Raw genomic sequence first — 112,028 nt, 5'->3', positions numbered from 1 at the left:
TAAAGATGATCGGTATGAATAATTTGTCTTTTATGGTCAAGCAAGAGCCAAATTGCCAATAGAACACCTATAAATGTAAGACCGGCAAAAAATAAATAAACACCGTTTATATTGAATTCTTCAAAAATAATTCCACCAATGAATGTAAAAAACCAATTTCCCAGCCCATTCCCGACAGCTGAATAAATCGTAACTGCAGTGGCAGTAATATGTGATGGTGTGATTTCACGGATATACTGCAGACCTGCAGGAATGAACAACCCTAATGAAAACCCTTGTATAACGGCTGAGGCATACACCATGGATAATCCAGGCTCAGTAAAATAAAATATCCACCTAACGAGCGAAACAAGCGCAGCTATGACAGCAACCTGGAGGAGTCCTAGATTCCGGATCCAGCTGCCTGCTGCTCTCATAAAAGGAATTTCAGATAATACTGCTATTAAAAAAGCGATCCCTATTCCAGTATAGGTGCCTCCTCTGTCCTCGACAAATAAGCTGAAATAAAAATTATTCGCCAAATTGGGGCCAAAAACCATGAATGTTACACCCAGAAAAATAAGAAATCTTCTCATTCTCATTAAATCTTTCATCCCTGCCAGCAATCCCATTGGCTTTCCAGCAGTTTCCCTTGGCACCTTCATGGAGAAGGCAGAAGATACCACCAAAGTAACGAAAAAAGCGTAAAAAATAACTTGCGGATTCCACTCTGATAATTTCCCCATAACAAAAACGGCAATTCCAAAACCAAGCGAGCCAAATAAGCGCACATTCCCATAATTAACCTCAGCTTGGCTTGTATACTTTAGAGAAATACTGTCTGATAAAGGTATAATGGCACTTTGAAATACAGCCAGTACTACCGCTACGAGAATGAAAGAAAAAAATCCCTCAAGAAAAAGGTAACCCAGTGCTGATATTCCTGTAACCAAAGTCGTAACTGTCAAAAGCCGATTATGAACATTTTTCATATCCGCTATCATTCCCCAGAACGACTGGAAGAAAATCATGATTACTGGACCAATCGAGAGAATAATCCCTATTTGATATCCATTCAACTTTTCTACTTCACTTAGATAAACACTTAACAAAGGAAATAAACTGCCTATCCCAAAAAACACGAACAGGTAAAACCCTTGCATTGTTAATATATCCCTTTTTACTCTCTTTTCCATTCACTGCCTCCGTACTTCCAATTTAATCGAGATATATTCTACCACTATTTTAGTATAAGGATAGATTTTTTAAATAAATGCAAACTAAAACCTGAAATAAAGCGTTTTCATTTAATATTCATAATGGTAAAATAATGTTGAATTAAGTGATCAGACGTCTGCTCACCCATTAAGATTTTATTACTCTTGCTATGCAGAGGCGGTGAAAACATGAAAGAAATTATCTTAAGCTTAGTTGCTGGATTAGCAGTAGGGGTTATATTTAAATTCTTAAAGCTTCCTCTACCGGCACCACCCGTTCTTGCAGGTGTCCTTGGAATTGTTGGAGTATATTTAGGCGGATTACTTGGTGATTGGATTTTAAATTATTTTAAATAACTATATAAAAAAATCCACGGAAATCTCCGTGGATTTTTTTGATGATGGAATCAATATCGCTTAGCATGATCACAGCTCACGTTGAATACCAATACCATCTATGTGCTTTTTGTTCATCTGATTCATCAATTTCCTGTTCTCTTTTGACTCAAATATGATATTAAAGTCGTAATCTGGAGGATAGAGCTCAGACGCTGGTACATTCAGCTTGAGACGCTTGTAGTTAACTTCACTTTTTCCATCTCTGGACTGAACAATATAATTCCCATTACTGTCAGGTCCTTTATAGATAATACCCAGCTCACCAAGACTTAATATATGCACACTATCCCCCATATGATATTGGATAACTGGCTTTTTATCTGCAGATGGTCTTTTCCCTTTGTGCCTGTTGGAAATGATTTGCTGATCCATTGATCGTAAAATTGAAGGATCATCGGCAAATAAATCCGTATAGTTCTTTGGTTCCTTATAGGTGATTGTATGAGCCCGTTCTATTAACTTTGGATGAATGCCGAGTTTAAGGGCAATCGCAAATGCCTGGCTTTCTCCTCCTTTTCCAATACGGAGCCGGTAGGTAGGCTTTAGGGTTTCAAGATCAAATTCCATTGAGCCATTCATGAAATCTTCATGCTGGTCAGCAAAGTCCTTTATTTCACTATAATGTGTTGTTGCAAACAAAGTTGCGCCTTTGTTATTCAGATTTTCTAGGATTGCTGTTGCAAGCCCCATCCCTTCTCCCGGATCGGTGCCAGAACCAAGTTCGTCCAGCAATACGAGTGTCTTATCATTCGCTTCTTTTAAAATATCAATGATATTAACAATTCTGGAACTGAAAGTACTCAGATTCTGCTCAATACTTTGGCCGTCCCCTATATCGACAAGCACTTTTTGAAATATTCCGCTGGTGCTTTCCTCTTCAACAGGTAAATGCAGCCCACTTTGCGCCATTAATACAAGCAGGCCTGCAGTTTTGATTGATACTGTCTTACCGCCTGTATTCGGACCTGTTATGACAAGTGCTTGATAATCACGGCCGATTTCAATCGTTAACGGAACCGCTTTTTGACCAAGCATCGGATGTCTCGCTTCATTGAATACGATGACGGATTTGTCTTCTATTTTTACTTTTTTTGCTGCAATGGATCTGCAATACTTTGCTTTTGAGAACAAGAAGTCATAATGGACCATCGTTTCCATTGCAAGTCGAATCTCTTTCTCTTTTTCCTCCGCTAGGCCAGTCAAAGCGATGAGTACTTTTTCCACTTCTGCTTGTTCCTCCATATAAAGCCACTCCATCTGTTCCTGGAAGGAGGCTATTTCTTGCGGTTCTACGAACAAGGTTGAACCGGATGCCGAAGTATCCATAATTGCCCCCTTTACCTTGACCCGATACTCCTTCTTAACTGGGATGACATATCTACCGTTCCTCTGGCTGATGACAGCTTCCTGAAGAAATGGTTTAAGCTTAGCGGATTTCAGCAGCTGGTTCAGTTTTTCCTTTAATCGTTCTTCCTGAATTGCAATTTGTTTCCTCACCTTTAGGAGGTCTTTTGAAGCATAATCATCAATTTGCCCGTTTCGTATACACCTTTGAATTTCCGCTGCAAGCTCAGGCAGTTCTTCAATCCCATACACATATGCAGATACTCTTGGAGCAATATATTCTTTGTCCTTCATAAAACGCCTGATCTTATTGCATGTGTCCAGGAAAGAAAGAAGCATGTTCAATTGCTCAGGCCGAAGAGGCACCCCTTTGTTAAAGCTTTTCAAAACTGCTTCCATTCCATCAAGACCGTGAATGGGCACACTAGCACTGGCTTTCAGTATTTCAATCGCTTCACTCAATTCCTCCTGCCAGGATGTAATCTGCTTTAAATTGACAGAGGGTAGCATTTCCCTGGCCTTTTGCCTGCCCAAATCAGTTATTGCATAAGCAGCGATTTCCTCCTTGATATTGTCATATCCAAGTACATTAAAAGTTTGTTCGTTCAATTTTTATTCCTCCTTAAATATTAGAAAAGCGGAAGCGCCTTGGTCAGCCCCAACAAACGCTGGAGGGCCTGACAGTGAAGTCGCTCTTTGACTTCATTGGCAGGACCGAAGCGTCTCGAGGAGTTTGCAGCCCCAGCTAGACAAGCGTCTCCAGGGTCTAGGCGATGGAGCTGGAAAATTCTCGAAGTAAAATTAATGCTTTCTAATTTTTCGTAAAAAAAAGCCGCAATGGAACAAAGTTCCAAAGCGGCTTCAAAAATCCCTCGCAGACTGATCTGCAGGCATCATTACCGAAAAAAAAGCTGTGTATATGCACACAGCTTCTGCTTACGGTTTTCAAGCATGCTTTACTATGTTCATTCTTAACATTCAACCCAGGTGCATAGTCAAATAAACCCTCGACAAGGCTTTTTGAAAAAAGTCTGGATCGACCGTATTAAATTAACGGTTAGTTAAGAACGACACCTAACATAAAACATACTCCTTCATATACAAATTATCTTCCCTCCTAGGTTACTTCAAAGACTGCATCTAAGTCAACCATATTTCTCCAATTGAACACAAAAATAGATGCTTTAAACAGAATGTTCACATTTTCTCTATTGACCTGTTGTTTATATTTCATTTAAATAAGGTTAAATAAGGGACGGAAAAGGTGGGATTCGTGTGGCCGACCATAAAAACCAAATCAATCTAACTTATGAAATTAGTGAATTAATAAAAGCATCTGAAAAAATCGTAAAATACAAAAAGGGCAATTTCCTCTTCCGCGAAGGTCAGGAAGCAAAAGAAATGTATATTATACTGTCAGGTAAAGTACAGATTTCTAAAATGAACGCTGAAGGAAAGGAATTATACTTAAGGTTATGCAAGGAAAATGATATCGTAGGAGAACTCACACTATTTACCGTTGAACCCCGGTATTTGTTCAACGCAAAGGTACTGGAGGATGGTGAAGCCGCAGCAATCAATATTGAAAACCTCGAACAAACCTTATTCAACAACAGCCAGCTTGCCTATCAGTTCCTCAAGTGGATGAACGACCATATTCGTAAAACGATCACGAAATTTCGCGATCTTGTCCTTCACGGTAAAAAGGGAGCATTATTTTCAACCCTGATCCGACTTTGCAATAGCTACGGAATCAAAAAAGCAGATGGTGTACATATAACCATACCAATCACCAACCAGGACTTAGCAAATTATTGTGGTACTGCAAGGGAGAGCGTAAGCCGAATGCTCGCGGAATTAAAAGACAGCGGCATTGTATCAATTACTAAGAAGCGGATTATCATCCATGATTTGAACTATTTAAAACAGCAGATTGAGTGTGAAAATTGCCCAATTGAATATTGTAATATTGAATAAATACAAAAAAAGGAAGCTCTCTGAGTTTCCTTTCTTTTATCCTCGAAAATATTCATTACTTGGATGAGTTATTATTTCATAGATAAAACTTTCATAATAATAGCGGGAGTACTATTGGCAGTGCAATAGAAGTGATAATGGCTGCCATGCCCATTGCAGCTCCGGATACTGCCCCTTGCAGTTCTCCCTCCCTTACCGCTTCTGCAGTGCCAATACCATGGGCAATCGTGCCGATTGCCAGACCTCTGGAAAAAGGATCTGCAATTTTAAGAAGATCCAATAACCAGGGTCCGAACATTGCTCCGCACATCCCTGTAATCATGACAAATCCCGCCACTAAAACATCATCCCCGCCTATGATCTTAGAAACCTCAGAGGCTACAGGTATTGTTATGGATTTTATTGTTAAAGAAAGAACTATAGTATTCGATAAATCCATTAATTTGGCTATAACAACGGCTGATGCTATGGTCGAGACGGTCCCCGCGAATAAACCTGCCAATGCAGGGACCAAATGGACGAAAATTATTCCCCTTTGTTTGTAAAGCGGAACGGCCAAAGCAACAGTTGCGGGTCCCAATAAGTATGTCATAATGTCACTTGCAGGAGCATATTCCTTATATGGTATTTTGAAAACAAGTAAAATAAATATGACTAACACAGTGCTTAAGAATACCGGTGATGTAAGAGGAGATGGATATTTCACTGCAGCATTCCTGGAAAAAATATAGGCTGAAAGTGTAATGAAAACACTAAAAATTGTTATGAATGTCTCCAGCTTTTCCACCATCCTTTCTCTTTGCAAGTGCATTTGAGGTAATTCCCGCTAAAGCCATGCCTGCAATAGCACTCAAAATCAAGATAATCATAAGCTGTATCCCTTTCGCCGCCACTAATCCTCCCAGAGTCATCAGACCAACTGAGATTGAAACAAAAAAGAATGACAAATGCCTGACCAGAAAATTCGAGGCATCCTCAATCCACTCCAGACGTACAATCTTTGTCCAGAGCAGCAAAAATAATATGATCAACCCTGCGACATTTCCCGGAATGAGAAGATGAAGATGTTCAACTATGTAAAATCCTGCTTTATTGATGATGATCAAGACTGCGGTCTGCAAAATGAATTTTAAAATTTTTACTGAGTTCAACACCATTCACCTTTCCTAACATGTTTCAAAATTAATATGATTAAAATATCTGTTTTCATAGTTCACACAATGTCCATATGATTTTCCTCGTATTTTTTATATCTTATAAGGGGGAGGCTTGCATGATGAAAAAAATATACCTAATAAGCACAATTGTCGTATTGATTGGCATCGCATCTGGAATTTCCTATTTTCTCATTCGGGATGCCAATGCAAAAATTCCAGATGACATCACACTCGTGACAATGGATGAAAAAAGTTATACCTTTGGAAATGAAACCGATACAATCAAACTGGTAGAATTCATTTATACCCATTGCCCGGATATATGCCCTACAACAACCCAAAAAATGAACTTATTAAAAAAAGATTTAGTCCAGGAAGGCGTTTACGGCAATAAAGTCCAATTCATTACAATAACCATTGACCCATACCGTGATTCGCCTGAAGTATTGAGAAAATATATGGATAACTTCGGTCTGGAAAATGACGGGAACTGGATCTTCTTAACCGGTAATCCAGAAAATACGCTGGAAGAACAGAAAAAAATCAAACAGGTTGCAGATACGTTTAAATTCCAATATCGCGATCCAGGAAACGGCTTTTACGTACACAGTACCTTCACGTACCTGGTTGACGAAAACAATAAATTCATTACAAAATTCCCTATGGGCGAAGAGTTCAATAAAGACAAAGCGTTTGAAACCATTATGGAGGAATTATAATTTAAACAAGAAAAAAGCGGTGCAAAGACACCGCTTTTTCTATTATCTGCTATCATTTGTACATATAGGCTGCTTTCGTGCTGGCTGATGTATGTACGGCTGTCTGAGTGGCAGAAACCGCCATGACACGAAATAAACAGTCTAATCTTTAATGTGAGTTTACTGTTCTGGGATGTTTTTCAGTCTTTTTCAGGGAGAAAAACTCTGATTTTGGCTTTGTAAAGCTGACTTTTATCCCTGATTCCTTTAAGCGGTTAACAAAATCAACCAGCTGCTTTTTAGCCATTTCAAAAACTCCTTTTATCCGTCTTTGTCTATCTTTATTCTACATGAAAAATATGAAAAATGTGTGAAATCGAGCAAAAAAATTGACACAGTCTCCCGAAAAAAATTCACAAATTTCCCAATGTACAACTTAACCATTCTCTGATACCTGAAAAATTACAAGCTTTTCATTTTTACTATTGCCTTTTCCCAATTTTGTTTGTAAAAAAACACATTAGTCAGGAATTGTTATTTTTTCACAAATAATATTAAATACTTTTTGATAATCGTCTATTTCTTCTTAAGAAAACAAAGAATTTTCATTCGGCCTAAAGTTCATCCGCTTACATATAAAAAGAATTCGCTACCGCTAGTCAAACATGATATAATCTTTGGGATATATATAAATGGAGGCTATAAAATAAATGATTACAGTTCAAAATGTTGGCTTGAGATACGGTGACCGCAAGCTATTTGAAGAGGTCAATATCAAATTCACACCTGGAAATTGCTATGGCCTGATCGGCGCGAACGGTGCGGGCAAGTCAACTTTCATCAAAATTTTGTCAGGAGAAATCGAGCCTCAGGCTGGAAGCGTGTTTTTAACCCCTGGCGAGCGACTTGCAGTCCTGAAACAAAATCATTTCGAATACGAAGAAGTTGAGGTATTAAAAGTTGTCATAATGGGTCATGCCCGTTTATATGAAGTTATGCAGGAAAAAGATGCAATCTATATGAAAGCTGATTTTACAGATGAAGATGGCATGAAGGCTGCTGAACTGGAAGGTGAATTTGCCGAACTTAATGGCTGGGAAGCTGAATCGGAAGCAGCAATCCTCCTTAAGGGTCTTGGAATCGGTGAGGATCTTCATACAAAGAAGATGGCAGAGATCAGCGGTGGGGAAAAAGTCAAAGTTCTACTTGCTCAAGCTCTTTTCGGGAAACCGGATGTCCTTCTTCTTGACGAGCCTACCAACCACCTTGATATCAAAGCAATCCAGTGGCTTGAAGAATTCCTGATCAATTTTGAGAATACTGTCATTGTTGTTTCCCATGACCGTCATTTCCTGAATAAAGTATGTACACATATTGCTGACCTTGACTTTGGCAAAATCCAGCTATATGTTGGGAACTATGACTTCTGGTACGAATCAAGCCAGCTTGCTTTGAAGATGCAGTCGGATACAAACCGTAAAAAAGAAGAAAAAATCAAAGAGTTGCAAGCCTTCATTGCAAGATTTAGCGCAAACGCATCTAAATCCAAGCAGGCTACTTCACGTAAAAAACTCCTTGATAAGATATCTCTGGATGATATCAAACCGTCATCCCGTAAATATCCATACGTTGGATTCACTCCCGATCGTGAAATCGGCAATGACTTATTAAGGGTAGATGGTATTTCGAAAACAATTGATGGTGTAAAGGTATTGGACAATATCAGTTTCATCATGAATAAAGATGACAAAATCGCCCTTGTTGGAAAAAATGAACTTGCCATCACGACATTGTTTAAAATTCTTACCGGAGAATTGGAAGCAGACAGCGGAACATATAAGTGGGGTGTAACAACATCTCAGGCATATTTTCCCAAGGACAATTCCGAGTTCTTCGAAGGTTGCGATTTGACTCTTGTTGACTGGCTTCGCCAATTCTCACCTAAGGATGACAGTGAAAGCTTCCTTCGTGGATTCCTTGGACGCATGCTTTTCTCAGGAGAAGAAGTTCTCAAAAAAGCAAGTGTACTTTCTGGAGGCGAAAAAGTTCGCTGCATGCTTTCAAAAATGATGTTATCTGGTGCGAATGTGTTGCTTTTGGATGAACCAACGAACCACTTGGATCTTGAATCTATTACAGCATTGAACAACGGTATGATCAACTTTAAAGGTTCCATGCTGTTTTCTTCCCATGACCATCAATTCGTCCAGACAATCGCGAATAGAATCATGGAAATCACTCCAGCTGGATTAGTTGATAAGCAAATGACTTATGATGAATACCTGGAAAACCAGGAACTTCAAAAACAAATTTCTGATATGTACGCATAATATATAATCCCCCTTGGATTCAATCCAGGGGGGATTTTTTCGATTCCTATTCTTAATCTTTTTTCTGCTTTCGTCTTGAAGAAGAAGCAGTTCTGCTTCCTGTCTCACTTGTAGTAGTCCCCTGCCCTTCGACCTGCATGGAATTCAAGCCAATTGTTGAAGGATCTTTCTTGCGTTTTGACATGTTTGCACCTCCCTGCCAGACTTTACTGCCTTACTATTGTTTTGCCAGATGAATATTTTATTCCAAAGGAGACAACTTATATGAGTGAGGAGGTGTAATTGATGACAAGAGTAGGTGTAGAGCAATCTTTGACAAACATTTCTGAAGCATTGCGCCAAAAAGGCTATGATGTAGTCGATTTACGTTCAGAGGCTGATGCACAGGGATGCGACTGCTGTGTAGTAAGTGGCATTGATTCAAATGTTATGGGAATGCAGGATGCTTCAATACAAGGTGCAGTCATTGAGGCAAACGGACTTTCCGCAGATGAGGTTTGCAGACAGATCGACCAGAAAACAGGACAAAGTCAATAAGCATTTTCACTAAAACTGCCGAAAAATAGGCAGTTTTTTTGTCATCTCCCCCATTCCCTTCTTCATTTCACTAACTTGTGATATTTTTTCCATGCCCTCGTCTCCATATTTCGATATAATCAGTTATAGTTATTGATTATGTTTAAAACAGGAGCTGTATTGAGAGAATGTCAACGTTTAAAAAAACAGCCATTTGGGTTTTGGTTACACTAACTTTGATACTATCAGGCTGTGAAGCTGATAAAGCCGAAAGAAAAACGGAACTGACCATATCAGCAGCCGCCAGTCTTCGGGATGCACTTGAAGAAGCCGGACAATTATATATGAAAGAAAATCCAGATATACATTTAATCTTCAACTTCGGCGGATCCGGTTCATTACAACAGCAGATTACACAGGGCGCGCCAGTAGACCTTTTCATATCTGCAGCAGAGGACAAGTTCTCCATGCTTCTGGATGAAGGCAAGATTGATATGAAGCACAGCGTGAAATTGCTGGCAAATGAATTAACATTAATCACGCCCAATGGCAAACAGGCTATTTCTTCGCTTGAAGATTTGCTTAATCCAGAGGTCAAAAGGATAGCCATTGGCACTCCTGAATCTGTTCCTGCCGGTATGTATGCCAAACAAACATTCATATCTGCCGCCATGTGGGATCAGCTCGAATACAAAATCATTTACACAAAAGATGTGCGCCAGGTTCTTTCCTATGTTGAAACAGGCAATGTTGATGGAGGAATCGTTTATAAAACAGACGCACTGATTTCTGATAAAGTAAGTACTGTCACAATCGATACCCAGGATATGCATGATCCAATCATTTATCCTTCAGGGGTGGTGGCCGCCTCTAAAAATCGCAAGGAGGCTGCGAGTTTCCTGGCATTTCTCCAGGAACAAGCAGCTAGGGAGATTTTTATAAAATATGGCTTTCAAGCAGCATTGGATTGATTTATGATGACAATCGAATTCTGGACACCAATCAAACTATCACTTCAAATTGCAACCATCTCCGTCTTCATCGTATTCTTTTTTGGGACTATTGCTGCAAGGATTTTATCAAGGAAAAGTTTTTGGGGCAAATCGGCCCTAGAAACACTAATAACCCTTCCCCTTGTCTTGCCCCCGACAGTAGTTGGTTTTTTATTGATTATTATTTTCGGTGTGAACAGCCCTATTGGGATGATGGTGGAAAATATTTTTGGAGGTCCCATCATGTTTACATGGTGGGCCGCGGTCATCGCTTCCTCTGTAGTTGCTTTCCCGCTTATGTATCAGTCTGCAAAAACCGGGTTCCTTTCTATTGATCAAGGAGCCGAAGAGGCTGCAAGGGTAGATGGAGCAAACGAGTGGAAAGTATTTCTTTATGTAACCCTGCCCTTATCTGCAAAAACTCTGATTACAGGTGGAATACTGAGTTTTGCAAGGGCACTGGGGGAATTCGGAGCAACCCTAATGTTCGCAGGGAATCTGCCAGGCAAAACACAGACGGTCCCAACAGCCATCTATATTGCGATCGAGTCCGGGAATATGGGTTCCGCATGGTTTTGGGTAATCTCTATGGCAGTCATTTCCTTCGTAATGCTTTATTCAACCTCACTTATAAAAACAAACTGAAATTAGTTTAAAAGAAAGGGCCATGGGATTTCCCATGGCACCTTCTCATGATTCAAGTTCAATTGTTAACTTCACCGGTTCAGCCTTTTTTTCTTTATCCATGCCTACAAGGTCGCCAGTCATGATATCGATTTTATCCAGATTGTCCAACTCATCTACAATGAACCCGATATTCCCTTTCTTTACTTGCCCTGGGGATATTTCACCGTTCAATTCCTCAAGATAAAAATCATCTTCCCATGTCTTATGAATAGAACCATTAATATTCATCATTGCAACAGGCGCGAAATGATAGCCTTCTTCTGCATTGTTTTCCATCTCAATTTCCACTTTTACAAAATTGAATTCCTCATCATGTGTAAATGGATGATAAAAATCGATCAAACTATAATCCGGAACGAAATGAAGTAGTTTTACCTCATTGATTTTGTAGTGAATTCCTCCGATATTTATGCTTTTATCAACCTTTTTTACAGCCCTCAGGGTCAGGTCCCCTTTTCGGTCCGTGATGGTATCTCCTGCTTTCGTCAATGTCCTGTCATCCGTTACTTGTGGATTTGCGGAATAATCATTGGCAGTAGTATTTTTTTCTTTCGTTCGACCTTCTTCTGCTGCTTTTATTTCTTTCTTTCCATCCTCACCATTTGTCGAACACCCTGATATGATTGAAGCCGCCAGCAATAAAGCGATGTATTTTTTCATTGAGAAACCCCTTCTCTAAGAAATTTCCCGCCTGGCGGCAACCAAGCGGGAGAGCTGCAGATTATTTTCTTTTTCCTTTTTCAAGAATATCGAAAATGTTCTTTGCGTTGTCTGTGTTATCAATCTGTCCATAGAAACGCTCTTTACCAGGCCCGAATGCGTATACAGGAACGTCTTCTCCCGTATGTCCTCCAGTTGTCCAGCCAGTGTGTGAACGAAGATCAAAAATCTTTTCGATTGCATTATCAATGTCACGTTCTTTTCCAGTTGCCGCAGCTTCCTTGACTGATGATACTTCTTCCGGCGTTAATTCAAGGTCGATATACTTCTTTAGTGTTTCTTCAACACCAGCACCTTTTTTGATTTCCGCTGCCATGAAGTCAGGTGTGCGTTTAGCAGCCTTGATTGGAGCACCAAACCAATTGTAAACTCCATCAGAACCAATGGAATATCCGCCAGTTGAGTGGTCGGCAGTCGCCACGACAAGTGTATGCTTGTCCTTTTTCGCAAATTCGATTGCTGCCTTATACGCCTTCTCGAAATCTTCCATTTCGCTCATTGCTCCAACAATATCATTATCATGGCCAGCCCAGTCAACCTGGCTGCCTTCAACCATCAGGAAGAAACCGTCTTGATCTTTATTCAGCCTTTCAATTGCTGATGTTGTCATATCTGCCAATGAAGGGGTAGTCTCTTCGCGGTCGATCATTTTCGGCATACCGCCTTCCGCAAATAGGCCAAGAATTTTTTCGTTATTATCTTCCATCATTTGATTCTTGTCAGTAACATAGCTATAACCTGCATTTTTGAATTCTTCAGCAAGGTTCCTGTCCCCACGCACAAAGTTGCTCAATCCGCCGCCTAGCATGACATCAACTTTATGTTCGCCATTGATCATTTCATCAAAATAGTCATCCGCAATCGAATTCATATTTTTTCTTGAGACATCATGCGCGCCGAATGAAGCAGGCGTTGCATGTGTGATTTCAGATGTTGCAACAAGACCCGTTGCTTTGCCATTTTCCTTCGCTGCTTCGAGAACAGTTTTAACAGGTGTTTCGTCATTGTCTACAGCAATGGCAGCATTGTATGTCTTAATACCCGCAGACATTGCAGTTGCTGCTGCTGCCGAATCTGTTACATTTTGCGCTGGATCTTCTGGATATGTCATCTGGTTTCCGACAAGATACTTATCAAATTCAGTTTTCTCCATTTCTGATGTTTCAGGGTTATCTTTCAAGTAACGATAAGCCGAAGTATAAGACAAGCCCATTCCGTCGCCAATTAAAAAGATTACATTTTTAATTTCTGTTTGGTTAGATTTATTTTCACTCTTTGCCTCTGCATTAAATGTACCTGCCAAGCTGCCGAACGCTACAGTGGAAAGAACAGCGATCGGGAGAATCTTCTTCTTAAAGTTTGCTTTAATCATTTCAAGACCTCCAGAAAAGTTATTTAACTCAATGACAACTATAAAGCGTATCTATTAATCTATGATTAACTCTATGTAAAAAAAGATTAAGACCATGTTAAGACTCTTTACAACCCAGCATTAACAATCCCCTTTTTCAACCAAAACAAAAAGCAGGCGACCATCACCTGCTTCTAAACCTTCTATTCTTTCTTTGTCTCTTGTTCAATATCCAAACAGCAGTTCCTAGAAAAAGCATTGCTGCTCCTAAAATTTTATTCAGTGAAAACATGCTGCTTTGCTTAGGTTCCTGGGTAGTCTTTTTCACTTCAGGCTTCTTTTTTATCAATGGTGATAATTCAACTGATTGAATCGTTTCACCCTTTCCATTCTGCACAATCAACACACCTTCGTCATCGATCACTCTCTTGCCTTGCTCGATAGGCTCGGTTAAGGATATGTTTTCAGAGGCTTTGAATCTTAATTTGCCGCTGGTGAATTCCTCACCTTTCTTAATTTGTGAGTGCCTGAAGTTGGCAAAACCATATTCAAATAGCTTAATGGTATCTTGGTAGATTTTTAATTTATATTCCGATTTCAGCATGATAGCTGTCAATTTCATTTCTCCATTTTCAGCTGTGGTAGCAAGCGTCTGCTTTGACTGGTCTACAAAACCCGTCTTCCCTCCCGTAACGCCCTCATACGGGATTTCTCCTTTTAGCATCCGATGGTGGGAAAGAATTGTAGTGTCCCACGATTCTCCATCCCAGGCCAATTGTTTTGTTCCAAAGATTTCACGGAAATCGGTGTTTTTCATTGCATAATTAACCATCATCCCTAAATCTTTTGCAGTTGTATAGTGATTTTCATCGAATAAACCATGAGGATTTACAAAATTGGTTGCTTTAACCCCGATTTCGGACTTAAGAAATTCATTTATGTTTTTCGAGTAATTTTCAATCGATCCATCCAAATGTATGGCAATTGCCAATGCTGCATCATTGCCAGAGTTAATCATCATTCCCTGGATCAGCTTTTTCAAGGTCACCTGCTCCCCGGGATTTAGATAAACTCTTGTGCCATCAATACTTACTGCCTCTTCACTAACAATGACCTTTTCATTTAAATCAGCCTTTTTCATTGCATAAATTGCTGTAGCAATCTTTGTAAGGCTTGCAGGGTACATCCTGGTTTCCTCATTCTTTCCGAAGAGGATTGCTCCTGACTCAGTATCCATCAAGATTGCAGCCTCTGAAGTCAGCTCTGGTTCTGAATCCTCAGCTCGTGCTGTTCCATTAAAAGAATTAATGCAAATCAAAATCATCAATAATGACGCCAAAAATTGTTTCATCCACACACATCCAGTATCCTTTTCTCCCAATATATTTTAGCAGAATGATGTCGAATTTTCTGCAATGTTAATTAATTTTAATATAAATGGAACTTTAAAAAAATGTGTGTAAACTTTTTTATAAGCGATAATCGATTCGAAATGGCTATATGTTCAATCCAAGCCACGCCTCATCCATTAAAAAAACCCATCAAATGATGGGTTTTATTTAGTTAAAGAACCATAAATGTAGGATTCAAGATAACCGAAATATATTTCATCCCTGGCAAGTGCTGCACCAAACTTCCTTTTTAAAAAATGTTCTGCTGCCGCAAAATCTTCAAACGGGACTGTACGTTCATTATTTTCCATTAAAACGGAATATCGCTCTCCTTCCTTGAAGATAAAAAATAGGTTCCGTTCACGATCTTCATATAAACAGCCTTTGTCAGATTCTTTCAGGTTATAGGTGTTTTTAAACGCATCCTGCTTGATCGGATCAAGCGGAAAAGCCTGTTCAATGTAGCGTTTATAGGCCTCTGCACTCATAGAACACCCAGAAGCCTTCGCATGTCCTCCCCCACCAAATTCACCTGCAACCGCTGAAACATCTACATGATTATGGATTGTCCTGAAACTGATTTTCTTTCCACCCAAATTGAGGATAGCAATATAATCAAGATGTGGATACTCCTTACCTAACTCGTTTCCCAATTCAGAATGATAAGACTCTGCGTGTACTATACCGGCAAACAACCCGTTCGTTTCGATTTGGATAATCTCCCGCTTTTTCCTCCTGATATAACGTTCGATTTTATCCTCTTCCATTTCAAGAAGCTTTACTTCGAAGTCATCATAATCGAAAGCGTCTCCAGATCTCAAACGAGATATCATTCGCTCTTCAAATTCTTCTATCGATATCAAAAAGAATAAGTCATTCAGGTTTTTAGCTTTGTAATTCTTGAGAATGTCCCAGTCCCACGTATCATACTGCCTGACAAGCTCTACAAACTCATCAAGAGAACCATTTTTTTGCAGGTGTTCCTCCTGCACCAAATACGCATATACCAATGAAGCAGCACTAGTCAACGTACCTTCTTCGTCTTCTATTTTTACGAAGCCCCAAGATAAGTCGTTGAAATGCAAAGCAGTTTTATGATGGTCTATAAGCTTCGCCTTGCCCCCTTCATTCACGAACTGATTTATTTTTTCCGTATTGTCCTCATTGACTGACAAATCAGTGATATAAAGGTGATCTTCTTTCTTCATTCGGTCATTCAACTTTTCGAAATAGCGTTGAACCTGGTAATTCAGCCCTGAAACTGAGTTATACCTTACTTCAGCTTTATCTCCGAAGGCTAGCTTAAATAAAATTCCGCAGGCTACCCCATCCAAATCGTTATGCGTAAATAAACGATACATAGCTTCCTCCTTGATTTAATCTAATCTATAGTGTGTTTTTACAGTACTAATCTATACAAAAGAAATTTCTAAAAAAATAGACAAGTTCTCCATAGGGATTAGCATAACATTTACAAAGGATATAAAGGAGTTGATTTAATGCATTTCTTTGTGGTTAAAAAAAGGGCTATATATTTATTCGCACTTATCGTTTTTATTGCCATCATTGGATCCTTGTGGATGAGCTTAAAGCCTGATGCAACACCCGCAATTGGAGGGCAAAATGATAAAATCCGTGAGATCCACATGGTTACAGGAGAGTTCAAATCTTCAACTGATGACGGCAAAGAGATTGAAGCCTATCGTTGGGATCCTGGAACGATCATCATGGAAAAGGGTGAAAAAGTCCGCTTGGTGATCCGTGGAGTAAATGGAAAAGAACATCCCTTCATCATTGAAGGAACAGATATAAAAGGGGTCGTAAAAAAGGGAGAAAACACTGTGATACCATTACAATTTGACAAGGAAGGAACCTATAGGCTAATTTGCATGACGCACCCTTCAGCAGAAAATAATGGCCCCATGATCGCATATATTGTGGTTGACTGATTAGGCTAGAACAAAAAGCGCAAGCGCATCGTTCAGCCCGGCAAGCTCTGGAGCTAGATTAAGATTTCTGACTGCGGTTATACACAACCGAAAAATTCTATAAATTCCTATCCCACCAGAAAACAGGATTTTGTATCCTGTTTTTTCTTTTTGACACAAAACATACAAAACCCCATAAACACAGTGAAAACAATTGCTGTTACGATTGAAAATATGAAGCATACTTTCATACAACAGTTACGGAAAACCACCTCCCAATTATAGTACAGCCTCCAAATTCAGCAGGTTGGTTAAACAGCAAACACTCATTATTCAAGGATTGTTCACACTTTCACAAATCTGTCACACTAAATCTGTTTCAGTCGTAGTATGATGAAAGTGTGATAACTGTTATATAAACAATTACTAGAGGTGAACCATAATGGAACAATGGAAAGGGTTTAAAACTGGTACCTGGCAGGAAGAAATCAACGTACGGGATTTTATATTAAAAAATTACTATGAGTATACTGGCGATGCAAATTTTCTTGAAGGAGCAACTGAGGAAACAAACCTTTTATGGAATCAAGTAATGGAGTTAACGAAGCAGGAACGTGATAACGGCGGTGTCCTCAATATGGATACTAAAGTTGTTTCTACCATTACTTCACATGGACCTGGCTACCTTGATAAAAACAAGGAAAAAGTTGTCGGCTTCCAGACAGATCAGCCATTCAAACGCTCTATGCAGCCTTACGGCGGTATTCGCATGGCGAAAGCTGCTTGTGAAGCATATGGCTATGAATTGGATAAAGAAGTAGAAAAAATCTTCACCGATTTCCGCAAAACTCATAACCAGGGTGTCTTTGATGTTTACACAAAGGAAATGCTCCAGGCACGAAAAGCAGGAATTATCACTGGCCTACCTGACGCATATGGCCGCGGGCGCATTATTGGCGACTATCGCCGGGTCGCACTTTACGGTGTCGACTTCTTGATGGAACAAAAGAAAAAAGACCATGGAATGACGAGCAGTGTCATGACTGAGGACACAATGCGCCTGAGAGAAGAAATTTCTGAACAATACCGTTCATTGAATGAATTGAAGCAGCTTGCAGAGAGTTATGGATATGACATCTCCAAGCCAGCATCCAACGCAGCAGAAGCCTTCCAGTGGGTGTACTTTGCCTACCTTGCAGCAATTAAAGAACAAAACGGTGCAGCGATGAGCCTTGGCCGTGTGGCAACATTCCTTGACATATACATTGAACGTGATCTGCAAAACGGGACATTAACAGAGCAGGAGGCGCAGGAACTTGTCGACCACTTCGTTATGAAGCTTCGATTAGTCAAATTTGCCCGCACTCCAGATTACAATGAATTATTCAGCGGTGACCCTACTTGGGTAACCGAATCAATCGGCGGCATGGCACATAGCGGTAAATCCCTTGTAACAAAGAACTCTTTCCGCTTCCTTCATACACTTGATAATCTTGGGCCAGCCCCGGAACCTAACCTGACTGTTTTATGGTCCCCTGCCCTGCCTGAAAACTTTAAGAAGTATTGTGCTGAGATGTCCATCAAAACCAGCTCAATCCAGTACGAAAACGATGACCTTATGCGCTGTGAATATGGAGATGACTACGGTATTGCATGTTGTGTATCAGCAATGGAAATAGGTAAGCAAATGCAGTTCTTCGGTGCACGTGCCAACCTTGCAAAAGCTTTGCTTTACGCCATCAATGGGGGTGTAGATGAAAAATTAAAGGTCCAGGTAGCACCGGCCTTCAACCCGATCACTTCCGAAGTGCTTGATTATATGGACGTGATGTCGAAATTCGATCACGTCATGGAATGGCTGGCAGGACTTTATATCAATACCCTAAATGTCATTCATTACATGCACGATAAATACAGCTATGAAAGAATTGAGATGGCACTCCATGATACAGAAGTCCTTCGCACAATGGCAACCGGAATCGCCGGACTTAGTGTTGTAGCCGACTCCCTGAGTGCAATCAAGCATGCAAAGGTTAAAGTGATCCGTGACGAAAATGGCATTGCAGTTGATTTTGAAACAGAAGGTGACTTCCCTAAATACGGCAACAACGATAACCGTGTAGACAGCATAGCAGTTGAGATAGTAAAGAACTTCATGACGAAGCTTCGCAAGCATCCGACCTATCGGAACTCATTGCATACTATGTCAATCCTTACGATCACATCAAACGTAGTGTATGGCAAGAAGACAGGCAACACTCCTGACGGCAGACGTGCTGGTGAACCATTTGCGCCTGGTGCTAACCCTATGCACGGACGCGATACGAAAGGAACACTCGCCTCCCTGTCTTCTGTGGCAAAACTGCCATACAGCTACGCCATGGACGGCATTTCAAACACCTTCTCCATCGTTCCAAAAGCACTCGGAAAAGATGAAGAAAGCCGTACGAACAATCTTGTTTCCATTCTTGACGGTTACGCCATCAAGGATGGCCATCACCTAAATGTAAACGTGTTTAATAGAGAAACTTTGTTAAATGCGATGGAACACCCTGAAGAGTACCCGCAGCTGACAATCCGAGTTTCCGGATATGCCGTAAACTTCATCAAGCTTACTCGCGAACAGCAGATGGATGTCATCAACCGTACTTTCCATGAATCCATGTAATGGATTGCCCCGCTAATGGCGGCATCAACAGGAGTTTTTTTAATCCCTTTTTGGGCTCCTGTTTAATAGAAAGGAGAAATCATCATGATCGGAAACATTCATTCTATCGAAACCTTCGGAACCGTGGACGGACCCGGAATACGCTATGTCATCTTCACACAGGGATGTCTGCTGCGCTGCCAATTTTGCCATAACGCAGATACATGGGAGATTGGCACAGGTAAACAAATGTCTGTTTCCGAAATCATTGATGATTTGAAGTCCTATCTGCCTTTTATTGAATCATCTGGAGGCGGCATCACTGTCAGCGGCGGTGAACCCCTTTTACAAATTCCATTTATTACAGAACTTTTTAAGGAATGCAAAAAACTGGGAGTCCACACTGCGATTGATTCTTCAGGGGGCTGTTATTCAAGCGCTCCACTATTCCAGGACCAGCTGGCAGAACTACTGAAATATACAGACCTGATTCTATTAGACATAAAACACATTAACCGAAAAAAACATATCAAACTGACAGGAATGGCCAATGATCATATACTAGAATTTGCCCGTTACCTATCAGTTCATCAGATTCCAATCTGGATTCGCCATGTGCTTGTACCAGGCATTACGAATGATACTGAGGATCTTTCACAATTAGGCCAGTTCATTGGCACACTTGAAAATGTTAAAAAGATTGAGGTTTTGCCATATCATAAACTTGGTGTGTATAAATGGGAAGCTCTCGGACTTGAGTACCCACTAAAAGATATTGAGCCGCCAGGTGATGATGCAGTAAACCATGCTTATGGTTTGTTGACTGCCCATACTAAAGCCATATAGATTTATCTAACAGCAGGATTAAATTCCTGCTGTTTTTCTGCATAGCTTTTTGATAAATTTCTTGTATCATAATGTTAATCGCTGATAACGGAGGAATCGGATGTATCAATTTTTTACTGAAGTAAGCAACTTTCTAAGCAGTCCTTTTTTTACTCTGGTCAACCAGACTGAAGAAATCCCGCTATTGGCAAGCTTCCTGTTGGGGCTTGTTGGTGCACTTGCTCCTTGCCAGCTGACAGGAAACATCGGGGCCATTACCTACTATGGAAACCGAAGCCTCCAGACAAAAAGCCAATGGATTGAAATAGCTTTTTTCATATTTGGAAAGATGATTGTTTTCTCACTGCTTGGCCTTACCGTCTGGCTTGCTGGACAGAGTTTTCAGGAGATCCTTCCAGGTATTTTTTCCTGGTTCCGAAAACTGATGGGCCCAATATTCATTTTGATTGGCCTGTCTCTTATTGGTGTCTTTGCACTTCGTTGGATTGACCGGTTTAACTCCATCCTTCCTGAATGGAATGAAAACGGCAAAAAAGGTTCTTTCCTTATGGGCGTTAGCCTTTCGATCGCTTTCTGCCCAACGATGTTTTCCTTATACTTTTTCACCCTCATGCCTATTGCTCTCAGATCATCATACGGGGCAGCAATGCCATCTGTTTTTGCAGTAGGCACTTCGATACCACTGATTATATTTGCTGGAATCATTTCATATATGGGCCTTAATGGTTCATTAATGAGGAAGAGTCGAAAGTTGGGATCCGTTGTACAAAAAGCAGCTGGGTATATGTTAATTAGCATTGGCATATTAGATACAATCACATATTGGGTGTAGGCTGACTTAGGTGTCAGCTTTTTTTCTGATTCATAGTTTAAGTCCTTCTTACTTATATGTTTTATAAATTTTTTCTTATTGACAAAAAAATCAGAGAATATTAAAGTTTTAATGTGAACCAAAATACATATAAGTTAACAAAAGGAGAGAAACGAGCAATGAACAAACAACAATTGAAACTGAGGATGATGATTATTACGGCTTTATTTGCAGCTATTATCGGGGTACTGGCTCAAATTACCATTCCGCTTCCACTTGTTCCGATAACGGGCCAGACATTGGCCATTGGTTTAGCCGCAACGATACTTGGTTCTCGTTATGGTACATTATCAGTTCTTCTGTATTTAACGATAGGAGCAGTAGGAGTGCCGGTATTTGCGGAATTTTCAGGAGGGTTTTCAAAGCTTGTGGGCCCTACAGGTGGATACTTAGTAGGTTTTGTACCTGCAGCGTTTATGATTGGCTGGGTACTTGAAAAGACTTCATTTAATTTCATGAACGCTATGATTGGGAACATCATTGGAATGTTGATTACCCTGGTGTTCGGTACCGTATGGCTTAAGATCGCAATGGAGATGTCCTGGTCGGCTGCATTTGCAGCTGGATTTACACCTTTCATCGTAGTCGGAATCATAAAAGCAGCACTTGCTTCATGGATTGGAGTCCTTGTCCGAAACAGACTTGAATCAGCCAGACTTCTGGCATTTTCACAAAATAATATCTCAAAATCTGCTTAAGCAATAAAGCCAGGATCAATTAATCCTGGCCCCCTTTCTTGTGTTCTTATTAAACTATACATGACTGCCATGCAACATCCGTTGGCTGAACCTGTTTTATGCTATATTCATATTCTCCTTATAACCAGGTTCACAATTAATGCAAACCGCTTCATCATAATCCTCGGTATTCACGTCTTCCCTGTTATATTCAATGGCGCATAGTGCACATTCGACCATTTCTTCACCTGCATCTTCTGCTGCATCCGGTATCGCGTCGTTCACCTTCAGTTCTTTAACCCATACACCGCTGATATTTGACATTTCGTTTTCTATAAATTCATTCGCAGCTTCCTCTGTTTCCCATACTCCATGATCCCACAGCATCTCATCAGCGTCACCTGAATTGATCATTAGCCCGTATACTATTTTCATAATCGCTACCCCTTTCGAATAGGCGCTTTTATAATATTTGTTCTATATACTTAGCCATTTTTATCATAATCGAAACCATCCGCCACTTTACAATCTCTGGAAGTGAAACTTTTTTAAAGTAATTCGTATATTTAATGTCCAATTGATAAAAAGGGATTCTTCCAATATACTTAATTAATGTGTTAGTAATCGGAGGTGATGGCATGCTGTTGGAATTATATGCTCAATCCGTTGATACGGCAGCGGTGTACAGTGTTTATTTGACTCTGCTGATCAGCATGTCGATGTCCGCACTGTGGATGATCAATGACACCTCATTTATCGACTCGTGCTTCATGGAGGTTAACTTTAAGCCCTCCGCTTCTGAAACAGCGTTTAAAAATAAAGCTGATCTCGGGACGAGCTTTCATTTGGAAATCCTTAAGCGTATAAAAATTAAAATTGATCCAGGTGATGAAGATATTCATTTTTCTCCTATCATGAAAACGATCTAATCCTTAGGAGGAGAAAAATGAAGAAGCTTTACACACTTATGTTCGTGCTATTATTACCGATGTTATTAACTGGATGCCAGGCTCTTACTAGCGAGGGCTCATTCTTCCAGACAACTTTTATAAATCCTTTCACCTGGCTGATCCATGTCTTTGCTGGGTTAACTGGCGGAAGTTATGGTTTGGCGATCATTTTAATTACATTGCTAATCAGACTGGTATTAATGCCGCTTATGTTAAGACAGTATAAAAACCAGCAGAATATGAAAGAAAAAATGGGCTTTATTAAGCCAGAAATGGATGAGATACAAAAAAAACTGAAAGAAACAAAGGATCCTGCCGAGCAGCGGAGATTGCAGCAGGAAATGATGGGCCTTTACCAAAAACACGGTGTTAACCCTCTGTCAGTTGGCTGTCTGCCGATGCTGATCCAGATGCCGATTTTAATGGGGCTTTATTATGCGATCAGCGGCTCTGCCGAAATCGCCAGCCACACCTTCCTCTGGTTCAACCTGGGACATTCAGATATATGGATTACAGCAGCAGCAGGGCTGATTTATTATTTACAATTTAAGGTTTCCATGTCCAATATGACGGAGGAACAGCAAAAACAAATGAAGTTCATGGGGCTGTTGTCACCGATCATGATCGTGATGTTTTCTTTGAATGCTCCCTCTGCCCTTCCTCTTTATTGGACAGTTGGCGGGATGTTCCTGATTGTACAAACGTTATTGGCGAGAAAAATTTATACCGCAAAAGAAACTCCTGCAAAAGTGGGACAACAAATCTAAATGTGAAGCCTGGGTATTAATCATCCCAGGCTTTTTTATGTGGAATATTATGGTTGACAGTAGAATTCCCCTCACAGTATAATTTGAACTAATGATATTTGAAGGGAATGGTAAAGAGCCGATGAAATACTAATCTTATTTTCTGCCCGATTTTTCTAATATGAAAAAACGTGTTGCCCGGAAAATAGGATTAGTCTGCTCATTTGCCGTTCCCATACGATTAATTCACCTAATCAAGCATGCTGCCATAGCAGTTACATGCCTGTTTTGTGTCGGTTAAATCCATTGTGAATGCATTGCAGAACCTCCCGGGGACACCTGGGAGGTTTTTTTGATGGATAAAATACTCACCTTTAATCTGTAGATCTAATCAAGAAAGGTGGAATTTTTTGTGACCATACTGAAAATAAGAGGTATTAAAAAGAGCTTCAATGAAAAACAAGTAATCCTAAATGCAGAATTCGATATAAAACAAAGAAGCCGAATGGGGCTCGTGGGCAGCAATGGTGCGGGAAAGACTACATTGGCGAATATCATTCACGGGAGTATCATCCCTGATCAGGGTATGATCGAAACTTTTAACGGCAGTGTCAACATCGGCTATCTAAAGCAATCAACCGAATATTCAATTCAGGAATTCGACAACACCATTGCTCTGATGGAAAATGGCCTTTTCCAGCTTTCAAGTGAGCTAGGCCTCAGCAAAGCAATCGATTGGGTTGACCCTGACTGGGAACAATTGAGCGGCGGAGAAAAGCTGAAGCTTTCGCTGGCGAGTGTGTGGGCTAGCAGGCCCGAGCTGCTGATACTCGATGAGCCGACAAATCACCTCGATCTCCAGGGTGTTGAATGGCTGATTGATGAATTAAAAGCCTTTCAAGGAGCTGTAATAATCATTTCCCATGACAGATATTTTCTCGACCGTACTGTAAAGGAAATCATCGAAATCGAAGATGGCCAGACAAAATTATTCAAAGGCAATTACTCTGCTTACCGCCAGGAAAAGAAGAGGCTGTATGAATCGCAGCTTCACCAATACGAAATTCAGCAAAAACATAAACAACAAGTACAGCAGCAAATCGCCAACCTGAAGAACTGGTCGGAAAAAGCCCATCGAGATTCGACGAAACAAGGTTCAGAGTCCGATAGAAGGCAAATCGGATTCAAAGAATACCATCGTGTGAAAGCGAAGAAATTAGACAACCAAATCAAATCGAAGATGAAACGCCTGAACCAGGAGCTCGAAAAGAACGAAATAAAGCAGCCTAAAGAGAAAGCGAATGTCCGCTTCGAATTCCAGGAACGCAGAAAAAGGGGGAAAAGAATTCTCGAAGCTCGTGAACTTTCAAAGTACTTTGGCAGCCGCTGTTTATTCGAAGATAGCCATTTTTATATGAATCACGGTGAGCGAATAGCCATCTTAGGAAAGAACGGAAGTGGCAAGACTACTCTCATTAAGCTATTGCTTGGAGAAGAGAAAGCGACGCGCGGCGAGATTTGGATAAGTGAGTCACTAAGAATTGGATACCTAAGCCAGGATGTCTCTGACCTCCCTTCGAGAAAAAATGCATTAGAGTACATGGGACTGTCAGAAAGGGAATCGATTAGCAGAGCAAGGACAACTTTTGCCAATATTGGACTTACAGAAGAAAAGCTGACAGTCCCTATCGGCCAGCTTAGTCTAGGAGAGAGGACGAGAATAAAGCTTGTCATGATGCTGTTGTCTGAAATCGACCTGCTGATTCTTGACGAGCCGACTAATCATCTGGACTTGGCCAGCAGCGAGAGTCTTGAAAAAACACTTTCGGATTTCCAGGGCTCCATTTTAGTCGTATCACATGATGTTTATTTCCTCGAGAAAATCAGTGAAAAACTTCTTGTGATTGATGACGGGAAAATCATCAGGAAAGAATTCGGAATGAAAGAAAACAAAAACAATATCCCTTCTAGCCATGATAAAAAAGATAAAGAGGAACAATTGATGATCCTGCAAAATGAAATCAATGCTGTCATTGGCAGACTATCTTTTCTAAAAAAAGATGAGCCTGCATATGATGAACTTGATAAAATGCTATCCGAGCTCTTAAGGAAAAAACGAGAGTTGGCATGAGGTTCAATAAAATGAAAAAAACACCCTCGGGTGTTTTTTCATTTATCACATCAACCTGCCCAAAGATAATCCCAATACTGCACTGAGGATTCCGCCGATATAGGTACAAGCAACATATAGGAAGAAGTCTTTTTTATGTCTGCTGTTAATAAGCTTCACTAATTCTACATTCAAGGTAGAAAAGGTGGTGAATGCCCCCATGAAACCAGTACCAGCAAAGAGGTACATGTTCCCTTGGATTCCATTGCCTACAATCCAGCCCAGCAGGAATGATCCCAAAAGATTGACCGTTAAAGTTGCTGTCGGGAGAATATTAACCGGCATTGCTTTTTGTACAAGAAACCTTGAAAGAGCTCCAGCCATGCCACCAAAGGCAACCAAAAAGTATGAAATCATTTTGCCTCCTCTCTGGGTTCTTCCAGGCCCGCACCGGCTTTATAACCTGCTGCAGCAAGGCATATGCCTCCGAGCGCACTAACAAGGACATATAAAATCCCCAGTCCAATCCGACCTGTCTCTAACAACGTCAAGGTTTCCAGACTGAAAGTCGAAAAAGTGGTGAATGATCCAGTCACCCCGGTCCCGATAGCGGCAGCCAGCACCGGATTGAGCCTATTTCTGGCAATCACTCGACTTGTAAACCACCCCAAAAACAGGGAACCTGCCAGGTTGGCTATTAATGTTCCAGCCGGAAAGCCGTTATTGAGTATATTGCTCGTACTGAGGCTTACCAGGTAACGCATAAGGCTCCCCAGCATCCCCCCCAGTCCAACTCCAATGTATGTCAATAAAATAACCGTCCTTTATTTAACACTAGTCTCTGTTCATTTTTTCCTTCAGCAATGATTTGACCAAAGCCCATTCATCTTGGATGATACTAAAAACCACCGTGTCTCTCACAAACCCATCAGCAATGATCCTGTGTTTGCGCAGTACACCTTCTTTCTGTGCACCAAGGCGGGCGATTGCATTTTGAGATCTTATATTCCTTGCATCCGTGCAAAACTGGACTCTATGTATATCCATTTTTTCAAAAGCGTTCTGGAGCATAAGGAACTTCGTTTCTGTATTTACGCTGGTTCTCCACCAGTCAGGATGATACCAGGTCCAGCCGATCTCCAGGGTTTTATGCACATTGGAAATATCAAGATATCTTGAACTGCCAACAATTTTCCCAGTTTTCTTGTCAACCACCGTGAATGGAATCTGAGTACCTTTCTTCCATTCAGCAACAGCAGCTTCGACTGCGGTCTTCATGTCGTCTTTGCTTCTGATTTTTGAAGAAGTGAATTCCCATATTTCCTGACATTGGCCAGCCTCCCATAATCCATCCAACTGGCCGATTTCCATTGGCATCAAAATCACTTTTTCCCCTTCAAGCATGAATTTCTTTTCCAAACTCCCCACTCCATTTTAATAGTATTTTTTCTACTATCATACCACTCACAAAATGAGCATGGGAATCATTGAGATATTAAAATAGGCTGCCAGATATCCCTGACAGCCTTCGCCATTATTCTACTTCTTCGAAATACTCTTTGTAGTAACCGCCTACTTTGCCGGAATTATCTACAATGAAATAAAATTCTTCTGTTTCATTTTTCACATCATTCAAATTTCCTGTTGTCAGTTTGTTGTTTACGATGTATTTTTTTGCTTCTGTGTGAACGCATTTGAGTTTTTTGATCGTTTCGCGTTCGTGCCAGTTCGTATGGATCATCTTCTGCCACTTCCTTTAAATGAGTATCATACCCTATAGTATAAAGAAAAGGCGATCCAATTAGCAATAGTTAGCTTGCATTCGCTTCTTCACCCGCAATATGCAAACCGCGAATTTCTGATTGATCGAAGGTCAGTGTTTCTCCTGTAATCACATTTTTTAACGTTATATAACAAACATCACAAATGACATCTTTGCGTATATACTGTAAAAAAGAAAAACGTTCACTTTTATAAATCAGTTCATAAAATCCTGTTTTAGTAAATCCATTCATGTTAACCCCTCTTTCCAGGATGTTTTCATCTTGGTGTTTGGCTGTGTCTTTATATACCACCATGAAGACTTGTATTAAACATCCAGGTTGAAAAGGAATTGTTTTTTAAAGACTGTTGATTGGCGAAATAAGATCCTGCCCTTCATTTTTTGCTGAATTAATAGCTGTTGAGATCGGATAACTTTCCATTAATTCTGCTTGATAAGGAACGAGCAGCTTTTTAAGCTCTTCAGGCTTATCCATCGAGCGGTCAAGCCATATTTCCAGCTTGTCCTCCGGAAGAATCACCGGCATCCGATCGTGTACATCCTTAGTAAGATCGTTGGGCGTTGTAGTAATTATTGTACAGGATGTGATACTTTTTCCGTCCTTGTTCCAGTTTTCCCAAAGGCCAGCCATAGCGAATGGCTTTTTATTTTTCATCTCAAACCGGTAAGGCTGCTTTTGTTTGCCTTCTTTTTTCCATTCAAAGAAACCATCTGCTACGATCAGGCAGCGCCTTTGTTTTAGCGCATTCTTAAAACTGGCCTTCTCGTCAACAGTTTCTGCTCTTGCATTAATCATTTTAAAGCCGATTTTCTCATCATCTGCCCAGAATGGAATCAATCCCCACCTCATCCGTGTGCCTGCTCGCTGATCGCCCTGCCTTATGACTGTTAAAATATCCTGTCCAGGAGCTATATTATATCGGGCATCCAAGTCCTCGAAGTACTCGAAATTAAATTGTTCCTTCAATGAATCGATTGATTCAAACAATGAAAAACGACCACACATTTCGCTTCTCCTCCATGTATAGCTTTTTATCTTTATAATTCCCCTAATTGTCAGGAAATAACATCCAATTATCGATTTCCCCTTCAACAGAGACATGTAAAAAAAAATAAGCCGGATTTATAAATTCAATCTGGCTTATCTAAATATTCTTTGTGTCTATCCTCTTTTTCACTTTTACTCTTAAAGCTATATTCATTGCGACAAGGACAGGGATAACCGAAGCTACCGTAAAGCCTAAAGCATATCCAGGTATGCTTTCATTCAGCACACTATCGCTTATGCTCAATCCTAAAAAGCTTATTCCGATCCCGTCTCCATCCACATGGTCAATAACCGCCCAAAGCTCAATCCCCTTAATGAGGAATAAGACACTTATGGTCGACAGTATTAATACCCAGAGCCATTTCATGCAATCATACCTCCAAAACCCCCGCCCAACGATGATGGGAGACGGTATATACACTATATTATAGGGAGTTATGATATTAATTAATATATAACAGAAGTAGTTGTAACAAAATGTTCAAAATGTTATTGTAAGTTTCGTAAAATTGAGTAAAAAATTTGCCAAACTAAAAAAAGCAAGATATCAATCTTTAAATCTGCCCATTAAGATATTATTATAAAATTTACCGTCAGAAAGAAGCTTGTCATTCTTTAATACACCTTCTACCTCAAATCCAAGCTTCTCATAGAGAATTTTGGCACTTTCATTTGTTTCCATCACGTTCAGTGTCATTTTTTTAATACCACTGGCATCTGCCCAGGCAATTGATTCCTGCAAAAGCTTCTTGCCGATTCCATAGCCCCAAAACTCCTTTAATACCCCTACACCGAATTCCACTTTGTGGGTGAACCTCTTTAATTCTGAACCTTCACACCTTGAAAAACCTACTAGCCTACCATCTGTTACTGCTACCAGAAACAGGTTCCTGGCGCTGCTGGTGTCTGCTTTAATTAGTGCTTCAAACCCCTGTGCATCGATAAATCCTTCCCCTGGTTCCCGGTCAAGATTTTCAGTTTCACCATCGATCTTAAGTCTCAAATCAGACAAAGCCTTTGCATCCGTCTCCATTGCAGACCTGATCGTATAAGTAAGATTTTTGACATTGAAGCCTTTCTCAGTAATCAGCATTTATTTCACCTATCCCTATTTAGCATAAATATCCAATAGTTAATTTTAGTGATAAGTTGTTTGATTGTATAGAGAAAAATTCAAATACGAGCAAATTGTCTAAAATCCATCACTGGAAATCCCCCTTTTTTCTGCTTCAACTACATGTTTGATCTTCCATCACCGTGATAAATCTGCTTTTTCTTATTAGGCTAATTACACACAATAGCTACTATGAATCCCTGAATCTAAAAAAGGATGGAGTCCTTAGGCTCCATCCTAAATTTTAAACTTTCTTCAGTTCTTCCACGGCTTCAAGGGCCTGTTCTCTTAGCTTGAATTTCTGTATTTTCCCGGAGGCGGTCATTGGGTAGCTTTTTGTGAATTCGATATATCTAGGGATTTTGTGTTTGGAAATCTTCCCTTTACAATATTCCTTAATTTCTTCCGAGGTGGAAGTTTCGCCTTCTTTTAGTATAATCCATGCCATTACTTCTTCGCCGTAGACACTGTCTGGTATACCGACGACCTGGACATCAAGCACTTTTGGATGGCTGTATAGGAATTCTTCGATTTCACGAGGGTAGATATTTTCTCCGCCTCTAATGATCATATCCTTTAATCTGCCTGTCACTCGGCAATACCCATTCTCATCCATTACAGCAAGATCTCCCGTATGCAGCCAGCCCTCTTCATCAATGGCCTCCTTCGTTGCGTCTGGATTTTTATAATAACCTTCCATTACATGGTAGCCACGGGTGCATAGCTCTCCCTGCACTCCTCTCGGCACTTCCTCCATCGTCCCGGGTTTAACTATTTTTACTTCAACTTGAGGGAGAGCTTTACCAACGGTTTCTACTCTTAACTCCAGTGGGTCATTCGTTCTTGACTGCGTTATTACCGGAGAAGCTTCTGTTTGTCCGTAGGCGATCGTAATTTCCGTAGCACCCATTTTTTCATTAACAGCCTTCATCACTTCAATCGGGCAGTTGGAGCCAGCCATGATACCCGTTCTTAAGGATGAAAGGTCGTATTTTTGAAATTCTGGATCATTCAGCTCTGCAATGAACATCGTCGGAACTCCGTGAAGTGCTGTACACTTCTCTTTCTCGACTGTTTCAAGCACAGCTTTTGGGCTGAATTCCTGGACAGGTACCATGGTCGCTCCCACCGTTGCACAGGCTAGCGTGCCCATGACACATCCAAAGCAATGGAAGAATGGAACCGGAATACATAGCCTGTCATTATCTTTTAGCTTCATTGCAGAGGCAACATTGTACGCATTGTTTATAATATTGCTATGGGTCAGCATGACACCTTTTGGAAAGCCAGTGGTACCTGATGTATATTGCATATTGATGACTTCGCTCTGTTTGAGAGTGGCCATACGCTGGTCCAGTTCATCATCTGTAACGTCATCTGCCATATCGAGGATATCCTGCCAGCTAAACGTTCCCGGGAACCGTTTTTCACCCATGACGATGACATTTTTCAAAAACGGAAGCCTGCTGCTTTCAAGCTTACCGGGTTCGCTGTTCTTTAGCTCTGGAACTATTTCGTACACCATGTCGATATATGAAGCGTCTTTAAATTGCTCCATCAGGATGATGGTTGTTGAATCTGATTGTTTTAATAGATATTCCAATTCTGCGGTTCTGTAATTTGTATTTACTGTTACAAGTACGGCACCTATTTTACCTGTTGCAAACTGGGTTACCACCCACTCTGGTGTATTTGAAGACCATACAGCCAAATGTTCACCTTTCTTTACCCCAAGCTTCATAAGTCCTCTGGCCGCTTTACGGCTTAATTCATTGAACTCTTGGTAATTCATTCTCAGGTTTCGGTCGGCATAGACAACAGCTTCATGTTCAGGATATGTCTTCGCCTGGACTTCCAGTAATTCCCCCACAGTGTATGGCAGTAGATTGTCCATCTATTCCCCTCCTAAATATAGTATTTATATGTAAGCGTTTCCCACTTACTATAACATCCCTGTTTGAATATTCAATATTTTAAAAATATATTCCTTCCTTTTCCCAAAAAAATATAAAAAAAACAGGGGAATCTCCCCTGCTAATTTCATTTGTACGCCAAATATATATTTGGTCATATTCCTTGGCATCTTGTATAAAAGCTTCTACTGATTTTGTCCTCCTCCCCTGTCGCGGGAGGAGGATGTTTATTCTAAAACAATTTTGATATCAAATAGATGACTCCTGCCAGGAGCCATATGTACGTGCCTGGTCATATAGGCGGAAATCCTGAAAATTTTCCTTTTCCGTCATCACCAGTACGTTTTGGTCCAATGCCTCAGGATCCTCCTGCACAATGGTTTTTCTTGTCTTTTTCCAAATTTCTCACCTCACATGCATGGGAGTCAGGACACCTGCTGAAAATAGACTTAAAAAGAGGAAAGCGATGCTCTCCTCTTTAATATTGTCTTAGTGTGTGTGGTGGACAGCACAGCGGTTTGGACCGATTTCAAGCTCCATCGCTTCGTCAGCTGTCACTTCTTTTACACCACGATTGATCGCGACGATATCCTCAAAGTTTGGTGGTGTATCGCTGGATGCTGATTGTGCAACATGGTCGACAAATTCTTCAATTGTTTTGCCTTCCATCATTTCATTTTGCTTTCTGATCAAACCTAACTGGCTTCCAATGAAACCTTCAGCATTCACTTCATCATCGAAGCTTGCATAATGCCCTGGCAATACAATAACATCATCTGCGATTTGAGATACCTTGCTATAAACAGTTTCATACAGGTCTTTTGCCCATTCTGCAGCTTTTCCGCCGAGATCGGGACGGCCAAGACCATTGACAAAGATCGTGTCTCCCGAAAATAGCAGTTTATTATTCACAAAGAAGGAAACACTGCCAGGGGTATGACCAGGAGTCTTAACGGCCAATACCTCAAGTGTGATGTTCTCAAATTCAATTTTATCATGTTGCTCCAGTGCTTCAAAGTTGAAAACTGCTCCTTCGCTCTTCATCAGGTAGTATTGCGCACCAGTAAGGTCAGCCAGCAGTTTTCCTCCGGACAAATGGTCAGCATGTAAATGCGAATCTACAATGTGTGTGATTTTCACATTTTCTTTTTCTGCAATTGCATTGTAACGGTCTGTAAACCTTGAAGGATCAATTACCAATGCTTCATTTTCTGACAGGACCATATAAGAAAGACAGCCTTTTCCAACACGAATGAATTGAAGAACTTTAATTTCATTATTCTTATACACTTCCACTGGATACAGGTATTCACTCCAGGATTTCATCCCGCCAGAAAGGTAGGAAACCTCGAAACCTTCATCAGATAACATTTCGGCCACCATGACAGATGAACCTTCTTTAGCGCAAACTACAACGATGTCCTTATCTTTAGGAAGCTGATCAACCACTTCCTCGACACCATCAATCAATTCGAAGTAAGGAATATTTAGGTATTGAATGTGTTCCCCTTCTACCTTCCAGTCTACAAAGTCCTTTTCATTCCTTACGTCAAAGATAAAGAATTCCTTTTTCTTTACTACCCATTCATTTAATTTCTCTGCAGTAATAGCTTGCATTCCCATTGTTATTCCTCCCAATGATATGAATATTTCATAAGTATCCAATCCCCATAAGATACCCTTATGGGTATATATTATTATGGCAAAAAATAAAATGCAAGCTTTTTTTGTTTTATATTGTGAAAATGGTGTTTTTTACATTGAGACTATATAAAAATTATGTTAAATATTTCTAAAAAAAATTCTTCATAATGGGTTTTCAAATTCTTAATAAACCATTACAATGGATGAAACTATACAATATAGTTTGAAAATTCAATCCATTCTTACCGAGGAGGAATGCAAATGAAAATTATGAGCAATGAACAGTTGGTGGTCTCGTATCGTGATGCATTAAAGTCGGAAAATGATAAAGAATGGGCAAAGGTTTTAAAGACAGAAATATCTAAAAGAGGACTAAAGCCATTTAAGAACCGTTAATTGTCAGGGGACGTATGGAACCAGAAAGCAAAAAATGCACTGCCGTTGATTACGGCAGTGCATTTTATTTTCTTACCCCTGAAGCAATAATGATTCAGGATCTTCCATCAATTCTTTAATTCGTTTCAAGAATGTAACTGCTTCCTTGCCATCAACAATACGGTGGTCATAAGACAAGGCAATATACATCATTGGCCTGTTTTCCATTCTCTCTTTGTCAATCGCGACCGGACGCAGCTGAATTGTATGCATTCCCAGGATTCCCACCTGTGGGCCGTTGATGATTGGCGTTGATAACAATGATCCAAATACCCCTCCGTTGGTAATTGTAAAGCTTCCTCCTTGAAGGTCCCTTAGAGAGAGTTTATTTGAACGTGCCTTTTCAGCAAGATCATTGATATCCCGTTCAATCTCTGCGAAATTCTTCCTGTCTGCATCCCTGATGACCGGAACAACAAGACCATCATCTGCTGCGACAGCTACTCCGATATCATAGAATTTTTTCAGAACGATTTCATCACCCTGGATTTCTGCATTCAAATATGGAGTTTTCTTCAATGCAGCTACAACTGCCTTTGTAAAAAAGGACATGAATCCTAATCTGACATCGTTTTCTTCATAGAACCGGTCTTTCCATTTCTTCCTTAGCTCCATTACAGCGGTCATATCGACCTCGTTGAATGTTGTCAGCATTGCCGCTGTCTGTTGGACCTCGACCAGCCTGTTCGCGATCGTCTGGCGTCTTCTTGACATCCTGATTCGTTCAACTCGGCTGTCATTTTCAGTTTTGGCTGCAGGGACAGGCTTTGATGTTTGAGTACTTTGAGCCCCAGACTGCTGTTTACTTTTTTGCTCAGGAGAATAGGATTCCACATCCTGTTTCCTGACCCTGCCAAGCGGGTCTTGGGATGATATCTGATTCAAATCGATCCCCTTTTCTCTTGCAAGCTTTCTTGCAGCAGGTGAAGCAATAATTCGCTCAGATGAACCTTGGGAACTTGATTGATTTGTTCCTGAAGGCTCATTGCTTTTATTCGAATCAATTGTTTTTGGCTGCTCTTCTTTTACTGGCTCATCAGGAGATTCAGTCTCTCTTCCTGTTTCAGCGGTGTTACTGCCGCTATCCGGCTTTCCGCTTGCTGTGATGCCCTGCTCACCAACAATCGCGATAGCTTCCCCAACCTTAACGGTATCTCCCTCTTCAGCGAGGAGGTCCGTCAAAACTCCATCAAAGTCAGAAATAATCTCTACGTTGACTTTATCCGTTTCCAACTCAACAACGTATTCACCTTTCTGAACCTGATCACCCTTTTTCTTCAGCCATTGGGCAATCGTTCCTTCAGTTATGGACTCCGCTAATTCAGGAACTTTAATCTCTGCCATTTTCGTTTCCTCCTCCATTTGTCCTTGTCAGTGCAGCTCTTACAATACGAGCCTGTTCTAATTTATGGATGTTCGGATCTCCTTCTGCCGGGCTTGAACGTCTTCTGCGTCCGATATATGAAACCTCAAGCTCATGAGGTGCTGCTTCATTGATTCTTGGTTCAACAAATGTCCAGGCGCCCATATTTTTCGGTTCTTCCTGAACCCAAACTATTTCTTTGAGATTAGGAAAGCGCTCTAATTTTTCCTTTAGAGATTCAAGTGGAAATGGATAGATTTCCTCTATTCTCAGCACATGAAGCCAGTCATGCTCAGCCGGATCAATTTTTTCAGCAATATCAATGCTCACTTTGCCAGTGCACAAGACTACACGCTCTACTCGTTCTGAATGCATGCCCAGACCCGGCTGTTCTACGATTGGTTTGAAGCTGCCATCACTCAGTTGTTCCGGATCAGCAGCAACAATAGGATTTCTGAGCAAGCTTTTTGGAGTCATCAAAACTAATGGTCTTACTGCCTCCTGTCCTAAAATCGCAGCCTGCCTTCTTAAAATATGGAAGTATTGCGCCGCGGATGAAAGGTTGGCAACCGTCCAGTTATTTTCAGCCGCAAGTGTCAGGAATCTTTCCACCCTTCCACTTGAGTGCTCTGGTCCCTGCCCTTCATAACCGTGAGGCAAGAGCATAACAAGGCCAGACTTTTGACCCCATTTCGCTCTGCCTGCTGCGACAAATTGATCGAACAATACTTGTGCGGCATTCGCGAAATCACCGTATTGTGCTTCCCAAAGTACTAATGTTTCTGGAGCGAATACATTGTAACCATACTCAAAGCCAACTACAGCAGCCTCTGACAATGGACTGTTGTGAATAGAGAATGACGCTTTGGCTCCAGGCAAAACATGTAGCGGCGAAAATTGATCCCCAGTTTCGGTGTCATGCAGGACAAGATTCCTCTGTGCGAAAGTTCCTCTCTCTGAATCCTGTCCTGTCAGCCTGATGGGTGTTCCATCTTTAAGAATTGAAGCGAATGCAAGAGTTTCTGCAAGGCCCCAATCAATTTTTCCTTTCTCCGAGAAAGCATCCTTCCTTCTAAGCAGAATTTTTTCCAGTTTATTAAAAACGTTGAATCCTTCTGGCCATTTTAGTAACTCTTCATTTGTTTTTCTTAAAATTTCAATTGGCACCGCGGTATCAATCTGAGGGATTCCCATTTCAACAACGTCCGGGATGTCTGGTTCATTTTTCACCTCATGAACTTTTTTGGGAACCTTCTCAAATGCTGCTGTGAGCTTGGAAGAAACGTTCTCTTCTATTTCGGTTCTTTTCTCATTTGTCATAACACCTTGTTCATAGAGTTTGTTCCCATATAGTGTCTTGACTGTTGGATGATTATTGACAAGCTTATACATTTCAGGATTTGTGGTCATTGGTTCGTCCATCTCGTTATGTCCGAAACGGCGGTATCCAATCAGGTCAATCAAGAAATCTTTTCCGAAAGCCTGGCGGTACTCAAATGCCAGTTTTGCCGCCATCAAGCATGCTTCCGGGTCGTCAGCATTAACATGGATAATCGGGATTTCGTACCCTTTTGCCAGATCACTTGCATAACGGGTCGACCGGGAGTCCATTGATTCCGTGGTAAACCCGATTGTGTTATTTGCGATGACATGGATCGTGCCGCCTGTTTTGTATCCAACTAAACGGCTCAAATTAAGAGTTTCAGCAACGATTCCCTGCCCAGGGAAGGCTGCATCTCCATGAATCAAGATTGCCATAGCCTTTACTGGATTGTAATTTGCGTATCCAGGGTCTTTCCTTTCATCCTGTGCTGCACGTGTAAATCCTTCTACAATCGATCCTGCAAATTCGAGGTGGCTCGGGTTATTAGCGAGAGTCAGTCTTGCATTGGCAATGCTATCCGACTTTATTTTGCGGTCAATACCGAGATGATACTTCACATCTCCTGTCCAGCCAAAGTTGATTCCAATAGACCCTTCAGATGGTACCAATTCTTTGTTGGGAGCATGCTGGAATTCCGCAAAAATCATCTCATACGGTTTACCCAATACATGGGCAAGTACATTCAGCCTTCCCCTGTGAGCCATTCCAATATTAATCGTTTCTACTCCGCTGTTCACTGCACCTGCTACTACTTCATCAAGCAGAGGCACCATTGCATCCAATCCTTCAATCGAAAACCTTTTTTGGCCCACGAAAGTCCGGTGCAAGTACTTTTCAAAATTCTCGACTTCTGTCAGGCGCTCGTACAGACCGATCTTTCTATCATTCTCAATCTTTGGAATCAGTTTGCCAGACTCCACCTTTTGACGGAGCCACTCCTTTTCCTTCATATCATTTACATGATGGAATTCATAAGCGATCGTATTCGAGTAAACCTTTATTAAGTAGTCAAATGCTTCTTTTCCATTTTTAACAGTGTAAGGAGCATCCGGACAAATCAGGTTGACAGGTATGTCCATTAAATCTGATTCTGATAATCCCCATTTATTAAAATCTTCTAGCGGTAAATCACCGCCGACAAATTCCAAAGGGTATATTTGGGCGGACAAATGCCCGTATGAACGGATATAGTCAACATATCTTAAAACTGCTGCAATTTTTTCTGGATTCCTGTATCCATTTGCTGCAGGAAGCGTTTCAAGCTCCTCAGCCATGTAAATAGATTGATTGTTTGAATTCTGCTCAAAATATTCCCTGATTTCCGGGTCGACTGATTCTGGATTCTCAAGGAACATTTCATATAATTCCTCCACATATCCCTGGTTTGGACCGTGGAATCCCGGCCAGGATGTTCCCTTGCCTGAAGCTGGCTTACTCACTGTAAAACCTCCTTACCCAATCTGAATGTGCTAATTATCTGTTACCCTGTCAAAAAAAAATTTAACGATTAATTCAAAGAATAATATTATTATTCTGATTTCAAACGGTTACATTGTTATTTTAACATGATATTATCTTTTAACCAAAGGTTTTGACTATCAAAATAGTGTAAACTTATATAGGGAATTTTATTATTTCAGTAAAATTATAAAACAAACAAAAAAAAACCGGCTTAACCGGTTTAGTTTAGAGGCTCATCATTGTAAAAAACATATTTTTTGGGGCAAATAAATTATTTCTTTTTTCGGTTTGGTTCGATTCAATCATCTCATTTGGCTCAATTGGCAATTCCATATGGCCACATGTTATGGATTTTTGAAATCTCGATCCTGCATTGAAAATATCGACTCCATCATTCGTTGTAAACCCGACATTTTCCTCATGCAATGAGAAACGGTGATGACAAGACTTAGATTCTCGCATAGTTCATCCTCCTGTTCCGTTAATCCTTCCACTTATTATATGTCGAATATTCGGAATTTTTCAGTGACAGAAAAGTAATGAAAAAGAGAAAGCATATTTTAATGCCTTCTCCTTTTTAATAACCATTTTCTTAAATCCTTAAACCGAAGTTGAGTCAGAAACCCTTAATTTTATATATTTTTCCAATTCCGATAATGAATCCGGATTGTCTGCATCAATTTCAGTGAAGGGGCCATTATATCCCTGTAATGCATGGCCGTAACGTGGATCATAATAGTGAACGAGCAACAATTCAATCATCTTTTTGTAATCTTTTTCATTAAGCGCAGTCTGGAGTGAGTATGCTGCATCTTGATTGACTCTCTTTAGCAGCTTCGAGACCTTCTCATTAACTTCCTCTACGAACCATGCTTCGTTCTTAAATGGGGCTGCGTATTCATCATAGATTCGTTCAACTCTATTGGGGATCGAGCTTTTTACAAGGAAATGGATGCCATTTGTTTTTTTCTCAAGCATTTCTTCCTGCTGGACAGCCCGCCCTATTCTTTTACTTTCCGCTTCGATAATGAAATAGTCAGAGCCTTTGATTTCATTTAATCGCTTGAACAGCAATGAATCGAAGGTTTTTTGGTTGTGGGCTTCTCCCATGCCGATCATTCCAAAAATGGAGCCACGATGATTTGCTATTTGTTCAAGGTCAACTACTGGGAATCCTTTTTCCTGGAGAGCCCTCAGGATTTCTGTCTTTCCTGTCCCAGTCATGCCGTGTAAAACTACTGCCCTTTCAGGCAGCAGTTCAGGAATTTGCTCTAAAATGTACTCCCGGTATGCTTTGTAGCCGCCTTCAAGCCTGATTGAGGGTATTCCGGCATATTCCAGGAAAGCTGCAACCGACCGGCTCCTCATTCCGCCTCTCCAGCAATGGATAACTGGTTCAGCTCCAGTGCTCTTTAAATCCTTAATCTCACCGAGCAATTCAGGAATTTTGGGCGATACAATCTCCATCGCACGCCATTTAGCTGCTTCCTGACCGGATTGTTTATAAATTGTACCAATCTCTTTTCTTTCTTCATTTGTAAATAACGGTATATTAACCGATCCAGGGATTGCCGATTCTTTATGTTCGATAGGCGCCCTGACATCTACTGGTATATATTGATTTGAGTTTACTAATTCTTGTACTGAAATGTCTTTCATTATTCTAATTGACCTCCATGGTCGTAAATGTGAAACTGCCATCTTTCTATTTTACCTAAAATGAAGATAGATTTCACTATTATGCCTTTGATTATTTCCAGCCTGAAAAATAAAAAATGACCGCTAAACTTGTTTGCGGTCAAAATGAAAACTTTTTTCCTATTAATTTGCTTATTGCCTGGCAGAATCCTTTCCATTCTGTTGGAAAAGAATTAAGACCTTCACTTTGATAAGTCTTCTCATTTGTCTTCAGTTTGACTGACCAGCTGATGCCATCAACAATAATCCCTTTTGGGAGGTAATCTTCATCCCATTCCCATACCTTGAAGGCAGCTAATTGTTTTTTGAAAGTCTCCACTGTTAAAGTTGGCTCAGCTTCTATTGAATCAGCTGCGTTTGAATCCAAATGCCATTCAAAATAAGTAAAAATGTTCTTTTGAAAATCAATCCTGACCCTCATTTCGGGACCAGGATATCGATGAAGCATGACTGTCATCATCACCGGTTCTTTTTCAGGATTAATCATGTTATTTATCAAGAGAGTGTCTTTTTTTTCTAAAGTATCAAGATTCTTTTCGTACAGTTCCATCTCTTTCAACTTCCTTTATTCTTACTGAATTCCTTTTGTTCTTTTAAGTCACCTTAAATATATTATAAATAATAATAATTGGCTGTACTGTAACAAATCGCACGCTGACAAAAATTTCTTAATAGCGCGAAAAGACAAAATCAGCCATTACTTGTAGTTAATTGTCTATTCTTGCGCTTTCCCGAGAAATAATTTTCAGAAAATAAAGATTTTTAATTTCCCCCTCCTTTATACTAGGAGGGGGTCACTTAATGAACGTATCTTCCTTGATTGGGTATTTCCTGGATGTCAAAATTCGCTGCCAGGTCCTTAAGAGAATTTTGCAGGAAATGCCCAGTCATTATCTTTCCATGCCCTGTCAATGCCCACAATGGCTCCTTCGCAGCAAGGATTTCTACAGATTGCTTTGCCTGCGTCCAGTCCGGAGTAAAGTATGCTGGGGGACCATTTATTTCTAATGATTGTGTAAAAACTGCCAAGGCTGACTCTTGTTTGACGGTAATAAATGCGTCGCCCGCAATTAATGCATGATCTTTTTCACGGAACAGTGATATATGTCCTTCTGTGTGCCCCGGGGTATGGATCCACTTCCATCCGGGCATTTCCGTGATTTCACCATTCTCCGGCAATTTTTTTGCGCTTTCGCCAATATCAATGGCTTTATTCGGATACACTGGGGAAACCAGTGCCATTAATCCTCCTCCAACAGTTGGGTCAGGAGGCAGATAATCTTTCTGGCCAGTTAAATACGGCAATTCGCGTTCATGTGCATATACTGGTACTTTCCATTTTGACAGCAGGAACTCAAGGGCTCCAATATGATCGAAATGCCCGTGAGTCAGGACGATTGCCTTTGGAGCCTGGCTGCCATATTTCTTTTTTGCTGCCTTATATATATATGGACCTGAAAAAGGGATCCCGGCATCAATTAAAACCCAGCTGCCATCATCAAATCCTTCGATAAATGCAAGATTGGCAATCAAAGTCCTTATAGGTGTAATGTCTATCCCCGCTTCAAATTCCATTTTCACACCTCCCTTTAGAGTAGTTTTCCCTTAAGAAAAATAAAAAGCAATGGATTTGAGGTTTAAAAATAAGGCATAACTGGTATAGAAAGAAATCCGAATTCCCTATGATTTTTAACCTCAGGAGTGTATGAATATGATTGATTTTATGGCAAAGCAATTTGAAAAACCCAAAGGGATTCTTGGCAAGATTGCAGGAACCATCATGTACTTTGAAAACAGGAAAATCAATAAATGGAGTATTAAAAAGCTTAACATACAAAAGACTGACCGTATCCTGGAAGTTGGCTTTGGACCAGGGTACGGAATAAAGACCATGATGTCGTCCAATCGCACGATTTCAGTCGATGGCATCGATTTATCGGAAAAAATGATGAAAGAAGCTGTAAAAAGGAATAAGGAATGGCTCGAAACGGGGAGATTGTCCCTCGAAGTTGGGGATGTTGGCAAATTCCATCCCGACCACTGTTATAATAAAATGATCTCAGTGAATAACTACCCTCTTTGGGAGGAACCATTATCTTCTTTAAAACATCTTTATGGTTTGATGGAGCAAAGAGGAATAATCGTTCTTACTGTCCAGCCCCGTGAAGAGGGGTCCACAGATGAAACAGCAATACAACTTGGTGAGAAAATAAAAAATGACCTATTACTGTCAGGGTTTAAAAATCCAGATGTGTCTTACCTAAAAGTAAGACCCGTACTGACAGTTAATGTTACTGCAGAGAAATAGCCGCTGACCATTGACAGCGGCTTTTTTTGCGAAACTTATTGAAGCACCATTTCATTTACTCTTTTCATGCTCACGATCCATTTATGGCAATGAAACACTTTTTTCATACCTTCATCCTCATTCAGGTCAAAGAATAACCATTGCTCATCTTTCTCAAATTAAATAAATGCCATTCTAAATTTATACAATAATTCTTTCTGCACATTGCACTAAGTTTCTAATTTCTTCCAGATTTCCCACTTCAAAAAGGTCAACGATTTTACTGCCAACTATGACACCGTCACAATACCTGGTGACTTCTTTGACTTGTTCTGCGTTTGATACTCCAAATCCCGCAAGAACGGGCACAGTACTGACGCTTTTTATGGAGGTTAGAAAATCTGCGAGATCTTCGCTGAATTTATTTCTTGTTCCTGTGATACCAGTTACAGTTACTGCATAAATGAAACCCGTTGCTCTGCCACTAATTTCCCTTATTCTTTTCTTAGGAGTTGTGAGCGTAACCAGCCTGATTAATGATAGTTCCTCCCGCTCAAACGAGGGGAGGAGTAAATCTTCTTCCTCAATCGGAAGATCGGGAATGATGCAGCCTGATATTCCAGCACTAGCAGCATCTAACGCAAACCTTTCAATCCCATAGGATACGATAGGATTCAAATAGGTCATCAAAATCAACGGTATTGATAGCTCATTTTTAAGTAAACTAATTTCCTCCAGCACCTTTTTTAAAGTAGTTCCCACACTGAGCGCGCGAATCCCGGCTTTTTGGATTGAAGGGCCATCCGCAACGGGATCAGAGAAAGGGATGCCGACTTCAATCGCATCTGCACCACATTCCTGCAGGTAGACCAGTTTTTCCTTCAGGGTGTGCAGACCTCCATCCCCTGCCATAATATATGGAACAAAAGCTTTTTTACCATCTAAAGTAAGTGCTTTTTGAATTTTATCCATTACTCTAAGCCTCCTAACCGATCCTTGATTGTCTGTACATCTTTGTCCCCGCGACCTGACAAGCAGACGACGATACTTTCATCTTTATTCATGCCTGCTGCAAGCCTTACTGCGTATGCAATGGCATGTGCACTTTCCAGCGCTGGGATAATTCCCTCTTGCTTTGACAATAGCTGAAATGCTTCAAGCGCTTCCTCATCTGTTACTGATTGATAATTAATTCTATTTATATCATGCAGGTAGCTATGCTCTGGACCAATGCCAGGATAATCAAGACCCGCTGATATTGAGTGTGCTTCCTGGATTTGACCGTCATCGTCCTGTAGAAGATACATCATGGCACCATGGAGAACTCCTGGTTTTCCTTTCGTAAGAGATGCTGCATGCTTATCGGTTGACAAGCCCAGGCCTGCAGCTTCAACACCATAAATGGACACTGATTTGTCCTCAATAAATGGATAAAACAAACCAATCGAATTACTTCCCCCACCAATACAGGCAACGAGAGCCTCAGGAAGCTTCCCTTCTTTTTCGAAAAATTGCTGCTTCGTTTCCTTGCCGATCACACTTTGAAAGTCACGAACCATTTTCGGAAATGGGTGAGGGCCCATTACTGATCCAAGAATATAGTGCGTGTCCCTGACATTCGTTACCCAATAACGAAGTGCTTCATTAACAGCATCCTTCAATGTCCCGCTGCCACTATCGACACTGATCACTTTCGCTCCAAGCAGTTCCATGCGGAAAACATTTAATTGCTGGCGTCTGATGTCCTCTTTTCCCATGAAAATCACACATTCCAGATTGAGCAAGGCACAGACTGTAGCTGTAGCAACTCCGTGCTGTCCGGCTCCAGTTTCAGCAACAATCTTGCGCTTGCCCATCCTGACAGCAAGCAAGGCCTGCCCGACAGTATTGTTGATTTTATGGGCACCGGTATGGTTTAGATCCTCCCGCTTTAGATAAATCTTTGCTCCGCCAGCATGTTCAGTAAGATTTTCTGCCAGATATAATGGGGTTTGTCTCCCCACATAGTCCTTCATTAACTTTTCAAGTTCTAGCTGGAACTCCTGATCCTCCAGTGCTATATTGTATTCTTTCTCCAGTTCCAGGACAGCCTGCATCAATGTCTCTGGTACGAATCTTCCTCCATATTTCCCGAAGTGACCCTTTTCGTCCGGCATATTATAAGTGCTTACAATCATTATTCTCTGCCTCCCCCGAATATTTCGCGTTGCTAATAAAATTTTTTATTTTTGTAAAATCCTTTTTCCCATTTGTTTCAACTCCACTGCTGACATCAACCATGAAGGGTTTCACTTTTGAAATAGCCAGAGCTACATTACCTGGATTCAGTCCGCCAGCCAATATTACATTTGTTTTTACGACACCAAATGACTTGGCCTGGTCCCAATTAAAACTTGTTCCATTTCCTCCCCGATATTTCCCTGGTGGACTGTCAAGCAGGATATACTCTGTTTCAAATGCTTGAATTCCGGGAAGATCCTCCGCTGCTTTTATCGAAACAGACTTTATTAATGGAAGTCCGATTCCCTTGAACTCATCTGTCGTTTCATCACCATGCAGCTGGATGTGGGTCAAACCCGCAATATCAGCGGTTCGCTTTACTGTGGCAGTACTTTCGTTCACAAAAACCCCAACCTTCCAGACGTGTTCCGGGAGTAATTCGATAATTTTTTTCGCCTCTGAAACTGTTAGCTTTCTTTTGCTTTCAGCAAAAACGAAGCCAATGGCATCAGCCCCACATTCAACAGCGTGACAAGCTGCTTCCGCCGTTTTAATACCGCATATTTTAACCTTCATGCTGATCCCTCAAGACAGGTACTGTGAAATTAGTGAAAGTCTCAATAAGATCAGAGGAAGTCATGAAAGTTTCTCCAATCAGTACTCCGTTGGCACCTGATGCTGCTGTCCGCAAGATATCATTCCTTGATCGCAACCCGCTTTCGCTAATCAGCAATGATCCTGCTTTTTTAACGAGCGGACCTAGTTTTTCAGTGTTTTCGAGATTGACCTCGAAGGATTTCAGATCCCGATTGTTTATTCCTATAAGCTTGGCATTTATGTTCAAAGCTTTATGAAGATCCTTTTCATCATGGATTTCAACAAGGCATTCAAGGCCTTTGGCAGAAGCGTAATCATATAGCTCTGACAATTTTTCCTTCGACAGAACTGATGCAATCAGTAAAACGACATCAGCCCCTGCAGCTCTTGCCAGGTCTACTTGTATTTCATCCACGATAAAATCCTTGCAAAGGACAGGCAAATCTACTGCGTCCCTGACTATTTTCAGGTCGCTAAAAGACCCCTTGAATCCCTTTTCATCCGTTAACACTGAGATCGCCGATGCACCTGCCTGGGCATAAAGCTTTGCTTGCTGTCCAGGATCCAAAGTAAGGTTGATGTCTCCTTTAGAAGGAGACGCTCTCTTAAATTCCGAGATGATTGCTACATTTTCTGCCCCTTTTAAAGCCTTGATCAGCGAACGGGTTTTCGAATAAGCATCAGGCAGTACCAGATTCGCCTTCTTTAACTTTTCGACTTCTGCTTTTTTTCTTTCAATAATCGATTCCAAAATTGTAACCAACTCATCCCACCGCCTTTTTATTTCGTTTGCTGATTTCTATCAAGTTTTCAAGTTTTTCTAGCGCACTTCCTGAATCGATGCTTTCTGCTGCGACACTGACACCCTGAAGAATCGATCCTGCATGTCCTGCTGTATAAATCCCAATTCCTGCGTTCAACAGCACGGTATCGCGATGGGCACCTTTTTTCCCTTTCAGGACCTGCATTAAAATTGCCGCATTTTCTCTTGCGTCTCCTCCCCGGAGTGTGGAGTTATCGTATACTGGCAAGTTCACTTCCTCCGGATGAAGAGCAAGCTTCTTGATGTCTCCTTCTGAAACAAGCACCATTTCGTTTTCTCCCGCAAGTGATGCCTCATCCATTCCTCCTGCTCCGTTTATGACCACTGCCCGCTTTCTATCCAGGTTGGAAAGCACCCGGGCAAATTTATCCAGCATATCACGACGGTAAATTCCAAGAAGTTGAAAGTCCAGCTGAACAGGATTAGTGAGGGGCCCGATTAAATTAAAAATTGTAGGGAATTTCAGTTCTCTCCTTACCTTCATGATTTGTTTTAATTTTGGATGTACATGTGGTGCAAAAAGAAAGGCGATTCCATTGTGTTCCAGGATTTCTTCCGTTGCTTCCGGTGTGAACTCAAGACTTACTCCAAGTGCCTCCAGGACATCTGCACTTCCAGTTTTGCTTGAGACACTTCTATTCCCATGTTTGGCAACCGTAATTCCGGCTCCCGCAATTACAAATGCTGAGGTTGTACTGATATTAAAACTTTTTGATCCATCCCCCCCTGTACCGCAATTATCCAGAACATTCGGTATATTCTTCGTGAAATTAAGAGCATGTTTCCTGATTGCCTTTACCAATCCGGAAATTTCTCCAGCTGTTTCTCCTTTCAGTTTAAGTCCGGTCAAAAAGGATGCGATCTCGCTGTCTGTCATATCCTGAGTGAAAATTTCCTCCACTGCATTTTCCATTTCAAACTCCATTAGTGATTTACCTTCAATTAACTTTTCAAGATATTGTTTCATTAGCGAAAGTCTCCTTTCTGGATTCAACGATAAAATTTGATAAGATCTGCTTGCCGCTCTTCGTCCCGATCGATTCGGGATGGAACTGAAGACCGAATAAAGGATAAAATCTATGCTTGATCGCCATGATTTCTTGGTCATCGGCCGATTCGGCCAGCACTTCAAAATCACCGCTTAAGGACCCAGGTTCGATCACCAAAGAATGATATCTCATGACACTTTCATTTTTGTCCAGATTTTTCAGAATCGATTTTCCTGTGTGATGAAGAGGTGACTCCTTGCCATGCCTGATTTTTTTAGCCTTTATAATCGAACCTCCAAACGCCAGGCCGATTGCCTGATGACCAAGGCAAATTCCCAAAATTGGTATTGAAGATGATAATTCTTTGACAACATCAACACAAATCCCAGCATTTTCAGGTCTACCCGGTCCGGGAGATAACACGATTGCATCTAAATTCATCCGGGAAATTTCTTCAACGGTTACCTTATCGTTCCGTACCGTTATCACTTCCTCTCCAAGTTCTCCAAGGTATTGATAGAGGTTATACGTAAAAGAATCATAATTATCAATCAGCAGAATCATTTTTGGCAGCCTCCTTTAATGCTCTTAATTTCTGGTTCGTTTCATCAAACTCTCTTGCGGGATCGGAATCATGGACGATCCCTGCTCCAGCCTGGAGGAATCCTTTTCCATCCTTCACAATCAGGGTTCTGATCGCCAGTGCGAAATCCATGTTTCCGTTTGCTGAAAAATAGCCAATTGCTCCAGAATAGACTCCTCTTTTTTCTGATTCAAGTTCATTGATAATTTGCATTGCCCTGATTTTAGGAGCTCCCGAAACTGTTCCTGCTGGAAGACATACCGTCAGGCCATCGATCGGATGTGCATCTTTCATAAGCCTGCCGCTAACTTCGGATACGAGATGCATCACAAATTGGTACCTTTCTACCTCCATGAACTTTTCGACCTTCACACTGCCAATCTCACAAATCCTGCCAAGGTCGTTCCTTGAGAGATCAACAAGCATTTTATGTTCAGCCAATTCTTTTTCGTCCTGCCTTAACTCCACTTGCAGGATCATGTCTTCTTCAACAGTGATGCCTCTGGGCCTTGTGCCTGCAATGGGGTTTGCGGTGATAATGCCATCGCGATATTTAACAAGGCTTTCCGGTGAAGAACCTATTACCACATAGCTGTCAAAGTCTATGAAATACATATAGGGCGATGGGTTGTTAACACGTAATTTTCGATAAAACGAAAATGGATCACCTTTTGCATCTGCTGAAACCCTTCTTGATAAAACAACCTGAAAAATTTCTCCTTCTTCAATCAAACCCTTTGCTTTCTTAACGGAATCCTCAAATTCCTCCCTGTTTTGTGATGCTTTAAAATCCGTTAATGAAAAAGCGGATCCCTGCTTCATATTGGCTGCTGAGTTCAGCTCGAGTTTACGATTTCTTAATTTCATCAATAGTTCTTCATTGTTGTAATCAGGAAATGGTATGCCAATCAAGTGGATTTTCTGTTTTAAATGGTCAAAAACAATGATTTCGTTATAGAACATTAAATGCGCTTCCGGCATGACGAGGAGATCATCTTTCATGGGTCCCAGTTCTTCAAAATTCCGGATGTAATCATAGCTTACATATCCCAAGCCACCGCCAATAAAAGGAATTTCCAAATCAGGATTTACTTTTGGGAGCACCGATTTTAATGCATCTGGAAAAGTTTCATTGAGTAAAACCTTCTCTCCTTTTCTTTTGAGGAATGTCAAACCATTTTCATTAAAAAGCTCGAAAATTGGATCACAGCCAATAAATGAGAATCGCCCAGAATCATTGAGATTAAGGGAGCTCTCCAACAAGAATTTCTTCTTTCCAGTAACCTTTTGGTATACAGAAATCGGTGTCAGTGTATCCCCCTCAACCTCTTCGATAAAAACTTCTAGTGCATCAATATTCATATAGACCCTCCTTTTGAAAATAAAAAAAGTCCCCTATACACACACAAGAATTGTGCTGTATAGAGGACGATTACGATTAGACCGCGGTGCCACCTCTGATTGGAACTCCAAGAGCTCCCTCTCATCAGGTACAGGAAATAAAAGCAATTTCGATATACCCTATCCATGTAACGGTGGACACCGGGCTGCCCTACTGTTAATTCAGGCAGCCTCTCGCAAGGCCATTCAACAGGAATTTTCGTACCGGTTCACACCAATCCCGGCTCTCTGAAACAAAAATTTCCTGTTTACTCCTCTTGCTCAACGAGTTAACATAATAAAATTATGGTTATTTTTCGTTCAAGGATAAATACTGGAAAATAAAAAAGGGTCCCCCTCCTTATATAAAAATAAGGACGAGAGACCCGTGGTGCCACCTTAATTAGCTGTAAAACAGCTCACTTAACAGCATCGAGCATAAAATGCTTAATGCCTGCCTTTTGTAACGATAAGGCCCTTTCGCCAAATCCTACTGCCAAATGGGGTTCGGTTTGGAAGCTCGGAAGTCCATTCGCTGGAACAGCTACGCTGATTCTCACCTGCCATCAGCTCTCTGAAGTACCCGTTTCAGTTACTACTCTTCGTCAACGCTATACTTTATAGTTGTTTTCTATATTAAAGCGTTAAAATCTAATTGTCAAACAAAAAAGTAAAAAATATTAACTTTTCTGTATTAACAGTTTACTTAGATATTGTCTCCAATCGTCTGCAAGCTCTGGAATGTTAACCAGCTTTTCAATCTCCACAAAATTCTTTTTTTCATGAAAGAAAATTTCATTGGCTCTAAGGATTGAGAATTCCTGCTGTTTTCGTTCAATCAGGGAGATCTGTGAATCGCTGTTTACCATTCCTTCCTCAAGAACCCTAAAAAAGTATCCAGTAAAGCCGGTTTCAACCACCCTTTTCAACAGCTCGCCAATCTGATTGTTTTTAGAGATTTTAGCACAAGGGACTCTCCCTTGAGAAATTTGGACAACAGCCTCTCCAAGACGATAAATATCTCCTATGTAAACATCGTCTTCCTTCATTCCCGTCGCTGAAATATTTTCGCCAAAAGAAGGTGCGTCAAGTTCCTTGCCGAATTCACTTGCCCATTTATTATAATGCTCGAATGGGTAAAAACAAACAGCCCTGTCAGGCCCCCCATGAAACTCAGTGGCTGCCACACCGTCCCCAACAAAAGCTTCTTTAGAAAGGAATGCCTGCCTGACCCCTTTCTTGCCAATTGCAGAATACTCTGGTTTGCTGCTCCAGTCTTTAAGCTCAGGCAAACCTATGTTTAAATACAAAATTTCAGCCATGAACATTCTCCCCTCTGGTCTATTACATTATTTTATCCCCATTAGCCAAATAATGCCATGTTCATACTTAATTAGCCATTACCATAAAAAAACATCATTTTTTCATCTCACTATTGTTCACACTAAAGATAGTATGAAAAAAGGCAGGTTTCGATCATGAATTATATTGAAAACTTGTTCCCAAAATCCGATGGGTTCCATAATAAAAAAGCAAAGGAGACCAAAAAGGATGATGTTAATAACCAGAAGTGGGCCATTGTTTCGATAGCTTCCATACCGCTAGTTATGACACTTGGGAATTCGATGTTGATACCTGTATTGCCTGTGATGGAAAAGAAAATGGGCATTTCTTCCTTTCAATCAAGCTTAATCATTACTGTCTATTCCATAGTTGCCATCTTTTTGATTCCTTTGGCTGGTTATTTATCAGATCATATTGGCAGAAAAAAAGTCATCATCCCCAGCCTGATTATAACAGGAATCGGCGGGATCATTTCTGGCTGGGCAGCCTGGAAGTTGAATGATGGCTACTGGGTAGTCCTCATCGGAAGGTCTCTGCAGGGCGTAGGTGCCGCAGGAGCTTTCCCTATTGTTCTGCCACTTGTTGGAGACATGTTCAAAAATGATGATGAGGTGAGCGGAGTTCTCGGGGAGATAGAAACGGCCAACACACTCGGAAAAGTGTTAAGCCCTGTTCTCGGTTCCTTTCTTGCAGGTTTCATATGGTTCATTCCGTTTTTTTCGATCCCAGTCTTCTGTGCTGTTTCCATCATCATGATGATGTTTTTGGTTAAAAGTCCGAATAAAAATGAAAAACCATTGCCTTTCAGAGATTTCTTAAAGAAAGTAAAATTAATCTTCACTGAGAACGGCCGCTGGCTCTATGCCATCTTTTTCATCGGCGCAATTGTCATGTTTGTCTTATTCGGTGTACTCTTTTACCTTTCAGATGTACTAGAAAATAAATATGGCATCAAGGACTTGCAAAAGGGATTACTGCTTGCCCTTCCCCTTGGCGCACTATGTCTGTCCTCTTTTATAACTGGGAAAAAAATTAAAAAGAACATGGTGCTTATGAAATGGATTACCTTCAGCAGTTTGGTTCTTTTGGGCATCTCGATTGCCCTCTTGAGTTTCTCAAAAGAATTGTGGTTTATCATCACGATGTTCCTTCTGGCAGGAATTGGAATCGGAGCGAGCTTGCCTCCTCTTGATGCACTCATAACTGAAAGCATCGAGAAAGAGGAACGAGGAACGATAACTTCAGTATACAGTTCCATGAGATTCATTGGAGTCGCAGCGGGGCCACCTGTTATTGCTTTACTGATGAAGAACTCGGAGAAAACCATTTTTATATTATTGACAGCGCTGAGCATCACTGCAGCACTGGCTACTTTCATGGCTATCAAGCCTGAAAAGACAGGAACATAAAAAAGCGCATTGATTTGAACCAATGCGTTTTTTACTCTTTTCTAATTACTTGGCTTTCCATGAAGAATGTTATTTCGTCATTGAATTCTCTCCATTTTTTCACAGGAATCTGATGGGAAACTTTTGGAATAACGGCTGTTTGGAAATTTGCCAACTCATCCTCGTAAGCCCTTAAATGCTGGTTGATAAAGTCCCTGGCCCCATACACGAGAAGCAATGGGATCGTTAAGTTCTTAAGTCTCCCAAGACATGAATAGTTCAACGATTCTTGATAAAAATCAAACCATGTACAATTGTCGGCCTTGAGCATATGATTGATTAACTCATCTCTAAATCTTTTATCAAAGGTATGCGCTGTGGCAATCACTTTAGCCAGTGTCCCGAGAGAATGCTTCACAAAATACATTCCAAGTAAATGTTCATTTTTTAAGGCAAGAGATTGAACTGCAGCAAATCCTCCACACAGGATAATCGCTTCCGTCCGGTCAGGAAAGGAAAGAGCGAATTCCTGAGCGATGCTGCCACCTGAAGAATAGCCACACAATGTTACTTTTTCAAGCTGCAAATGGTCAATCAGCATTAAAACTTCTTTTGCATAATTTTTAATACTTACAGTCTTTTGCTTGGCAGTCGAATCCCCATGTCCACTTAAGTCCGGAAAAATAAGCTCGAACTTTTCGTCTAATGATTGCTGGTATTGAAAAACCTTCCTTCCCATACCTGGAGGGTGCAGGAAGATGATTGGTGATCCATGTCCTGTTTGTTCGAAAAAAAGCTCCCCATAATCTAATTGGCATACTGGCATCTGAATCCTCCCCTTATGCATTTTCTTCAGCCTGTTTAGTATTGCCAAAGAACAAAACATCTAATGCACAAGGTTCTTATAACCGTGACATCACCGGTCATGTATGGTATTCTTGTATTGTCAATATGTACAGAAAGACCGCCGGTGTTTGCCCACCGACAGTCTTTGCAATAGCCGTTCCCGTAGAGGATCGGCCAAAGTCATAGCTGGACCTCTCCCTCAATTCCGATCAAGGGAGGTCTATTTTTTTTGGCTAAAAGTCAATATTGCGATGATTAGACTGGCAAATGAGAACATAGCCATAAAAGTCTCGAACACTGTCAAAGGCCTCACCCCCTTTCAATGGGGCTAGCCGACCACCCTTGAGATCTGACTATTGCTTCTCAAGTATACCACAACCTTGTCCAAAACAAGAACAAGTGTTCTATTTTTGTGAAAATTAGGGCTAAGATACTAGATGATACTGTCATATTATCTAGTATCTTCCAGAGTTATTCAGTCTTTAACCTTGGTTTTCCTGGATCACAGATTGGTTTATTCATCTGAGAGGCTTCTGCGACTTTGTTTAAATAATAGCATTCTTCCCTGAACATATGATCTGCCATCAGCGGGGCAAAGCTTCCCAATGCCTGTTCAGTCAGTTCCAACTCCTTTAATTCGTCAAGAAACTTCATGAACAACTGAAGCTCTAGTGAAATATCAGCATTCATTCTTTGCAATGCGGGAAATGACGTCAAATTCGTGCGTAGATAACCGGTCATCTCTACAGCTTTTAAATAAAAATCCTCAAATTGCTTCATGTACTTCTCACTTTTTGCCTTAAGTCGCTTCTCTACCTGATCAAGATTACTCTGAATCGCACCCGCATGACCAGCAGCGTCAAGCAGCCATACTGTATGATGGTGCAGTTCATGGAAGATCGGCGGCACTTCTCCTTGTTTTAGGTATGCTAAAACCCTGATGTATTCCTCTACCTCATTCACCATATGATTGATAAAAGTAGGACCGAAATGAATCTTGACTTTGCCAGTGAGCATTTTTTCAATAAGTTCCAGCTTGAATTGCCGAATTTTCTTTGCCTCTTCATCCGCCCTCATGCTAAGATGGATCAAATCTGTAGTTCCCACCCTTGCCAATAGCCTGTCAAAAGTATTGACAAAGTATTTCGCTGTTTCTATCTCCTCTTGTTCAACAGGGGCGAGCGCTTCGTGCAGAAATCTTCCATGGTCCCCCAAGACCTGAAGCCAGAAACGATGCTCAAATACAGCAGCCTCTTTGAAGCCATTTACCATTGCTCTCAATCCTCCTTCACAAGTCACCTCATAAAATCATATCTTCAATGATTGAGATATATTCATTGAAGAATATCTGCGGTCTGTCAATTAATGAGGAAATGGGGGCAATAGAGAAAACTTCTTCATTACCTCTTCATTTTACCTTTTTGGCTCCCTTATTCTGTTTTCGGGCAATGCAAGACCTTTCCACTTACCGTTTGACCTCCTTAATTCTGTTTTCGGGCAATGCAAGACCTTTCCACTTACCGTTTGACCTCCTTAATTCTGTTTTCGGGCAATGCAGGACCTTTCCTTTTACCGTTTGACCTCCTTTATTCTGTTTTCGGGCTATGCAGGCTCATTAAAAACACTATTTATTAAATACAAAAAGCCTGCAGATTCCCAAAACCTGCAGGCCCCCCAATTATTTTGTTACGGGTTTTTTCAAAATTCCAAGCATTATTGCAGTAACTACTGAGCCGATTAGAATTGCAGCAAAGTACAGTAGCCATCCTCCGTCAACCAGCGGTACTACGAACAATCCACCGTGTGGAGCTCTTAATCCGATATTGAACATCATTGATAACGCACCTGCAACTGCAGATCCAGCCATTACGGAAGGAATTACCCTCAGCGGGTCTGCTGCCGCAAACGGGATTGCTCCTTCAGTGATAAAGGATAGTCCCATTACATAACATGCTTTACCTGCATCCTGATCCTGCTTCGTAAATTTGTTCTTGAATAAGGTAGTTGCCAAAGCTATTCCTAATGGCGGAACCATTCCCGCTGCCATAATAGCAGCCATCGGCTCATACACTCCGTTTGCAATCAAACCCGTGCCAAATACATATGCAGCCTTGTTTACCGGACCGCCCATATCGAAGGACATCATCAATCCAAGCACGATACCAAGCAAAACAGCGTTCCCTGTTCCAAGCCCAGAAAGCCAATCCGTGATTGCCTGGTTTAACGCGCCCACTGGTTTATTAACCAGGAACAGCATGATGAAACCCGTCAGAGCAATACCGAACAATGGATAAAGCAAGATCGTCTTAATTCCTTCAAGGGAAGCTGGAAGGCCAGCAAACAGTTTTTTCAATCCTAATACGAGGTAACCGGCAAGGAAACCTGCTACCAACCCTCCAAGAAAACCTGCTCCGCCAGCTGCAGCAAGCAATCCGCCAACCATACCCGGAGCAAAACCAGGTCTGTCAGCTATGCTTAGAGCAATGAAACCAGCAAGGATTGGAACCAGAAGACCGAAGGCCCCGCTTCCGCCACCGATGTCCATTAAAGCTTTTGCGATTGGGTGGTAGGAAGGATCTTCAGGATTGAACGCATTATAGCCAAACATGAATGAAATAGCGATCAAGATTCCTCCGCCTACTACAAATGGCAGCATATTGGAAACACCATTCATCAGGTGCTTATATACTCCGCCTCGGCTTTCCTTCTGTTCTGTTGACGTTTTTCCGGTAGCCTGGTAAAGTGGAGCATCCTTTTTAACCGCTTTCTCAATTAAATCCTTCGGTTTGCGGATTCCATCCGCTACAGGGACTTCGATCAATGGCTTCCCTGCGAATCTGTCCATCTCAACTTTCGTATCGGCTGCAATGATTACAGCCTCTGCGTTTTCGATATCAGCAGGAGTAAGGACATTTTTAGCCCCTCCAGAACCATTTGTTTCAACCTTGATATCCACGCCCATTTCCGCTGCTTTTGCTTTTAGTGCATCCGCTGCCATATAAGTATGGGCAATACCTGTTGGGCATGCTGTGACTGCCACAATGAACTTTTTATTTCCGCGCTCGGCTTTTTCTTCTGAATCATCTTTATCATAGCTATTGATGATGGCAAGGACTTCATCAGTTGTCTTTGCACCTTGAAGTTTTTCGCGCGCATCTGCTTTCATCAATATGGTGGAAAGGCGGGCCAGTGCTTCCAGGTGAGTATTGTTTGCTCCTTCAGGTGCTGCAATCATGAAAAATAGATGAGCCGGCTGGCCGTCCAAGGATTCATAATTAACACCAGCCTGTGAGCGGCCGAATACAATTGCTGCTTCCTTAACCACTGGGGTTTTTGCATGGGGAATTGCAATTCCGTCACCTACACCAGTGGTACTTTGTTCTTCACGCTTTAATATGGCTTCTTTGAAAACCTTGCTATCTGTTATTTTCCCCGCCCGGTCAAGAACGTTCACAAGCTCATCAACTGCATCATGCTTCGAGCTTGCATTCATAGATAAAAGAATCGTCTCTCTAGTCAATAATTCTGTGATTCTCATTTATTTCTCCCCCAATCTATTTAGTTAGTATCTTTACTTCAGGCAGAAGCTGTTCTACTTTTTCGGAAGTACATAAGCCAATCGAAAACGCTGTAGCACTTCCCGATGCAACACTAAATTGGAAGGCTTCTTGATAATCATCTGTTTTCATGTACTGGGCAAGGAACCCGGCAACCATGGAATCTCCAGCTCCAACTGAGCTCTTGACTTCACCATTTGGAACAGTTGCTGTATATGCAGCCGTTTCATTTATAAAGACAGCACCTTTTTCTGCTAAGGAAACGATAACGTTTTTAGCACCTGACTTAACCAGTTTTTTACCATAAAAGACCGCATCTTCAAGATTATTAATCTCTTTATTGAATAACTGGCTCAATTCATGGTGATTCGGCTTGATCAGGAAAGGCTTATATTCGAGAACAGCTTTAAGCAAACTGCCTTCCGCATCCACGATCACTTCTGCACCTGTATCTTTACAGATTTGGACAACTTCCTCGTAAATCGTGACAGGCATGCTGGATGGGATGCTTCCAGCCAATACGATGAAATCTCCCTTTCCCAGCTGCTTGATCTGCTCTTTCAATAAGCCTAATGCCAATGATGACACTTCAGGTCCGCTGGCATTGATTTCTGTTTCTGTTTCCGCCTTAAGTTTTATATTAATCCTTGTATCCCCATCGACCTTCACAAACCCAGTATAAATACCTTCTTTGTTCAAGAACTCCTCAACGTACCTGCCTGTGAAGCCTCCTAAAAAACCGATCGCTTTGCTGTCAATCCCCATTGAACGAAGCACTCGAGAAACGTTTATCCCTTTTCCGCCGGGCAGCTTTGTTTCCTTTGTACTTCTGTTTAGTTCACCCAGGGTAATTTCTTCTGCTTCGACGATGTAATCTACAGATGGATTTAGTGTTAGGGTGTATATCATGTTGTCACAACCTTTATAGAAGTTTTGCTCGTATATAGACCTTTTGTATCATCATCCAGAATGTTTGTAATGATTGTTGCTTCGTGCAAGTCTGCAATTTTCGCGAAAGTGATCTCAGAAAATTTGGTGTCATCAGCCAGTACATACTTCTCTCGTGATAAAGAAACCGCTTTTTGCTTTATCATGGCTTCCTCCTGGTCAGGAGTTGTATATCCAGAATGAGGGTGGATTCCATTGACACCGAGAAAGCACTTGTCAAAACGATATTGCTCAAGGCTTGAAAGCGCTCCTCTTCCAATGATTGCGTTCGTTTTAGGCTTCGCATAGCCCCCAATTACATATGTTTCAATATTCCTTTCAAGAAGATGAGGCAAATGCATCAAGCCATTGGTAACCACAACGATGTCTTTTGCAGGAAGGTAAGGAATCATTTCCTGAATTGTAGAACCAGCATCAAGATAAATACTGTCACCTTCTTCAACCAGACTGGCAGCATATTGAGCGATCTGCTTTTTCTCATGAAGGTTTTTGGAAGATTTCTCAACCATGCTTGGTTCCTGCAGCTTCCCCTTCAGTCTTGCAGCACCTCCGTGCACCCTTTTTAAGAATTTGCCTTCCTCAAGGACGGTCAAATCCCTGCGGATTGTGGATTCAGATGCTTCCGTCAAATCAACAAGTTCCTGTATTTTAACGATTGGCTTTTCTTTGATCAATTGTAAAATGAGTTGGTGGCGCTCAGGTGTCAACATGAGGCTTACCTCCTATTTGATTCGTAATTTTATATTAATGTAATCGATTTCAGAAATCAATCATTTTCTATCATAAACAATCACTTTTAATCATTTTTTTATTTTCGTGAACGTTTTTGGTTGTTTTCAGAAAATAAAAAATCCTCCATGGTTGGAGGATTTAAAATCTTAACTATTACACAAAGGTAAACAGCGTATAAAATAAACTCGTCATTCTCCGGATTGTTGTGCCTGAGCTGATTTTTGGACTTGATTTACCGCACTTAGAGCGGACGAAATTTCATTTGTTGCTTGTTTGATTGCTTCTTGCGCGAGAGTAGGATCAGAATTTGCTTTTTCAATCGCTTTTGTCAACAAATCTTGGGTGAGCGTTACATTAGCTTTTGCTTGATTTAATTGATTAACATCAAATTGAGGCATGAAATATCTCTCCTTAAATTTTTTTACTCTTTTATGATAAGCATCCGCTTAATTTTTATAATGGTAAAAAATACTTTATAACGTTGATAATATTTTCACTTAATATTTGCAATTATATAGTATGGAGGTGTCCATTTTGGAAAAGGAAAACAAGGATGTACAAAACAGAATAAAATATAGTATTTGGGATACAAGAATTGATGAAAAACAACATAAAATTATTGAAAAATCTCCTTTAACTAAAGGATTTGATCCAAAAACAAATTAAAGTTAGTTATGTAACCTTATCCCCCTTAGGCTGTTGTAATTCAATACCATATTGTTATGGCAGCTAACCCATTTATAGGAGTTGAAACTGAACAAAAGATGTCCAATCTTTTGCTGAAAATTAAAATTGAATTTCATATCTTATATGCTATAATTCTTTTATAAACCATACGCGGGTGTGGCGGAACGGCAGACGCGCTAGATTCAGGTTCTAGTGGTGGCAACACCGTGGAGGTTCAAGTCCTCTCATCCGCATACAAAAAAGGTGCCTCACTATGAGGTACCTTTTTTGTTTCATTAAAATATCCCTTTTCGTGTCAATTTGGAAGAACCATTCTTTATCATTTTTCTCTGGATGCTATTGCATATGGGTTTTGTAGAACCTTCATATATGACCTTGCTTTGGATTCCCCATCCTAATTTTGAGTAAGCAGAACTTTTTTCAGCAAAAAAAATTGTCTCCCCATCTCACAAAAAAAGCCCGGGGTTCACACCACCCGGGCCGATTTATACTGCTGATATTAACCGATCAAATTCTGGCTATGGTTATTGACCACTTCCAAAACCTTAGTTGTCTGTTCCATGTCACTTTGACAAATCGGGCAAGCGGGGACAGTGCTGCTTTTAAAGTTGTCGCGAACCCAGCAGTTGCAATCATCAGAAGTACATACCCATATTTTCGTTTCAGCCGTTACGATTTCTTCAGGTGGTTTTCTGCCAAATGCCATTTCCTCACGCTCCTATAATTTTTACCATCGTTCGATTGATAAAAAAATTCATTTATTATAAAAAGCCCGCAAAGATAAACTTTTTATAATAAATGAATAATCCGAAAGTTGATATCTATTTCATTTTACCACACTTTCTTGTTTTTACCAAAGCATACCCTTTTGGATAGATATGTGACTGAACAACAGTTACTAGTATATGTGTTTCTATGTTGTTTTATTATAGGCAACAAAAATTTCTTTCAGGATTCCTAATTCAGGTTGTACCACTCCAACTAGCTGAATAGACATAGTACAAGCAACGCTTTGGCTATTGGAGGTTATAACTTTGCACATATTTTTAGGTTACATATTTCTTGGATTATCGCTTGCTGCCCCAATCGGTCCTGTAAATGCAGCTCAAATGGACAAGGGAATCAGGAGTGGTTTTTTTCAGGCCTGGCTTCTTGGGCTAGGTGCATTGACTGCTGATATCATCTATATGCTTACTGTTTACCTTGGGGTGGTAAAGTTTCTTGAAACCCCTTTTATGCAATCATTTCTCTGGTTGTTCGGATTCTTCGTTTTGATGTATACCGGGATTGAGACGATCATCAACTCTGGAAAAATTGTTATGGAACGGAGAGGTGAAGATTCAGGCTTTAAATCTTTTGCTTCAGGATTTTTAATGTCGATATCCAATCCGCTGACAATTCTTTTTTGGCTGGGTATATATGGTTCAGTACTTGCCAAGACAGCTTCATCATACGGAACAGGCGAGCTTGTAATATACAGTTTTGGCATCATCCTAGGACTCATTCTTTGGGATGTTGTGATGGCAGCTATTTCTAGCAGTTTCCGCAAGCTGTTGACGACAAGATTGCTTACTCTGATTTCCATTATTTCCGGATTGTCATTAATAGGCTTTGCCCTGTTTTTTGGTTACCAGGCTTTAAAGCTTTTTTTCTAAACTATTTGCTTCAATATGGATGATGCCTGAGAGTGCTTCTGTTGATTAAGAAGCACTCTTTGCCTTTTCTGGCTAAATTCTTGATTGTTGTGGCTAAATTCGTTATATAATAAAGAAGACAAAATTTAAGGGATGATACATTAATGGAAATTACCGGACATACTATCGAGCTTCTAGAAGATCCATTTGGCCTTCTTTCAGGAAGCAGATATGAGTATTTTTTAAATATCGAAGTAGATGAAGAAGACGAGCTGTACACAGAAAAAGGGTTGCTTTTGAAGGTTATTTTTCTTGTAGAGGAGAATAGAAGCAGAATCCTGCAAAACTATTTTATCGAACAAGAGACAGAAAAGGTATTGGATTTTGACCTTGAAGACGAGGAAGCTGAGGCTGTCAAAGCTTATTGTCTCCAAAATCTTCCTGAAGAAGAACAAAGCGCAAACTAAAAAAAGAGCTGATTAGCTCTTTTTTAGTTTGCGCTTTTTGTCTTATACCTCTACTGACTTGCCTTCTTCTACAATGTGAAAAAGGAGGTGTGCCAAGTGATGAACAGGACCATATTCTCCTTCTGCTTCATTCAATTCTTCAGTGAACTCAAGGTCATTTAGGTACAAAGCCGAAAACTCATAAAAATCCTTCAGCCCGAATCCATAGCAATTTGAAGGCTCTTCACTCTCATTTTCGTATTGAAGCGCTAAGTAGTATTCCTTGCCATCCTTATCTTCAGCATCAAAGAATACAAAGAAGCCAATATTGGTATCCAGATCGAATAAATGGCGAGTTCCGCCTTCAGTGGCTCTTTCATAATCTTCGTCGCTTAACTTCTGGACTGTCATTGTCTCTACCTGATCTTCAGCATGAAAGTTAACATTAAATGATTTCATGATAAATTTCCACTCCTGTCTTTGAATCTCTTTCAGTCTAAAAAGAAAACATGCTCTGCAGCAATTTCCTTTCCAATCGTTAGAATACCATACGAATATTCCTTTTGCCTTCTTTTATCCGTTGGTGATCCCGGATTAAAAAGGAGGATTCCATTGAATTGTTTAATCACCGGAATGTGGGAATGACCAAAAATGATACAATCAACCTTGTCATTTTCAAACGCATCAATCGCCCTTTTTTCTGTTGTCTTCCCTTTGCCATGGCCATGGATGACCCCGATCATGAAATCACCCGCCTTGAAGACTTCTTTCTCTTTCAGAAGTTCCTTCAGTTCTCCACTATCCACATTCCCGATGACTCCGATTACATTCGAATATTGAATTAACTCCTTATAAAGTTCTGTCGATTGCCAATCACCTGCATGAACAATATAATCACAGTTTTCCAGATCCTGAAGCAATCTTCCGGGCAGTCTCTTCCCTTTTTTGGGCATATGAGTGTCAGAGATGACGACGATTTTCATTCGTCATCACACTCCTTTCCTCTGCTTTTTGTTATATTTCCCTGTGGAGTTTGGTTTAACCATTATCGGATTCTTTGTATTTATATTTTGTCACATTAAAGTAGTCATTTGTCTTCCGATACCCATTGAACTCAACATCAAGGTCATGAAAATATCGGTGAAGCTGCAGTAAGATTTTTTTATCCTTGCTTCCATCCTTGATTGTGGCAGAATAGTTGGATATCGCTTCCAAATCGCTCTTCAGATCAGGATTTTCTGTTTGTATATTCACAATAACCGAGAGTATTTCAGAAGAAATTTCCCGTTGTTCATTCCATTCAACAGAATCAATCCGGCCCCATCCAAGCGTATCATTATACTTCGTATGAAACTTAGAAATGAAACTTCCAACGGTTCTGTAATCATTCTGTTCTGTCTCTTCCTGAAATACAGCAACAGCCTCATTCCCGCTGCCCTGAGCGGAGGATATTCCTCTCATATTTCCAAGATTCTCATCATTTTCTTTCTCCCAGATTGAATAACCAGTGTACAATCCAAAAGCCAATAAGAACAGAGCTGCCGGTAAGATCATAAGTTTCCACTTGTTTTTCTTTTCGATGTTGCCTGACTTTTCCATGTCTCCTGCCCCCTGTTATAATAATAGCCTAAATTGCTCCTATACTTATATAATTTGACAAATCCATTGATAATCCTTTTATCACTTCCTTGCATGAAGCTGCATAGGGAAAATTCCAAAAATAATGATAAAAACCAGGCGCCCTTTCCTGGTCACCCGGTTCCTTCTTAAATGGCCTTATTTTCTTTAATATAATAGTTTATTAATCCTTCTAACAAAGTATCGAGATCGAAAAATACAAAACCTAGCTCTTCAGCGCGTATTGTATCGATGGACCATGATCCAGGCAAATTATATGGCGATGGACTGAGACCATCTTTCGGCTGTTTAATAATGGCATCTCTACCTGCAAGCGTGGCGATTTTATCAACTAATTCACCCAGGCTGATATCTCCTGATGAACCAGGATTGATTGGCCCCACAAAATCTGTTTCCCCTATTTCCAATAGAAAATTGGCCGCTTCGTCAGCATGGATGAAGCTGTAGCGCAATTCAGGGTTCTGTATTCCGATTTCCTCTCCGTAAAGGACCTTATCCACATGGAATTTAAGACGTTCAGAATAATCATCCTCTGAAACGACAATAGGGAACCTAACGGTGATCACTTCAAAATTGCCAAGCTGATGAAATACCGCTTCGGAAGCTCGCTTAGCCTCTTGATAGCCTTCATAGCCCGGATATTCCTTTCTTGTTTTATACGTTATATTATATGTATTTGCATCAAAATTCTCTTCCTTATGAAGTGTACCAAATTCATAAACAGCCTGGGTAGATGTAAAAATATAGCGCTTAACTCTCCCCTTCAACAACTGAGCAGTATCCCTGGCCTCAATTGGTGAAAAACATGACTGATCATATACAATGTCCCATTCCTTATCACGGAAAGCGATTTCCATCGTTTCTTTCTTTTCCCGGTCGATCACAAGCCGCTCTACTTTGTCACCAAACGGGTCCTCCTTCGTTCCTCTGGTCGCGATTGTGACCTGCTCTCCTTGATCAATCAATTTTTCGACCAGTTTCTTCCCAAAATATTGTGTTCCTCCCAATACAAGGACTCTACTCATCTTGCTTCCCCCTTTTTGTCTGTATAATTTATTCTTCATTAGGGGCAAATTTCCCTTTAATAAAAAATCAATAACAGCGCCTCATGCTTCACATTGATGTTCTTCATTTATTCCACAAAAACCGGCCACATCAATATGCTGGCCGGCAAAATTTGAGTCACGCTTGTTTTTTTTCTTTTACTTTTGGCTTTGCAGCAGCTTTCTTCTTCTTTGCGGCAGGCTCCTTCTTTTTTTCCGGCTTCGTCCGGTCAATTGAAGCCTGCAATGCTGCCATCAGGTCGGTAACATTGGAAACAGGCTCTTTTTCAGTTGGAGTAACGAGCTCTTTGCCAGTGCGCTTTGCTTCGATCAGTTCCAACAATGCGGTCCTATATTCATCCTTATATTTTTCCGGATCAAACTTTGTTGTAAGCTGGTCGATGAGCATGATGGCTGTTTCTAGTTCCTTTTCAGTCACTTTATCTTCCTCAGGAACATTCGGTACATCATCTGTTTTCCTGACTTCATCAGGAAAATGAATCGTTTCCATTACAAGAGTGTTATCATACACCCTGATGACCGCCAACTGCTCTTTTGCACGAATCATGATTTTTGCAATACCCACTTTTTTTGAATCTTCGAGTGCTTTTCTCAATAGTGAGTATGCTTTGCCGCCACTCTCATTTGGCGACATAAAATAGCTGCGCTGGTAGTAAATCGGATCGATTTCGGACATTTTAACAAAATCAATGATTTCGACTGCTTTATCTTCATTTTCTTTTCTTAATGCTTCAAGGTCTTCCTCATCCAAAATGACAAACTTGCCTTTCGTATACTCATACGCTTTCACAATATCTTCATTATTGACTTCCTTATCGCAGACAGGACAGGTCTTTTCATATTTAATCGGCGAATGGCACTCCTTATGAAGATTCCTCAGTTTAACATCTTTGTCCTCAGTCGCTGCATGGAGTTTGATTGGAATATTGACAAGCCCAAAGCTGATGCTTCCCTTCCAGATTGTATGCATATCGTTCTCCACCTTTAGTTTTATTACTAATTTGCATTAGAAATGGTATATCATTCATTAAAACTTTTCCCAGCAGACTAGTTTGCTGTTTAACAGGGACAATAATAATATCACTGCAGAAAGGATGGAAAAAATGCTGAAACCAATGCTTCCGACACTGTCATTTGATGCACCCAGAGGGGAAGATTGGCGTTATGAAATAAAGTTTGATGGCTTCCGTGCAATTTTGACCTGGGATACGGAAATTGAACTGACAAGCAGGAATGGAAAGCCGCTGCTGCCAATTTTCCCTGAAATCACTGATTTTCTTGAAAAAAACAAAGACAGATTCCAACCATATTTGCCTATTTCATTTGATGCGGAGCTTGTTTACCTTGAAAATCAGTACAAAGCAAATTTTGGAGCCATACAAGTAAGAGGAAGAATGCGTTCCGAGGCGAGGATCAAGACGGAGGCGAAAAAGAATCCTTGCCGACTGATGGTCTTTGACCTGTTGATGATGAAAGGAAAAAGTATGGCTGGTCAACCCTATAAAGAAAGACGGGCCAAACTGGAGGCATTATTTGCAGAACTGCAACTTCCACTTGCACCAAATCTTCAAAACCCAATGCTCGTGCAGCTGGTGCCAAGCGAATCCGGTTATGATGAGTTATGGGAAAACATTATCCTGTACGATGGTGAGGGAATCGTTGCTAAACAGACGAACAGCAAGTGGGAAGAGGGCAAACGGACAGAAGCCTGGATCAAATCAAAAAACTGGAAATATGTGTCGTGTTTTGTCACAGCCTATGAAAAGTCAAATGGTTATTTTTATATATCAGTGTTTAAGGGTGAGAAGGTTCTCCAAATTGGGCTTGTTATTTTCGGTTTCAAGCCAGATGAAAAAAATGCTCTCCATCAAATCATCAAACAGAACAAAAGTGATGAAGACGGGAAATTCATCTATGTCGAACCTGGAATCTGCCTTGACGTCAAATATCTTGAAATCTATGAGGAACAGCTTCGTGAGCCACACTTCCATCAGTTCCGTTTCGATTTAGCACCGGACGCGTGCACTTTTGAAAAGTTCGTTTTCCAGCAAAAGAACCTGCCTCCTGACATCGATATTACTCATCCTGAGAAACCCCTCTGGGTGGAACCTTCAATACAAAAGGTTGATTACATTCATTATTTGAGGGAAATCTCGCCTTATATGCTTCCTTTTTTAAAGAATCGTCTATTGACGGTGATTCGCTACCCTCACGGAATGTTCGGGGAAGCCTTTTACCAAAAAAACGTGCCGGATTACGCACCGGATTTCGTGAAGACTTCTAAATCGGAGGGCATTGACTATATTGTCTGCAATAACATGAAAACATTGTTGTGGCTCGGAAACCAGATTGCCATCGAGTTTCACATTCCATTCCAGACAATTTCAAGTAAAGGTCCAGATGAAATCGTCTTTGACCTCGATCCTCCATCGCGGGATTATTTTCATCTTGCGATAAAAGCAGCTTTGTACATAAAGGATGTACTTGATGAATTAAAGCTTGCAAGTTTTATCAAAACCTCAGGCAACAAAGGGCTGCAGGTGTACATCCCTCTCCAGGACAACAAGTTTAGCTACGATGATACAAAACTGTTCACTTCTTTCATCGCCAACTATCTCGTATCAAAAGACCCTGAGTCTTTCACAATCGAGCGCCTCAAGAAAAACCGGGGAAACAGGCTGTATGTTGACTATATCCAGCATGCAGAGGGCAAAACCATTGTCTGTCCCTATTCAGCACGAGGGAAATCACATGCCGGTGTCGCAGCACCGTTATATTGGGAGGAAGTAAACGAGAATTTGAAAAAAGAAGATTTCCACCTGGGCACAATCCTCAAGCGGGTGCAAAAACGGGGATGCCCATTCCGTGAATACTTCGCCGCTAAAGAGATGCAAAACTTTGAACCGGTTCTGCAGGTGTTGAAGTCAAAAAAATCCTGAGGATGGAAGCCCTCAGGATTTTGCTTTTAAAAACTTTCGTATCGCCGTTTTCCTGCAACTAAACAGATTTAAAACTGGCTTAGGTATTCTCTGGCATGCTCTTGAAGCCTGCTATACTGAAGATCTTCATCGAAATCTTCCTGTTCAATCAATTCAGAAATAGTACCCTCATGTGAAAAATCAACCTCAACCTGGGATGAGTAAACAAAAGTCGCGTTGCCAATCAATTCGATTGTATACGTGTCATCTTTCTTACGAACTGCACACTGAACCATACCTCCATTATTGTAAACATTGATCGGCTGCTCCAATTCATTCTCATTCATCAGGCAGGTGACAAGTGTCGATGCCGACATCGCCGTTCCACAGGCATTTGTGTATCCAACCCCGCGCTCAAATGTCCTTACGAAGATGCTTCCCTTTTCAAGCAGTCTGATAAAGCTGACATTCACTCCATCTGGAAATAATTCATTAGGATTGTTGACTTTCTTGCTCAGTTCCGTCTGCAGCTCAGAATTCAATTGTTCCTTATTGACGACTGCAGTTAAGTGTGGATTAGGGACAGCAAGCGCTGTAAAGATAAGTTCATCCGACAGCTGAGGAATTCTCTCCTGGACGAGTGAATCCTGGTCAAGATTAAGCGGCAAATCCTTAAGATCAAATGTTACGGGTGAAATTTCCACCTGGTATGTTGGAATGCCACTATAGATCTCTTCATGCTTCTTTACCTTGAGATTCGCCTTCATTGTTTCAATTACTGCTTCTTCGACACCAAGCTTCTCGCAAACGTATCTCCCTGCACAGCGAAGTCCGTTTCCGCACATAGACGCCTCGGTGCCATCGGAATTAAAAATGCGGTATTGAGCATCTGCCACCTTGCTGGGACGGATAAATAAAATTCCGTCAGCACCAAGGGATTTCTCACGGTCACAAAGCGAAAGTGCCAAATCACGCCGCTTGAAATCATCAAGTCTATAGTTTCGGTCGGTTTCGTCTATTAATAGGAAGTCATTATTCGATCCATGACATTTAATCAAATCAATCAGCATACTTCAGCCCCCAATTCAATCTTTATAATACAAGATGCCATAATTCAGGAATTTGTTCAATATACAAGACAAAAAAAAGAACCAGCACTGGTGTTTGCTGATTCCAATATGTTTATGTTTTAGGCCGCCATCTTCCTGCATTCTTCTGCACAATTAAAGCAGGCTTCAGCACATCTCTGACAATGATCATGATCATGTTTCTTACATTCATTTCCGCACGCTTCGCAAATATCGGCACACAGTCCGCAGATTTGATTGACAAAGTGGCTATTTGTCTGCATTGCAGTTACTGCCATTCCGCAGATCTCTGCACACTCTCTGTCCATCCTGATGCATTCTGCCATCATTTTCACGTGTTCCTCTTTTAAGCAAGAATCAAAACAAACATTACATGCATCAATGCATTCCAAGCAAGCCTTGATGCAATCCTGATACTGTTGATTTACCATGCTCCAGCCTCCTTATGTTCTGTACTTATTTGATAGCCTAATTCAGGCCGTGCTAAACAGAGCATTGGAAGATGGAACATTTTTCAACTTAGTGATCATGATACATATAACGTTGAGCAAGTGCAGCAAATACAGCCATTCGTTCTCCTTGATCCAAGGAGTAGTCGAATGAAAGAGCAGGTGTTTGTGTATCTATGAAATACCTTGACCACTCAAGAGGCATCCAGCCTTTTTGAAGCTTGGAAAAAACGATATTTTTTTCATCCTTTAAAATTATCTCTGGTGTAAAGCCAGAAGATTCGTTCATACTCAGCTTTTTGCCGTTTTTGACAATTGCAGTACCAAGCTTGCCCTTTTGCAACTTTTCAGGATAGTAAAATCCGATGATTTCGCCCTGATGATTAAGCAGCTTCATCCTTTTTCCTTCCTGAATCATACGTGCCAGCAACTTTCCCCTGGCGTCAAATACACCAAAGTTTTTCTTCAATCTTCTATCAATAAAATACGGCAAGAACCAACGCCATTTTTTTGCATTGATTTCACTGATTTCACCCGCAAGCATCCCATCAGGCGTAAAAAACAGTAGTTTTACCGCAGGGGCCGGCGCAAAAGCGAGGAGTAAATTGCTTTGCTCAAGAAATCCTTTATCATCGTAACAAGTTGATGAATCCATGCTCTCGTCCGATTTAGTTTGATATAGAAGATATTTATTATAATAAAACAGGCAAACAAAAAGAAAAGGGCCGGCTACCAAAACGAAAGGCACGTTCCAGGAAAACAACAGGCCCGCAGTCAAAATAAGCGAAAGAATCCCTGCAGAAACAATAGAACCGTTCAGATTGGCATATGCTGTTTGCTGGTAATATTGCTGGATACTCATGTCTATTATCTCCTTGAAGAAAATCTACTTCGTCACTCTAATTCTATTAAACAAGGAGACGAAACATTCTATCTTTTTTCATTAAAGCAGTGGGTTTACCCTGTGTAAAATCATTATGTCAAAACTTGTTGCTGCTTCAGACAAAGTGAAGTGGAAAAGAAGAAAAATGTAGCCGAACCTGGGGTATCTATGGACAAAATTCTGGAGTAGTCCCACCAAAATATCCGAATTTGGCCCTCCTTCGGAAATATCAATATCAAAACAATTAACTCTCTCAATATAAAAACCGGACAGGAAATGTCCCGTCCGGTCCGTATTGATTATTTCAGATTCAAAGCGTTAACCGCGTTGATCAAACCATGTCCTGAGTTCTCATCATAACCTGGCTTGAATACATCTTCTGCTGAGTTTTGGATGATTGCCTTGACTTGAGCTGGTGTTAGTTTATCTTTTCCATGCTTAGCGATGACCACACCTGCAAGTGCAGCAGTTTTTGGTGCTGCCATTGAAGTTCCGCCCTTGCCGCCGTAACCATGTCCAATTACATTTTTATTAGCATCTAAAAACGGAACTGTGCTATAAGCCAGATAGCTATTATCTCTTCCTGCACCAGTAGAAGGATCATAGTTCGGTCCAAGGTCGCCGCCTGGAGCCATTACGTCAATTTTACCTACGCCATAGTTAGAGTAGAATGCAAGATTCTTTGACGCACCGCCAGCGGAAACCCTGATCATAGTCTGGCTGCTTGGACTTCTGTGTGTTGCTCCCTTGTCATCCCCTGACAATTTTCCAGGACTGCTTAAGTCAACAGCGTTGTTTCCTGCTGATCCAACAACAGTAACTCCTTTTTGGATTGCATACTGAATGGCTCGATTGAATAAACGAACATCTGCAACAATGTCCTTTGTCGCATATTCAGGGTTTTGGAACCAATCGTATCCGCCGAGCGACATGTTTACTACATCAACATTATCATCTGCAGCAGTCATTAGTGCATCAGCAATATGTGATGTTGCTGCTCCACCAGTTGGTCCGAATACCCTGTATGATGCTACTTTAAGATCTGGGCCCACTCCAAGCGCTCTTCCTTTTGCAGCGATTGAGCCTGCAACATGGGTACCATGGCTGTTCTGGTCAATTGGATCATCATATCCAGGAACGAATGACTTACCGCCTGCGTAATTATCCTGCAAATCAGGGTGATTATAGTCAATACCTGTATCGATTACGCCAACAACGATATCCTCACCATCGACAGACAATCCCGTTCCGCCTGGAAGCTTCCAAGATTCACCGTTATTTGTTACCTGCTTGATGTCCCACATATACGTTTCATAAATATCTGCACCCTCACCAAGATTTTCAACTGCTACAGCTTCTCCATCAATCGTTTGTTCCGGATAGACAGTGTTTTCTACACCAGCCTCCAAAACAAGCGAAGATTTTTTCACGTCTCTTAAAAAGTTGGCATTTTTTGAGGTAACCTCAACAGCACCAAGCTTGTCCAATTTGTCCTCCACTTGTCCTCCAGCTTTTTTGATTGCATCTGCATAGCCCGCTGGAAGTCCCTGTTGATCTTTAAAAATTACCAGGTATGTATTTTCAGTATTAGATTCTGCTTCTCCTTTACCAATTCCGGCATTAAAAATAGTCGCTGCTCCCAAAAGAACAGCAAGTGTCCCTGCATATAGCTTTTTTCTTGTCGACATATTACCCCTCCTTTTTTCTTAATTTTCATTATATTTAAAATACTAACTTTAGCAATATAATGAATTCGACACAAAATACGTTGAATAATATTGAAATACAAGCCTATTTTATTATCAACTAACAAATATATACCAGAAAAATATGCTAAAAGAATTATATCTAAGTTGAAAACTGCTTTTTCTTTCGACATTCGCACAGAAAAAAACGGTACTTAAGAACCAAAAAAACCTGATTCATAATGAATCAGGTTCTACTACTTATTAATCTGCGAGCTCTTTCCTTTTAAAGAGTATAATAGCAATCACAAGAAATACGATGATCAGCAGTCCTGTTAATCCGGCTGCCGGCCATATATGATCAGGCCAATTCCCTGTCATCAGTTTCTCAGTTGCATAAGGCAGCAGCTGTGTAGGACTCCACTCCAGTAAATGGGAGAAAGTACCTCCTGCAATATTAAAAAGAAATACCGCTAATAGAGAAATCATCGCTGCTGCTCCTGGGTTTTTCACTGCTGAACTGCACAGAATGACCAGTGTCATTACAAGTACCAGCCAAAAGGCATATGGAGCAAAAACAGCCATAAAAGCGCCGAATGGGATGAACTCAAACAGTACACCTGTATAATACCAGCTTCCCAGTAACCCAACGAACAATGATAGAAGGAATAATATAACTACACCTGCCCATTTCGAAGTGATATAAGCAGTGTATGAAACGGGTTTTACCAGAATCAACTGAGCTACTCCACTTTTCCTCTCTCCGGCCACGATTCCCATCATTGAAAGAACAATGACTAGTATTCCGATAAACTGGTATTCTCCCAAACTCATTATGAAGACCTCATTTGCTGTTGGTACTGGCATTTCAATCTTAGTACCTTCCGGGAGGTCGCCAAGGGAATTCAGGATCTCCGGCAAATAATAAGTTGTGAGCGGATCCATCACTCCCAGTAAAATAAACGTAATCGGTACCCAAATCAATTTATAATTGCGTGACATTTCAAGGATTTCTTTATTGAGAAGTATTAGCCATTGGTTCATTTTTGCACCACCTTCATAAAAACATCTTCAAGGCTGATTGAACTGATTTCATATTTATTGAGCGGCCAGCTATCCTTTAGCGCTGAGCTAAGTACCATCTCTTTGACAGCTTCAAGGTCATCCGTGAAAATACTTGCCTTGTTTCCTTCAAATTGAATCGAGTCAACCAGAGGATGGTTCGAGAGACTTTGTAAATAGCTTTCAGCACAATGTTTAAAAACGAGGTCAATCCTGGACTGATGATACTTCTCCCTGAATTCATCCATTGTCCCTGACTCAATCAGTTTACCGTTGTGGAGAAACAAAATTCTCTCACATACTTCTTCAGCATCATTCAGAATATGGGTCGAGAATAATACCGTCGCTTCCTGTTTCAGCTTTTCCAAAAGTTCAAGCACTTCCCGTCTTCCAAATGGATCTAGAGCAGAAACTGGTTCATCAAGCATAATCAATTTGGGCCTGTGAATAATTGCCTGGGCGATGCCAAGCCGCTGTTTCATTCCGCCAGAGAATTTCCCAATCCTTCTGTTTTTCGCTTCTGCAATCCCAACCAAATCGAGCAGCTCTAACGTCCGCTTTTTCGCGTCCCTGGCATTCAGCCCTGAAAGCTTCCCTACATATTCGAGAAACTCCCTCCCTGTCATCCACTCATAGAAAACTGGATGTTGAGGAAGATAACCAATCAACCTTCTATGGTCATCCCCCTGCTTTTCTCCCTCGAAATGTATGCTTCCGTTAGAAGGCTCCATTAAACCTGCCAGCATTTTGAGTGTTGTCGTTTTTCCAGCTCCATTTGCGCCAATCAATGCGACACATTTCCCCGCCTCTAATTCAAAATTCAATCCTTTTATCACATTCAATTCCTTAAAGCTTTTTTTCAAATTTTCCACACGGACTAAAACCATCAGTGATTTCTCCTTCCAATCACGAAATACAAAATCGGACCGATGATATTGATCAGAAAAATGATTAGAGCCCAAATCCACTTCGGACCATTTGTTTTTTCTATTTTTATTAAATCGATCAAAGCAACAATCAGTAAGATTGCCTGTATGACAATAATTGGTGCGATTAAAGCCCAATTCACATTTTCGAATAATTCCATATAAGATGACCCCCTCAGTTATTTTCCATCCATAAGACGCATGAAGGAAAAAATCGTTCAAAAAAAATGCCCGGCAAATTTTGCCGGACGAAAATGATTTATAAAACCCTGAAAATAAATGGAATTCGATACTCTTGCCCTTCATATGCCTTAATAGCTCCAATTACTGTGAAAACAAGTGCTAAAATTCCAATCGCCCACAGCATGAAGATCCCAATCAGCAGGATGACAAGGATTCCGCTGACAATTCCGTAGACCGAATAAGAAATAAAGAAGTTCATGTATTCCCTGCCATGGTAATCAATATAACTTGAGTCATCCTTCTTAAGCAGCCAGATAATCAGTGGTCCGAGAAATGCAGTGAAAAAGCTGATTACATAAATGCCAGCCGCAAGAAGACGTTCATCATTTTTTGGCATGTTCTTTCCCCCTAAGTAATTCTTATATTATCTTTACGGTATGCTCAAAAAAAAGTTTCATTTGGCACAGCTTTTTTTATTATAATGAGAAATAAGAATTTTCATTTTTAAGGGTCAAATCACCGGCTAGATTTATAAAATAGTAATGGTAATTGGGCAACTTCAAAAATGAACATAAATTTGGCCCTATATATTTTTCAGGGCAAAAATTAAAAATTAAATTCAGGATAGGATGGATCATGAACCAAATATTACTTAAGAACGCATATGTGATGCCAATTACATCTGAACCAAAGTCTAACTGCGACATTCTTATAAATGAAGGGAAAATCGTGAAAATGGATTACGATCTTCCTGTAGAATCAGGCGTTAAAATCATCGATTGTACAAACGGCTATCTGCTGCCGGGCTTCATCGATGTTCATACCCATCTTGGTCTGTATGACGAAGGCACTGGCTGGGCAGGCAATGACGCAAACGAAACAATCGAGCCCATGAGTCCGCATGTTCGGGCGATCGATGGTGTCTACCCTCTTGATCCTGCGTTCGGGGACGCGATTAAATATGGAATAACGACGGCACATGTTATGCCCGGAAGTGCAAATGTCATTGGAGGAACGACCTCTGTTATAAAAACAGCCGGGAAAAATATAAAGAATATGATCATCCAGGAAACTGCTGGATTAAAAATAGCGCTTGGCGAAAACCCAAAGCGAATTCACAGTATGGGGAACAAGGATTCAATAACGCGTATGGGAATTATGGGTATGCTAAGGGAAGCTTTTTATGAAGCGATGAATTCTGATCATTCTGAATCACTAAGAATTCAGCCAATCCTAAAAGCCCTGAACAGAGAAATCCCAGTAAGGATTCATGCTCACCGTGCAGACGACATCATGTCTGCCATTCGCTTTGCCCAGGAATTCAACCTGGATTTACGAATTGAACATTGTACTGAGGGCCATTTAATTGCTGAAGAGCTTGAGGGGCTGAACCTAAAAGTTTCAGTTGGACCGACTCTCACTCGCCGCTCAAAGGTAGAGCTTAAGAACAAAAGCTGGAAAACCTATCAGGAATTGACTAATCATGGCGTAGAAGTCTCTGTCACTACCGATCACCCGTACACTCCTATCCAATATTTAAATGTGTGCGCATCAATCGCAGTGCGCGAAGGGCTATCAGAACAAAAAGCCCTTGAAGGCATTACAATACTGCCTGCTAGAAATCTGCGAGTTGAGAATCGTGTCGGAAGCATAGAGCCCGGGAAGGACGCTGATCTAGTACTATGGAATCACCACCCATTCCATTACAGCGCAAAACCACTATGGACCATGATCAACGGGCAATTCGTTTATCAGATTTAGTCGAAAATCCGTGTTGATTTTTGGCAAAAAAACGCAGAAAAAAAGGGTTAAAAACCTATTTTCTTTTTCAAAAAAATCCTGTATGATACTCTATGGAACGAAGATATAAAAATTTAATAGATTAATGTGATTAGGGAAGGCAAATGGTGCGCCACCAGTATCCTGGTTCTAGTGGGTTCGATTCCCACCCCGAAATTTTTTAGCAACTTACAAAAAATTTCGAGGGTGGCCGTGTTGTTACATTCGCACGGGATAGGACTGCCCTGCAAGTGGAGGGATACAAATGCTCAAGAAACGCGATCTACATGATTGCCACGAATTATTTGAGCTGATGGCACATCCGGAGGTCTTCCCTTTTGTGCGTCAGAAGGCATATTCATATGATGAATTCGTTTTCATTACAAAACAGACAATAGAAGCCGAAGAACGCGGTGAATTGATTTCCCGCACAATCCTTGACGAATGGGGAGCACCTATCGGTACGATCAATCTTTTTGATATCCAGGATGGGGCAGGCTTTTTAGGGACCTGGCTTGGGAAGCCATATCATGGCAAGGGGTACAACACCCCGGCTAAGGATGCTTTTTTCCAGGAGTTATTTTATGAGCTTGGACTTGAAACGATTTTCATGCGCATCCGCAAAGTGAATATCAGATCCATTAAAGCTGCGGAAAAACTTCCATATGTAGTAAAGGCCAATGAAACACGTGCCCACATTTATGAACAGCTGAACGCAAACGGCGATATTTACGATTTATATGAAATCCCTAAAGATCAGTATACTCTATACTTGAAAAGAACGGGTGTCCACGAAGAGGAACCTGTACAACTGCTTGAAGCATAATTTTATAAATGTTGAACGCCCTTTGATCAGGGCGTTTTTAATTGATTGGATTAAGTTTAATTGAGGTTCCTTATCATACGCTTCGCTTTTTCCTGATAAATGATATAGTCTAGTTCATTGGATCCTGGCCGCTTACATCCTCCCTGTCGGACAATGAAGCTTCTGAAAGAAACGCGTCAAGTTCTGCATCGGTCAATGTCTCATACCGTCCATCTTCAAAAAAAATCTGCGTTTGGTTCGGATTAATCCTATTCATGTTAAAACCTATTCCCATTACTTATCACCCCATTATTCAATATAGTTAACCGAATCATAATAATAGTTAGATAATTCAATCCGTTGTGATATTTAATTGCTTATAGTGTCCCCAGCCAAAGGAGCAATATACCCCTATGGTTTATTTTAAATAAATCTATAAGGTTACATAATAATGTTATTATAAACTATGAAATTTGAATCGATATTTACATCGTTTACCTAACAAAAAACGCCAGAAAATGGCGTTAATAAAATGTTGTTATTCCTGCTGCTTTTCCCTGAATATCTTTCCCAGTACATCCTTCCCCCCTGTTATTGGAATGATACTGCCGGTAATAAAACTGGAATTTTCGTTGGAAAGAAAACTTATGACCCTTGAGATGTCTTCTCCGGTACCTGGCCTTCCTACAGGAACTGAATCGTCCAGGCTATTTTTCGAATCAATGATTGCTTTTTCCTTCCATTCACCAATGATATCCCCTGGACATACCATGTTTACCGTTATGCCATATTCCGCTTCTTCAAGCGCTATTGTCTTTGTTAAAGATGCCAAACCTGATTTAGCAGCAGCAAATGCCGATCTGTAGATCCATCCCGGTGCAGATTCCACTCGATCAAAACCCACTGTAATAATCCTTCCCCACCCACGCTTCCGCATAGATGGAATAAGTAAATTTGATAAATAGAAGACCGCATTCAAATTTCCATTTATCATGTAATTCCATTCATCGATTGTATAATCGGCCATTTTTTTCCTTTCAGGAATATACGGGCCGGCATTATGTACTATGATATCAATTGCTGGAAATTCCTTCAGGGCGCGAGAAACGATATACTCACAATCCTCATAATGTGTAATATCACCTTGAACACAAATATTTTTTGTGTTGTAACTATTGGTCAATTCTGCTGCAAGCTCCTCAGCCTTTTTTCTGCTATTGCGGTAATTAATGATTATGTTAATCCCTTCGGCTGCAAGCTGCAGTGCAGTACGCCTTCCAATACCGGTCGCACCTCCGGTAATCAAAGCAGTTTTATTTTCCACAACCTGTACCCCTTATCTACATTAGATTACATATCACTATACTAAAAGTGAGCCGGATGTTTTGCAACTTTTTGCACTATGATCAGCAACTTATTGGGACGATTATCAGCTGGGCCGTTGCCTGCATATGATATTAATATCGAAGTTGGTCTGCTGGAAAGGCGGGGTTTAAATGTTTCCTTGGAATCTAATGCCGTTCGATCGGAATACACAGAAGAAATTTCTGGAAATGAAGCCAGATGAAATAGAAAAATATGTACAGCAAATGATGGGCAAAATGCTTCAGCCTAATATGAAAGGAATGTTAAAGCCAGAAGAATGGCTAAAAGATATGCAGAAAAATTCTAATGATTCGATGAAACCAGCAAACAGCATCAATGCTGAGATGTTTGAAACCCATGATTTTGTATTCGTCAGAGTACCACTAAAAGAAGAAGCTCAACTTAAGCAAATGAAGCTTTTCTACACATCTAACCAGGTGATCATTGAGCATATTCCTGATTTCTCAGATAAACACACCTTGGTTTTGCCAGCTACAGTGAAGCGGAAAGGGGCTGCTGCAAACCATAAGGATGGAGTGCTCGAACTAAGGTTTCCCAAAATAACCGATTTGCAGTATTCCGAGATAGATATTTCATAATGGTGCATAATAAAAAGAACAGCCCATGTGATAGGCTGTTCTTCTGTTTGAAAGATTATTTACCGATGAACATTTGAGTCCAGTAGTTGCCAGTAGCAATATGTCCTACACCGATGTGTGTGTAGCTAGAGTTAAGGATGTTGGCACGGTGGCCTTCACTGTTCATCCAAGCTTTAACTACTTCTTCTGGTGTACGCTGACCCATAGCGATGTTTTCACCTGCTGAACGATAAGAGATACCGAATTTCTTCATCATATCAAATGGTGAACCATAAGTTGGGCTTGTATGGCTGAAATAGCCTTTGCTTTGCATATCGCGAGATTTTTCCCTTGCTACTTTGCTTAGTTCAGTATCAAGTGCAAGAGGTTTTAGGCCATTCTTAGCTCTTTCCTGATTCGTCAACTCTACAACTTTTTGTTCATAAGCGCTCACAGCAGAAGTTGAAGGAGCTGCAGCTGGTGCTTTAGCCTGTTCTTTCACAGGTGCTGGTGCAGGCGCTGGAGCCTTCGCTGGTGCTGGTGCTTGTGCTTTTGTTGGTGCTGGAGCCTTCACTGGTGCTTGTGCTTTTGCTGGTGCTTTCGCTTGCTCCTTTACCGGAGTTTGAGTTGGCTGAGCTTGCTTCCATGAAAATTGGAAGTTTTTAAAGTATTTTTGTAGAATAGTATTTATTTGTTCATTACTTAAGTTGCCATTTTGATAATAATAGACTTTCGTTTCCAGTGTAGACGCATCTGCTTTGTCCATTACAGGATTTGCTGCAAATAAGGCTGCAGCTGCCGCAATTGATAGGATCATTTTTTTCTTCATTCTCGAATTCCTCCCGAAAATTTAGTTTGTCTCTCTCTTGCATCCTAATCATATCACGGCTTTTTTGTAATAAACGTGGTCTTTTATGGAAAAACTATTATTATATCAATAACATTTCTGGAAAAAGATTCATTCAATGCTAGAATGTCAGATTTTTAAAGGCTTTAACAGTAAAACTAAACTTTAAAAATGAATACTATTTTTTTCCATTCATACTATCCAAATCCATTAAAACCAAAAATGGGCAATAAAAGATCGTTGACAAGATTTTTTTCAGGCATTATTTATTACATTCTTTTCTGTTATATGACAAATAGTATGTAATGTTACATGCAAATCGACAATTAATATTAAGGCTCTGTTAAAATGGGCTGTTGATTTTCCTTCCAGGCGCTTCGCTTTCCGCGGTCAGTCTGGGAGCCTCCTCGGCGCTTTACGCGCCTGCGGGGTCTCCCATGACTTGCTCATACCGCTGGAGTCTTCGCGCCTTCTACTACAATCAACAGGTAATAGAAATCAACATTGGGTAATAACAGAGCCAAAATAAAAAAGCGGCTTTATCGCCGCTTTCCATCAATGTCCACTATGCTCATCTTCTTTTTCATCCATTTTCATATCAGAAGAACTGCCTTCTTCAGGTTCACTCGGATTCCCCACTACAAATTCTATTTTTGGCATGTTATGCATGCTCCTTGCTGTGACATGAGAAATAATATAGTAGGTTCCTTCTTCCTGGAATGATTTCTTCAGGGAATAAACCCCATTTCCACTGTGGGCCACCTCAATTTTCTCATGATCTTCTGCCTTTGAGCGCCAAATTTCAAACTTTACCTCATCAGCATCTTTCACTTCTTCTGTTCCATATGTGATCTTTGCTTCAAAGGTAATCTCCTCGTTTACCTCTGCTTTTTCGGGAGTAGCTTTAAGCTGGACGTCCAGAAATTGAGGTTCCTCGTCGGCCTCTTGCTGAGAGCACGATGATGCAATCAATCCAGAAAAGGTAATCATCAAAGTTAACAGCAATTTTTTCATTTATTCTAACCCCTTAATAAATTTATGATATCTAAATATATGCTAACTATAGAGTTTCATCCGAACGCATAATTATTGTACCACCGGAAAGTACAATTTGATTGCTGTCCCATTGCCCAGCTGGCTCGTAATTTCCATTTTGCCTTCATGTAGCCTGACCAGTTTATCAACGATCGCCAGCCCAAGTCCTGTGCCGCCATCCGCTCTGGTCCTGGCTTTATTCACTCTGTAAAAACGGTCGGTCAGCTTGTAAATATCTTCTTCCGGTATTCCGATTCCTGTATCTGCAATTACTACCTGACACCCGAATGAATGCTTCGATAGCATGATTGAAATCCTCCCGCCATCGCCAGTATAACGAATTGAATTATCGATGATATTATGGAAAATCTGTTCCAGTCTTCCTTCATCTCCATTTATGATGATATCTGGATCAAGTTCCAGTGCTAATTTTATATTTTTCGAATGCATCGCAGGTTCATATTTGGTTATGAAATCCTCGATTAGCTGGGCTAGCGGGAAAGGACTTTTTATCAGACGATATTCATCTGCATCCAGTCTGGATAGATCTAAAAGGTCTGCTACGATTTTGACCATCCTTCCCGATTCTCTGTTAATCAGCTTTAAATACTTTTGCTGTTCGACGGGATCTTTAATCATTCCTGTCTCCAGTGCTTCACTGTATCCCATTATATAGCTGATTGGCGTCCTGAGTTCATGTGAAACATCAGCAAGAAATTCCCTCTTCTTCTCATCTTCTTTCTGGATTGATTCTGACATATGGTTAAAAGCTTTGGCAAGCTGGCCAATTTCATCGTTTGAATTACTATCTACCCTTGCTGAGTAATCTCCCTCAGAAACTTTTTCTGCCGCTTCTTTCATTGCAGCTATAGGTCTTGTAAGGCGATGAAGCATCTTAAAGCCCAGGAATGCAGCAATAATAATGAATGCTACTCCCCCAACTAGCCATAAAAATGAAAAATCGACGGTAAGTTCGGAAATTTTGGCTAATGGAACGTATAAGTAGATTATCCCCTCAAGCCTGCTATCATCAAGAAGCGGAATTGCAACAGCAAGGATTTTTCTGCCAAAGCGTTCCTCAAAGCCCGATTTAAGGACTGGTTCCCCGTTAAGAAGCTGGTCACGCTCTTCTTCCCCGATCAATGTTTCATAATCGATTGAATACGGCAGGCATGCACTAAGTTCCTTTGGATTGCTGACGAGAAACACTTCTGATTCAGACTTTTCATTATACCATTCGACCCTCTGTTTCATTTCATCTGTCAGCGGCCCTCCTGTATAATCGCTGGCCAGACGGTACCCTTCGTCTAAGAGAGACTCTTCTATAATATCCACATATAGCTTTTCATAAAAAAGATATGATAAGAAGAATGAATACAATACGGTTACCAGAATGGTAGTGGTAACCGTCAGCCATAGTTTTTTGAACAGGCTATCAGAAAATGAAGTCATGTTGCAGGAACCTCAAATTTATAGCCAACACCCCAAATTGTCTGAATATAATCTCCTGTACCCAGTTTCATCCTTAGTGTCTTAATATGAGTATCAACAGTCCTCAAACTCCCGTTATAGTCCATTCCCCATACAAACTCTAGAAGCTGCTCCCTGCTCAAGGCTTGTCCTTGATGCTGAACCAGAAAAACAAGGAGTTCAAATTCTTTAAGGGTAAGCGGAACGATCTCACCTTCCACCCTGACCCTTCTTCCTTTTTTATCAATCGTTATTTTCCCCAGTGAAACTGTATCTTCATCACTTTTAACGAAAGAAGTCCTACGGAGAAGAGCATGAATCCTGGCCACAAGTTCACCAGGGCTGAATGGCTTTACTATATAATCATCCCCGCCTAGCTGCAATGCTCTAACCTTATCCCACTCTTCCCCTTTTGCGGATAAAAAGATAATTGGTACTTGCGAAAAAGCGCGGATCTTACCACACACGGCATACCCATCTTCGTATGGCATCATGATATCGAGGATGATGAGGTCAAATTCCTGTTCCTGCAGTTTCTTAAGGCCTTCTGTTCCATCTAATGCATGTACACAGCGAAAACCGGAATTCTCCAGGTACATCTGCACAAGATTTCGCATATCTTCTTCATCATCTATGATCAGAACATTAATGGGATTCATCCTGATTATCTCTCCCTCGTTACAATTTGAAATGGCCCTCTGCCGACTTTCAGCTTTTTTTCTATGATTAAGCTTTTGGGATCAATTATGTACACATCATTGCTGTCGTACCCTGCGACAATGAGTTTTCCCGCAAATAGCTCAATTTCAAATGGGTTCGCACCTACTTTAATGGAATCCTTTTTTGCACCGTCCTCAGCTAATTTATACAGCATATTCGAGCCATGGCTAAGGACAAAAATACCATCTTCATTCTTGGTGAAATTCACCGGCATTACAGGTGCGGCAATCTTCTTTTTAAGCGTTCCGTTATTTATGTCATAGACATGGATCCGTTCCTCTACGTCAGAACCTGCCCCGTGTCCGCCAATCCATAACTCCCGGTATTCCTTGCTTATTAAAGCTCCTGCAGCAGCGGAGTGTATTTCAAATCCCGGTAGCATACTTTTGTTGTTAAGATCGATGATCCCGAGCCTGCTTTGATTAAAACTGATGACATACAGCTTTTCCTCAGCCTCAAGAAGTGTCAATGGCTCCTTTTCAGCTTTTACCTCTTCGATTTCTTTTCCTTTTATATTAAAGAAACGGATACTGTCTCTATTCTGGTCAGCGAAAGCTATTTCTGTACCATTCCGAATCAGAAGCGCATTTACCATTCCTTCTCCTGTTTCCCAGGTTGCAATCCGCTTCCCTTTGCTCAAAGAATATAAATCAGCAGTCTTCAACGTCTTTCCATACAGTAAAATGGTGTCCTTGTCAGGAAAGATCAGGCCGCCTACATACGGTCTGTCAACCTTCCATTCAGGCAGATTTTTATCCTTATCCATATCATAAAATGAAATGGTCATTTCCTTGATGTTCACGGTAGAAATAATAGAGGATTCCTTTGGAATAGGTTCAAATGTCTTTATCGAGCATGCAGATGCCATAACAATGAAAGATGCTGCAATCAATACATAGATCCACTTCATGATTTACCCCTTTTCACCCACTAGTATCTCACATCATTATATCCCTAATTTGTGAAATATCTATGAAATCAAAACATATACTTTTCCATAACAAAAAGCGCAAGCGCCTTGTTCAGCCCAGATAAGCGCTGGAGTTGGATTAAGAGCACTATATGTAGTTATCCACAACTAAAACATATTAAATTTACAAAAATAATAAAAAATAGAGATGTCCATTGCCATCTCTATTCCTATCCATTATTCTGTTGGACCATTCCAGGACATCATTCCGCCCTGCATATTGATCACATTATAGCCATAGTATTCAAGAAATTGGGTTGCTCTTGAGCTGCGTCCGCCTGAACGGCAAACCATTACGTAGTTTTTGTTTTTATCAAGTTCATTCATCCTGAATTCCAAAAGACCGAGTGGAATATGAATCGCACCTGGAATTTTCCCTTGTGCCACTTCACTTACTTCACGAACATCCACAACTTCAAACTCGTTGGTACCTAAACCGTTTTGTACTTCTTCTGGTGTCATTTGACGCATTTCCTTTTCCCCCTTTTATATTACCAGGCGCTCATGCCGCCCTTTACATTCGTAACATTTTTAAAACCTGCTTTTTTCAATAACTTGCTTGCCTGACTGCTGCGCATGCCACTCTGGCAAATGACTACAACATCTTTATCCGATGTTAGTTCTCCAGTTCGGTTTGCTAACTGTTGAAGCGGGATATTCTTAAATCCTTTTATGTGATTTCCTTTGTATTCGCCAGGTGTCCTTACATCAACGAATTGAGTTCCAATCTGCTTTGATTTCATCATGTCACGCAACTGTGAAGTGGTAATTTGGTTAACCCCTTTTGCCGGTGCAATTCTGCTCCATAGAAAAGCAACAGCAAGGACAACAATCAATACATTAATAACTACATCCATAAGTAGCACCTCTTCGTCTTTTAATTCAACACATACCAATACGGGTATTTTAAGTTGCAAAAATCACCTTGTCAATAAGGAAAATCCAAATTACTTCCTGCTCTTGACAAGCAGCTCTACCGCATCATTAACCGCCTGTGATGTTTCCCTGCCTTCATGCAAATCATTGATTAAGCATTGCTCCAGATTTTTGCTTACAATTAAGGCAATCGTCCGATCAACGGCCGAACGGATGGCTGATAGCTGAGTAACGACAGACTTGCATTCATCCTGCTCTTCAATCAGGCGAATGCTTCCCCTGACCTGTCCCTCAATTCGTTTCAAGCGATTTAAAACTTCTTTATTGTATTCCAAATATGCCACCTCCTACCTACTGTGATGGACCGGGAATTGTATACCCTTTAACATTGAAACCATATTTTTTCAGCATCCTTGCGCCAAAGTTTTTCTCAACTTCACTTGATGCAATAATGACAATCGGAGTATCAGGAATTTCTTTCCTATATCTTTTTAAATACCCACAAGGAATATTGATTGCTCCCTGTACTGGGTTTTTGGCGGAATCCTGATAATCTCTTAAATCCACATAGACAACATTGTTTTCATTTACTTTAACTGCTGGCAAATTCCGTACTGGGACATACCGGTTAAAGTACAAAGTAACGAATAAGAGACCGATGACGAAACTTGTGACCAACTACTCTTCACCTCTTGTTAATTGTTCATTAATGAACTTACATTAATCATAATATACCATAAGGGGTATAATCGCAACATATTAACGTGACATTTCTACAAAATTTTATCTTGATAGCTCCAGAAAATAAAAAAAGGAAGTCACACTTCCTTTGGCTTAATCGAGGCGTTTTGATTATCTTACACAGAAATTAATATATCTTATTTTCCTTCTTTTTGAATTTCCTCTGCGAGTTCCAAATGAATCTCGATCAACAGCATCTTGCTTTCGCTGTTCAAGGTGGATTCGATAACTCTTTTTGTGGCAAGATAATACTTCTCCATTAATGTCCTCCTTGCCCGTGGATGTGAATTTTCGTCTTTAAGCTCCCTTGTAATCGCTTCTTTTAATGTTTCTTCTGACGCCTGGTCAGATTGAAGTCTGCGATTATTCCATATCATTTTATAGTCATCCAATAATTTTTCATATTCCATTGCATTCATCCTGCTTCCTCCTGCAGAGAATTAACGGGGTCAAACCCTCACTAGTATAGTTACATATTTTAGCCTTTGATTGCAAAATATAAGTCTAAATTTAATTTTAAGGAGAATGTTTATGAGCACGCCTTACCGATGCCCGAATTGTAAGACAAATCGTACACGTTTCAATATGATTACCCAGGTTCCTCAAGCTGTAAAATTGAATCCACAATCAGGTGAAGTTGTGGAACAATATTCGAATGATCAGCTTGAGCCATTCCACCTTCCATACAGAGGGCCGGAATTAAAAATCCAATGCGCTGCCTGCGGCTTGATTGAGGATGAAAAGACATTCGCAAAATTTGGTGAACATTAAACCATGAAAGAAGCTTGAGATATTTCTCAAGCTTCTTTCATTTATCAATATTTATCCCATTTTCTCCAAAAAACTGGACTGAATCCACTTTCCATTGTTCATTTGGCATGAATCGAACCAACTTGACGGTCCCATTAAAATTCCTGCCGCCAACGCCTTTTATTTGCCAGTTCACTTGAATTGGTACGGTTAGAGTGAGCTGATCCCCCACATCTTCTGCTGGCAGAATTTCCATCCGTGAAATACGGATATTCTCTATCGCTGGTAAGATTCTGTCCCAATCGAGTTCCTGAAGTGATATAAGAGAAGTTATCCTTGGATCCTGCTGTTTGATCCCAGCAATATACGCATTGACCAGGTCATAAGGATCCGTTTGTTCCAGATATTTTTCAAGCCTTCCAGCAGATTTAAGTATCATAAGCTTATGGGAAAGATCCATGAAGTTTGTTCTATGGGTTGTGCTCCCATAAAAATGAATACAAAAGTGGCCCGGGAAGTTGTTTTTTAATGCCCCGCCTCCATGTGGCATTCCATGCATTGAAGCAGCAATTTTACCTCCATCGGAGATGACAATGATTGCGCGCCGCTTCCAGCTCCATTGGCCATTGTAGATTTTTTTCATAATGGCAGTATCTTCAGGTGTCAGGGGCTGGACATCTGCATGGTTGCTTCCTGCCCTTCTTTGAACGCGAAACTTCATTCCTGATTCGAGATCCATCACAGTGAATTTGCTGTATTTAGGAAGTATATTATTTACCTCTTCCCATTGGATCATCTTGATTTTTTCCATGCTGGCTTGGTTTTTTGCCTCGATATCGTTGCCATTAAATAGTATGAATACGAGGCTAATTAAAAGAATTTTTAATACTTTCATCTTTAATTCAACTCTTTTTCTTAGCAATCAGCTTTAATCAGAATATAAGCTACATGAAAGTTTTTGCGTTTTCGCTTCACGCTATTCAACCAATACATGGATTTTAAAGCAAATAAAAAAACCCAGCTTTAGCTGGGTTAGGTTCAATCCTTGTCATGGTTAGCTACATATTCCTTGGCTTTGTCAATTGCAATTGGTATTGCTTTGCCGTCTTCGTAGTGTTCTTCCGTTACAAGTGCATTCGCGATTTCTATCGCTTTTTCACGTACATCGGTATCAAGGTTTTTCATTGAAACAGGGTAATCATTCTTTGTCCAGGGCATATTATTCATCCTTTCCATTAATGATCTCTCTATCATTTACCCAAAGCTCAACATTCAAAACAATTTTACCTTTCAAGCATGTTCAACCGCATTTCAATATGGCTCCAATCAGATACCTGCCCAATGAATACCAGATTTAGCGGCATTTTCATATATTCCTTCATATAAAGCGGCATTCCATAGGAATACTGAAACAAGTCAGGATATTGAGAATGATCAAATAAAACATAACCTTTAATCCTGAAAATGGTGTCAGGGAGTTCTCTTAAAAAGTCTTCAAAAGCCATTTGGCTTACTGCGTTTTTAAACTGATAAACAAAAGTGCTGAGCCTCAAATCAGTTTGCACATGAGCGTCTATGTTTCCCGTCTTTTTTGAGTGAGCCATTTTATCCAGCAAATCCATCGGGATTTTTGAAAAAGAACTTAAAATACACTTCGCTTTTGGGTTGATAGCCTGAATGTCTAAATTCACCTTTGCTTGCTCAGACTCTGTCAGCATGTCTGATTTATTTACAATGATGAGGTCAGCATGCTTGACCTGTTCAAGCAGCAGCTGATGCACCTGTGGATTGAATTCATTTCTATTCAGCCATAATGTGCCGTCCACAGTTGTCACAATCCCTTTGATTTCGAGCTTGTCTGCAAATAAAGGTGACAGTACAGCATCGAGAACTTCTACAGGATGTGCGGCGCCAGTTGTTTCAATGTAGATGGCATCCAAATTATGCTCAAACAGCAATCCTTGCAGTTGAGATTCGAGCTTATCCTGAATGGTACAGCAAATACACCCTCCTAAGAGCTCTTTTAATGGCACATCTGTATCCACTGCATCAGAATCGATGGATACATTCCCGAGCTCATTCATCATGACAGCAATTGTACGGTCCTTCTCTTTCTCTCGCTGTAAAATTTGCTTTAATAATGTTGTTTTCCCTGTACCAAGAAAACCAGATAATATAAAAACCTCAGTTCTTTTCATTTCGCTTCCGCCCAACGTTAAGGTATGTAATGTGGAAAATCTCCAGCATATGCTGGAGATTCTCATTATTTATTCAGTTCTTGCTTTAGGATTTCAATCGCTTTTTGAATTTGTGGATCCTCTTTTTTAATCTGTTCACGCAAAGCATTCATCAATTCAATTGTTGAACTTCCCTTAAGCACTCCTGTTTCTTCAAGCTTTTTAGACTTTTGGAATTCAGTGACAGCTTCTTTTGTTTTCTCATCATAGAAGCCATCTTCACGGCCAGGGTCAAAACCCAGAGCTTTCAGCATCTTTTGTGCAGCTTTGACTTGTTCTGACGCAGCTGAAACTTTCAATTCTGTTTCGGGGTCGATAAATGGCAAGGATGCATATTCTGGCATTGGCACTTCATAATCAGGCTTGATCCCTTTTTTATGAATCCAATTGCCATCTGGTGTCAGCCATTTTTCAGTAGTGAATTTCATGTTGGAACCATCTGAAAAATCCTCGGCTCTTTGAACAGTGCCTTTACCGAATGATTTTTCCCCCACAAGAGGAACTTCGGCTGATTCGCTCACTGCACCAGCAAGGATTTCAGATGCACTCGCGCTGCCTTTATCAATGACAACAACTAAAGGAAGATTATGATTATTTTCATTCTCTGAACCATATTCCTCCACATTGCCTTCACGGTCCTCTACTTTAAAGAGGATTTTTCCTTCAGGAACGAATAGGCTGGATATTTTGATCGCCTGGTCAAGCAATCCGCCTGGATTTTGTCGAAGGTCAAGAACTAGACCTTTCATTCCCTGCTTTTGAAAATCATTTAATATGTTCACAAGCTCAGTTGCTGTGTTCTGCGAAAAATTTGTGATCTGGACTTTCGCAATTCCGTCATCAAGCATTTCGCCATAAACAGTTTCAATCGGAATTGTATCCCTGGTTATTGTTACATCCACCGGCTGTTCTGCCCCCTGGCGGAGAATAGACAATTTAACGTCAGTTCCTTTTTCGCCTCTAATAAGGGCAACCGCTTCTGTTGAACTCATCCCCTGGAGGCTTTTGCCATCAACCGACATGATTTTGTCTTCCGGCTGCAACCCTGCCTTTTCGGCTGGTGAACCTTTAAGCGGTGTGACGATAACAATATGTCCTTCCCTTTCCTGTATTTCGGCTCCGATCCCCTCAAATGATGAGGAAAGGCTTTGGTGGAAGTTTTTTGCGTCTTCCTGACTCATGTAATCCGAATACGGATCGTCAAGTGATTCAAGCATGCCATCAATCGCACCATTGATAAGCTTTTCCTGGTCTACATCTTGATAATAGTCATTTTTCAATGTGTCATATGCATCATAAAGCTTTGCAAATTCTTCTCTATCCCTGATTACCTGCACAGCGGGCTTGTCTTCACCGAAAGCAAGCGCAAAGGTAGTGATTCCTGCTGTTAAAAAGACTAGAAAAAACAACAGCATTGCAAAGTGGAACTTTTTAATCCGAAGAAAACTATTTTTGGTCTCTGCTTCTTCTATCTTTTCTTGACCCTTTATATCTTCCTTGTTTTCTTCATTTAAATTTTGCTGATCCAACCCTTTTCACCACTTTCCAATCAAGCTTAAAATCCTTAATGATTAGGATAACATTTTTACTTTCAAATTAACAGAAAAATAGGCACTGGCGTCTATGTAAAAAAAGCAGCGGTCTCTTAACCGCTGCTTTTCCAGTCCCTATTCTACATCGTACCCTTGATCTTCAACTGCAGTTTTCAATTTTTCTACTCCTGCTTTTGCAGCATCATATTCTACTTCAGCTTTTCCCTCTGAAAGTGAAACGATTACGCTGGCCACACCATCCACACCCATAAGCGCGTTCTTGACAGCCTTCTCACAGTGGCCGCAAGTCATACCTGATACATTTAAAGTTGTTTTTTCCATTAATAATCTTCCTCTCTATTTTTAAATTTATAACTTAATCCGCTTCAAACGAAGGGAGTTAGTCACTACAGAAACGGAACTGAATGCCATTGCAGCTCCGGCAACCCATGGAGCCAGCAAACCGATCGCAGCAATCGGGATACCTGCTGTATTGTAGGCAAGTGCCCAGAACAGGTTTTGGCGGATATTTTGCATTGTTTTCTTGCTTAATGTGATGGCTTTAGGAATCAATGTCAGTTCTCCGCCTAGAATGGTCAAATCCGCTGCCTCTATTGCCACATCCGTACCAGTTCCTATGGCGATTCCAATGTCTGCGAGTGCCAGTGCAGGCGCATCATTGATGCCATCTCCGACCATTGCGACTTTTTTGCCTTTTAGCTGCAGTTCTTTTACATGGTTCGCCTTTTCTTCTGGAAGGACTTCTGCAATGACATGATCTATTCCGACCTGAGCAGCTATTGCTTTCGCTGTACGCGTATTGTCACCAGTAAGCATATACACTTCGATGTCAAGTGCTTTGAGTTCTTCAATTGCTGTCTTTGCCGTTTCCTTGACCGTATCCGCCACAGCGACAATGCCTTGAACTTTATTATTGATTGCAATCAGCATTGCTGTCTTGCCTTCCTTCTCAAGCTCTTCAAGCATTTGTCCATAACGGGCGAACTCAATGCCTTCATTACTCATCAGCTTTCGAGTCCCAATAAACACTTTTTCGCCATCAATGACTGCTGCAATCCCATGGCCTGGTATTGCCATAAACTCATCCATTTGCAGAATTTCAACATTATTCGCTTGACCGTATTCGACAATCGCTTCAGCAAGTGGATGTTCGGAAGCCTTTTCAGCTGAAACCAGATAGGTTAAGACCTTATCTTTGTCACCGAAAATTTCAAGATTGGTAACACTTGGCTTCCCTTTTGTAATTGTACCCGTTTTATCGAGAACAATAGCATTAATTTTATGTGTTGCCTCTAAATGTTCTCCACCTTTGAATAAAATTCCGTTTTCAGCGCCTTTTCCAGTACCTACCATGATGGAAGTAGGAGTCGCCAGGCCAAGGGCACACGGACAGGCAATTACCAATACCGCGATTGCTGTTTCAAGTGCTGATGCAAAATCCCCGGGACTAACAATAAAATACCATACAAGGAATGTCACAATGGCAATTGCAACGACAATTGGCACGAAAATCCCTGAGATTTTATCCACTACACGCTGGATTGGCGCCTTGCTTCCCTGTGCGTCCTCTACTACCTTGATAATTCCTGCTAATGCTGTATCCTTGCCAACTTTTGTGGCAGTCATGGTTAATGTTCCATTTTTATTGATTGTTGCTCCAATTAAGGAATCCCCAGAAGTTTTTTCAACCGGAATCGATTCACCTGTGATCATCGCTTCATCCACAGCAGATTGGCCTGAAACCACTTTGCCGTCAACAGGAATTTTCTCTCCTGGTTTTACAATGATCGTATCATTGACTTTCACTTCTTCGATAGGGATCTTGATTTCCTCACCATCCCTGATGACGGTCGCTTCTTTAGCCTGCAGGCTGAGCAGCTTTGAAATCGACTCTGTTGTGCGTCCCTTTGCTAGTGCTTCAAATAGCTTCCCGACTAATATTAAAGTAATCAGGACAGCACTTGTTTCAAAATACAAATGCGGCTCATAATGATGCCGGCCGATCGTCTTAAATGCTTCTGCGAGGCTGTAAAAATAAGCAGCAGAAGTTCCGAGGGCAACAAGGACATCCATGTTTGCACTTTTATTTTTCAATGACTTGTATGCACCGACATAAAACTGTGCCCCGATCCAAAATTGAACTGGTGTTGCCAATAAAAGCTGGAACCATGGGTTCATCAGCAGATGGGGCATCGGCAGGCCTGTATCCCAGGGAGCGTGACCAATCATAGTGTAGAGAAGCGGTAGGGATAAAACGATGGAAATATACAATTTTCTTTTCTTTGCGTTGATTTCCTCTTCCTTTTGCTGTGCCTTCGCCTCACGCTGCACTTTTTCCTTGGCATCATATCCAAGACCCTGGATTTTAGCAATTATTTGTTCGATTGGAAGGACAGCGCTGTTAAATTCAACGGAAGCAGATTCTGTCGCTAAATTCACATTTGCTGAGACCATTCCGTCCATCTTGTTCAGCACCTTTTCAATCCTTGTTGAGCATGCTGCACATGTCATCCCGAAGATATCCAGGTCCATTTTTTCATTTCTGACTCCGTACCCCAAATCATTAATTTTGTTAAATATGTCATCTGGAGTTATTTTATCTGGTTCAAATGAGACTGAGGCATTTTCCATCGCAAGATTTACCGTAGCCTCGACGCCATCCATCTTGTTTAGGACTTTTTCAATCCTTGTGGAACAAGAAGCGCAAGTCATTCCGGTAATATCGACGGTCATTTGTTCTTTCATCATTTACACCCCGTTTCAGTACATTATTTAAAATCCAATTAATTTCCTTCTACTCTTATTACTATACCCCTGTATAGTATATTTATCAATAAAAAAGTTTGCTTATTTTATTATTTTATCTGTATTCGGGCTAATTACAGTTAGGATTGTCACATTTAAACGGAGAAATATCTTTTTTCTCCAGGGATATAACAAAAAGCCTGGCCTTGATTAATGATCAGCCAGGCTTTACACATTAGATTTTTTTGACGTTTTGGAAGTATTCCTCCATCGTCCACTCATTTTCATAAATTTCTGTTGCAGCCTTGATTCCAACATAACGGAAATGCCAAGGTTCATACATATAGCCTGTCAAACTTTCTTTACCCTTTGGGTATCTGAGAATAAACCCGTATTTGTGGGCATTGTGGGCAAGCCAGACTCCTTCTTTTGTTTTACCGAATTGTTCATTTAAATTAAGATCATTAGTCTTGCTGGATATATCCATGGTCAGTCCAGTCTGATGCTCACTGCTGCCGGGCCTTGCTACTGCTTGCAATGCTTGTTCCTCGCCAACCTTCTGGACCTCAGCATTAAATAATGTTTCCTGGCGTCCATAGGATCGGTATCCTGAGACAGCTGTTAATTCAATTCCAACATTTTTTGCTCCAGCAAACATTGTCTCCAAAGCAACGGCAGCTTCTTTTCTCATCAAGCTCTTTTCTAGCTTTGCCTCTCCAAAGGAAAATGGAACATCCGGCCGAACGAGGTCACCTGGAATATAATTCTCGGGCAAACCAAAGATTTTATTGACAAGTGAAAGCGTGTTTTGTGGATTCTGGATAACATTTTTGCCATCTGTGGTCTGTACTACATTAAAATAAGCAGCTTCAAGTGTCAATTCATCCTCTGAGGGCTTGTCCACTTCTGTGGGGGAATTTGTTGTTGCTTCCTCTTCACTGGCAACATTATTCGATTCTTCTGATGACTGGTCTTGTCCTGCAAATTTTTCTCCTATATAAGGGATTTTTTCTAAATATGGTTGAACAGGAGCACAGCCTGTCAGTAACAAAGGCGAAGCTAATAAAATTAATATCTTTTTCATTGTTTCCACCAATCTTCAGCATTTTAAACAATAAACCCATTCTAACACTTTTTAATGGACTTTCGTATGGCCTTTTTTCCCATTCAGGCTCTATTTCCATTATGCCTGTATGGGAATTAAGGCAAACATGCATTAAGAAAACCCTCTCCTATTAGGAAAGGGTTTTCACTGATTTATTCTTTAATAACTGCTTCCAACGCTACTTCAATCATGTCATTGAAGGTAGTTTGGCGTTCTTCCGCAGTAGTCTCTTCACCGGTCAGAATGTGGTCGCTGACAGTCAGGATAGAGAGGGCCTTGCGATCGTATTTCGCAGCCAGAGTGTAAAGGGCTGTCGTTTCCATTTCAACCGCAAGAATCTGGTATTGTGCCCATTTTTCCAATTCTGAATTGTCATTGTAGAACTGGTCAGCTGTAAATACATTACCGACTTTAAGGTTCAGGCCTTTTTCCACGCCTGCATTGTAGGCTTTATAAAGCAAGTCAAAGTTTGCAGTTGGAGCGAAGTCTACACCTCCGAATGTCATTCGGTTCATTTGTGAATCAGTTGAGGATGTCATTGCCAGGATCACATCACGGACCTTAACATCCTTTTGAATGGCCCCGCACGTTCCAACACGCACAAGGTTTTGGACATTATAGCTATTCATCAATTCATTGATATAGATAGAAATCGAAGGTACACCCATGCCCGTACCTTGTACCGAAATTCTTTTTCCTTTGTATGTTCCTGTAAAGCCGAACATATTTCTTACTTCATTATATAACTGTGCATTCTCCAGGAAGGTTTCAGCTATGTATTTCGCTCTTAAAGGGTCGCCTGGCAGCAAAACCGTTTCAGCAATTTCATTTTCTTTAGCACCAATATGTACACTCATTTTAAATCCTCCATCCTATGGGTTGCTACGTTAAAACTATACCACAATATAACTTAGCAGGAAAATCTTCAGTTTCATGACAATTTCATTAACGGGAAAGCTAAAGTTAGCTTGACCAAAGCTAAAGCAAAAAATTCTTTAGTTCGAGCAGTTCTAAATCCATTGAAGAGGGTGCATAGAAAATGGGAAAAAAGCATCGTAACCGCATCAATTCACCTAAGAAAAACAATCATATCTCTCCTGAAGCAATTGTTGCCGAACAGGAAGCGCATGGGAAAGAATTCTCAGCAAACGGCAGGAAAACTAAAGCATAATGAAAAGACGATGAAGCCATGGCTTCATCGTCTTTTCGTGTTTGTATCTGCATCCCATCAGCAATATCGCTCAATCGCGCTCTGGAATTTTTGCTTTAGAGCAGGCAAATCTGATGCGTGGACGTTCATCCTGATATAGGTTTCATCCATTCCCATTGCTTCCGACAAAAATCCTCCCAGTCCTCTGGCTTTACGGTCGACCTGCATCAATACTTCAATTTCATTTTCACTATTAGGATAGAAAATCAGTTCCAATTCATCCAATCTGCCTCTGAATGGACCTGATGCAGGGATGTATTCAAACTCCTGAAGGAACGGAAGATGTCTGCGGAGATGTCTGGGTGCCTGTTCACAGTCTGCCTCCCTCAAACGGAAACCAAGCTCGCCAACAGCGTTAAAAATTCCTTGCATTACATGGTTGGGCACTACTGATAAATAATCTTTATCAGTTGGATCAACCGCATTTTTTATGTCCAGGCCAGTTGCAACCCAAACCTTTGTCCTTCCCATAGTCAGCGGCATTTCGAGAGGCAGCCTGAAAGAGAAAGGAATTTCTTTCGATTCATTCGCTTTAATCACGAATGACTGAGTAAGCCTGAAACGATCAATCTGTGCTGTAGCAGTATACTTCCGATCATCCGCTTCTTTGATATACGTTGTATGTAAACTCAAATAGATGTCATCAATGTTTTGTTCTGTGCTGCCACCGCGAATCTGGACAACACCACGAACTTCTTCACCTGGCATGACTTGATCTTTTTCAAGCTTTGTATCCACTTTAGCTGCACCGATTCCCACACTTGCAAACACTTTATTAAATAATGACATTCCCTTTTCCTCCCTATTGCATCTTTTTTATTTCATATTAATGTATACGATTGATTCTTTACAGAGTTTCACTTCAGAGATATTTTTTCTTCGTAAAAAAATAAAAAGGCAGATTCAAGTGGAATCCGCCTAACAACTTTCTCAATTAGTCATCTTGTTCTTCGTCTATAATGCATTTTTCGATCAGATATTCAAAAGTGATATCTGCCATTTCTTCTAATTCTTCCTCAGTGGGAACGTATCCCCTTTTTACAAGTTCATGAAAGAAAAATTCAGCAATTTCTTCTGTATCGATAAAAACCTCAATCTCTTTCACAGATTCGCCCCCCTTTATTCCAAATGTATGTGAACCATGCTCGTTTCATGCCAAGCATTCATTTTTTTCTGAAAACGTTCTATCTGAATTGGACAAGCATAGAATGGAATAAATAAAAATAAGGAGTGATTCCATATGGAGAAACTGGAAACAGTTGTAGGGATGATTGTTGAGGATGTTAACAAGGAAGAGAGTGCGATTGTTGGTCTGTTTGGTACAATGGTCAATTTTTTATTCAAAACCATATTGGCATGTGGAATTCCTTTTATGTTATATGTCTTTCTTCAATTTATCGGATAGTTTAAACATGGCTTTTGCCGTCGTTATTGACGAGGATCGAAAGCTTGCGCAGGATCACTCTCATTACATGAGCATACTCATCATCATTGAACATTTTATATAAAATACGGTAATCATTATAAATATCCAGCAAATTATCAATGGTCATTCTTTTTTGATTGATTTTCCGTAATTCCTCTTTTTCCCCAGCCCTTGGCTGATTCGCCTTTTTCTCAAGATTGACCGAAGGCTTCACCTCTTTGTTGGCTGAAAACAGCAGGCCAAGCTTTTGGATGAATGTATCTGCGCTGTCCGAGTCTGCTACGAGCGTTAATTCTTCTTCTCCGGCTTCAAGCCATTCTCCATCCTTTATTCTCGAGAGCTCATAAATGACATCTTCCCATGCATCTTCTTTGTATCTCCAGATTTCAGTCCTGAATCCAACGACTTTAAAAAGGTCTGCACCATAGCCTTTTACCTGGACTAAATCTCCGAAGAAATATTTATATTCGATGTCAATTTGCTCCTTTTCAAGCAGCTTCCCATCATATTCTGAAAGCATTTGCAAGCTTGTTTCCAAGTACAAGCCCTCGCTCTTGTTGATTTCATATACATGAAGGCCATCCAGCCACTTAATATCTGTCACTTTCCCCACAGTCCCATAAATAGTGATCACGACTGTATCACCGATGTTAAACTTAGGTTTTTTCCGTTTTTCCATTTCCTCCATCCTCTCAACGATGAGTCGTGAATTGTGATTACAACAGTATATGCATTATTCTGAAAATCGCCACGCCTAGATGGGGAGGTATTTTTTTGTTTATGAAAAAAGGCTTCTGCAAAATGTCGCAGAAGCCTCTTATCTTACCTTTAACTTTCTGATATCAAATATAACTCCCAGACTTCATCAAAAACAGCCATGCTTTCCGGATATTGTCCATTCATTTCCAAATATGAGCTGATTTCGTCATAGTCCTCGGAATTTTTGGGAAACGAGAGGTCATCGTATGCTGAATTGGCGAATCTGCTGATGGCATCCTTTGGAGAAGTGGTGCGGTATTTCATAAGAAAGTGGTAAAAGCTTTTATACATATATGAACGCCTGCCTATTGTAAAAATTAGTTTGACCATACTATAACGGATAAGTTCCAGGGCGTCCACTATCATGCAAAAATCGATGTCAGGAGCCGATGAAAAAAGCACCTTCCTCAAAGGAAGATGCTCACACATTATTGCCATCTTGATGATTTAGCCATTTCAAGCAGTGCCCAAATGATATTGAACATCAGGATTGCTACGGTAATCGGGACGGCATGCAGCCAGTTCATCCCGAACTTCTCTTTGATCAGCCGCACATAATATCCGCACATGAACAGGACAAACATCGCTGCCACCAGCATGATAGATAAAGCGATATACATGTTCTCTCCCCATTTCCCAAATGAATACTCCCCAGTCTATTATAATGAAAGGGAAGCTGAGGAATAAATGGGAATAGTGAAACTTCTGTGAACGCAAAGTGGCATTTGGTTATATTTATCACACCGGAGCTATGAAGAAAAGTCGAAGTAATTGCGCTTCAGAAGTCTTGGCTGTGCCATCAATTCCTCAAATGTGATGACCTTGCCCAGTTTTTTCGTATTGATTAAAAACAATTGGTCTTCTATTTCCTTTGTCACTAGTTCTGTTTGGTACGTCATTTGGCAGTCCTGGCAATGGACTGCCGGTGTTTCGTCAATCTGGATTGCCATTGTTCCATCGGGGAGCTCCCAGTAGACCCGGTCGGCTATGGCCTTGATATTTTCACTGCTGCACCATTCACAATTTCCCATCAGACTGCCCTCCTATTCATTCGTCGATGGGACTGCTCCTTGCCCATCAGGTACATCCGCTGTTTTTTTCTGCTGCGAATTGAATTTCTTTTCTTTCAGTTCATCCCGCTTTTCGCGCTTATCTTTTAATGAAGCATGATTCGGATCCACTTCATACTGCTCCCTGCGGTCCAGCCTTCTCAATCCTTCAGGTATCAGGTTAAACTCGCTGTCATTCATGATGGCAGCAATTCCTGTATTCGATTTCTTGTTTTCGTATTCAGGATACACTTGTTTAAAATACCCTTCCGCTCTGCCAGGCACATAGTTTTCCGGCTCCGGATATGAAGTGATGACCCCCTCGAAATTACGTAGCACGACTTTATCAGGGCTCTGGGAAATGAGGTAGTTAGGCTGCAAAGAGATTTTTCCGCCACCACCGGGAGCATCGACAACAAAAGTCGGGACTGCGTAGCCTGACGTATGGCCCCTAAGCCCCTCGATGATTTCCAACCCCTTTGTTACCGGTGCACGGAAATGGCCAATTCCTTCAGATAGGTCGCACTGGTAAATATAATAAGGCCTTACGCGAATTTTCACGAGGTCGTGCATGAGCTTTTTCATGATCGGCACGCTGTCATTGATTCCCGCAAGAATGACGGACTGGTTTCCTACAGGTACACCTGCATTGGCGAGCATTTCACAAGCCCGCTTGGAATCTTCTGTGATTTCGATGGAAGTATTGAAGTGTGTATTCAGCCAGATTGGATGGTATTTTTTGAGGATGGAACAAAGCTTCTCTGTGATTCGCTGAGGGAATACAACCGGCGCGCGTGTTCCAATTCTGATGATTTCAACATGGTCGATTTCTCGCAGGTTTTTTAAAATATATTCAAGAATGTTATCGTTGATCAAAAGTCCGTCGCCGCCTGAGATCAGCACATCCCGTACTTCAGGGGTATTACTGATATATTCAATTGCTGCATCGAGCTGTTTCTTTGCAACACCCATGCCGATTTGTCCGGAAAATCTCCTGCGGGTACAGTAACGGCAATACATCGAGCATTGATTCGTTACAAGGAATAATACTCTGTCAGGATATCTATGGGTCAGTCCAGGTACCGGAGAATCTTCATCCTCATGCAGCGGATCTTCAAGATCATATTTCGTTTTGTGGATTTCTTTTGAAATTGGTACAGATTGCATCCTGACCGGACAGCGCGGATCATCAGGATTCATTAATGACGCATAGTATGGTGTTATATTTAAAGGGATAGTTTTTGTTGAAATCCGGACTCCTTCTTCTTCTTCAGGGGTCAGATTGATTACTTTTTTCAAATCATCCAGTGTCCTGATGGTATTGGTAAGCTGCCATAGCCAATCATTCCATTGTTCCTCCGAAACATCCTTCCACAGTTCAATATCCTTCCAATGTCTTGAAGGCTTATATAAAGTTTGTTTCATTCCAATTCCCCCCGTTATTTTTATAAGTATGTATATTGCAAGTTCCGTGCCAAAGTGACGGATTATTCTGAAAGTCATATACAGGAAGGGATCAGGTCTTTAATATGTGGAGGAGACAATTTGAAAAAGAAAAAACCTGCTGAATTTCCGGCAGATTAATAAGTTTCTTATAGATTAAGTTTTTTTATTTTATATTGAAGGGTCTGTCTTGGGACATCAAGAAGGACGGCTGCTTTTTGGACGTTTCCGTTACAGGCATTGAGGGCATCTGCAATGAGCTCCTGCTCCACCTCTTTTAAATGTTCCCTTAAAATAAAGGAGGTGCGCTTTGAAGGTGTTTGCACTTTAGACTTCAAACTTTTCAGCATCACCGGCAAATCATTTTCGGTAAGCTTCTCACCTTCACACACATTCATCATATATTCGATCGTATGCTTGAGCTCTCTCACGTTACCAGGCCATTGATGGTTAAGAAAAATCTCGCAGACGTCATCATCCAGTCCTGATACACGTTTTAACAGTTTCTTGTTATATTGGTCAATAAAGATTTCAGCAAGATACAAAATATCTTCCTTCCTTTGTCTTAAGGGGCTCAATTCGAAAGTCAGCACATTCAATCGATAGAACAAATCAGTCCGCAACTGATTTTTTTCCATTGCCCGGCCAGGAAAAACATTCATTGCCGAAATAACTCTTACATTGACGGAAATAACGCTTGTGCTGCCGACTCTTCTGACAGCTCCATCCTCCAGGACCCGAAGGAGCTTGGCCTGAAGATCAAATGGCATGGAGTTCAGTTCATCAAGAAAAAGGGTTCCGCCGTTGGCCAGTTCAAATAGTCCAGGCCTGTCCACTGCTCCTGTATAGCTCCCCCTTGAGGTACCAAACAGGATGCTCTCCAGCAGGTTTTCCGGAATGGCTGCGCAATTCTGGGCAACGAAAGGTCCAGATGCCCGATTTGATGCATTGTGGATGGATTGTACGAATAACTCCTTGCCTGTACCGCTTTCCCCATAAATAAGAATGGGAGAATCGGATTTTGCCAATTTCTCAGCCTTTTTCTTGACTGAAGCAAAGTGCTGATTTTTCGTTATCAGATCGTCGAAAGTATAGGCCCCTTGTTGTTTGATCGCCTTTCCATTTTGATGCTTGAGGCTTTTTTGGATTTCTACAAGCCGTTCGGAAAGCTGCTTAATTCGGGAATAGTCTTTGGCAATTTCAACGGCACCGATTAATTCTCCCTGAACAAAGATTGGCAGAGTCGTATTGACTGTTTCGATTTTACGCCCATGCAGATTTACGAAGGATTGGGTTTCGTTATAGATCGGCTTCTTTGTTTCGATGACTTTCAGCAGGGTGCTGGACTGATCGTTCAGTGAGGGGAACACGCTAAGGAGCGGCCTCCCTACGACCTCCTTGATTTCGAGGCCGTCGTGCTTCGCAGCAACTTCATTATAAAAAATGGTGATTCCCTCAGTATTCACGACATGAATAGCCTCGTCAATGCATTTTAGAATGGCGCTTAAGATTTCTTCAGTAACATTCGAGATGGAACCCATTGTCATCACACTCCCATATTAAGTATATGACAGCGTGCCGAAAAACTGTCTTATTACTGCCCAAAATTTGGCGTTTTTGCCAAATCTTTTACCCAAACATTCATGTTTTCAATTTTATCATAAATGAATACATTGTTAACAAGCCTGCCCCGATATGAGTATCCAAGCTGATATAACACTGCGTTCATGCCGAATGACAGTGCCCTTGCAATGGAGTATGCACAGAAGATCCCATTCTCAATTAATTCTTGTTCCAGACGGTTAAGAAGGATCTTCATCAAGCCATGCTTCCTGTGCTCTTTCAGGGTCGCACAGTCGGTCATCTCTGCATTTTTATAAAACGTGTTCACATCTGCTGAAGCTGCACTTACCACCTGTCCATCGTACATGAAACCAAAATAAACTGTTCCATTTTGCATCGTCTTTACGATGTAGTCGGGATCATTTAAAGGAGTTGGATAAATTTGAAAAACTGTGCTGTACAGCTCAGATAGTCCTTTTGCATCTGACTCTTCCATCTTCTTCATGACATAGGCTTTTGGTGGAATTATGTTCTGTGCCGGTTCCGCAAGATGATAGATACTATTAATAATTCCATCTTCCCGTACCCAATGCGGGCTATGCTTCCGTTCATCACTTAAAAACTTCGAAAAGAAACAGCAGTCGGATCCAAGAAAATAGCCATCAATACTTGCTTCATATCTATATCCGCGTTCAACAAGCTGTGTAAAATGTTCTTTCCTGCCTTTAATGATCAACTTATCCACTTTTTCTTCCTCTGCAAGCTGTTCAGCTTTATCCAGGATACCGGATAAGCTGCCCAAATAATCATCAACTCTCACGCGATTATTTTTCGGATCGAGATAGGCTGTTAAATTAAAATTCTGATCTGTTATGATCCTAGTTTTTCCTTGATTCATCTTCATCCCCCACTTTTTGATAAAAAGCTAAAAATATATTTTCGAAATAACTGCTGCAGTAAAAGCCTGGCTTTTGGCCAGGCTTTTAGGTTAATCTAGCTTGAATGTAACAAGCTTCAGTTCAGTCATTTCCTCCACAGCATATTTAATTCCTTCACGGCCTGTTCCGCTCATTTTAACACCGCCGTATGGCATATGGTCAACCCTGAACGTAGGGATATCGTTGATCATCACACCGCCGACATGTATATCTCTTGCTGCTTTAAAGGCCTTTTGGAGATCTTTTGTGTAGACACCTGCCTGTAAACCGAATTGTGACTCATTGACCTGTGCGATCGCTTCATCAAACTCCTTGAAAGTATTGATATGGACAACAGGCGCAAATACTTCCTCACAGGAAATCTTATCAGCGGGATTTGCATTGAGCAGTACAGTCGGTTTCAGAACCTGCTGGTCACTGTCACCGCCTAGTACAAGTTCTGCTCCATTATCTACAGCTTCCCGGATCCAGGATTTTGCCCTTGTCACATCATTGGCACTGATCATTGCAGCAATATCCGTTGATTCATCAAGCGGGTTTCCTACTATAAGGTTTGCAGCTTCTTCAATGAAAAGTGATACGAATTCATCGGCAATGCCTTCGTGAACGAAAATGCGCTGGATCGAGATGCAGACCTGTCCCTGGTTTGAAAATGCACCTGTGACAATCCGCGGCATCACTTTATGAAGATCTGTCCCTTCATCAACGATAAGAGCAGAGTTTGAGCCAAGCTCAAGTGTTACCCGTTTCAAACCGGCATTTTCGCGGATATACTTTCCGACAGGCGGGCTACCAGTAAAGGTTACTTTCTTGACTCTGTCATCAGAGATCAGGACATCCCCGACACTCCTGCCGCTGCCCGTGACAACATTTAAAGCCCCAGCCGGAAGTCCTGCCCTGTGAAAATAAGAAGCAATTTTATATGCTGACAACGGGGTCTGGCTTGCCGGCTTCAGGACGACTGAATTTCCCGCAGCAATCGCTGGTCCAACCTTATGGGCGACTAAGTTCATCGGAAAATTGAAAGGAGTAATGGCAGCAATCACACCAAGCGGTTCTTTTACCGTATAGGCGATTCTCCCTTCACCTCCAGGAGCTGCATCCAAAGGTATGGTTTCTCCGTGGATCCGTCTTGCTTCTTCTGAAGCAAGAGTGTAAGTCATGATAGTTCGGTCCACCTCTGCACGCGCAGCCTTCAAAGGTTTGGAGGATTCTTCGGCGATCAGCCTTGCACATTCCTCTCGTTCTTCCTCGATAAAATCTGCTACCTTCCTCAGGATATCAGCTCGCTTGTGTGCCTCCATACCTGCCATCATTCCTGCTGCCCCGGCAGCTGCATCAATAGCCCTGAGGACTTCATCCTTATTCGCGTCTGCTACTTCGGTTATTTTTTCACCAGTAAAAGGATTATAAAGGGGACGGTATTTTTCCGTTTCCACATTCTCACCGTTGATCCATAACATTTGTTTCATCATATAACCTCCTATTGCTGGCAGCAATCGATAATAACTGATTCAAGCACGCCAAACCCTTCCTCAATCTGTCCATCTGTAATAACAAGGGGAGCCAAAAGCCTGATGACATTTCCATATAGACCTGCACTCATTATGATCAGCCCCTGCTGATGAGCTTTTTTAAGTATCTCCTGTACAATCTGTGACTGTGGCTTGCCGTTCTCGTCAAGAAATTCGATAGCACACATGGCACCAAGTGAACGAACATCGCCTATTTGGTTAAAACGCTCTGCCAGCTTGCCGAATCTTTCCTGGAACTTTTCTCCAAATTCTGAAGCCCTTTCAAGAAGTTTCTGCTCATCTATCATTTTAACGACTTGCATAGCTGCTACACAACCGAGAGGACTTCCCCCATAAGTCCCTCCAATTTCACCAATTCCAGCAGAATCCATAATCTCCGCCCTTCCTGTTACCGCACTGATTGGTAGACCGGCAGCAATCGATTTGGACATTGTCATGAGATCCGGAACGATACCGTAATGTTCCATCGCAAACATTTTTCCAGTCCGGCCAAATCCAGTCTGAATTTCGTCTGCGATAAACAGAATCCCGTATTGCTCACAAATCCTTTTCACACCCTGAACAAATTCCTTTGAGGGGATATTGAAGCCGCCCTCTCCCTGTACAGGCTCCATGATTACCGCAGCAATTTCGGTTGCCGGCACTTCACTGAGGAAAAAAGTCTCGAATTTCTTCAGCATATAGGCGTCCAGTTCTTCAGGAGACATGGATTTATCTTGAGAATAAACTGGATATGGCCATTTATAGGTTTCTGGGGCAAAGGGACCAAACTGGTATTTATAGGGCTTAACCTTGCTTGTCAAGGACATTGCCATATAAGTTCTTCCGTGGAAACCCCGTTCAAATGAAATAATTCCTTTTCGTCCAGAGTATTTCCTGGCGATCTTAATTGCGTTTTCCACTGCTTCAGCCCCGCTGCTTAAAAAGAATGTCTTCTTTTCATGGGTACCTGGAGTGATTTTGTTGAGCAACTCTGCCAGTTGAATATACGGTTCATACATCATCACATGAAAGCAAGGGTGAAGATAACGGTCGATTTGCTCATGAAGAGCCTTAACGACCGCAGGCGGGCAGTGCCCGACATTCAGCGTACCAATCGCACCGGCAAAATCGATGAATGTGTTGCCATCAACATCGGTAAGCAGAGCTCCTTCTCCCTTATCCGCAAAAGTTTTAAGTGTATTGAACGGACCAACAGGAACATTTTTCTCTTTTTTTTCGATCAGAGCCTGTGCTTTAGGACCTGGTATTGCCGTTTTAATCTGTATCTCTCCCATGCATTGATTCCCCTTTCATTCGTTCACTCCACACCACTTAAGAAGGAAGAGGGCAATGATTTCGGCGGCCTCAAAAACCTCCTCAAGTCTGATGTATTCATTTGCCTGGTGCGCTGTTTCTGTCACACCCGGTCCAAAAACCACGACAGGCACCCCACCAACTTTTGAAAGAATTCCGCCATCGGTTGCCCACGGCGAGGCTTCAACCAGAGGAGTGCAGTCCTTTACAGTTTCAAAGCTTTCGGAAAGTACCTGGATCAATTCATGCTCAGGATCCAGATCGCCAGGCAGCCAGCTTGCACCGAACCATTCGAGCTCAGGCACATTCTCGCTTAACCATGAATCTCCTTTACATAGACTGAGAAGTGCATTTTTCATCTCCTGTTTTGCATCTTCCTGTCTTTCGTTCGGTGCAACCCCCATCCGCCCTTCAATGACTGCCAGGTCCGGTACTGACGAAGGCCAGTCCCCGGCGTGGATTTTCCCAATATTGATGGGAATCGGAATTGGTATACTATCAAAAAAAGGATCTGTGATTCTTGCATTTCTCTCTGATTCCAATCCCCTCAATCTATCAATCACCTGCATCGCTTTTTCAATCGCATTGACGCCCTCATACCTCGTTCCGCCGTGGGCACCCTTGCCTTTTACAGAAATCCTGAACCACATCGAACCTTGCTGTTTCGGAAAAAGCTTCATGTTCGTAGGTTCTGGAATGATCGCCCCATCAGCTTTATAGCCCCGCAATACTGCCGCCAGGGTACCAGCACCACCGCTTTCTTCTTCTATGACGCTTTGGAAGATGACATCACCTTGCAAATTCATTCCGGTGTTTTTGATTGCTTCCATCGCCATTAACAGTGCAGCAGTACCACCCTTCATATCGGTTGCCCCTCTGCCGTACAATTTACCGCATTCAATATGGCCGCTGAACGGGTCTTTCTGCCAATCTTTGTGATCCCCTGCCGGTACAACATCAATATGGCCATTCAGAATAATCGATTTCCCACCGCCTGTCCCCCTCATGGTACCGACTGCATTCGGGTTCCCCCGGAAATCGTGTCTGTCGGAACAAAATGCCGTATGTGCAGAGAGCCCGTCCCCGCCAATTTCCCAAATATCCATCTCCAGTCCAAGTTCTCGGCATTTCTCGATGATTACAGCCTGAGCCCCACTTTCATTCCCTCTCGTACTTGGCTCCTGTACAAGCTTCTGCAATAATCGCGTCCCTCTTATTCTATTTTCAGTAATGTAACTCCGCACTCTTTGTTCAGCAGATTGCACAATACCAGCCCCTTTTAGTATTCGATGACCCGGACGTCCTCAAGCATGATAAAATCGCATGCGGTTTTGGCAGTAATCTCAGCAATTGTATGCGGCGCAAATCTTTCTGTTAAAACCAAAGAACCACCCATGACACGGAAAACAGCAAGGTCCGTGATCACCATGTCAACACATTCTGCAGCTGTTAAAGGCAAGGAACATGTCTCTACTATTTTAGAAACTCCATTTTTATCCGTATGGTTCATAAGGACAGCTACTTTCTTAGCCTTCTGGGCAAGTTCCATTGCTCCGCCCATGCCAGGCACTTTCTTTCCAGGGACAATCCAGTTTGCCAGATCTCCCTTTTTGCTAATTTGCAAGGATCCCAGTATCGTAAGGTCCACCCTGCCTCTCCGAATCATCCCGAATGCCACGGCGCTGTCACAATAAGAGGAACCTGGCAATACCGTAACCGGAAAACCTCCGGCATTGCATAAATTCTCATCCTCAAGCCCTATTTCAGGAGATTCTCCCATGCCGACAATCCCATTTTCTGCATGGAACATGACTTTCATATCACCAGGCAGATGGTTCGGGACAAGAGATGGTATACCAATCCCTAAATTGACGACCATCCCTGGATTAATTTCTTCCGCAGCGCGTCTTGCCATTTTATTTCTGACGTCTATTCCCATGCCCATCTCCAATTCACCCCACCTGAAGGAATAACCATATCGACAAACACACCAGGAGTAACAATTTCTTCGGGATCCAGGCTGCCGAGCGGTACGATTTCCTCTGCTTCAGCTATCGTAAAATTCCCTGCCATTGCAACGAGCGGATTGGTATTTCGTGCACTCTTGTCAAATACAAGGTTTCCATATGGGTCTGCCTTTTTTGCATACACGATCGATACCTCTGCTGTCAGGGCTGTTTCTATCAGATATTCCTTCCCATTAAGGCTCATCGTCTTTTTTCCTTTTGATACGAATTCATGGTCAACTCCAACATCAGTCAAAATTGCACCAAGTCCCATGCCTCCAGCTCTGATTCTTTCCGTTAATGTTCCCTGAGGTGAGAACTCGACCTCGAGCTTCCCGTTTGTCATAAGCTCACCTGCGACTGGGTTTGAACCGATATGTGATGCGATGACTTTCTTTGCCCTGCCACGGCTGACGATCTTCCCTATGCCGATTTCCGGAAATCCTGTATCATTGCCGATCAAAATAAGGTTTTCTACCTGTTTTTCTAGGATTCCATCAATGAGATCCGGCGGTGATCCTACCCCGCCAAAGCCGCCAAACATCAATGTCATTCCATCATGGAAGTGCTCCATTGCCTGCTCCAGAGCTGCTATTTTTCCGAATGGATTCTCCATCTTAATTTTCAACTCCAATCTCATCTGAAAATCCCAGTGTTTCATATACTTCAGTAAATGTTGATTTCAGCAATGAAATAATTTCATCGATTTCGCGTTTCGTGGTGGTAAGCGGTGGCGCAATAATAATGGCATCTCCAGATATTCCATCAAGTCCTGCACCTGCAGGATATAGCAGTATACCGTTTTCTCTTCCTGTTTTGACAACCAAATCCGTCAATTTGACGTTTCTTTCAAATGGAATTTTTGATTCAGGCAACTTGACGAATTCTATGCCGAGCAGCAAGCCCTTCCCGCGTATATCCCCAATAAAGGGAAATTGAGATTTCAGCTTTTCCAGCCTATTCTTCAGGTATATAGCTTTGGAATCTATTTCATTCAGAATCTCATTTTTTTCAAGGTATTCCAGAACTGCCAGGGCGGCGGCACATGATTGGGGATTTGCGCTAAGTGTATGGCCGCTCATGATCACTTTTGAACCATGTAATATAGGTCCCATTACATGGTCACTCACCACTGTGGCGGCTATTGGGGCGTATCCAGCTCCCATGCCTTTCCCAAGAGCAACGATATCCGGAATGACATCCCAATGTTCACAGGCAAGCATTGTCCCCGTCCGTCCAAAACCAGTCATCACTTCATCTGCAATGAATAAGATTTGGTTTTCTTCACAAATTCTTTTAATCGTTTTATAGTAATCTTCCGGCGGAGAAATCGCCCCTCCTGCTGCGCCAATGACTGGCTCTGCAATGAACGCAGCGATATGGTCAGCGCCAATTCTCTTGATCACGTTCTCCAATTCTTGTGCACACATATATCCACATCCAGGAGCGGAACTTTGGTATGGGCACCGATAGCAATAAGGAGGGGATATTGAAGGGAATTCTTCAAGCAGCGGAACGAATCTGGCCCTTCTCCCTGGATGGCCTGACATGGAAAGAGCCCCAAGAGTGATTCCATGATAGCTGATCCACCTTGATAAAATTTTCGTCTTTGATTTCATCCCTTTTTCCTGCCAGTATTGAATCGCTATTTTCAGCGCAGTTTCCGTTGCCTCAGAACCACTGTTCACAAAGAAGCTCCAGTTCAAATCTCCAGGCAGATGCTCTGCAAGCTTATCAGCAAGCCTCTCTGCTGCTTCACTTGTAAATTGTGAGCGATACACAAAAGAAACCTTTTTTGCCTGTTCATGCATCGCCAGAATAATTTCAGGTACCCCATGCCCGATGTTTGCTGTAACAGCCCCGGAAGCGGCATCCAGATACTTCTTACCATCTTTGTCAAAAAGGTAGACACCTTTCCCATAGTCTATCTCTGGGTAGCTTTCATCCAGGGCGGGTTTGATTAAGTAGGACGGCTTCATAATCTCACTCCATTCACCGCGATTAAAATATGGACATTCTGTAAATTGTATGAAAAGAAAGCGTGAATCTTTCATATAGATAAAAAAATTCCAATTTTATTAACTTCTGTGTGATGGAATTCTTTTTCCGTTCCCTTTAAAGGTCCCGCGTTCTCCATTCGGGCACTGAAATCCATTTTCCGTTCCCTTTTGAGATCCTACTCTTTCCATTCGGGCACTGAAATCCATTTTTCGTTCCCTTTTGAGATCCTACTCACTCCATTCGGGCACTGAAATCCATTTTCCGTTCCCTTTCGAGATCCTAATCTTTCCATTCGGGCACTGAAATCCATTTTCCGTTCCCTTTCGAGATCCTACTCTTTCCATTCGGGCACTGAAATCCATTTTCCGTTCCCTTTCGAGATCCTACTCTTTCCATTCGGGCACTGAAATCCATTTTCCGTTCCCTTTTGAGATCCTACTCTTTCCATTCGGGCACTGAAGTCCATTTTACGTTCCCTTTAGAAATTCTACTCACTCCATTCGGGCACTGAAATCCATTTTCCGTTTCTTCTTGAGGTCCAGCACTCTCCATTAAGGCAAAAAAAAGACACCCATAGCAGGTGTCTTCGAAATAAAATTATTCTTTTTGTTCAATGAAGATTTCTGTTTGTCCGTCTGATGCTTTCACAGTCACAACGGCACCTATTGGCAATGTCGCGAATGGCTGGACATGCCCAAAATTCACATTTGTGATGATCGGGATGTTGCTAAGTTCCTTCTTGCTCATGAGGATTTTTTTTAACGCATCTTCCGTAATGTTAGAATTCTTTTGGAAACGGCCAATCAATAGAGCTTTTATCGAGCCTGCATCTGGAAGGTGCAAGAGCGATTGAAGATCTCTGTCAAAGCTCCTTGAATGACTTTCTTCATCATCCTCGATGAACAGGATGCTGTCCTTTAGGGAAGGCATGAATTCAGTTCCTTGAAGCAGGTTCATCGTACATAGGTTTCCGCCGATTAATTTCCCTTCAGCTTCGCCTTCCTGGATGATCGTGTAGCCCGTTTGTGGATGGAACGTCCGATTCTCCTGGTCGAGATACCATGCGTCGTCAGACCATGTTGGAGAAGGAACGATTTCATAAGGGGCATCGTTGGTTACTGCCTCCAAGAACGACTCTAATGTATATTCGAGACCGTGTTTCACGCCAAAACTTGAAAAATGCGGACCAGAGTATGAAACCAGGCCAGTTTTATGATAGATCGCCAGCTGAAGGGCAGTTATATCACTATATCCGCAAAAAACCTTCGGATTAGCGGATATTAAACTGTAATCTATATATTTTAACAGCTGGTTAGCATTGTAGCCGCCAATAGCCGTCAAGATCCCTTTTACATTCGGGTCTGCAAATGCCGCATGCAAATCCTCGATTCGTTCCTCAATAGAAGAACTGAAAAATTCATCATGTGCGTCTGCATTTTTCCCGAATGTCACCTTGAAGCCTAACTTGGCCAGTCTTTGAACAGATAGATCTATTTGGGCTTCCTTTAAAATGACCATGCTTGTCGATGGCGCGATTACCCTTATTTCATCACCTGGAACTAGTTTTGGTGCAAACATTATCTTCCCGCCCTTTCTTTCATATCTTTTATTCTATCAAAGAAAAGGACGGGTGTAAGCAAGTTAAACCAATACCGGCTCTGTTTTGCCGCCAGATTTCGATTTTTCAATAATATCAGTGGCGATCCAAACTCCACATGCACTTGCCTGTGCGAGACCTCTCGTTATGCCGGCCCCATCTCCGCCTACGTAAAGTCCGCTTATTTCTGTTTCAAATCGGTCATTCAGTTTTGGCCTTGCGGAATAGAATTTCGCTTCCACTCCATAAAACAAGGTATGATCCGAAGCAAGTCCAGGAGTGACCTGGTTTAGCGCTTCTGTCATTTCAATCAAACTCTTAAGCGTGTTATATGGGAGGACCAGTCCTAAATCGCCAGGTACCGCTTCTTTCATGGTCGGTTCTAAGAATCCTTCTTTAATCCTTTTTTCTGTTGACCTGCGTCCTTTTAATATATCGCCGTACTTCTGGACAATCAGGCCGCCACTTGAAAGGCTGTTCGCCAGACGGGAAATTTCATGAGCATACTCATTTGGCTTGTCGAATGGCTCTGAGAATGTATGTGATACAAGCAATGCAAAGTTCGTATTATTGCTTCCAAGTTTTGGATCCTTATAAGCATGCCCATTGGCAAGCATGATTCCAGAATGGTTTTCGACAACTACATGCCCCGAAGGATTGCTGCAGAATGTCCTGACACTAGTGCCAACGGATGTATTGAAAATGAATTTGCCTTCATATAAATGCTCGTTAATTTCCTCCATGACAACATTGGACGTCTCAACGCGAACACCGATATCGACCTGGTTGTTGATCATCTTCAGCCTTCTCTTTTTAAGCATCTGTGTCAGCCATTTAGAGCCGTCACGGCCCGGAGCAACAACTACTTTATCAGCGAAAATCTTTTCACCGCTTTTCAGTTCAACGCCCATGGCCTTATGGCCGTCTGGTGTTTTCTCTGTAATCAAGTCTTCAATTTCTGTCTTGAAGGCCATTTCAATTTTATCTTTTAAGTATTCAAAAATATTCTTCAAGATTTCAAGATTTTGTTCGGTTCCGAGATGGCGTACCTGTGCTCTTAAGAGTTTCAAGCCTGCAGCATATCCCCTGCGCTCGATTTCACGGACTTTTTCTGTCATCGGATCCGTTATGCTGTCGGTTGCTCCGTGTTTTAAATTGATTTCATCAACATATTTAATCAGTTCGACAACCTTAGAATCAGGAAGATAATCAGTCATCCAGCCGCCGAATTCACTTGTAATATTGAACTTGCCATCAGAATATGCACCTGCACCGCCGAACCCATTTGTGATCGAACATGCCGGCAGGCACCCTGCAAAATCTTTCTTCCCTGCTGGCGGCGGGCATTTCTCAATCTTTTTCTGCAAAATCGGGCAGTTTCTTCGATAGATATCGTGGCCTTTATCAACAAGCAAGACGTTAGCGCCTGGCATTTTCAATGTTAATTCATAGCAAGTAAAAATACCTGCAGGCCCTGCTCCAACGACAATCACATCATAGTTTGTTTTCATACAGCATCCCCCGCCAAAATTGTTTATTTACTTAACCCTTGGTAAATATAACAAAATTCCACGAGGTAGTCAACGCTAAAAACGAACTTTATTTTATTCACACAATAATAATGTTCGTGTTTTTAATCATCAAGAAAAAGAGGCCGTATGCAAACAGCCTCACAGGATTAAAACTAATTATTTTATTTACATGGAGGTGCCCGCTCTTACCAGATATGGCTGCAGCAAGCACCAATGATGATTAACAAAATGAAAAGCACTACGATTAGGGCAAAACCGCCGTAACCGTACCCACAACCTCCAACTCCTGCGTATGGGTAACCGCCATGGCACATAGCACCTTGGACTGCAGCTGGGGCATTGACTGGCATAGGGGCATTATCGTATCCGTACATTAAAAACCACTCCTCGTTTGTTTTTGAATTGCTTTCCCTTTACGGTATGATATGGGTACTTGACCCGTTTGTGCATTAGCCTATTTTTTTCAAAATTAGAAAGTGAAAATAGAAAATAATGCTTTCCTTTGATAAAACATTAGGTTAAAAATTGTATATAGAACTAGTTATTTACCGGAGGAATCAGCGCAGAATGAACTCAAACATGAAAAAGATATTCAGTGGATTTTTAGTTGCCGCCATAGTTGTTTCTATTTTTATGATTCAATCCAAACACTATTTCTCTGAGGATCTTACGGTATATGAAAAAATCGGAGAAGGTTCCTCGTTCAATTATTTAATCATAGGTGACAGTATCGGCAGAGGGGCAGGTGCGGAGACTAATGATTTGCGCTGGTTCAGCCAGCTCGAAGACCTCCTTCATGAGCAAACAGGTACCCGGGCACGCCGCAATATGGTGGTCCAAAGCGGAGCAACTGCTTTCGAAGGAATTTACAAATTTCAGAACTCACCTAAGTTCAAGGATATCGATCTAATATTCATTGTTTTTGGCGAAAACGACCGCAAATACATGGATTCGCAACAGTTTACATTTTTATATGAAAAATTGATAAGGAATGCAAAAGATCGCTATCCACGCGCTGAAATCATTACGATTATCGAGAGCCCTTTAAAGCAAGAACCCTTTGCCGATGCGATTAAACGAGTTTCTGTCCATTATGGTGCCAAGCTGCTTGACATGAGGGTTGCATTTGAAGCATCTGGTATGCAGGCAGAGCAGCTGACGGCAGATTTGATCCATCCAAATGGAAATGGTTATGCGCTATATGCCAATTCAATCCTGAAATTAATCCAAAAGAATATTCAATCAGAAGCTGCGATCGCCAGTTTCCCTAAACCATTATCAAAAAATGATTCCTTTTATTTGGCTGAAAAAAAGGACATTTCAGTCAGTAGAGGCTTCAGGTTCGAAAACGGGAGATATATCAGCCAAAAACCTGGAGATTATCTTGAATATGATTTTGAGGGGCCGCTCCTAGGCATTACTACGATTCACAGTGTCGAAGGCGGAGCTTTCCATGTTTATGTAGACGGAAACTATGTAAGGACACTCTCAACCTGGTGGCCATTTACCCGGGAAAGATATATGTATATCGCTAGTGGACTGGAAAACGGGAAACATACGGTCCGTATCGAGACAGCTGAAAAGGTATCCGGCAGAAATACGAGTGAGCATTCCTTTATTCGAATCCCTTCCATTATCGTCGCAAAGGATAAGGAGAAATAATCATAGAATTATCATCTGAAAAAGTGTATGATACTTCCATATGTTTTGTTTAAGGAGCAGAAAATGAAAAACGTCTTAAAGAATTTTATTAATGGGATCCTGACCATCGTCCCCATCATTCTCGTTATCTATGTAATCTATAAAACATTCATGTTTTTAGACAGCCTGCTGGGAAATGTACTGAAACCATATTTGCAAGAACGCTATATTCCCGGGATCGGCCTGCTGACAACACTGGTTTTGATCACCTTTCTCGGCTGGCTGTCCACGAGGTTCATCACCGGCAGCATCTTCAAACTGATTGACAGACTGCTGGAGAAAATACCTTTCGTCAAGACTGTATATTCAGTAATCAAAGATACTGTCCATTCTTTTCTGGGCGAAAAAAAATCGTTTTCCAAAGTTGCACTTGTGACAATCCCGGGGACTAAAATGAAGAGCCTGGGCTTCATTACCACAGAAAACCTGGAGTCATTCTATGAGCCATTGTCTGAGCATGTTGCTGTTTATGTTCCCCAAACTTTCCAGGTGGCCGGCTTAACTTTCCTGATTCCGAAAGAAGAAGTTGAAATAATTGATGTTAAGCCTGAAGATGCAATGAAATTCATTCTTTCAGGTGGAATGACCTCAAAAAATGGAGAAAAAGTAATAAAAGAAAACAGCCGCTGACAGCGGCTGTTTTCTTTATGAAGTAATTGTTAT

General features: G+C 41.2%; 125 protein-coding genes, 1 tRNA gene and 2 other annotated features (2 of these 128 running past the window's edge). Of the genes, 31 read left to right on the top strand and 95 right to left on the bottom strand.

The window, feature by feature from the left end; all coding sequences use genetic code 11:
* On the bottom strand, nucleotides 1-1,175 hold the 5' portion of the coding sequence (locus tag ACXAEA_RS10415; RefSeq protein WP_475095816.1) for an MFS transporter. The gene continues 1 nt to the left of window position 1, outside the view; the window shows 1,175 of its 1,176 coding nt (coding positions 1-1,175); it begins with the start codon at nucleotides 1,173-1,175; only part of the stop codon is in view: it crosses the left edge, with 2 bases visible at nucleotides 1-2.
* A gap of 210 nt (nucleotides 1,176-1,385) precedes the next feature.
* Between ACXAEA_RS10415 and ACXAEA_RS10410 the strand changes: the two genes are divergently transcribed.
* The gene (locus ACXAEA_RS10410) at nucleotides 1,386-1,553 is read left to right on the top strand and encodes a XapX domain-containing protein (protein WP_475095815.1); all 168 of its coding nucleotides are present in this window, start codon (nucleotides 1,386-1,388) and stop codon (nucleotides 1,551-1,553) included.
* Nucleotides 1,554-1,622: 69 nt separating this feature from the next.
* Here the strand turns inward: ACXAEA_RS10410 and ACXAEA_RS10405 are convergent, their stop codons facing one another.
* A complete protein-coding gene (locus ACXAEA_RS10405; RefSeq protein ID WP_475095814.1) occupies nucleotides 1,623-3,548 on the bottom strand; it encodes an endonuclease MutS2 in 1,926 nt (641 codons plus the stop codon).
* 660 nt (nucleotides 3,549-4,208) lie between these two features.
* Here ACXAEA_RS10405 and ACXAEA_RS10400 point away from each other — a divergent pair.
* The gene (locus ACXAEA_RS10400; RefSeq protein WP_475098109.1) at nucleotides 4,209-4,916 is read left to right on the top strand and encodes a Crp/Fnr family transcriptional regulator; all 708 of its coding nucleotides are present in this window, start codon (nucleotides 4,209-4,211) and stop codon (nucleotides 4,914-4,916) included.
* Nucleotides 4,917-5,007: 91 nt separating this feature from the next.
* Here ACXAEA_RS10400 and ACXAEA_RS10395 read toward each other — a convergent pair whose 3' ends face one another.
* Together ACXAEA_RS10395 and ACXAEA_RS10390 are read right to left on the bottom strand one after the other, a co-directional pair.
* Nucleotides 5,008-5,706: an LrgB family protein gene (locus ACXAEA_RS10395; protein ID WP_475098108.1), complete on the bottom strand. Its 699-nt coding sequence runs from the start codon at nucleotides 5,704-5,706 to the stop codon at nucleotides 5,008-5,010.
* Nucleotides 5,669-6,067: a CidA/LrgA family protein gene (locus ACXAEA_RS10390; protein WP_475095813.1), complete on the bottom strand. Its 399-nt coding sequence runs from the start codon at nucleotides 6,065-6,067 to the stop codon at nucleotides 5,669-5,671. The genes ACXAEA_RS10395 and ACXAEA_RS10390 overlap by 38 nt, the downstream gene beginning before the upstream one ends.
* Nucleotides 6,068-6,192: 125 nt before the next feature.
* Here ACXAEA_RS10390 and ACXAEA_RS10385 point away from each other — a divergent pair, with 125 nt between their 5' ends.
* On the top strand, nucleotides 6,193-6,792 hold the full coding sequence (locus tag ACXAEA_RS10385) for an SCO family protein (protein WP_475098107.1): 600 nt from the start codon (nucleotides 6,193-6,195) through the stop codon (nucleotides 6,790-6,792).
* Nucleotides 6,793-6,940: 148 nt separating this feature from the next.
* Here the strand turns inward: ACXAEA_RS10385 and ACXAEA_RS10380 are convergent, their stop codons facing one another.
* The gene (locus ACXAEA_RS10380; protein ID WP_475095812.1) at nucleotides 6,941-7,078 is read right to left on the bottom strand and encodes a hypothetical protein; all 138 of its coding nucleotides are present in this window, start codon (nucleotides 7,076-7,078) and stop codon (nucleotides 6,941-6,943) included.
* Between the two features lie 403 nt (nucleotides 7,079-7,481).
* Here ACXAEA_RS10380 and ACXAEA_RS10375 point away from each other — a divergent pair, with 403 nt between their 5' ends.
* Entirely contained in the window at nucleotides 7,482-9,101 is a 1,620-nt protein-coding gene (locus ACXAEA_RS10375; RefSeq protein ID WP_475095811.1) for an ABC-F family ATP-binding cassette domain-containing protein, read from the top strand.
* 52 nt (nucleotides 9,102-9,153) lie between these two features.
* On the opposite strand, the gene ACXAEA_RS10370 is transcribed toward ACXAEA_RS10375, so the two are convergent.
* On the bottom strand, nucleotides 9,154-9,285 hold the full coding sequence (locus ACXAEA_RS10370; protein WP_475095810.1) for a YuzL family protein: 132 nt from the start codon (nucleotides 9,283-9,285) through the stop codon (nucleotides 9,154-9,156).
* Nucleotides 9,286-9,386: 101 nt separating this feature from the next.
* Between ACXAEA_RS10370 and ACXAEA_RS10365 the strand changes: the two genes are divergently transcribed.
* The 3 genes from ACXAEA_RS10365 to modB all read left to right on the top strand — a co-directional run bounded on the left by ACXAEA_RS10365 (nucleotide 9,387) and on the right by modB (nucleotide 11,254).
* Nucleotides 9,387-9,638, top strand: a complete 252-nt coding sequence (locus tag ACXAEA_RS10365) for a YkuS family protein (RefSeq protein ID WP_475095809.1) — start codon at nucleotides 9,387-9,389, stop codon at nucleotides 9,636-9,638.
* Between the two features lie 167 nt (nucleotides 9,639-9,805).
* Nucleotides 9,806-10,588, top strand: coding sequence for a molybdate ABC transporter substrate-binding protein (gene modA / locus ACXAEA_RS10360; RefSeq protein WP_475095808.1), 783 nt, complete (start codon nucleotides 9,806-9,808; stop codon nucleotides 10,586-10,588).
* 6 nt (nucleotides 10,589-10,594) lie between these two features.
* Nucleotides 10,595-11,254 (top strand): molybdate ABC transporter permease subunit, encoded by a 660-nt coding sequence (gene modB, locus ACXAEA_RS10355; RefSeq protein ID WP_475098106.1) that lies wholly within the window; start codon nucleotides 10,595-10,597, stop codon nucleotides 11,252-11,254.
* A 45-nt stretch (nucleotides 11,255-11,299) separates the two neighbouring features.
* Here the strand turns inward: modB and ACXAEA_RS10350 are convergent, their stop codons facing one another.
* The 4 genes from ACXAEA_RS10350 to ACXAEA_RS10335 all read right to left on the bottom strand — a co-directional run bounded on the left by ACXAEA_RS10350 (nucleotide 11,300) and on the right by ACXAEA_RS10335 (nucleotide 16,119).
* A complete protein-coding gene (locus tag ACXAEA_RS10350; protein ID WP_475095807.1) occupies nucleotides 11,300-11,956 on the bottom strand; it encodes a DUF4352 domain-containing protein in 657 nt (218 codons plus the stop codon).
* Nucleotides 11,957-12,017: 61 nt separating this feature from the next.
* On the bottom strand, nucleotides 12,018-13,388 hold the full coding sequence (locus tag ACXAEA_RS10345) for an alkaline phosphatase (RefSeq protein WP_475095806.1): 1,371 nt from the start codon (nucleotides 13,386-13,388) through the stop codon (nucleotides 12,018-12,020).
* A gap of 163 nt (nucleotides 13,389-13,551) precedes the next feature.
* Nucleotides 13,552-14,718, bottom strand: a complete 1,167-nt coding sequence (locus ACXAEA_RS10340) for a D-alanyl-D-alanine carboxypeptidase family protein (protein WP_475095805.1) — start codon at nucleotides 14,716-14,718, stop codon at nucleotides 13,552-13,554.
* A 204-nt stretch (nucleotides 14,719-14,922) separates the two neighbouring features.
* Complete coding sequence (locus tag ACXAEA_RS10335) at nucleotides 14,923-16,119, bottom strand: DHH family phosphoesterase (protein ID WP_475095804.1); 1,197 nt, start codon at nucleotides 16,117-16,119, stop codon at nucleotides 14,923-14,925.
* Nucleotides 16,120-16,257: 138 nt separating this feature from the next.
* Here ACXAEA_RS10335 and ACXAEA_RS10330 point away from each other — a divergent pair, with 138 nt between their 5' ends.
* The 5 genes from ACXAEA_RS10330 (at nucleotide 16,258) to ACXAEA_RS10310 (ending at nucleotide 21,748) form a co-directional block, all read left to right on the top strand.
* Nucleotides 16,258-16,707 carry a cupredoxin domain-containing protein gene (locus tag ACXAEA_RS10330; RefSeq protein WP_475095803.1) on the top strand — a complete coding sequence of 150 codons (450 nt, stop codon included), beginning with the start codon at nucleotides 16,258-16,260 and terminating at the stop codon, nucleotides 16,705-16,707.
* Nucleotides 16,708-17,128: 421 nt separating this feature from the next.
* Nucleotides 17,129-19,354, top strand: a complete 2,226-nt coding sequence (gene pflB, locus ACXAEA_RS10325) for a formate C-acetyltransferase (protein WP_475095802.1) — start codon at nucleotides 17,129-17,131, stop codon at nucleotides 19,352-19,354.
* Nucleotides 19,355-19,438: 84 nt separating this feature from the next.
* Complete coding sequence (gene pflA, locus ACXAEA_RS10320; RefSeq protein WP_475095801.1) at nucleotides 19,439-20,179, top strand: pyruvate formate-lyase-activating protein; 741 nt, start codon at nucleotides 19,439-19,441, stop codon at nucleotides 20,177-20,179.
* A gap of 100 nt (nucleotides 20,180-20,279) precedes the next feature.
* Nucleotides 20,280-21,011 (top strand): urease accessory protein UreH domain-containing protein, encoded by a 732-nt coding sequence (locus tag ACXAEA_RS10315; RefSeq protein ID WP_475095800.1) that lies wholly within the window; start codon nucleotides 20,280-20,282, stop codon nucleotides 21,009-21,011.
* Nucleotides 21,012-21,169: 158 nt separating this feature from the next.
* Nucleotides 21,170-21,748: a biotin transporter BioY gene (locus ACXAEA_RS10310; RefSeq protein WP_475095799.1), complete on the top strand. Its 579-nt coding sequence runs from the start codon at nucleotides 21,170-21,172 to the stop codon at nucleotides 21,746-21,748.
* A 96-nt stretch (nucleotides 21,749-21,844) separates the two neighbouring features.
* On the opposite strand, the gene ACXAEA_RS10305 is transcribed toward ACXAEA_RS10310, so the two are convergent.
* Nucleotides 21,845-22,162, bottom strand: a complete 318-nt coding sequence (locus ACXAEA_RS10305) for a hypothetical protein (RefSeq protein WP_475095798.1) — start codon at nucleotides 22,160-22,162, stop codon at nucleotides 21,845-21,847.
* A gap of 203 nt (nucleotides 22,163-22,365) precedes the next feature.
* Between ACXAEA_RS10305 and ACXAEA_RS10300 the strand changes: the two genes are divergently transcribed.
* The 3 genes from ACXAEA_RS10300 to abc-f all read left to right on the top strand — a co-directional run bounded on the left by ACXAEA_RS10300 (nucleotide 22,366) and on the right by abc-f (nucleotide 25,554).
* Complete coding sequence (locus ACXAEA_RS10300; protein ID WP_475095797.1) at nucleotides 22,366-22,656, top strand: hypothetical protein; 291 nt, start codon at nucleotides 22,366-22,368, stop codon at nucleotides 22,654-22,656.
* A gap of 17 nt (nucleotides 22,657-22,673) precedes the next feature.
* Nucleotides 22,674-23,444 carry a membrane protein insertase YidC gene (yidC, locus tag ACXAEA_RS10295; protein WP_475095796.1) on the top strand — a complete coding sequence of 257 codons (771 nt, stop codon included), beginning with the start codon at nucleotides 22,674-22,676 and terminating at the stop codon, nucleotides 23,442-23,444.
* 391 nt (nucleotides 23,445-23,835) lie between these two features.
* Nucleotides 23,836-25,554, top strand: coding sequence for a ribosomal protection-like ABC-F family protein (abc-f, locus tag ACXAEA_RS10290; RefSeq protein WP_475095795.1), 1,719 nt, complete (start codon nucleotides 23,836-23,838; stop codon nucleotides 25,552-25,554).
* Nucleotides 25,555-25,599: 45 nt separating this feature from the next.
* On the opposite strand, the gene ACXAEA_RS10285 is transcribed toward abc-f, so the two are convergent.
* From ACXAEA_RS10285 to ACXAEA_RS10240, 10 genes are all read right to left on the bottom strand, one after another.
* Nucleotides 25,600-25,950, bottom strand: coding sequence for a fluoride efflux transporter FluC (locus tag ACXAEA_RS10285; RefSeq protein ID WP_475095794.1), 351 nt, complete (start codon nucleotides 25,948-25,950; stop codon nucleotides 25,600-25,602).
* A complete protein-coding gene (gene crcB / locus ACXAEA_RS10280) occupies nucleotides 25,947-26,342 on the bottom strand; it encodes a fluoride efflux transporter CrcB (protein ID WP_475095793.1) in 396 nt (131 codons plus the stop codon). Before crcB ends, ACXAEA_RS10285 begins: the two co-directional genes overlap by 4 nt.
* A 25-nt stretch (nucleotides 26,343-26,367) precedes the next feature.
* A complete protein-coding gene (locus ACXAEA_RS10275; RefSeq protein WP_475095792.1) occupies nucleotides 26,368-26,952 on the bottom strand; it encodes a GNAT family N-acetyltransferase in 585 nt (194 codons plus the stop codon).
* A 115-nt stretch (nucleotides 26,953-27,067) separates the two neighbouring features.
* Nucleotides 27,068-27,274: a DUF6501 family protein gene (locus ACXAEA_RS10270; protein WP_475095791.1), complete on the bottom strand. Its 207-nt coding sequence runs from the start codon at nucleotides 27,272-27,274 to the stop codon at nucleotides 27,068-27,070.
* 70 nt (nucleotides 27,275-27,344) lie between these two features.
* Nucleotides 27,345-27,548 (bottom strand): hypothetical protein, encoded by a 204-nt coding sequence (locus ACXAEA_RS10265; protein WP_475095790.1) that lies wholly within the window; start codon nucleotides 27,546-27,548, stop codon nucleotides 27,345-27,347.
* Nucleotides 27,549-27,653: 105 nt separating this feature from the next.
* Nucleotides 27,654-28,322: an SOS response-associated peptidase gene (locus ACXAEA_RS10260; RefSeq protein ID WP_475095789.1), complete on the bottom strand. Its 669-nt coding sequence runs from the start codon at nucleotides 28,320-28,322 to the stop codon at nucleotides 27,654-27,656.
* Nucleotides 28,323-28,461: 139 nt separating this feature from the next.
* Nucleotides 28,462-28,731 (bottom strand): hypothetical protein, encoded by a 270-nt coding sequence (locus ACXAEA_RS10255; protein ID WP_475095788.1) that lies wholly within the window; start codon nucleotides 28,729-28,731, stop codon nucleotides 28,462-28,464.
* Nucleotides 28,732-28,911: 180 nt separating this feature from the next.
* Complete coding sequence (locus ACXAEA_RS10250; RefSeq protein ID WP_475095787.1) at nucleotides 28,912-29,457, bottom strand: N-acetyltransferase family protein; 546 nt, start codon at nucleotides 29,455-29,457, stop codon at nucleotides 28,912-28,914.
* A 265-nt stretch (nucleotides 29,458-29,722) separates the two neighbouring features.
* The gene (locus ACXAEA_RS10245; RefSeq protein WP_475095786.1) at nucleotides 29,723-31,372 is read right to left on the bottom strand and encodes an AMP-binding protein; all 1,650 of its coding nucleotides are present in this window, start codon (nucleotides 31,370-31,372) and stop codon (nucleotides 29,723-29,725) included.
* 508 nt (nucleotides 31,373-31,880) lie between these two features.
* Nucleotides 31,881-33,014, bottom strand: a complete 1,134-nt coding sequence (locus tag ACXAEA_RS10240) for an MBL fold metallo-hydrolase (RefSeq protein ID WP_475095785.1) — start codon at nucleotides 33,012-33,014, stop codon at nucleotides 31,881-31,883.
* Between the two features lie 282 nt (nucleotides 33,015-33,296).
* Between ACXAEA_RS10240 and sda the strand changes: the two genes are divergently transcribed.
* Nucleotides 33,297-33,431, top strand: coding sequence for a sporulation histidine kinase inhibitor Sda (sda, locus tag ACXAEA_RS10235; protein WP_475095784.1), 135 nt, complete (start codon nucleotides 33,297-33,299; stop codon nucleotides 33,429-33,431).
* A 72-nt stretch (nucleotides 33,432-33,503) separates the two neighbouring features.
* Here sda and odhB read toward each other — a convergent pair whose 3' ends face one another.
* The 6 genes from odhB to ACXAEA_RS10205 form a co-directional block, all read right to left on the bottom strand.
* Nucleotides 33,504-34,814, bottom strand: a complete 1,311-nt coding sequence (gene odhB / locus ACXAEA_RS10230; RefSeq protein WP_475095783.1) for a 2-oxoglutarate dehydrogenase complex dihydrolipoyllysine-residue succinyltransferase — start codon at nucleotides 34,812-34,814, stop codon at nucleotides 33,504-33,506.
* A complete protein-coding gene (locus ACXAEA_RS10225) occupies nucleotides 34,801-37,656 on the bottom strand; it encodes a 2-oxoglutarate dehydrogenase E1 component (protein WP_475095782.1) in 2,856 nt (951 codons plus the stop codon). Before ACXAEA_RS10225 ends, odhB begins: the two co-directional genes overlap by 14 nt.
* 247 nt (nucleotides 37,657-37,903) lie before the next feature.
* A complete protein-coding gene (locus tag ACXAEA_RS10220) occupies nucleotides 37,904-38,140 on the bottom strand; it encodes a hypothetical protein (protein WP_475095781.1) in 237 nt (78 codons plus the stop codon).
* 138 nt (nucleotides 38,141-38,278) lie between these two features.
* Nucleotides 38,279-39,337: a tRNA 2-selenouridine(34) synthase MnmH gene (mnmH, locus tag ACXAEA_RS10215; RefSeq protein WP_475095780.1), complete on the bottom strand. Its 1,059-nt coding sequence runs from the start codon at nucleotides 39,335-39,337 to the stop codon at nucleotides 38,279-38,281.
* Nucleotides 39,338-39,476: 139 nt separating this feature from the next.
* Entirely contained in the window at nucleotides 39,477-39,926 is a 450-nt protein-coding gene (locus ACXAEA_RS10210) for a hypothetical protein (RefSeq protein ID WP_475095779.1), read from the bottom strand.
* Nucleotides 39,927-40,174: 248 nt separating this feature from the next.
* Nucleotides 40,175-40,951, bottom strand: coding sequence for an MBL fold metallo-hydrolase (locus ACXAEA_RS10205; RefSeq protein ID WP_475095778.1), 777 nt, complete (start codon nucleotides 40,949-40,951; stop codon nucleotides 40,175-40,177).
* A 136-nt stretch (nucleotides 40,952-41,087) separates the two neighbouring features.
* Between ACXAEA_RS10205 and ACXAEA_RS10200 the strand changes: the two genes are divergently transcribed.
* A complete protein-coding gene (locus tag ACXAEA_RS10200) occupies nucleotides 41,088-41,684 on the top strand; it encodes a class I SAM-dependent methyltransferase (protein ID WP_475095777.1) in 597 nt (198 codons plus the stop codon).
* Between the two features lie 180 nt (nucleotides 41,685-41,864).
* On the opposite strand, the gene trpA is transcribed toward ACXAEA_RS10200, so the two are convergent.
* The 8 genes from trpA to ACXAEA_RS10160 form a co-directional block, all read right to left on the bottom strand.
* Nucleotides 41,865-42,635, bottom strand: coding sequence for a tryptophan synthase subunit alpha (trpA, locus tag ACXAEA_RS10195; RefSeq protein ID WP_475095776.1), 771 nt, complete (start codon nucleotides 42,633-42,635; stop codon nucleotides 41,865-41,867).
* Complete coding sequence (gene trpB / locus ACXAEA_RS10190) at nucleotides 42,635-43,840, bottom strand: tryptophan synthase subunit beta (protein ID WP_475095775.1); 1,206 nt, start codon at nucleotides 43,838-43,840, stop codon at nucleotides 42,635-42,637. The genes trpA and trpB overlap by 1 nt, the downstream gene beginning before the upstream one ends.
* Nucleotides 43,821-44,459: a phosphoribosylanthranilate isomerase gene (locus ACXAEA_RS10185; RefSeq protein WP_475095774.1), complete on the bottom strand. Its 639-nt coding sequence runs from the start codon at nucleotides 44,457-44,459 to the stop codon at nucleotides 43,821-43,823. The genes trpB and ACXAEA_RS10185 overlap by 20 nt, the downstream gene beginning before the upstream one ends.
* A complete protein-coding gene (gene trpC / locus ACXAEA_RS10180) occupies nucleotides 44,449-45,243 on the bottom strand; it encodes an indole-3-glycerol phosphate synthase TrpC (RefSeq protein WP_475095773.1) in 795 nt (264 codons plus the stop codon). Before trpC ends, ACXAEA_RS10185 begins: the two co-directional genes overlap by 11 nt.
* A 1-nt stretch (nucleotide 45,244) precedes the next feature.
* Nucleotides 45,245-46,270: an anthranilate phosphoribosyltransferase gene (gene trpD / locus ACXAEA_RS10175; RefSeq protein WP_475095772.1), complete on the bottom strand. Its 1,026-nt coding sequence runs from the start codon at nucleotides 46,268-46,270 to the stop codon at nucleotides 45,245-45,247.
* Nucleotides 46,254-46,856 carry an anthranilate synthase component II gene (locus ACXAEA_RS10170; protein WP_475095771.1) on the bottom strand — a complete coding sequence of 201 codons (603 nt, stop codon included), beginning with the start codon at nucleotides 46,854-46,856 and terminating at the stop codon, nucleotides 46,254-46,256. The genes trpD and ACXAEA_RS10170 overlap by 17 nt, the downstream gene beginning before the upstream one ends.
* Nucleotides 46,840-48,237 carry an anthranilate synthase component I gene (gene trpE, locus ACXAEA_RS10165; protein ID WP_475095770.1) on the bottom strand — a complete coding sequence of 466 codons (1,398 nt, stop codon included), beginning with the start codon at nucleotides 48,235-48,237 and terminating at the stop codon, nucleotides 46,840-46,842. Before trpE ends, ACXAEA_RS10170 begins: the two co-directional genes overlap by 17 nt.
* A 59-nt stretch (nucleotides 48,238-48,296) precedes the next feature.
* Nucleotides 48,297-48,550: a binding site (T-box leader), on the bottom strand.
* A 75-nt stretch (nucleotides 48,551-48,625) separates the two neighbouring features.
* Nucleotides 48,626-48,873, bottom strand: a binding site (T-box leader).
* 62 nt (nucleotides 48,874-48,935) lie between these two features.
* Nucleotides 48,936-49,577: an MOSC domain-containing protein gene (locus ACXAEA_RS10160; RefSeq protein ID WP_475095769.1), complete on the bottom strand. Its 642-nt coding sequence runs from the start codon at nucleotides 49,575-49,577 to the stop codon at nucleotides 48,936-48,938.
* Between the two features lie 156 nt (nucleotides 49,578-49,733).
* On the opposite strand from ACXAEA_RS10160, the gene ACXAEA_RS10155 reads away from it, so the two are divergent.
* Nucleotides 49,734-51,008 (top strand): MFS transporter, encoded by a 1,275-nt coding sequence (locus tag ACXAEA_RS10155; protein WP_475095768.1) that lies wholly within the window; start codon nucleotides 49,734-49,736, stop codon nucleotides 51,006-51,008.
* 31 nt (nucleotides 51,009-51,039) lie between these two features.
* Here ACXAEA_RS10155 and ACXAEA_RS10150 read toward each other — a convergent pair whose 3' ends face one another.
* The 7 genes from ACXAEA_RS10150 to ACXAEA_RS10120 form a co-directional block, all read right to left on the bottom strand.
* Nucleotides 51,040-51,813 carry an alpha/beta fold hydrolase gene (locus ACXAEA_RS10150; RefSeq protein WP_475095767.1) on the bottom strand — a complete coding sequence of 258 codons (774 nt, stop codon included), beginning with the start codon at nucleotides 51,811-51,813 and terminating at the stop codon, nucleotides 51,040-51,042.
* Nucleotides 51,814-52,053: 240 nt separating this feature from the next.
* Complete coding sequence (locus ACXAEA_RS10145) at nucleotides 52,054-52,131, bottom strand: putative holin-like toxin (protein WP_475098105.1); 78 nt, start codon at nucleotides 52,129-52,131, stop codon at nucleotides 52,054-52,056.
* A 173-nt stretch (nucleotides 52,132-52,304) separates the two neighbouring features.
* The gene (locus tag ACXAEA_RS10140; RefSeq protein ID WP_475095766.1) at nucleotides 52,305-53,105 is read right to left on the bottom strand and encodes a DUF2935 domain-containing protein; all 801 of its coding nucleotides are present in this window, start codon (nucleotides 53,103-53,105) and stop codon (nucleotides 52,305-52,307) included.
* 406 nt (nucleotides 53,106-53,511) lie between these two features.
* Complete coding sequence (locus ACXAEA_RS10135; RefSeq protein ID WP_475095765.1) at nucleotides 53,512-55,371, bottom strand: PTS fructose transporter subunit IIABC; 1,860 nt, start codon at nucleotides 55,369-55,371, stop codon at nucleotides 53,512-53,514.
* Between the two features lie 16 nt (nucleotides 55,372-55,387).
* On the bottom strand, nucleotides 55,388-56,299 hold the full coding sequence (pfkB, locus tag ACXAEA_RS10130; protein ID WP_475095764.1) for a 1-phosphofructokinase: 912 nt from the start codon (nucleotides 56,297-56,299) through the stop codon (nucleotides 55,388-55,390).
* A complete protein-coding gene (locus ACXAEA_RS10125; protein ID WP_475095763.1) occupies nucleotides 56,296-57,048 on the bottom strand; it encodes a DeoR/GlpR family DNA-binding transcription regulator in 753 nt (250 codons plus the stop codon). The genes pfkB and ACXAEA_RS10125 overlap by 4 nt, the downstream gene beginning before the upstream one ends.
* Before the next feature lie 210 nt (nucleotides 57,049-57,258).
* A complete protein-coding gene (locus tag ACXAEA_RS10120) occupies nucleotides 57,259-57,468 on the bottom strand; it encodes a hypothetical protein (protein WP_475095762.1) in 210 nt (69 codons plus the stop codon).
* 136 nt (nucleotides 57,469-57,604) lie between these two features.
* Between ACXAEA_RS10120 and ACXAEA_RS10115 the strand changes: the two genes are divergently transcribed.
* The gene (locus tag ACXAEA_RS10115; protein WP_475095761.1) at nucleotides 57,605-57,736 is read left to right on the top strand and encodes a hypothetical protein; all 132 of its coding nucleotides are present in this window, start codon (nucleotides 57,605-57,607) and stop codon (nucleotides 57,734-57,736) included.
* Between the two features lie 171 nt (nucleotides 57,737-57,907).
* A tRNA-Leu gene (locus tag ACXAEA_RS10110) sits at nucleotides 57,908-57,990 on the top strand.
* 266 nt (nucleotides 57,991-58,256) lie between these two features.
* On the opposite strand, the gene ACXAEA_RS10105 is transcribed toward ACXAEA_RS10110, so the two are convergent.
* Nucleotides 58,257-58,463 (bottom strand): cold-shock protein, encoded by a 207-nt coding sequence (locus ACXAEA_RS10105; protein ID WP_475095760.1) that lies wholly within the window; start codon nucleotides 58,461-58,463, stop codon nucleotides 58,257-58,259.
* A gap of 328 nt (nucleotides 58,464-58,791) precedes the next feature.
* Here ACXAEA_RS10105 and ACXAEA_RS10100 point away from each other — a divergent pair, with 328 nt between their 5' ends.
* Together ACXAEA_RS10100 and ACXAEA_RS10095 are read left to right on the top strand one after the other, a co-directional pair.
* On the top strand, nucleotides 58,792-59,412 hold the full coding sequence (locus ACXAEA_RS10100; protein ID WP_475095759.1) for a LysE family transporter: 621 nt from the start codon (nucleotides 58,792-58,794) through the stop codon (nucleotides 59,410-59,412).
* A gap of 143 nt (nucleotides 59,413-59,555) precedes the next feature.
* On the top strand, nucleotides 59,556-59,858 hold the full coding sequence (locus ACXAEA_RS10095) for a DUF6509 family protein (protein ID WP_475095758.1): 303 nt from the start codon (nucleotides 59,556-59,558) through the stop codon (nucleotides 59,856-59,858).
* Nucleotides 59,859-59,900: 42 nt separating this feature from the next.
* On the opposite strand, the gene ACXAEA_RS10090 is transcribed toward ACXAEA_RS10095, so the two are convergent.
* From ACXAEA_RS10090 to ku, 5 genes are all read right to left on the bottom strand, one after another.
* On the bottom strand, nucleotides 59,901-60,296 hold the full coding sequence (locus tag ACXAEA_RS10090) for a cytosolic protein (RefSeq protein WP_475095757.1): 396 nt from the start codon (nucleotides 60,294-60,296) through the stop codon (nucleotides 59,901-59,903).
* A 32-nt stretch (nucleotides 60,297-60,328) separates the two neighbouring features.
* Nucleotides 60,329-60,820, bottom strand: a complete 492-nt coding sequence (locus ACXAEA_RS10085; RefSeq protein WP_475095756.1) for a metallophosphoesterase family protein — start codon at nucleotides 60,818-60,820, stop codon at nucleotides 60,329-60,331.
* A 55-nt stretch (nucleotides 60,821-60,875) separates the two neighbouring features.
* Nucleotides 60,876-61,436 carry a hypothetical protein gene (locus ACXAEA_RS10080; protein WP_475095755.1) on the bottom strand — a complete coding sequence of 187 codons (561 nt, stop codon included), beginning with the start codon at nucleotides 61,434-61,436 and terminating at the stop codon, nucleotides 60,876-60,878.
* Between the two features lie 167 nt (nucleotides 61,437-61,603).
* On the bottom strand, nucleotides 61,604-62,500 hold the full coding sequence (locus ACXAEA_RS10075) for an NAD-dependent epimerase/dehydratase family protein (protein ID WP_475095754.1): 897 nt from the start codon (nucleotides 62,498-62,500) through the stop codon (nucleotides 61,604-61,606).
* Nucleotides 62,501-62,657: 157 nt separating this feature from the next.
* Nucleotides 62,658-63,509, bottom strand: coding sequence for a non-homologous end joining protein Ku (gene ku, locus ACXAEA_RS10070; protein ID WP_475095753.1), 852 nt, complete (start codon nucleotides 63,507-63,509; stop codon nucleotides 62,658-62,660).
* A gap of 136 nt (nucleotides 63,510-63,645) precedes the next feature.
* Here ku and ACXAEA_RS10065 point away from each other — a divergent pair, with 136 nt between their 5' ends.
* Complete coding sequence (locus ACXAEA_RS10065) at nucleotides 63,646-65,478, top strand: DNA ligase D (RefSeq protein WP_475098104.1); 1,833 nt, start codon at nucleotides 63,646-63,648, stop codon at nucleotides 65,476-65,478.
* Between the two features lie 68 nt (nucleotides 65,479-65,546).
* Here ACXAEA_RS10065 and dapF read toward each other — a convergent pair whose 3' ends face one another.
* From dapF to ACXAEA_RS10025, 8 genes are all read right to left on the bottom strand, one after another.
* Nucleotides 65,547-66,527: a diaminopimelate epimerase gene (gene dapF, locus ACXAEA_RS10060; RefSeq protein WP_475095752.1), complete on the bottom strand. Its 981-nt coding sequence runs from the start codon at nucleotides 66,525-66,527 to the stop codon at nucleotides 65,547-65,549.
* A gap of 119 nt (nucleotides 66,528-66,646) precedes the next feature.
* Nucleotides 66,647-66,976: a four-helix bundle copper-binding protein gene (locus ACXAEA_RS10055; protein WP_475095751.1), complete on the bottom strand. Its 330-nt coding sequence runs from the start codon at nucleotides 66,974-66,976 to the stop codon at nucleotides 66,647-66,649.
* Between the two features lie 88 nt (nucleotides 66,977-67,064).
* Nucleotides 67,065-67,856, bottom strand: coding sequence for a hypothetical protein (locus ACXAEA_RS10050; RefSeq protein WP_475095750.1), 792 nt, complete (start codon nucleotides 67,854-67,856; stop codon nucleotides 67,065-67,067).
* A gap of 320 nt (nucleotides 67,857-68,176) precedes the next feature.
* The gene (locus ACXAEA_RS10045; RefSeq protein WP_475095749.1) at nucleotides 68,177-69,565 is read right to left on the bottom strand and encodes a S8 family peptidase; all 1,389 of its coding nucleotides are present in this window, start codon (nucleotides 69,563-69,565) and stop codon (nucleotides 68,177-68,179) included.
* Between the two features lie 261 nt (nucleotides 69,566-69,826).
* The gene (locus ACXAEA_RS10040) at nucleotides 69,827-70,606 is read right to left on the bottom strand and encodes an ABC transporter permease (protein WP_475095748.1); all 780 of its coding nucleotides are present in this window, start codon (nucleotides 70,604-70,606) and stop codon (nucleotides 69,827-69,829) included.
* Complete coding sequence (locus ACXAEA_RS10035) at nucleotides 70,603-71,511, bottom strand: ABC transporter ATP-binding protein (protein ID WP_475095747.1); 909 nt, start codon at nucleotides 71,509-71,511, stop codon at nucleotides 70,603-70,605. The genes ACXAEA_RS10040 and ACXAEA_RS10035 overlap by 4 nt, the downstream gene beginning before the upstream one ends.
* Nucleotides 71,511-71,711 carry a PLD nuclease N-terminal domain-containing protein gene (locus ACXAEA_RS10030; protein WP_475095746.1) on the bottom strand — a complete coding sequence of 67 codons (201 nt, stop codon included), beginning with the start codon at nucleotides 71,709-71,711 and terminating at the stop codon, nucleotides 71,511-71,513. Before ACXAEA_RS10030 ends, ACXAEA_RS10035 begins: the two co-directional genes overlap by 1 nt.
* A 98-nt stretch (nucleotides 71,712-71,809) precedes the next feature.
* The gene (locus ACXAEA_RS10025) at nucleotides 71,810-72,130 is read right to left on the bottom strand and encodes a DUF4870 domain-containing protein (protein WP_475095745.1); all 321 of its coding nucleotides are present in this window, start codon (nucleotides 72,128-72,130) and stop codon (nucleotides 71,810-71,812) included.
* Nucleotides 72,131-72,369: 239 nt separating this feature from the next.
* Between ACXAEA_RS10025 and ACXAEA_RS10020 the strand changes: the two genes are divergently transcribed.
* Both ACXAEA_RS10020 and ACXAEA_RS10015 read left to right on the top strand, forming a co-directional pair.
* Nucleotides 72,370-73,494, top strand: a complete 1,125-nt coding sequence (locus ACXAEA_RS10020; RefSeq protein ID WP_475095744.1) for an amidohydrolase — start codon at nucleotides 72,370-72,372, stop codon at nucleotides 73,492-73,494.
* Between the two features lie 283 nt (nucleotides 73,495-73,777).
* A complete protein-coding gene (locus ACXAEA_RS10015; RefSeq protein WP_475095743.1) occupies nucleotides 73,778-74,338 on the top strand; it encodes a GNAT family N-acetyltransferase in 561 nt (186 codons plus the stop codon).
* A 109-nt stretch (nucleotides 74,339-74,447) separates the two neighbouring features.
* On the opposite strand, the gene ACXAEA_RS10010 is transcribed toward ACXAEA_RS10015, so the two are convergent.
* Complete coding sequence (locus tag ACXAEA_RS10010) at nucleotides 74,448-74,612, bottom strand: hypothetical protein (protein ID WP_475095742.1); 165 nt, start codon at nucleotides 74,610-74,612, stop codon at nucleotides 74,448-74,450.
* A 243-nt stretch (nucleotides 74,613-74,855) separates the two neighbouring features.
* Nucleotides 74,856-75,641: an SDR family oxidoreductase gene (locus tag ACXAEA_RS10005; protein ID WP_475095741.1), complete on the bottom strand. Its 786-nt coding sequence runs from the start codon at nucleotides 75,639-75,641 to the stop codon at nucleotides 74,856-74,858.
* A 172-nt stretch (nucleotides 75,642-75,813) separates the two neighbouring features.
* On the opposite strand from ACXAEA_RS10005, the gene ACXAEA_RS10000 reads away from it, so the two are divergent.
* On the top strand, nucleotides 75,814-76,281 hold the full coding sequence (locus ACXAEA_RS10000) for an Hsp20/alpha crystallin family protein (protein ID WP_475095740.1): 468 nt from the start codon (nucleotides 75,814-75,816) through the stop codon (nucleotides 76,279-76,281).
* 55 nt (nucleotides 76,282-76,336) lie between these two features.
* Here the strand turns inward: ACXAEA_RS10000 and ACXAEA_RS09995 are convergent, their stop codons facing one another.
* The 10 genes from ACXAEA_RS09995 to ACXAEA_RS09950 form a co-directional block, all read right to left on the bottom strand.
* Nucleotides 76,337-77,089 carry a CAP domain-containing protein gene (locus tag ACXAEA_RS09995; RefSeq protein ID WP_475095739.1) on the bottom strand — a complete coding sequence of 251 codons (753 nt, stop codon included), beginning with the start codon at nucleotides 77,087-77,089 and terminating at the stop codon, nucleotides 76,337-76,339.
* 573 nt (nucleotides 77,090-77,662) lie between these two features.
* Nucleotides 77,663-78,121: a FixH family protein gene (locus ACXAEA_RS09990; protein WP_475095738.1), complete on the bottom strand. Its 459-nt coding sequence runs from the start codon at nucleotides 78,119-78,121 to the stop codon at nucleotides 77,663-77,665.
* A 72-nt stretch (nucleotides 78,122-78,193) separates the two neighbouring features.
* Nucleotides 78,194-79,594: a sensor histidine kinase gene (locus ACXAEA_RS09985; RefSeq protein ID WP_475095737.1), complete on the bottom strand. Its 1,401-nt coding sequence runs from the start codon at nucleotides 79,592-79,594 to the stop codon at nucleotides 78,194-78,196.
* Nucleotides 79,591-80,271: a response regulator transcription factor gene (locus ACXAEA_RS09980; RefSeq protein ID WP_475095736.1), complete on the bottom strand. Its 681-nt coding sequence runs from the start codon at nucleotides 80,269-80,271 to the stop codon at nucleotides 79,591-79,593. The genes ACXAEA_RS09985 and ACXAEA_RS09980 overlap by 4 nt, the downstream gene beginning before the upstream one ends.
* A gap of 5 nt (nucleotides 80,272-80,276) precedes the next feature.
* Nucleotides 80,277-81,242: a YncE family protein gene (locus tag ACXAEA_RS09975; RefSeq protein WP_475095735.1), complete on the bottom strand. Its 966-nt coding sequence runs from the start codon at nucleotides 81,240-81,242 to the stop codon at nucleotides 80,277-80,279.
* A gap of 237 nt (nucleotides 81,243-81,479) precedes the next feature.
* Nucleotides 81,480-81,773, bottom strand: a complete 294-nt coding sequence (locus ACXAEA_RS09970; protein ID WP_475095734.1) for a rhodanese-like domain-containing protein — start codon at nucleotides 81,771-81,773, stop codon at nucleotides 81,480-81,482.
* A gap of 20 nt (nucleotides 81,774-81,793) precedes the next feature.
* Nucleotides 81,794-82,159, bottom strand: coding sequence for a rhodanese-like domain-containing protein (locus tag ACXAEA_RS09965; RefSeq protein WP_475095733.1), 366 nt, complete (start codon nucleotides 82,157-82,159; stop codon nucleotides 81,794-81,796).
* Nucleotides 82,160-82,249: 90 nt separating this feature from the next.
* Nucleotides 82,250-82,513, bottom strand: coding sequence for a metal-sensitive transcriptional regulator (locus ACXAEA_RS09960; protein ID WP_475095732.1), 264 nt, complete (start codon nucleotides 82,511-82,513; stop codon nucleotides 82,250-82,252).
* Between the two features lie 16 nt (nucleotides 82,514-82,529).
* Nucleotides 82,530-82,856 (bottom strand): rhodanese-like domain-containing protein, encoded by a 327-nt coding sequence (locus ACXAEA_RS09955; protein ID WP_475095731.1) that lies wholly within the window; start codon nucleotides 82,854-82,856, stop codon nucleotides 82,530-82,532.
* Between the two features lie 200 nt (nucleotides 82,857-83,056).
* A complete protein-coding gene (locus ACXAEA_RS09950) occupies nucleotides 83,057-83,338 on the bottom strand; it encodes a hypothetical protein (RefSeq protein WP_475095730.1) in 282 nt (93 codons plus the stop codon).
* A 112-nt stretch (nucleotides 83,339-83,450) separates the two neighbouring features.
* Here ACXAEA_RS09950 and ACXAEA_RS09945 point away from each other — a divergent pair, with 112 nt between their 5' ends.
* A complete protein-coding gene (locus tag ACXAEA_RS09945; protein ID WP_335430442.1) occupies nucleotides 83,451-83,690 on the top strand; it encodes a DNA alkylation repair protein in 240 nt (79 codons plus the stop codon).
* Between the two features lie 37 nt (nucleotides 83,691-83,727).
* Here the strand turns inward: ACXAEA_RS09945 and ACXAEA_RS09940 are convergent, their stop codons facing one another.
* From ACXAEA_RS09940 to deoD, 8 genes are all read right to left on the bottom strand, one after another.
* A complete protein-coding gene (locus ACXAEA_RS09940; protein WP_475095729.1) occupies nucleotides 83,728-84,564 on the bottom strand; it encodes a hypothetical protein in 837 nt (278 codons plus the stop codon).
* Nucleotides 84,565-84,707: 143 nt separating this feature from the next.
* Nucleotides 84,708-84,887, bottom strand: a complete 180-nt coding sequence (locus tag ACXAEA_RS09935; RefSeq protein WP_475095728.1) for a DUF2188 domain-containing protein — start codon at nucleotides 84,885-84,887, stop codon at nucleotides 84,708-84,710.
* Between the two features lie 65 nt (nucleotides 84,888-84,952).
* Nucleotides 84,953-85,867, bottom strand: coding sequence for a CobW family GTP-binding protein (locus ACXAEA_RS09930; protein ID WP_475095727.1), 915 nt, complete (start codon nucleotides 85,865-85,867; stop codon nucleotides 84,953-84,955).
* Between the two features lie 65 nt (nucleotides 85,868-85,932).
* A complete protein-coding gene (locus ACXAEA_RS09925; RefSeq protein ID WP_475095726.1) occupies nucleotides 85,933-87,435 on the bottom strand; it encodes a lmo1851 family serine protease in 1,503 nt (500 codons plus the stop codon).
* A 138-nt stretch (nucleotides 87,436-87,573) separates the two neighbouring features.
* Nucleotides 87,574-87,780 (bottom strand): copper chaperone CopZ, encoded by a 207-nt coding sequence (gene copZ, locus ACXAEA_RS09920; RefSeq protein ID WP_475095725.1) that lies wholly within the window; start codon nucleotides 87,778-87,780, stop codon nucleotides 87,574-87,576.
* A gap of 27 nt (nucleotides 87,781-87,807) precedes the next feature.
* Entirely contained in the window at nucleotides 87,808-90,204 is a 2,397-nt protein-coding gene (locus ACXAEA_RS09915; protein ID WP_475098103.1) for a heavy metal translocating P-type ATPase, read from the bottom strand.
* 235 nt (nucleotides 90,205-90,439) lie between these two features.
* The gene (locus tag ACXAEA_RS09910; protein ID WP_475095724.1) at nucleotides 90,440-91,288 is read right to left on the bottom strand and encodes a M15 family metallopeptidase; all 849 of its coding nucleotides are present in this window, start codon (nucleotides 91,286-91,288) and stop codon (nucleotides 90,440-90,442) included.
* Between the two features lie 173 nt (nucleotides 91,289-91,461).
* On the bottom strand, nucleotides 91,462-92,166 hold the full coding sequence (deoD, locus tag ACXAEA_RS09905; protein WP_475095723.1) for a purine-nucleoside phosphorylase: 705 nt from the start codon (nucleotides 92,164-92,166) through the stop codon (nucleotides 91,462-91,464).
* 182 nt (nucleotides 92,167-92,348) lie between these two features.
* Here deoD and ACXAEA_RS09900 point away from each other — a divergent pair, with 182 nt between their 5' ends.
* Nucleotides 92,349-92,480 (top strand): hypothetical protein, encoded by a 132-nt coding sequence (locus ACXAEA_RS09900; RefSeq protein WP_475095722.1) that lies wholly within the window; start codon nucleotides 92,349-92,351, stop codon nucleotides 92,478-92,480.
* Nucleotides 92,481-92,537: 57 nt separating this feature from the next.
* Here the strand turns inward: ACXAEA_RS09900 and ACXAEA_RS09895 are convergent, their stop codons facing one another.
* A complete protein-coding gene (locus tag ACXAEA_RS09895) occupies nucleotides 92,538-93,308 on the bottom strand; it encodes a sporulation protein (protein ID WP_475095721.1) in 771 nt (256 codons plus the stop codon).
* A 145-nt stretch (nucleotides 93,309-93,453) separates the two neighbouring features.
* Nucleotides 93,454-93,624 (bottom strand): YozD family protein, encoded by a 171-nt coding sequence (locus ACXAEA_RS09890; protein WP_475095720.1) that lies wholly within the window; start codon nucleotides 93,622-93,624, stop codon nucleotides 93,454-93,456.
* A gap of 135 nt (nucleotides 93,625-93,759) precedes the next feature.
* Between ACXAEA_RS09890 and ACXAEA_RS09885 the strand changes: the two genes are divergently transcribed.
* Nucleotides 93,760-93,924: a hypothetical protein gene (locus ACXAEA_RS09885; RefSeq protein WP_475095719.1), complete on the top strand. Its 165-nt coding sequence runs from the start codon at nucleotides 93,760-93,762 to the stop codon at nucleotides 93,922-93,924.
* 1 nt (nucleotide 93,925) lies between these two features.
* On the opposite strand, the gene ACXAEA_RS09880 is transcribed toward ACXAEA_RS09885, so the two are convergent.
* From ACXAEA_RS09880 to ACXAEA_RS09805, 16 genes are all read right to left on the bottom strand, one after another.
* Nucleotides 93,926-94,624: a hypothetical protein gene (locus ACXAEA_RS09880; RefSeq protein ID WP_475095718.1), complete on the bottom strand. Its 699-nt coding sequence runs from the start codon at nucleotides 94,622-94,624 to the stop codon at nucleotides 93,926-93,928.
* 149 nt (nucleotides 94,625-94,773) lie between these two features.
* A complete protein-coding gene (locus ACXAEA_RS09875) occupies nucleotides 94,774-94,995 on the bottom strand; it encodes a YozE family protein (RefSeq protein ID WP_475095717.1) in 222 nt (73 codons plus the stop codon).
* Nucleotides 94,996-95,132: 137 nt separating this feature from the next.
* A complete protein-coding gene (locus ACXAEA_RS09870) occupies nucleotides 95,133-95,324 on the bottom strand; it encodes a hypothetical protein (protein WP_475095716.1) in 192 nt (63 codons plus the stop codon).
* A 129-nt stretch (nucleotides 95,325-95,453) separates the two neighbouring features.
* The gene (locus tag ACXAEA_RS09865; RefSeq protein WP_475095715.1) at nucleotides 95,454-95,735 is read right to left on the bottom strand and encodes a YokU family protein; all 282 of its coding nucleotides are present in this window, start codon (nucleotides 95,733-95,735) and stop codon (nucleotides 95,454-95,456) included.
* Nucleotides 95,736-95,747: 12 nt separating this feature from the next.
* Nucleotides 95,748-97,178, bottom strand: a complete 1,431-nt coding sequence (kamA, locus tag ACXAEA_RS09860) for a lysine 2,3-aminomutase (protein ID WP_475095714.1) — start codon at nucleotides 97,176-97,178, stop codon at nucleotides 95,748-95,750.
* 167 nt (nucleotides 97,179-97,345) lie between these two features.
* Nucleotides 97,346-98,743 carry a sigma-54 interaction domain-containing protein gene (locus ACXAEA_RS09855; RefSeq protein WP_475095713.1) on the bottom strand — a complete coding sequence of 466 codons (1,398 nt, stop codon included), beginning with the start codon at nucleotides 98,741-98,743 and terminating at the stop codon, nucleotides 97,346-97,348.
* A 47-nt stretch (nucleotides 98,744-98,790) separates the two neighbouring features.
* On the bottom strand, nucleotides 98,791-99,657 hold the full coding sequence (gene ablB, locus ACXAEA_RS09850; RefSeq protein WP_475095712.1) for a putative beta-lysine N-acetyltransferase: 867 nt from the start codon (nucleotides 99,655-99,657) through the stop codon (nucleotides 98,791-98,793).
* A gap of 90 nt (nucleotides 99,658-99,747) precedes the next feature.
* On the bottom strand, nucleotides 99,748-101,169 hold the full coding sequence (locus ACXAEA_RS09845; protein WP_475095711.1) for an aldehyde dehydrogenase family protein: 1,422 nt from the start codon (nucleotides 101,167-101,169) through the stop codon (nucleotides 99,748-99,750).
* 11 nt (nucleotides 101,170-101,180) lie between these two features.
* Nucleotides 101,181-102,509 carry a 4-aminobutyrate--2-oxoglutarate transaminase gene (gene gabT, locus ACXAEA_RS09840; RefSeq protein WP_475095710.1) on the bottom strand — a complete coding sequence of 443 codons (1,329 nt, stop codon included), beginning with the start codon at nucleotides 102,507-102,509 and terminating at the stop codon, nucleotides 101,181-101,183.
* A gap of 15 nt (nucleotides 102,510-102,524) precedes the next feature.
* The gene (locus ACXAEA_RS09835) at nucleotides 102,525-103,793 is read right to left on the bottom strand and encodes a peptidase (protein ID WP_475095709.1); all 1,269 of its coding nucleotides are present in this window, start codon (nucleotides 103,791-103,793) and stop codon (nucleotides 102,525-102,527) included.
* 14 nt (nucleotides 103,794-103,807) lie between these two features.
* On the bottom strand, nucleotides 103,808-104,473 hold the full coding sequence (locus tag ACXAEA_RS09830; protein WP_475095708.1) for a 3-oxoacid CoA-transferase subunit B: 666 nt from the start codon (nucleotides 104,471-104,473) through the stop codon (nucleotides 103,808-103,810).
* Nucleotides 104,458-105,150 (bottom strand): CoA transferase subunit A, encoded by a 693-nt coding sequence (locus ACXAEA_RS09825; RefSeq protein WP_475098102.1) that lies wholly within the window; start codon nucleotides 105,148-105,150, stop codon nucleotides 104,458-104,460. Before ACXAEA_RS09825 ends, ACXAEA_RS09830 begins: the two co-directional genes overlap by 16 nt.
* Nucleotide 105,151: 1 nt before the next feature.
* Entirely contained in the window at nucleotides 105,152-106,588 is a 1,437-nt protein-coding gene (locus ACXAEA_RS09820; RefSeq protein ID WP_475095707.1) for an aspartate aminotransferase family protein, read from the bottom strand.
* A 544-nt stretch (nucleotides 106,589-107,132) separates the two neighbouring features.
* Nucleotides 107,133-108,113 carry a S66 family peptidase gene (locus tag ACXAEA_RS09815; RefSeq protein WP_475095706.1) on the bottom strand — a complete coding sequence of 327 codons (981 nt, stop codon included), beginning with the start codon at nucleotides 108,111-108,113 and terminating at the stop codon, nucleotides 107,133-107,135.
* 63 nt (nucleotides 108,114-108,176) lie between these two features.
* A complete protein-coding gene (locus ACXAEA_RS09810) occupies nucleotides 108,177-109,643 on the bottom strand; it encodes an NAD(P)/FAD-dependent oxidoreductase (protein WP_475095705.1) in 1,467 nt (488 codons plus the stop codon).
* Between the two features lie 206 nt (nucleotides 109,644-109,849).
* Nucleotides 109,850-109,978 (bottom strand): YjcZ family sporulation protein, encoded by a 129-nt coding sequence (locus tag ACXAEA_RS09805; RefSeq protein WP_475098101.1) that lies wholly within the window; start codon nucleotides 109,976-109,978, stop codon nucleotides 109,850-109,852.
* A gap of 253 nt (nucleotides 109,979-110,231) precedes the next feature.
* On the opposite strand from ACXAEA_RS09805, the gene ACXAEA_RS09800 reads away from it, so the two are divergent.
* Together ACXAEA_RS09800 and ACXAEA_RS09795 are read left to right on the top strand one after the other, a co-directional pair.
* The gene (locus ACXAEA_RS09800; RefSeq protein ID WP_475095704.1) at nucleotides 110,232-111,326 is read left to right on the top strand and encodes an SGNH/GDSL hydrolase family protein; all 1,095 of its coding nucleotides are present in this window, start codon (nucleotides 110,232-110,234) and stop codon (nucleotides 111,324-111,326) included.
* Nucleotides 111,327-111,389: 63 nt separating this feature from the next.
* Nucleotides 111,390-111,995, top strand: a complete 606-nt coding sequence (locus ACXAEA_RS09795; RefSeq protein WP_475095703.1) for a DUF502 domain-containing protein — start codon at nucleotides 111,390-111,392, stop codon at nucleotides 111,993-111,995.
* A 15-nt stretch (nucleotides 111,996-112,010) separates the two neighbouring features.
* Here ACXAEA_RS09795 and ACXAEA_RS09790 read toward each other — a convergent pair whose 3' ends face one another.
* Nucleotides 112,011-112,028: the 3' end of a PTS sugar transporter subunit IIA gene (locus tag ACXAEA_RS09790; RefSeq protein ID WP_475095702.1), read on the bottom strand. Its footprint extends 486 nt past the window's final position; 18 of the gene's 504 nt are visible here — the last part of the coding sequence; the start codon falls outside the window, past its right edge; it ends in the stop codon at nucleotides 112,011-112,013.

The sequence above is a fragment of the Mesobacillus sp. ABV4_180 genome, assembly GCF_056158485.1.
The sequence above is the reverse complement of the archived record's forward strand: the minus strand, read 5'-3'. Positions and strand labels throughout refer to the sequence as shown.

Excerpts from the sequence above, each read along its gene's own strand:
- ACXAEA_RS10410 (WP_475095815.1), top strand. The coding sequence starts at position 1,386 with ATGAAAGAAATTATCTTAAGCTTAGTTGCTGGATTAGCAGTAGGGGTT.
- ACXAEA_RS10395 (WP_475098108.1), bottom strand. The coding sequence starts at position 5,706 with ATGGTGGAAAAGCTGGAGACATTCATAACAATTTTTAGTGTTTTCATT.
- ACXAEA_RS10385 (WP_475098107.1), top strand. The coding sequence starts at position 6,193 with ATGAAAAAAATATACCTAATAAGCACAATTGTCGTATTGATTGGCATC.
- ACXAEA_RS10380 (WP_475095812.1), bottom strand. The coding sequence starts at position 7,078 with ATGGCTAAAAAGCAGCTGGTTGATTTTGTTAACCGCTTAAAGGAATCA.
- ACXAEA_RS10375 (WP_475095811.1), top strand. The coding sequence starts at position 7,482 with ATGATTACAGTTCAAAATGTTGGCTTGAGATACGGTGACCGCAAGCTA.
- ACXAEA_RS10370 (WP_475095810.1), bottom strand. The coding sequence starts at position 9,285 with ATGTCAAAACGCAAGAAAGATCCTTCAACAATTGGCTTGAATTCCATG.
- ACXAEA_RS10365 (WP_475095809.1), top strand. The coding sequence starts at position 9,387 with ATGACAAGAGTAGGTGTAGAGCAATCTTTGACAAACATTTCTGAAGCA.
- modA (WP_475095808.1), top strand. The coding sequence starts at position 9,806 with ATGTCAACGTTTAAAAAAACAGCCATTTGGGTTTTGGTTACACTAACT.
- modB (WP_475098106.1), top strand. The coding sequence starts at position 10,595 with ATGACAATCGAATTCTGGACACCAATCAAACTATCACTTCAAATTGCA.
- ACXAEA_RS10350 (WP_475095807.1), bottom strand. The coding sequence starts at position 11,956 with ATGAAAAAATACATCGCTTTATTGCTGGCGGCTTCAATCATATCAGGG.
- ACXAEA_RS10345 (WP_475095806.1), bottom strand. The coding sequence starts at position 13,388 with ATGATTAAAGCAAACTTTAAGAAGAAGATTCTCCCGATCGCTGTTCTT.
- ACXAEA_RS10340 (WP_475095805.1), bottom strand. The coding sequence starts at position 14,718 with ATGAAACAATTTTTGGCGTCATTATTGATGATTTTGATTTGCATTAAT.
- ACXAEA_RS10335 (WP_475095804.1), bottom strand. The coding sequence starts at position 16,119 with ATGTATCGTTTATTTACGCATAACGATTTGGATGGGGTAGCCTGCGGA.
- ACXAEA_RS10330 (WP_475095803.1), top strand. The coding sequence starts at position 16,258 with ATGCATTTCTTTGTGGTTAAAAAAAGGGCTATATATTTATTCGCACTT.
- pflB (WP_475095802.1), top strand. The coding sequence starts at position 17,129 with ATGGAACAATGGAAAGGGTTTAAAACTGGTACCTGGCAGGAAGAAATC.
- pflA (WP_475095801.1), top strand. The coding sequence starts at position 19,439 with ATGATCGGAAACATTCATTCTATCGAAACCTTCGGAACCGTGGACGGA.
- ACXAEA_RS10315 (WP_475095800.1), top strand. The coding sequence starts at position 20,280 with ATGTATCAATTTTTTACTGAAGTAAGCAACTTTCTAAGCAGTCCTTTT.
- ACXAEA_RS10310 (WP_475095799.1), top strand. The coding sequence starts at position 21,170 with ATGAACAAACAACAATTGAAACTGAGGATGATGATTATTACGGCTTTA.
- ACXAEA_RS10305 (WP_475095798.1), bottom strand. The coding sequence starts at position 22,162 with ATGAAAATAGTATACGGGCTAATGATCAATTCAGGTGACGCTGATGAG.
- ACXAEA_RS10300 (WP_475095797.1), top strand. The coding sequence starts at position 22,366 with ATGCTGTTGGAATTATATGCTCAATCCGTTGATACGGCAGCGGTGTAC.
- yidC (WP_475095796.1), top strand. The coding sequence starts at position 22,674 with ATGAAGAAGCTTTACACACTTATGTTCGTGCTATTATTACCGATGTTA.
- ACXAEA_RS10285 (WP_475095794.1), bottom strand. The coding sequence starts at position 25,950 with ATGATTTCATACTTTTTGGTTGCCTTTGGTGGCATGGCTGGAGCTCTT.
- ACXAEA_RS10270 (WP_475095791.1), bottom strand. The coding sequence starts at position 27,274 with ATGATCCATACGAACTGGCACGAACGCGAAACGATCAAAAAACTCAAA.
- ACXAEA_RS10265 (WP_475095790.1), bottom strand. The coding sequence starts at position 27,548 with ATGAATGGATTTACTAAAACAGGATTTTATGAACTGATTTATAAAAGT.
- ACXAEA_RS10260 (WP_475095789.1), bottom strand. The coding sequence starts at position 28,322 with ATGTGTGGTCGTTTTTCATTGTTTGAATCAATCGATTCATTGAAGGAA.
- ACXAEA_RS10255 (WP_475095788.1), bottom strand. The coding sequence starts at position 28,731 with ATGAAATGGCTCTGGGTATTAATACTGTCGACCATAAGTGTCTTATTC.
- ACXAEA_RS10250 (WP_475095787.1), bottom strand. The coding sequence starts at position 29,457 with ATGCTGATTACTGAGAAAGGCTTCAATGTCAAAAATCTTACTTATACG.
- ACXAEA_RS10245 (WP_475095786.1), bottom strand. The coding sequence starts at position 31,372 with ATGGACAATCTACTGCCATACACTGTGGGGGAATTACTGGAAGTCCAG.
- ACXAEA_RS10240 (WP_475095785.1), bottom strand. The coding sequence starts at position 33,014 with ATGGGAATGCAAGCTATTACTGCAGAGAAATTAAATGAATGGGTAGTA.
- sda (WP_475095784.1), top strand. The coding sequence starts at position 33,297 with ATGAAAATTATGAGCAATGAACAGTTGGTGGTCTCGTATCGTGATGCA.
- odhB (WP_475095783.1), bottom strand. The coding sequence starts at position 34,814 with ATGGCAGAGATTAAAGTTCCTGAATTAGCGGAGTCCATAACTGAAGGA.
- ACXAEA_RS10220 (WP_475095781.1), bottom strand. The coding sequence starts at position 38,140 with ATGCGAGAATCTAAGTCTTGTCATCACCGTTTCTCATTGCATGAGGAA.
- mnmH (WP_475095780.1), bottom strand. The coding sequence starts at position 39,337 with ATGAAAGACATTTCAGTACAAGAATTAGTAAACTCAAATCAATATATA.
- ACXAEA_RS10210 (WP_475095779.1), bottom strand. The coding sequence starts at position 39,926 with ATGGAACTGTACGAAAAGAATCTTGATACTTTAGAAAAAAAAGACACT.
- ACXAEA_RS10205 (WP_475095778.1), bottom strand. The coding sequence starts at position 40,951 with ATGGAATTTGAAGCGGGGATAGACATTACACCTATAAGGACTTTGATT.
- ACXAEA_RS10200 (WP_475095777.1), top strand. The coding sequence starts at position 41,088 with ATGATTGATTTTATGGCAAAGCAATTTGAAAAACCCAAAGGGATTCTT.
- trpA (WP_475095776.1), bottom strand. The coding sequence starts at position 42,635 with ATGGATAAAATTCAAAAAGCACTTACTTTAGATGGTAAAAAAGCTTTT.
- trpB (WP_475095775.1), bottom strand. The coding sequence starts at position 43,840 with ATGATTGTAAGCACTTATAATATGCCGGACGAAAAGGGTCACTTCGGG.
- ACXAEA_RS10185 (WP_475095774.1), bottom strand. The coding sequence starts at position 44,459 with ATGAAGGTTAAAATATGCGGTATTAAAACGGCGGAAGCAGCTTGTCAC.
- trpD (WP_475095772.1), bottom strand. The coding sequence starts at position 46,270 with ATGAAACAATATCTTGAAAAGTTAATTGAAGGTAAATCACTAATGGAG.
- ACXAEA_RS10170 (WP_475095771.1), bottom strand. The coding sequence starts at position 46,856 with ATGATTCTGCTGATTGATAATTATGATTCTTTTACGTATAACCTCTAT.
- trpE (WP_475095770.1), bottom strand. The coding sequence starts at position 48,237 with ATGAATATTGATGCACTAGAAGTTTTTATCGAAGAGGTTGAGGGGGAT.
- ACXAEA_RS10160 (WP_475095769.1), bottom strand. The coding sequence starts at position 49,577 with ATGGCTGAAATTTTGTATTTAAACATAGGTTTGCCTGAGCTTAAAGAC.
- ACXAEA_RS10155 (WP_475095768.1), top strand. The coding sequence starts at position 49,734 with ATGAATTATATTGAAAACTTGTTCCCAAAATCCGATGGGTTCCATAAT.
- ACXAEA_RS10150 (WP_475095767.1), bottom strand. The coding sequence starts at position 51,813 with ATGCCAGTATGCCAATTAGATTATGGGGAGCTTTTTTTCGAACAAACA.
- ACXAEA_RS10140 (WP_475095766.1), bottom strand. The coding sequence starts at position 53,105 with ATGGTAAATGGCTTCAAAGAGGCTGCTGTATTTGAGCATCGTTTCTGG.
- ACXAEA_RS10135 (WP_475095765.1), bottom strand. The coding sequence starts at position 55,371 with ATGAGAATCACAGAATTATTGACTAGAGAGACGATTCTTTTATCTATG.
- pfkB (WP_475095764.1), bottom strand. The coding sequence starts at position 56,299 with ATGATATACACCCTAACACTAAATCCATCTGTAGATTACATCGTCGAA.
- ACXAEA_RS10125 (WP_475095763.1), bottom strand. The coding sequence starts at position 57,048 with ATGTTGACACCTGAGCGCCACCAACTCATTTTACAATTGATCAAAGAA.
- ACXAEA_RS10120 (WP_475095762.1), bottom strand. The coding sequence starts at position 57,468 with ATGCCTCAATTTGATGTTAATCAATTAAATCAAGCAAAAGCTAATGTA.
- ACXAEA_RS10105 (WP_475095760.1), bottom strand. The coding sequence starts at position 58,463 with ATGGCATTTGGCAGAAAACCACCTGAAGAAATCGTAACGGCTGAAACG.
- ACXAEA_RS10095 (WP_475095758.1), top strand. The coding sequence starts at position 59,556 with ATGGAAATTACCGGACATACTATCGAGCTTCTAGAAGATCCATTTGGC.
- ACXAEA_RS10090 (WP_475095757.1), bottom strand. The coding sequence starts at position 60,296 with ATGAAATCATTTAATGTTAACTTTCATGCTGAAGATCAGGTAGAGACA.
- ACXAEA_RS10085 (WP_475095756.1), bottom strand. The coding sequence starts at position 60,820 with ATGAAAATCGTCGTCATCTCTGACACTCATATGCCCAAAAAAGGGAAG.
- ACXAEA_RS10080 (WP_475095755.1), bottom strand. The coding sequence starts at position 61,436 with ATGGAAAAGTCAGGCAACATCGAAAAGAAAAACAAGTGGAAACTTATG.
- ACXAEA_RS10075 (WP_475095754.1), bottom strand. The coding sequence starts at position 62,500 with ATGAGTAGAGTCCTTGTATTGGGAGGAACACAATATTTTGGGAAGAAA.
- ku (WP_475095753.1), bottom strand. The coding sequence starts at position 63,509 with ATGCATACAATCTGGAAGGGAAGCATCAGCTTTGGGCTTGTCAATATT.
- dapF (WP_475095752.1), bottom strand. The coding sequence starts at position 66,527 with ATGCTGATTGATTTGATTAAATGTCATGGATCGAATAATGACTTCCTA.
- ACXAEA_RS10055 (WP_475095751.1), bottom strand. The coding sequence starts at position 66,976 with ATGGTAAATCAACAGTATCAGGATTGCATCAAGGCTTGCTTGGAATGC.
- ACXAEA_RS10050 (WP_475095750.1), bottom strand. The coding sequence starts at position 67,856 with ATGAGTATCCAGCAATATTACCAGCAAACAGCATATGCCAATCTGAAC.
- ACXAEA_RS10045 (WP_475095749.1), bottom strand. The coding sequence starts at position 69,565 with ATGTCGACAAGAAAAAAGCTATATGCAGGGACACTTGCTGTTCTTTTG.
- ACXAEA_RS10040 (WP_475095748.1), bottom strand. The coding sequence starts at position 70,606 with ATGAACCAATGGCTAATACTTCTCAATAAAGAAATCCTTGAAATGTCA.
- ACXAEA_RS10035 (WP_475095747.1), bottom strand. The coding sequence starts at position 71,511 with ATGGTTTTAGTCCGTGTGGAAAATTTGAAAAAAAGCTTTAAGGAATTG.
- ACXAEA_RS10030 (WP_475095746.1), bottom strand. The coding sequence starts at position 71,711 with ATGGAATTATTCGAAAATGTGAATTGGGCTTTAATCGCACCAATTATT.
- ACXAEA_RS10025 (WP_475095745.1), bottom strand. The coding sequence starts at position 72,130 with ATGCCAAAAAATGATGAACGTCTTCTTGCGGCTGGCATTTATGTAATC.
- ACXAEA_RS10020 (WP_475095744.1), top strand. The coding sequence starts at position 72,370 with ATGAACCAAATATTACTTAAGAACGCATATGTGATGCCAATTACATCT.
- ACXAEA_RS10015 (WP_475095743.1), top strand. The coding sequence starts at position 73,778 with ATGCTCAAGAAACGCGATCTACATGATTGCCACGAATTATTTGAGCTG.
- ACXAEA_RS10010 (WP_475095742.1), bottom strand. The coding sequence starts at position 74,612 with ATGGGAATAGGTTTTAACATGAATAGGATTAATCCGAACCAAACGCAG.
- ACXAEA_RS10000 (WP_475095740.1), top strand. The coding sequence starts at position 75,814 with ATGTTTCCTTGGAATCTAATGCCGTTCGATCGGAATACACAGAAGAAA.
- ACXAEA_RS09995 (WP_475095739.1), bottom strand. The coding sequence starts at position 77,089 with ATGAAGAAAAAAATGATCCTATCAATTGCGGCAGCTGCAGCCTTATTT.
- ACXAEA_RS09990 (WP_475095738.1), bottom strand. The coding sequence starts at position 78,121 with ATGAAAAAATTGCTGTTAACTTTGATGATTACCTTTTCTGGATTGATT.
- ACXAEA_RS09985 (WP_475095737.1), bottom strand. The coding sequence starts at position 79,594 with ATGACTTCATTTTCTGATAGCCTGTTCAAAAAACTATGGCTGACGGTT.
- ACXAEA_RS09980 (WP_475095736.1), bottom strand. The coding sequence starts at position 80,271 with ATGAATCCCATTAATGTTCTGATCATAGATGATGAAGAAGATATGCGA.
- ACXAEA_RS09975 (WP_475095735.1), bottom strand. The coding sequence starts at position 81,242 with ATGAAGTGGATCTATGTATTGATTGCAGCATCTTTCATTGTTATGGCA.
- ACXAEA_RS09970 (WP_475095734.1), bottom strand. The coding sequence starts at position 81,773 with ATGCGTCAAATGACACCAGAAGAAGTACAAAACGGTTTAGGTACCAAC.
- ACXAEA_RS09965 (WP_475095733.1), bottom strand. The coding sequence starts at position 82,159 with ATGGATGTAGTTATTAATGTATTGATTGTTGTCCTTGCTGTTGCTTTT.
- ACXAEA_RS09950 (WP_475095730.1), bottom strand. The coding sequence starts at position 83,338 with ATGAATGCAATGGAATATGAAAAATTATTGGATGACTATAAAATGATA.
- ACXAEA_RS09945 (WP_335430442.1), top strand. The coding sequence starts at position 83,451 with ATGAGCACGCCTTACCGATGCCCGAATTGTAAGACAAATCGTACACGT.
- ACXAEA_RS09940 (WP_475095729.1), bottom strand. The coding sequence starts at position 84,564 with ATGAAAGTATTAAAAATTCTTTTAATTAGCCTCGTATTCATACTATTT.
- ACXAEA_RS09935 (WP_475095728.1), bottom strand. The coding sequence starts at position 84,887 with ATGCCCTGGACAAAGAATGATTACCCTGTTTCAATGAAAAACCTTGAT.
- ACXAEA_RS09930 (WP_475095727.1), bottom strand. The coding sequence starts at position 85,867 with ATGAAAAGAACTGAGGTTTTTATATTATCTGGTTTTCTTGGTACAGGG.
- copZ (WP_475095725.1), bottom strand. The coding sequence starts at position 87,780 with ATGGAAAAAACAACTTTAAATGTATCAGGTATGACTTGCGGCCACTGT.
- ACXAEA_RS09915 (WP_475098103.1), bottom strand. The coding sequence starts at position 90,204 with ATGAAAGAACAAATGACCGTCGATATTACCGGAATGACTTGCGCTTCT.
- ACXAEA_RS09910 (WP_475095724.1), bottom strand. The coding sequence starts at position 91,288 with ATGAAAAAGATATTAATTTTATTAGCTTCGCCTTTGTTACTGACAGGC.
- deoD (WP_475095723.1), bottom strand. The coding sequence starts at position 92,166 with ATGAGTGTACATATTGGTGCTAAAGAAAATGAAATTGCTGAAACGGTT.
- ACXAEA_RS09900 (WP_475095722.1), top strand. The coding sequence starts at position 92,349 with ATGGGAAAAAAGCATCGTAACCGCATCAATTCACCTAAGAAAAACAAT.
- ACXAEA_RS09895 (WP_475095721.1), bottom strand. The coding sequence starts at position 93,308 with ATGTCATTATTTAATAAAGTGTTTGCAAGTGTGGGAATCGGTGCAGCT.
- ACXAEA_RS09885 (WP_475095719.1), top strand. The coding sequence starts at position 93,760 with ATGGAGAAACTGGAAACAGTTGTAGGGATGATTGTTGAGGATGTTAAC.
- ACXAEA_RS09880 (WP_475095718.1), bottom strand. The coding sequence starts at position 94,624 with ATGGAAAAACGGAAAAAACCTAAGTTTAACATCGGTGATACAGTCGTG.
- ACXAEA_RS09875 (WP_475095717.1), bottom strand. The coding sequence starts at position 94,995 with ATGTATAAAAGCTTTTACCACTTTCTTATGAAATACCGCACCACTTCT.
- ACXAEA_RS09870 (WP_475095716.1), bottom strand. The coding sequence starts at position 95,324 with ATGTATATCGCTTTATCTATCATGCTGGTGGCAGCGATGTTTGTCCTG.
- ACXAEA_RS09865 (WP_475095715.1), bottom strand. The coding sequence starts at position 95,735 with ATGGGAAATTGTGAATGGTGCAGCAGTGAAAATATCAAGGCCATAGCC.
- kamA (WP_475095714.1), bottom strand. The coding sequence starts at position 97,178 with ATGAAACAAACTTTATATAAGCCTTCAAGACATTGGAAGGATATTGAA.
- ACXAEA_RS09855 (WP_475095713.1), bottom strand. The coding sequence starts at position 98,743 with ATGACAATGGGTTCCATCTCGAATGTTACTGAAGAAATCTTAAGCGCC.
- ablB (WP_475095712.1), bottom strand. The coding sequence starts at position 99,657 with ATGAATCAAGGAAAAACTAGGATCATAACAGATCAGAATTTTAATTTA.
- ACXAEA_RS09845 (WP_475095711.1), bottom strand. The coding sequence starts at position 101,169 with ATGAAACAAATGTTATGGATCAACGGTGAGAATGTGGAAACGGAAAAA.
- gabT (WP_475095710.1), bottom strand. The coding sequence starts at position 102,509 with ATGGGAGAGATACAGATTAAAACGGCAATACCAGGTCCTAAAGCACAG.
- ACXAEA_RS09830 (WP_475095708.1), bottom strand. The coding sequence starts at position 104,473 with ATGGGCATGGGAATAGACGTCAGAAATAAAATGGCAAGACGCGCTGCG.
- ACXAEA_RS09825 (WP_475098102.1), bottom strand. The coding sequence starts at position 105,150 with ATGGAGAATCCATTCGGAAAAATAGCAGCTCTGGAGCAGGCAATGGAG.
- ACXAEA_RS09820 (WP_475095707.1), bottom strand. The coding sequence starts at position 106,588 with ATGAAAGATTCACGCTTTCTTTTCATACAATTTACAGAATGTCCATAT.
- ACXAEA_RS09815 (WP_475095706.1), bottom strand. The coding sequence starts at position 108,113 with ATGTTTGCACCAAAACTAGTTCCAGGTGATGAAATAAGGGTAATCGCG.
- ACXAEA_RS09810 (WP_475095705.1), bottom strand. The coding sequence starts at position 109,643 with ATGAAAACAAACTATGATGTGATTGTCGTTGGAGCAGGGCCTGCAGGT.
- ACXAEA_RS09805 (WP_475098101.1), bottom strand. The coding sequence starts at position 109,978 with ATGTGCCATGGCGGTTACCCATACGCAGGAGTTGGAGGTTGTGGGTAC.
- ACXAEA_RS09800 (WP_475095704.1), top strand. The coding sequence starts at position 110,232 with ATGAACTCAAACATGAAAAAGATATTCAGTGGATTTTTAGTTGCCGCC.
- ACXAEA_RS09795 (WP_475095703.1), top strand. The coding sequence starts at position 111,390 with ATGAAAAACGTCTTAAAGAATTTTATTAATGGGATCCTGACCATCGTC.